General features: G+C 51.2%; 71 protein-coding genes, 1 tRNA gene and 1 pseudogene (1 of these 73 running past the window's edge). 46 read left to right on the top strand and 27 right to left on the bottom strand.

Annotation, left to right across the window (positions count from 1 at the left end; all coding sequences use genetic code 11):
- The 5 genes from ACXYMU_RS13990 to ACXYMU_RS13970 form a co-directional block, all read right to left on the bottom strand.
- Positions 1 to 67 carry the 5' end (the start) of a glucuronyl esterase domain-containing protein gene (locus tag ACXYMU_RS13990; RefSeq protein WP_458987025.1) on the bottom strand. Its footprint begins 1478 nt before the window's first position, so 67 of the gene's 1545 nt are visible here — the first part of the coding sequence; the start codon lies at positions 65 to 67; its stop codon lies off the left edge, out of view.
- Positions 68 to 79: 12 nt separating this feature from the next.
- The gene (locus tag ACXYMU_RS13985) at positions 80 to 2029 is read right to left on the bottom strand and encodes a sialate O-acetylesterase (protein ID WP_458987024.1); all 1950 of its coding nucleotides are present in this window, start codon (positions 2027 to 2029) and stop codon (positions 80 to 82) included.
- Between the two features lie 253 nt (positions 2030 to 2282).
- A complete protein-coding gene (locus tag ACXYMU_RS13980; protein ID WP_458987023.1) occupies positions 2283 to 4415 on the bottom strand; it encodes an endo-1,4-beta-xylanase in 2133 nt (710 codons plus the stop codon).
- A gap of 228 nt (positions 4416 to 4643) precedes the next feature.
- The gene (locus tag ACXYMU_RS13975) at positions 4644 to 6599 is read right to left on the bottom strand and encodes a RagB/SusD family nutrient uptake outer membrane protein (RefSeq protein ID WP_458987022.1); all 1956 of its coding nucleotides are present in this window, start codon (positions 6597 to 6599) and stop codon (positions 4644 to 4646) included.
- An 11-nt stretch (positions 6600 to 6610) separates the two neighbouring features.
- The gene (locus ACXYMU_RS13970) at positions 6611 to 9739 is read right to left on the bottom strand and encodes a SusC/RagA family TonB-linked outer membrane protein (RefSeq protein ID WP_458987021.1); all 3129 of its coding nucleotides are present in this window, start codon (positions 9737 to 9739) and stop codon (positions 6611 to 6613) included.
- Positions 9740 to 10417: 678 nt separating this feature from the next.
- Between ACXYMU_RS13970 and ACXYMU_RS13965 the strand changes: the two genes are divergently transcribed.
- The 4 genes from ACXYMU_RS13965 to ACXYMU_RS13950 all read left to right on the top strand — a co-directional run bounded on the left by ACXYMU_RS13965 (position 10418) and on the right by ACXYMU_RS13950 (position 15792).
- A complete protein-coding gene (locus ACXYMU_RS13965) occupies positions 10418 to 11446 on the top strand; it encodes a LacI family DNA-binding transcriptional regulator (RefSeq protein ID WP_458987020.1) in 1029 nt (342 codons plus the stop codon).
- A gap of 80 nt (positions 11447 to 11526) precedes the next feature.
- Positions 11527 to 13689 (top strand): alpha-glucuronidase family glycosyl hydrolase, encoded by a 2163-nt coding sequence (locus tag ACXYMU_RS13960; protein WP_458987019.1) that lies wholly within the window; start codon positions 11527 to 11529, stop codon positions 13687 to 13689.
- A gap of 93 nt (positions 13690 to 13782) precedes the next feature.
- Positions 13783 to 14547: an SDR family NAD(P)-dependent oxidoreductase gene (locus tag ACXYMU_RS13955; RefSeq protein WP_458987018.1), complete on the top strand. Its 765-nt coding sequence runs from the start codon at positions 13783 to 13785 to the stop codon at positions 14545 to 14547.
- Between the two features lie 87 nt (positions 14548 to 14634).
- Positions 14635 to 15792, top strand: a complete 1158-nt coding sequence (locus ACXYMU_RS13950) for an endo-1,4-beta-xylanase (protein WP_458987017.1) — start codon at positions 14635 to 14637, stop codon at positions 15790 to 15792.
- 154 nt (positions 15793 to 15946) lie between these two features.
- On the opposite strand, the gene ACXYMU_RS13945 is transcribed toward ACXYMU_RS13950, so the two are convergent.
- Positions 15947 to 16975 carry a LacI family DNA-binding transcriptional regulator gene (locus ACXYMU_RS13945; protein WP_458987016.1) on the bottom strand — a complete coding sequence of 343 codons (1029 nt, stop codon included), beginning with the start codon at positions 16973 to 16975 and terminating at the stop codon, positions 15947 to 15949.
- Between the two features lie 223 nt (positions 16976 to 17198).
- Between ACXYMU_RS13945 and ACXYMU_RS13940 the strand changes: the two genes are divergently transcribed.
- Genes ACXYMU_RS13940 through xylE form a run of 3 tightly spaced genes read left to right on the top strand, consistent with a single transcriptional unit; the run spans position 17199 to position 21523 of the window.
- Positions 17199 to 18683 (top strand): xylulokinase, encoded by a 1485-nt coding sequence (locus ACXYMU_RS13940; protein ID WP_458987015.1) that lies wholly within the window; start codon positions 17199 to 17201, stop codon positions 18681 to 18683.
- A gap of 27 nt (positions 18684 to 18710) precedes the next feature.
- Positions 18711 to 20042, top strand: coding sequence for a xylose isomerase (gene xylA, locus ACXYMU_RS13935; protein WP_458987014.1), 1332 nt, complete (start codon positions 18711 to 18713; stop codon positions 20040 to 20042).
- A gap of 38 nt (positions 20043 to 20080) precedes the next feature.
- On the top strand, positions 20081 to 21523 hold the full coding sequence (gene xylE / locus ACXYMU_RS13930) for a D-xylose transporter XylE (RefSeq protein WP_458987013.1): 1443 nt from the start codon (positions 20081 to 20083) through the stop codon (positions 21521 to 21523).
- 572 nt (positions 21524 to 22095) lie between these two features.
- Here the strand turns inward: xylE and ACXYMU_RS13925 are convergent.
- Positions 22096 to 24825: a S8 family serine peptidase gene (locus ACXYMU_RS13925; protein WP_458987012.1), complete on the bottom strand. Its 2730-nt coding sequence runs from the start codon at positions 24823 to 24825 to the stop codon at positions 22096 to 22098.
- 612 nt (positions 24826 to 25437) lie between these two features.
- On the opposite strand from ACXYMU_RS13925, the gene ACXYMU_RS13920 reads away from it, so the two are divergent.
- From ACXYMU_RS13920 to ACXYMU_RS13910, 3 genes are all read left to right on the top strand, one after another.
- Complete coding sequence (locus ACXYMU_RS13920; protein ID WP_458987011.1) at positions 25438 to 26148, top strand: SGNH/GDSL hydrolase family protein; 711 nt, start codon at positions 25438 to 25440, stop codon at positions 26146 to 26148.
- Positions 26149 to 26303: 155 nt separating this feature from the next.
- Positions 26304 to 27074, top strand: a complete 771-nt coding sequence (locus ACXYMU_RS13915; protein ID WP_458987010.1) for a ThuA domain-containing protein — start codon at positions 26304 to 26306, stop codon at positions 27072 to 27074.
- A gap of 289 nt (positions 27075 to 27363) precedes the next feature.
- On the top strand, positions 27364 to 29958 hold the full coding sequence (locus ACXYMU_RS13910; protein WP_458987009.1) for a TonB-dependent receptor: 2595 nt from the start codon (positions 27364 to 27366) through the stop codon (positions 29956 to 29958).
- Positions 29959 to 30073: 115 nt separating this feature from the next.
- Here ACXYMU_RS13910 and ACXYMU_RS13905 read toward each other — a convergent pair whose 3' ends face one another.
- From ACXYMU_RS13905 to ACXYMU_RS13885, 5 genes are all read right to left on the bottom strand, one after another.
- Positions 30074 to 33739, bottom strand: coding sequence for a malectin domain-containing carbohydrate-binding protein (locus ACXYMU_RS13905; protein ID WP_458987008.1), 3666 nt, complete (start codon positions 33737 to 33739; stop codon positions 30074 to 30076).
- A 723-nt stretch (positions 33740 to 34462) separates the two neighbouring features.
- Positions 34463 to 35437, bottom strand: a complete 975-nt coding sequence (locus ACXYMU_RS13900; RefSeq protein ID WP_458987007.1) for an IS701 family transposase — start codon at positions 35435 to 35437, stop codon at positions 34463 to 34465.
- A 601-nt stretch (positions 35438 to 36038) separates the two neighbouring features.
- On the bottom strand, positions 36039 to 40064 hold the full coding sequence (locus tag ACXYMU_RS13895; RefSeq protein WP_458987006.1) for a malectin domain-containing carbohydrate-binding protein: 4026 nt from the start codon (positions 40062 to 40064) through the stop codon (positions 36039 to 36041).
- A gap of 1210 nt (positions 40065 to 41274) precedes the next feature.
- Positions 41275 to 44289 (bottom strand): malectin domain-containing carbohydrate-binding protein, encoded by a 3015-nt coding sequence (locus ACXYMU_RS13890; RefSeq protein ID WP_458987005.1) that lies wholly within the window; start codon positions 44287 to 44289, stop codon positions 41275 to 41277.
- A 761-nt stretch (positions 44290 to 45050) separates the two neighbouring features.
- Positions 45051 to 45857, bottom strand: coding sequence for an NYN domain-containing protein (locus ACXYMU_RS13885; RefSeq protein WP_458987004.1), 807 nt, complete (start codon positions 45855 to 45857; stop codon positions 45051 to 45053).
- Between the two features lie 244 nt (positions 45858 to 46101).
- Here ACXYMU_RS13885 and ACXYMU_RS13880 point away from each other — a divergent pair, with 244 nt between their 5' ends.
- Both ACXYMU_RS13880 and ACXYMU_RS13875 read left to right on the top strand, forming a co-directional pair.
- Positions 46102 to 47076, top strand: coding sequence for a DUF1028 domain-containing protein (locus tag ACXYMU_RS13880; protein WP_458987003.1), 975 nt, complete (start codon positions 46102 to 46104; stop codon positions 47074 to 47076).
- Positions 47077 to 47275: 199 nt separating this feature from the next.
- On the top strand, positions 47276 to 48673 hold the full coding sequence (locus tag ACXYMU_RS13875) for a M20/M25/M40 family metallo-hydrolase (protein WP_458987002.1): 1398 nt from the start codon (positions 47276 to 47278) through the stop codon (positions 48671 to 48673).
- 251 nt (positions 48674 to 48924) lie between these two features.
- On the opposite strand, the gene ACXYMU_RS13870 is transcribed toward ACXYMU_RS13875, so the two are convergent.
- A complete protein-coding gene (locus tag ACXYMU_RS13870; protein WP_458987001.1) occupies positions 48925 to 50139 on the bottom strand; it encodes an S-adenosylmethionine:tRNA ribosyltransferase-isomerase in 1215 nt (404 codons plus the stop codon).
- A 203-nt stretch (positions 50140 to 50342) separates the two neighbouring features.
- The gene (locus ACXYMU_RS13865) at positions 50343 to 50885 is read right to left on the bottom strand and encodes a hypothetical protein (RefSeq protein ID WP_458987000.1); all 543 of its coding nucleotides are present in this window, start codon (positions 50883 to 50885) and stop codon (positions 50343 to 50345) included.
- A 621-nt stretch (positions 50886 to 51506) separates the two neighbouring features.
- Between ACXYMU_RS13865 and ACXYMU_RS13860 the strand changes: the two genes are divergently transcribed.
- The 5 genes and pseudogenes from ACXYMU_RS13860 (at position 51507) to ACXYMU_RS13840 (ending at position 63653) form a co-directional block, all read left to right on the top strand.
- A complete protein-coding gene (locus ACXYMU_RS13860) occupies positions 51507 to 54410 on the top strand; it encodes an Ig-like domain-containing protein (RefSeq protein WP_458986999.1) in 2904 nt (967 codons plus the stop codon).
- A 1021-nt stretch (positions 54411 to 55431) separates the two neighbouring features.
- Positions 55432 to 56838: pseudogene (locus ACXYMU_RS13855) on the top strand (Ig-like domain-containing protein); the annotation flags it as partial.
- 132 nt (positions 56839 to 56970) lie between these two features.
- The gene (locus tag ACXYMU_RS13850) at positions 56971 to 61923 is read left to right on the top strand and encodes an Ig-like domain-containing protein (protein ID WP_458987131.1); all 4953 of its coding nucleotides are present in this window, start codon (positions 56971 to 56973) and stop codon (positions 61921 to 61923) included.
- A 135-nt stretch (positions 61924 to 62058) separates the two neighbouring features.
- A complete protein-coding gene (locus tag ACXYMU_RS13845) occupies positions 62059 to 63006 on the top strand; it encodes an NAD(P)-dependent alcohol dehydrogenase (protein WP_458986998.1) in 948 nt (315 codons plus the stop codon).
- Positions 63007 to 63338: 332 nt separating this feature from the next.
- Positions 63339 to 63653, top strand: coding sequence for a transposase (locus ACXYMU_RS13840; protein WP_458986997.1), 315 nt, complete (start codon positions 63339 to 63341; stop codon positions 63651 to 63653).
- Positions 63654 to 63757: 104 nt separating this feature from the next.
- Here ACXYMU_RS13840 and ACXYMU_RS13835 read toward each other — a convergent pair whose 3' ends face one another.
- Entirely contained in the window at positions 63758 to 64354 is a 597-nt protein-coding gene (locus ACXYMU_RS13835; RefSeq protein ID WP_458986996.1) for a DsbA family oxidoreductase, read from the bottom strand.
- A gap of 122 nt (positions 64355 to 64476) precedes the next feature.
- Here ACXYMU_RS13835 and ACXYMU_RS13830 point away from each other — a divergent pair, with 122 nt between their 5' ends.
- Both ACXYMU_RS13830 and ACXYMU_RS13825 read left to right on the top strand, forming a co-directional pair.
- Positions 64477 to 65652 carry a serine hydrolase domain-containing protein gene (locus tag ACXYMU_RS13830; protein ID WP_458986995.1) on the top strand — a complete coding sequence of 392 codons (1176 nt, stop codon included), beginning with the start codon at positions 64477 to 64479 and terminating at the stop codon, positions 65650 to 65652.
- A gap of 34 nt (positions 65653 to 65686) precedes the next feature.
- Positions 65687 to 66847: an MFS transporter gene (locus tag ACXYMU_RS13825; RefSeq protein ID WP_458986994.1), complete on the top strand. Its 1161-nt coding sequence runs from the start codon at positions 65687 to 65689 to the stop codon at positions 66845 to 66847.
- 484 nt (positions 66848 to 67331) lie between these two features.
- Here ACXYMU_RS13825 and ACXYMU_RS13820 read toward each other — a convergent pair whose 3' ends face one another.
- From ACXYMU_RS13820 to rpsF, 7 genes are all read right to left on the bottom strand, one after another.
- Complete coding sequence (locus ACXYMU_RS13820) at positions 67332 to 70607, bottom strand: amidohydrolase family protein (protein WP_458987130.1); 3276 nt, start codon at positions 70605 to 70607, stop codon at positions 67332 to 67334.
- Positions 70608 to 70846: 239 nt separating this feature from the next.
- Entirely contained in the window at positions 70847 to 72910 is a 2064-nt protein-coding gene (locus tag ACXYMU_RS13815; protein WP_458986993.1) for a thioredoxin domain-containing protein, read from the bottom strand.
- Between the two features lie 83 nt (positions 72911 to 72993).
- Positions 72994 to 73347, bottom strand: a complete 354-nt coding sequence (locus ACXYMU_RS13810; RefSeq protein ID WP_458986992.1) for a hypothetical protein — start codon at positions 73345 to 73347, stop codon at positions 72994 to 72996.
- A 72-nt stretch (positions 73348 to 73419) separates the two neighbouring features.
- Positions 73420 to 74397 carry a GSCFA domain-containing protein gene (locus ACXYMU_RS13805; RefSeq protein ID WP_458986991.1) on the bottom strand — a complete coding sequence of 326 codons (978 nt, stop codon included), beginning with the start codon at positions 74395 to 74397 and terminating at the stop codon, positions 73420 to 73422.
- A 178-nt stretch (positions 74398 to 74575) separates the two neighbouring features.
- Positions 74576 to 75019, bottom strand: a complete 444-nt coding sequence (gene rplI / locus ACXYMU_RS13800) for a 50S ribosomal protein L9 (protein ID WP_458986990.1) — start codon at positions 75017 to 75019, stop codon at positions 74576 to 74578.
- A gap of 12 nt (positions 75020 to 75031) precedes the next feature.
- On the bottom strand, positions 75032 to 75283 hold the full coding sequence (gene rpsR / locus ACXYMU_RS13795; RefSeq protein ID WP_161889224.1) for a 30S ribosomal protein S18: 252 nt from the start codon (positions 75281 to 75283) through the stop codon (positions 75032 to 75034).
- Positions 75283 to 75651, bottom strand: a complete 369-nt coding sequence (gene rpsF, locus ACXYMU_RS13790; protein WP_458986989.1) for a 30S ribosomal protein S6 — start codon at positions 75649 to 75651, stop codon at positions 75283 to 75285. The genes rpsR and rpsF overlap by 1 nt, the downstream gene beginning before the upstream one ends.
- 556 nt (positions 75652 to 76207) lie before the next feature.
- Between rpsF and ACXYMU_RS13785 the strand changes: the two genes are divergently transcribed.
- From ACXYMU_RS13785 to ACXYMU_RS13700, 18 genes are all read left to right on the top strand, one after another.
- Positions 76208 to 77545: a c-type cytochrome gene (locus ACXYMU_RS13785; RefSeq protein ID WP_458986988.1), complete on the top strand. Its 1338-nt coding sequence runs from the start codon at positions 76208 to 76210 to the stop codon at positions 77543 to 77545.
- Positions 77546 to 77589: 44 nt separating this feature from the next.
- On the top strand, positions 77590 to 80586 hold the full coding sequence (locus ACXYMU_RS13780) for a TAT-variant-translocated molybdopterin oxidoreductase (protein ID WP_458986987.1): 2997 nt from the start codon (positions 77590 to 77592) through the stop codon (positions 80584 to 80586).
- A 20-nt stretch (positions 80587 to 80606) separates the two neighbouring features.
- Entirely contained in the window at positions 80607 to 82034 is a 1428-nt protein-coding gene (gene nrfD / locus ACXYMU_RS13775) for an NrfD/PsrC family molybdoenzyme membrane anchor subunit (RefSeq protein WP_458986986.1), read from the top strand.
- Positions 82027 to 82551 (top strand): DUF3341 domain-containing protein, encoded by a 525-nt coding sequence (locus ACXYMU_RS13770; protein ID WP_458986985.1) that lies wholly within the window; start codon positions 82027 to 82029, stop codon positions 82549 to 82551. The genes nrfD and ACXYMU_RS13770 overlap by 8 nt, the downstream gene beginning before the upstream one ends.
- Positions 82551 to 83210 carry a c-type cytochrome gene (locus ACXYMU_RS13765; RefSeq protein WP_458986984.1) on the top strand — a complete coding sequence of 220 codons (660 nt, stop codon included), beginning with the start codon at positions 82551 to 82553 and terminating at the stop codon, positions 83208 to 83210. The genes ACXYMU_RS13770 and ACXYMU_RS13765 overlap by 1 nt, the downstream gene beginning before the upstream one ends.
- A gap of 25 nt (positions 83211 to 83235) precedes the next feature.
- Positions 83236 to 84504 (top strand): quinol:cytochrome C oxidoreductase, encoded by a 1269-nt coding sequence (locus ACXYMU_RS13760; RefSeq protein ID WP_458986983.1) that lies wholly within the window; start codon positions 83236 to 83238, stop codon positions 84502 to 84504.
- Positions 84505 to 84528: 24 nt separating this feature from the next.
- Positions 84529 to 85599, top strand: a complete 1071-nt coding sequence (locus ACXYMU_RS13755) for a cytochrome c oxidase subunit II (RefSeq protein WP_458986982.1) — start codon at positions 84529 to 84531, stop codon at positions 85597 to 85599.
- A gap of 19 nt (positions 85600 to 85618) precedes the next feature.
- Positions 85619 to 87445 carry a cytochrome c oxidase subunit I gene (locus ACXYMU_RS13750; protein WP_458986981.1) on the top strand — a complete coding sequence of 609 codons (1827 nt, stop codon included), beginning with the start codon at positions 85619 to 85621 and terminating at the stop codon, positions 87443 to 87445.
- A gap of 101 nt (positions 87446 to 87546) precedes the next feature.
- Positions 87547 to 88536: a COX15/CtaA family protein gene (locus ACXYMU_RS13745; RefSeq protein WP_458986980.1), complete on the top strand. Its 990-nt coding sequence runs from the start codon at positions 87547 to 87549 to the stop codon at positions 88534 to 88536.
- Positions 88537 to 88574: 38 nt separating this feature from the next.
- Positions 88575 to 89444, top strand: coding sequence for a heme o synthase (gene cyoE / locus ACXYMU_RS13740; RefSeq protein ID WP_458986979.1), 870 nt, complete (start codon positions 88575 to 88577; stop codon positions 89442 to 89444).
- Positions 89445 to 89453: 9 nt separating this feature from the next.
- A complete protein-coding gene (locus ACXYMU_RS13735) occupies positions 89454 to 90038 on the top strand; it encodes a cytochrome c oxidase subunit 3 (protein ID WP_458986978.1) in 585 nt (194 codons plus the stop codon).
- A 23-nt stretch (positions 90039 to 90061) separates the two neighbouring features.
- On the top strand, positions 90062 to 90808 hold the full coding sequence (locus ACXYMU_RS13730; protein WP_458986977.1) for a cytochrome c oxidase subunit 3: 747 nt from the start codon (positions 90062 to 90064) through the stop codon (positions 90806 to 90808).
- Positions 90809 to 90882: 74 nt separating this feature from the next.
- Entirely contained in the window at positions 90883 to 91224 is a 342-nt protein-coding gene (locus ACXYMU_RS13725) for a cytochrome C oxidase subunit IV family protein (RefSeq protein WP_458986976.1), read from the top strand.
- A 12-nt stretch (positions 91225 to 91236) separates the two neighbouring features.
- Entirely contained in the window at positions 91237 to 91896 is a 660-nt protein-coding gene (locus ACXYMU_RS13720; RefSeq protein ID WP_458986975.1) for an SCO family protein, read from the top strand.
- Positions 91868 to 92425, top strand: a complete 558-nt coding sequence (locus tag ACXYMU_RS13715; RefSeq protein WP_458986974.1) for a DUF420 domain-containing protein — start codon at positions 91868 to 91870, stop codon at positions 92423 to 92425. Before ACXYMU_RS13720 ends, ACXYMU_RS13715 begins: the two co-directional genes overlap by 29 nt.
- A 39-nt stretch (positions 92426 to 92464) precedes the next feature.
- On the top strand, positions 92465 to 92719 hold the full coding sequence (locus ACXYMU_RS13710) for a hypothetical protein (protein WP_458986973.1): 255 nt from the start codon (positions 92465 to 92467) through the stop codon (positions 92717 to 92719).
- A 352-nt stretch (positions 92720 to 93071) separates the two neighbouring features.
- Complete coding sequence (locus ACXYMU_RS13705; RefSeq protein ID WP_458986972.1) at positions 93072 to 96776, top strand: sensor histidine kinase; 3705 nt, start codon at positions 93072 to 93074, stop codon at positions 96774 to 96776.
- Positions 96777 to 96798: 22 nt separating this feature from the next.
- Positions 96799 to 100266, top strand: coding sequence for a hypothetical protein (locus ACXYMU_RS13700; RefSeq protein WP_458986971.1), 3468 nt, complete (start codon positions 96799 to 96801; stop codon positions 100264 to 100266).
- A 271-nt stretch (positions 100267 to 100537) separates the two neighbouring features.
- Here ACXYMU_RS13700 and rfaD read toward each other — a convergent pair whose 3' ends face one another.
- Positions 100538 to 101503 carry an ADP-glyceromanno-heptose 6-epimerase gene (gene rfaD, locus ACXYMU_RS13695; RefSeq protein ID WP_458986970.1) on the bottom strand — a complete coding sequence of 322 codons (966 nt, stop codon included), beginning with the start codon at positions 101501 to 101503 and terminating at the stop codon, positions 100538 to 100540.
- 96 nt (positions 101504 to 101599) lie between these two features.
- Here rfaD and ACXYMU_RS13690 point away from each other — a divergent pair, with 96 nt between their 5' ends.
- The 4 genes from ACXYMU_RS13690 to lpxB all read left to right on the top strand — a co-directional run bounded on the left by ACXYMU_RS13690 (position 101600) and on the right by lpxB (position 105119).
- Positions 101600 to 102493: an ABC transporter substrate-binding protein gene (locus ACXYMU_RS13690; RefSeq protein WP_458986969.1), complete on the top strand. Its 894-nt coding sequence runs from the start codon at positions 101600 to 101602 to the stop codon at positions 102491 to 102493.
- On the top strand, positions 102490 to 103497 hold the full coding sequence (locus ACXYMU_RS13685) for a FecCD family ABC transporter permease (protein WP_458986968.1): 1008 nt from the start codon (positions 102490 to 102492) through the stop codon (positions 103495 to 103497). The genes ACXYMU_RS13690 and ACXYMU_RS13685 overlap by 4 nt, the downstream gene beginning before the upstream one ends.
- A complete protein-coding gene (locus ACXYMU_RS13680; protein WP_458986967.1) occupies positions 103498 to 103920 on the top strand; it encodes a 6-pyruvoyl trahydropterin synthase family protein in 423 nt (140 codons plus the stop codon).
- A 71-nt stretch (positions 103921 to 103991) separates the two neighbouring features.
- Positions 103992 to 105119 (top strand): lipid-A-disaccharide synthase, encoded by a 1128-nt coding sequence (gene lpxB / locus ACXYMU_RS13675; RefSeq protein ID WP_458986966.1) that lies wholly within the window; start codon positions 103992 to 103994, stop codon positions 105117 to 105119.
- Positions 105120 to 105534: 415 nt separating this feature from the next.
- Here lpxB and clpX read toward each other — a convergent pair whose 3' ends face one another.
- From clpX to ACXYMU_RS13655, 4 genes are all read right to left on the bottom strand, one after another.
- The gene (gene clpX, locus ACXYMU_RS13670; protein ID WP_458986965.1) at positions 105535 to 106758 is read right to left on the bottom strand and encodes an ATP-dependent Clp protease ATP-binding subunit ClpX; all 1224 of its coding nucleotides are present in this window, start codon (positions 106756 to 106758) and stop codon (positions 105535 to 105537) included.
- Positions 106759 to 107118: 360 nt separating this feature from the next.
- Entirely contained in the window at positions 107119 to 107817 is a 699-nt protein-coding gene (locus ACXYMU_RS13665) for a ClpP family protease (RefSeq protein ID WP_458986964.1), read from the bottom strand.
- Positions 107818 to 107902: 85 nt separating this feature from the next.
- Positions 107903 to 109228 carry a trigger factor gene (gene tig / locus ACXYMU_RS13660; protein WP_458986963.1) on the bottom strand — a complete coding sequence of 442 codons (1326 nt, stop codon included), beginning with the start codon at positions 109226 to 109228 and terminating at the stop codon, positions 107903 to 107905.
- A gap of 74 nt (positions 109229 to 109302) precedes the next feature.
- Positions 109303 to 109384 (bottom strand) — tRNA-Leu (locus ACXYMU_RS13655).
- Between the two features lie 266 nt (positions 109385 to 109650).
- Between ACXYMU_RS13655 and ACXYMU_RS13650 the strand changes: the two genes are divergently transcribed.
- From ACXYMU_RS13650 to ACXYMU_RS13630, 5 genes are all read left to right on the top strand, one after another.
- Complete coding sequence (locus tag ACXYMU_RS13650) at positions 109651 to 111846, top strand: RelA/SpoT family protein (protein ID WP_458986962.1); 2196 nt, start codon at positions 109651 to 109653, stop codon at positions 111844 to 111846.
- Positions 111847 to 111869: 23 nt separating this feature from the next.
- Positions 111870 to 112379: a Fur family transcriptional regulator gene (locus tag ACXYMU_RS13645; protein ID WP_458986961.1), complete on the top strand. Its 510-nt coding sequence runs from the start codon at positions 111870 to 111872 to the stop codon at positions 112377 to 112379.
- The gene (locus ACXYMU_RS13640) at positions 112351 to 112701 is read left to right on the top strand and encodes an STAS domain-containing protein (RefSeq protein ID WP_458986960.1); all 351 of its coding nucleotides are present in this window, start codon (positions 112351 to 112353) and stop codon (positions 112699 to 112701) included. The genes ACXYMU_RS13645 and ACXYMU_RS13640 overlap by 29 nt, the downstream gene beginning before the upstream one ends.
- Positions 112702 to 113010: 309 nt before the next feature.
- On the top strand, positions 113011 to 113400 hold the full coding sequence (locus tag ACXYMU_RS13635) for a hypothetical protein (protein ID WP_458986959.1): 390 nt from the start codon (positions 113011 to 113013) through the stop codon (positions 113398 to 113400).
- A 227-nt stretch (positions 113401 to 113627) separates the two neighbouring features.
- Positions 113628 to 114911, top strand: coding sequence for an adenylosuccinate synthase (locus ACXYMU_RS13630; RefSeq protein ID WP_458986958.1), 1284 nt, complete (start codon positions 113628 to 113630; stop codon positions 114909 to 114911).
- The last annotated feature ends 432 nt before the right edge of the window (positions 114912 to 115343 follow it).

The following is a 115343-nucleotide window of genomic DNA, read 5'->3' as shown; positions in this document are numbered from 1 at the left end:
TCGAAACGGTTTGAGCGGAGGCAGCAGAAACAGCCAGGGCAAAAAGCAGGTATAAGGTCTTTTTCATGCGTTCTTGCTTTTATTGATCTGTCCGGAAGGGAGAGGCGGGCAAGCCCTCTTTGTTGTATAAGTTGGCGCCATACGGATTATCCGCCCAGGCATACCGGACATACTTCGGATTTGGCATCTCCTCGTTCCATACCACTACTTTGTCTCCCTCAATTTTCGCCTTCGCCCAGACAAATTTTTTGTCCTCGCCGGCTACGGCAAACCACGAAAGCTCCTCGTCGTCGATGGCCTTCAGTCCGCTGCCTGTGCTGGTAAAGCTGATGATGATCTTGTCGTCCTCTACTTTGGCGGATTTGTAAAGCGGGCCAGAGGCAACGAGGTTCTTCTCGCCATACACCAGCTTTTGTGCAGCCAGTACCAGCCGCTCGCCCACGTCTTTTTTATTGTCCGGGTGGATGTCGTTCCACTCGCCCAGTTCGATGGTCACGGCCATGGCTGTGTTAGGCACCGATAGGGTTTGCAGGGCCGCCTCCCGCATCAGGGCCCAGTTGCTTTCGGAAGGCAGGTAATTCACCTCCATAAAGTTTGGCAACTGCACATACAGGAACGGCAGGCTCTTTTGCTGCCATTTGTCGCGCCAGTCGCTGATCAGGGCGGGCAGTAATTTTTTATATGCTGCCGGGTTACCGGAGTTGCTCTCGCCCTGGTACCACAGAATTCCTTTGATTGTATAGTGCACCGCAGGGGCCACCATGGCGTTATACAAGGCGGTCGGTTGGTTTTGGGCGCTGATACCCGCAGGTGCGCTGGGGCCTGGCAGGTATACATCCCCGACTTTGTACTGCCAGGTACCTTTCAGGTCAAGGGTTTGGCCGTTTGCCTCGATGAAATAGGGTTTGTCGGGCACGAAGCCGCCTTTGCCGCCATTGTTGATCACCCGCACCACAAGCGTGTTTTTGCCGGGTTTCAGTGCGCTTGCGGCCAGGAGATACCGCCGTTGTGGGTACTGGTAAGTGGTGTTGCCCACTTTTTTGCCGTTGATATATACCTCATCCGCATCTACAATTCGGCCTAAGTGCATTTTGGCAGGTACGCCCGCCATGGTTGCGGGCACGTCTATTTCCCGGCGGTACCAAACCACGCCGTTCAGGTCTTTGATGCCCTGGTCCTCCCAATAGCCCGGCACATTGATGTTCTGCCAGTTCTTTGGGGTATAGGCCGGGTCATACCATTTCACAGCACCGGTAAGGCCTTTGTCCTGTTCCGGTTTTTGCCTGTTTATTGCCGCTGCCGCCTGGGCCTTCCGGTTCAGGGTATTCACGTAGCTTGTATCCCTGTTCTTGTCGATGGTAGCCAGGACATCCGGAAACTGCTGCAGGCCTTCTTCGCTCATCCAGGCTTCGATAGGCGTGCCGCCCACGCTGGCATTGATCAACCCGATGGGGATGCGGTATTGCTCGTAAAGCTTCCGGGCGAAGAAGTAAGCCACCGCCGAAAACTCATTGATGTCCTTTGGGTTCGCTGTTTTCCAGGTGGCAGTGGGGAGGTCTTTTGCCGGGCCCTGCAGGTTGGTGGTTGTCGGAATCCAGAAATGCCGGATCTGCGGGTAGTTCGCATTTTTGATATCCTCGGCATAGGTCACGTTGTGCAGTGCCATTTGGTGCACCATGTTCGACTGCCCGGAGCAGAACCATACGTCCCCCAGCAAAATGTCTTTCAGCGTGATGGTATTCTCGCCTTTCAGCACCATGGTATAGGGCCCGCCGGCTTTCATGGCCGGCAGCGAAGCCTGCCATTTGCCGTCGGCACCCGCTGTCGCGCGGGCACGCTTGCCGTTAAAGGTAATCGCAACTTTTTCGCCGGGCGACGCCCAACCCCATATTTTCAGTTTGGCATCGCGCTGCAACACCATGCCATCCTGGATCAGGCTTGGCAGTTTGATGGCACTGTACGCCGGGCTTGCAAGGAAAAAAAAGCAGAAGAATATAAGAGCGGTGAAGCGCTTCAGCTGTAAGGCCATGCTACTTGTATGTTTTAGGTAGAGGTGCATTTTCAAATCGTTTTTACTGCAAAGATTGACAAGCGACCGAAACCCGGTGAGGGGTATGGCACTGTTAAGTTAAAAATAAATCAAAAGCATAACCGTTCGAAATTAAGCCGGATCATGCTTGGGCCGCGCCTGCTTCTTGATTGAGGCCGCCATACTGCTTCACCCCGCGATCCGTTTCATTTTCACTTTGAAGCAGCTTCTTCCCAAACTCACAGTAGTCTAGTTACCGGATGATGATTTTTCTCACCCAAACCGCCTCGTTTTGGATAACCCGCACCATGTAAAGGCCTGGTTTGAGCGGTTGGTTAAAGGCAGTGCTGGCTTGCTTTAGCTCCTGCTCCAGCAGCACACGGCCATCCACATTCAGTACCTGCGCTACCGCTATTTTAGACATGCTGAAATTAATGAGCGTTAGCTGAAATCTGCCCCCGGTAGCCGGGTTCGGGTATACATGCACCATCTTGTCTGCAGTTGTGCCGCCTATCCCGGTTACAGTGCCACCGTTGTTCCCGATGCAGTCGCCGTGGGCCAGGTGCTCTCTCACCAAGCCTTTGTCCAGGTGCAAAAGACTCCCTTCGTGCAGTACGTAAATTTTGTCCGGAATCGGGATGGTGATGGTCCCGGCTTCGCTGGTGTTAAAGCCGTCGTTCACTTTCACGGTCAGGGTATAAGCTGTTCTGCTGAAGTCTATAAGCTCAGGGCGGGTGATGGTGACCTGGCCGGTGGCCGCCTCCAGCGTGAAGATGGAGGCGCCGGTTCCGCCCGTTACCTGCCAGCCTTGCAGTGCGGTGTTGGCGTCACTGTCTGTGGCGGTTATTTTGCCCAGGGCGTTGCAGGCAACCGCAGCGTCCAGGGGCAGCGTCTGGTTGGCTGTTATAACTGGCACCTGCACATTGGTGTTGCTTTGCACGTACTCCCGCAGCCATTTCAGCGCCGCCCGTTCCCCGCCGTTGGTATGGGCCAGGTAGGCGCCCTGGTCGGTGCGCCAGTGGCCGGGGCGGTATCCCCACAGGGTGATGCCCTTCACAGCCGGGTGCTCCCAGAACACCGGGAATATGCGCTTGTACTCCTCCAGCTGCATGTTGTCGGTTCTGCCGTCGATGTCGAGCTCGGTGATGTAGATGGGCAAGCCGGTGGCCGCAAACAGGTCGAGGTTGCCTTTGAGGGTAGCCGTGGCTGTTGGCCTGGTCGAGAAGGCGTGGCCTTGTATGCCGATCGCGTCGATGAGGTTTCGCTCACGGAGCAGGTTGATGATGCCGAGGTAACGCTGCGCATTGGCCGTGGTGTTTTCCACGCTGTAGTCATTGATCATGAGCGGGGTATTCGGGAAGTGCTTGCGGGCCAGTTGAAAGGCCTTGATCACCCAGTCCCAGCCCGTGCTGCCGGTGCCGCCGAGCGCGGCCAAATAATTGCCGCTGCCCTGGTCGGTGGCGTTTTGCTTCACCGGTGGGTCGTTCGTCGGCTCGTTCACTACTTCCAGGAAATCGATGGCAGGGTAGCGTGCGGCCACGGCTGCAAACCATTCCTCAATCTCCTCGAGTTGCTCCGCCGGAGGCAGGTTCTCGATCCAGGCAGGCTGCTGGTTTCCCCAGATCAGCACGTGCATCCGGAAAGGGAAGCCGTTGTCTTTAGCCAGCTTGTAGGCGGCATCCAACTGCGACCAGTTCATTACGTCGCGGGTGGCTTCCATGCTGCCCCACTTGCCGGCATTTTCGGCTACCACCTGGTTAAAATAGTGCGTAAAGTTTGGTAATTGCGAGGCGCTGTATACCCCACCCAGAAACTTAGGCTGGCCCGTGGCAATTGGTGGGCCGGTGGGGGTATAGGGCGCCGGAGGTGGTGTCTCTTCGTTTGTGCTGCCGAGTATCGAGAAGTTATCAAGGTAAAAGGTGCCTGCTTCCGGGAAGTTAAGCCGCAGTTGCAGGCCTGCTTCCTGTGCTGTGAAGGTCCAGGTGTATTTTTGCCAGGCGGTGGTCAGCGCAAAGTCGCTGGAAGCATAGGTGCTGGTTTGCTGCACCACTCTAATGGACTTGCCAGCAGTGGCCGCCTTCGCGTAAAAGGTCAGGGTATATTCAGTTCCGGTCACTGAGGGCCAGGCATCGTTTATGGCCTGTATGCTGTAAGCTGCGCTCCCGGCCTGCGTGATGCTAACCTTCATGGCCCGGCTTCCTTCTTGTGCATTTGCCGTCTCGGCGGTAAAGGCGCCTTGGCCACCCCCGCTCACCTGTGTCCACCAGTTGGTGAAGCTGTTGCCGGTGCCACTCTCAAAGTCGCCGTTGAGTAAGAGGTTCTGGGCCTTTACCTTATAATCCCCTAAAGAGACCAGCAACAAAACAAGGAGTATAGCTTTCTTCATAAAGGTTGGTTATTGATAAAGTTTGTCTGTTTTACATGCCAGGAGCGTACCTGAGTTTTAAGGTGGCAAGCTGTTGTTTAAGTGTGTTTATACCTGTAGCAGGGCAATTGGGAGCCTATAGCTTCAGGTGGAGCGAAGGCTGATATCTACATCTCTGTGAAAGCCTGAATAAACAAAAGATTGGCTGCCCAAAAAGAGCAGCCAATCTTTCCATTATCAAACATCTGATTAATTATAGCCAGGGTTTTGATAGACAGCTTTTTCGGCTGCAGTCAAATCCATGGCATCCAGCTGCCCCTGCGGAATAGGGCGCAGGTAGTGGTGAGGTTGAATGTTACGTGTCACAGTTGTCGGGGTATGGTCTCCGTAGCTGTTGCCGGCTATCCGGTAAGTCCCGGCGAGCTCTTCCCACTTTTGCGTGCGCACCAGGTCAAACCAACGGTAACCTTCGGCATAATACTCACGCGAGCGCTCTGCCAGAATATAGTTGATGTCGATCGTGGCCGGGGTGGCCGCCGTCATGGCTGCGCTGTTGTCCTCTACCTTCACCATGTTGCCGTTGTTGTCGTAGCGCCACATGCCGGCACGTGCACGGATCACGTTGATCAAGTCCCTGGCGCTATAACCCGCCTGTGTGTTTGCACCCATCACTGCTGCTTCGGCGGCTACAAAGTACAGCTCCGAGAACTTGGCAATGTTGAAAGGGCGGGTGCTGGCGGCGTTTGGTTGCCCCAGCCCGGCGCCATTGTCGGTGCGGTAGGTACCCATTTTCCACAGACCCGGATACACGATCCGGCTGATGTCATTAGGGCCAATCACAAAGTCGGCTCTTCCTGGCAGTTCACCGGCGCCAATGTTGCTTTTGCCTGCCCCGTTCGGGTAGCTGATCGGCGTGGCTGGCTGCTCGTTCAGGAACGTCAGGATCGGATCGCCCGGGTTAACCGGCAAACCGTTCGCGTTGTACAGAACGGGTGCGTTTACGCCTCCTTTCGGCCAGTTGCCACGGTAAACAGTGGTAAAGGTGCCGTCGTAGCGGGAGTCGTTTGTTTTGTCGGCAAAGGTGTTTGTGATCACGCCGATGGGAGGTGCCATACGGGTCCACGGGCGCCCCAGGTGCTGGGCGGCTTCACGCTGTACAGAACTTACCCGATTGGTCCAGTTCGGATCCAGCGCGCTTCTGATGTTGGTATAGTTCCAGGTCATCATCCAAACCGCGAAGTTGTCGGGTGCACCACCGTTGGCATACGTCAGGCTGGATGCGTTGTAGAACTCGCTGGTCTCGGTATGGTCGGCGTAAAGCAGTATTTCGGGGTTACGGTCGTTTGAACCCAGGTGCACATCGTAATACGTTGGCTGCAGACTGAAAGGGCCCGGGTTCTGGATGCCGTTCAGCGCCACATCATACGCCTGCTGGAAATACCACTGCGCGTTATGCCCGTCCGGGTCTGTGCGGGAAGTTTCCGGATAGGTAGGGACGTTGTTCGGGTTCAGAAGCCACCAGCCATAGGTGAGGTAGGCTTTGGCCAGAAACAAGCGTGCCAGCGTTTGCGTGGCGCCACCGGTGAGGCGTGGGTTTGCCGGCAACTCCTCTACCGCTAGCCGCAGATCCGGGAAGATAGCCTTGGTATAGACCTCCGGTACCGTATTGCGCACCGAAGACCTGGATGGGCTTGTGTTGAATTTCAACTCGCCCGCGCCCAAGTCCAAAGGCACACCGCCGAAGGTTTGCACCAGTTGGAAGTAATCGAAGGCCCGGAAGAACCTTGCTTCGGCAATCAGCGCGTTCGATATAGTTCCGATGGCGGCAGCATTCTCAATCACGCCGCTGGCGGTGTTGATATTGGAGAACGCGGCGCCCCACAAAACATCGGCACGGCTGTCGGCGGGCGTGATCTCCCCTTGGCCTGAAATATCCATTACCTTAAAGTTCTGGTCCGCGCTCTGCGCGTATGTGGCTTCATCGGTGCCGGTTTCAGTGACGTTGTAGTAGTAGGCCTGCCCGTATATATAGCGCAGGTGCGCATACATGGACGTTATTCCTCCCCGAACACCTGTCTCCGTTTTGAAAAAGCCGGGCTCGTAAATACTGCGTGGCTGCTCCTCCAGAATATCCTCGCAAGATGACAGGGACAGCGCCATCATCAACGCTGTTCCTATAAAAGTCTTATTTTTAATGAATTTCATCTTTAAGCTTATTAAAATGTCACATTTAAACCAACCAGGTAGTTGCGCGTAGCGGGCGCGTTCGTGCCAATCGTCAGCAGGCGGCTTGGCGTGCCACCCGTTACCGCCACATTTTGGTTGGCGTATGAGTTGGTTTCAGGGTCCATGCCGGATGCACGGTGGTAAGGCGAGAACAGCACGAACGGGTTCTGCGCAGTCGCGTAGAGGCGCAGGTTGCTGATGCCGACTTTGTCCAGCCAGTTGCTGTTATCGAAGTTATAACCCAGCGTTATGGTGCGTATCTTCAGGTATGAGGCGTCGAAGTAGCCCAGCGTACTGCCATATTTCGGGTTGTCGCCGCTTCTTATACCTGCCGGATTCGGGTACTTGGCGTCCGTGTTTTCCGGCGTCCAGTAATCCACCGCCACGTTCCCACGGCGTCCGCTTAGTAGATTGAGGTAACCTTGGGAGCCATAGAGCGTGCTGTTGAGGATACCCCCGCTCTGAAAGGCAGCCACAGTGGTCAGGTCGAAACCCTTGAATCCTACACGGCTGTTAAAGCCTCCCTGGAAGTCAGGGTTCGCGTTCATGATCTGGCGATCGTCCGGTCCAATTTGTCTTACAGGCGTGCCGTCAGTGTTGTAGTCGCCGGTATACTTCACCTTGATCATACCCACATTGCCGCCCGGCTCTAAAACGTTCAGGTACGGGTCGCCCTCTTGCCACAGGCCGAGTCGCTCATAGTCGTAGATGACGTTGATCGGGTGGCCGACAAACAGCCAGTTGCTCCTGTCTTCACTTGCGCCGGAAGCGAGCGACACGATTTTGTTGCGGTTGCCATAGATGTTCACACCGGCTTCCCACGTCCAGCCGTTGAGGTTTTCCAGAATCACCCCATTCAGCGAAAGCTCCAGGCCCTTGTTCTGCGTTGCCCCAATGTTTGCCGTGTAGCCGCTCACACCTGAGGTAGGAGGCAAGCCAAGGTTCAGCAGGATGTCGTCGGTGTTGGTTACATAGTACTCCAGCGTACCAGACAGGCGGTTGTTCAGGACGGCGAAATCCAAACCGAAGTTCCAGGTATTGGAGTACTCCCAGCCTAGTGTAGGGTTAGGCAGTTGCGTTACGTAATAACCAGTTGCATAGGTATCCGGACCAAAGTTGTAAGGCCGGGTACTCAAAAGCCCGAGGGTAGAGTATGGAGAGATGGCCTGGTTTGAGGTTTGTCCGTAGCCCGCACGCAGTTTTAGCATGTTAATCAGGCTCACGTCCTGCATAAACGATTCTCTGGCGATGTTCCATCCGGCTGATATGGCAGGGTAGGTGTTCCACTTATACCCCGGCGCCAGTCTGGAGGAGCCATCGGAGCGTACAGTGGCGCTCAGCATATAGCGGTCGTCGTAGGAGTACATGGCGCGTCCCATCCACGATAACAAGCCCCACTGGTAATAGTGCTGGTCGCCCGGATTCACCGTGATTTCTTCGGCAGCCTGGCCTATGTTGTAAAACTGGAAAGCATCAGAAGGAATGTTTCTTCCGGCTATGAACGATCTGTCATATTGCTCCTGCGAGGCAGAGTAAAGCCCTACTACGTTCACGTTATGCTTGCTTGCAAAGGTGCGATCGTAGGTCAGGAGGTTTTCAATCGTCCAGTTGGTTGTTTTGGCGTTGCTAACAGAAGCTGTAGAGAAGGTGTTCGGGTCAACAGCGTTGATGCCTGCAGCCGTGTAGGCGCCTCCCTGGCTCTGGCGATAGTTTAAGCCAACGTTGGCACGATACTTCAAACCTTCTACTCCCGGGATTTGTACCTCCCCGTAAATCGTGTTGTATGTAGCAAAAGCCCTGTTTTCATTTAGCCATAGGTCACTCAAGCCGCCGTCTTCCAGCATGTCTCTGGTGTATAGCCACGTTTCATCCAAAGGCATTCTAATAGTTCTCTTCAGGCTACCATCTTCATTGTAAGGGCTGGCAAGCGGCGACAAACTCAGGATGTTGTACAAGCCCACGTTGTTGCCTTCGGTCATGTTAAAGTTATTGTAGGTATTGAAGCCGACGCGAAAGCGCTTGCCGATTCCCTGATCCAGGCTTCCCCGCATCGAGTAGCGGGTATACTGCTGCGTCGGGATCACCCCTTCATCCTCGAAATAGCCGACACTAAAGCTGTAACGGCCTTGCTCGGTGCCTCCTGAAACGGCTACATCATGGCTCGTTGTGATACCCGTCTTGTACAGCAGGTCTTGCCAGTCTGTGTCCACTCCTTCCGCTTCATCCACGCCTAACTGGCCCGCAAACTGACCGGCCGCCTGGCGCAGCGCAAAAAGTTCCGGACCGCTCATCATGTCATACTTGGCAAAAACGTTTTTCACACCATGGAAGCCGTTGTAGCTTACTTGTGGCTTTTGGCCCGCTTTTCCGGTTTTGGTAGTCACTAAAACAACGCCGTTGGCGCCCCGCGAACCGTAAATGGCGGTTGCCGAAGCATCCTTCAGGATATCAATGCTCTTGATGTCGTTCGGGTTGATGTCGGAGATAGCCCCGGGGAAAGGAATTCCGTCCAGCACCACCAGCGGGTCGTTACCGCCTGAGATGGAGCGCGTACCGCGGATCCGGATTTGCATGGAGGCACCTGGCTGGGAGGAGGATTGCGCAAACTCCACACCCGGTAAACGCCCCTGCAACGCCTGGGTGATGTTACCGGAGGGCACCTGCGTAATTTCTTCTGAACTAATGGAGGCAACCGAGCCTGTTACGGCCTCTGCCCGCTGGGTACCATACCCTACCACCACCACTTCATCCAGCGCCTTGGCGTCTGTGCTGAGTTTCACATTAATGGTGGCGCGGCTGTTGATGGGCACCTCCTGGTTTACATACCCGATGTAGGAGAAAACGAGCGTCCCGTTGCCATTCGGCACGTTGATCGTGTAGCCACCGTCCATGCCCGTAGGAGCAGCTGTAGTGGTGCCTTTCAGGAGTACGGTTACCCCCGGCAAACCCGTTCCTGTGGCGGCATCCGTCACTCTGCCTGTTACCGTCAGGGCCTGTGCCATGGCCTGCACGCTTACCAGCAGGCAGGAGAGCAGCAGGGCCGCTACCCGGAAAACTTTTGGCACGCGCGCAAAGGGCGTCGCAGGCCAGGATTTCTGTGTAAAATCAAGTCTCATCATAAATTTTGTTAAATGTTCTGGTAATTGTTGAGCTGTAAAGTATGTAAACTGGAAAAGAGGGAAAGCACCGAAAGCGCACGGGGCGGTCGGTGTGCGTGCCGTGGTATTTGTTGCCTGAGGCCAAATGCTATGTGTGGTTGCATAAACTCTTTCACGTGTTTCATTTTATGGGGTATTAGCAGGTGAAAAAAACAGTTCCTCGATGTCGGGTGAGTGCGGGTTATTAAGGTGGCGGCATGTTTAGAGGTACAGCTTTTTGCTTGTTCCTCCATTCGTGTGTTTGTTAAATTTGCTTTTAAAGCGTGTATAGCCGTTTTTTAGGCTTTCCCATGACAGTAAAGGCATTGCACAAACAGGGTTCAGTAAGTAACTAATCACTAATGTTCTGTAAACTTCAAAAGATAATTTGTTAATTGCAACCGATTTCATAAATTTGTTTTTAATGATGGTCACGGAAGCTGCTAAGACACCCTGTTAATTGGCCTTTAGTGAGCAAGCCGGACGCATGGGATGGGTTGATTGCCATAAAGCAGCATAGGATTGTCACTTATAAGGCATGTTTTTGCGCTTTTAAAGCGGAAGCTGCTCTTAATCTTGTTATGTTGTATAGGATAGTGCTCAAATAGCTGTTTGGGCTATGCAACCGATTTCAAGTTATTTTACAACAACCCCTGCACGATGGATAAGGACATTACGATATATGATATAGCAAAAGGGGTAGGGGTATCGCCTACCACCGTTAGCAGGGCGTTAAACGATCACCCGGCCGTTAACAAGAAAACCAAGCAGCGGATTTATGAGATCGCCACCCAGATGGGGTATCGGTCGAATATGTTTGCCAGCAACCTGCGGCGGCAGCGCACCAACACCATCGGTGTCATCGTGCCGATCCTGAACAGTAACTTCCAGTCGTCGGTGATGGCCGGGATGGAGAAAGTGGCTAACGATGCGGGGTATAACCTGATCATCAGCCAGTCGATGGGCACGGCAGAGAAGGAGATTGCCAACGCCAGAACCATGTTCAACAGCAGGGTGGACGGTTTGCTGGTATCCCTGGCCCACGACACGGAAAACATCGATCATTTTGAGCCGTTTTTCAAAAAAGGGATTCCGGTGTTGTTTTACGACCGGGTAGCCGAGCACAAGCAAAGCACCAGCATTATCATCGACAACGTGCAGGCAGCCTACAAAGCCACCACGCACCTGATTGAGCAGGGCTGCAGAAACATCGTGCACATCAGCGGCAACCTCAAAATAAACGTGTATGCCAACCGCCTGAAAGGGTATAAGTACGCGCTCATAGACCATGACCTGCCTTTCCGGGAGGAACTGGTGCTGGTAAACGACCTGACGGAGGAGGCGGGGATAGCGGCTGCCGAGCAGATCCTGAAAATGGACCCGCGGCCGGACGGTATCTTTGTGTCGAACGACTTCTGTGCCGTGACCTGCATGAAAGTGCTGAAGCAGGCGGGCGTATCAATACCGGGCGACATGGCCATTGTGGGCTTTAACAATGACCCAATCACCAAACTGGTAGAGCCAACCCTGACCACCATCGATTATCCAGGGTATGAGATGGGGGAGGTGGCCGTACGAAGCCTGATTAATTACCTGGACGCTTTATCCGATATCAGCATGACCAACACCGTTACGCTGCGGTCTGAGTTGATTGTGCGGGAGTCGTCGCTGCGAAAATCGCAGGGCTGACAGCGTACACCCTAACCCCTTGCTTTATGCAGGCCGGGGATGATTGCAGAAATTCAGTATCACTATAAACGAATCGCCTTATGAAGAACAACCTTGCTTACGTTTTGTCGCTACTGCTGCTGCTGTTTACGGCCAGTGGCTTGCATGCCGAAGACGGATACAGGCTCTGGCTCCGTTACGATCAGTTACAAGACGTTTCCAAGCTGGAATCTTACCGTCAGGCGCTTCGGGAAGTGGTGCTGGAAGGCAATTCTGCCACCTTGGCGATCGCTAAGAAAGAACTTGGCAAAGGGCTAAGCGGCTTACTGGGGCAGCAGGTACCAGCCTCCTCCCGCCCGACGCAGGCAGGGGCCGTAGTAGCGGGTACGCCTGCAAGCTCGGCATTGATCAAGTCCCTGGCGCTAACAGACAAGCTGAAGCAGGTGGGGGATGAAGGCTACTTGCTGCTTTCATCCAACCTGAATGGCAAGCCAGCGACCATCATTGCAGCCAACACGGATGTAGGGGTGCTGTACGGCACGTTCCACCTGCTGCGGCTTGTCCAGACAGCGCAGGACATCAGCAAACTGGACGTGAGCAGCTCCCCTAAAATACAGCGCCGCGTCCTGAATCATTGGGATAACCTGGACAGAACGGTAGAGCGTGGGTATGCGGGCTTCTCGCTTTGGGACTGGCACAAGTTACCTGACTACATTGACCAGCGCTACCTGGACTATGCCCGGGCCAATGCCTCCATCGGCATCAACGGCACGGTACTGACTAACGTGAATGCCAACGCGCTGGTGCTCACAAAAGAATACCTGGTGAAAGTGAAAGCGCTGGCGGATGCCTTTCGGCCATACGGCTTGAAAGTATACCTTACGGCCCGCTTCAGCGCCCCCATGGAAATTGGCGGCATGAAGACCGCTGACCCACTGGACCCGCAGGTGCAGGCCTGGTGGAAAGAAAAGACAAACGAGATTTACAGGTATATACCAGACTTCGGGGGCTTTCTGGTGAAGGCTGACTCGGAGGGGCAGCCAGGACCGCACAACTACAAGCGCACCCAGGCGGAAGGGGCCAACATGCTGGCAGATGCTGTGGCGCCGCACGGAGGCATTGTGATGTGGCGCGCCTTTGTGTACAGCGAGCATACCCCTGACGACCGCCACAAGCAGGCCTACAATGAGTTTAAACCGCTGGATGGCCAGTTCCGAGACAATGTGCTGGTGCAGGTAAAGAACGGGGCGATTGATTTTCAGCCGCGCGAGCCATTTCACCCCTTGTTCGGGGCGATGCCCAAGACGCCGCTCATGATGGAGTTCCAGATCACGCAGGAATACCTGGGGCAGGCCACGAACCTGGCGTACCTGGCGCCGATGTATAAAGAAGTGCTGGAGGCAGACACTTATGCCAAAGGCAAAGGCTCTACCGTAGCAAAAGTGGTGGACGGCACCCTGGGCAAGCACAAGCTTTCCGCCATTGCCGGTGTCAGCAACATCGGAACAGATCGTAACTGGACGGGCCATCAGTTCGGGCAGTCGAACTGGTATGCTTTCGGACGCCTGGCCTGGGACCATACCCTCACCTCGGAGCAAATCGCCGAAGAGTGGATCCGGATGACCTTTACGAATGAAAGCGCGTTTGTGAAGCCGGTGAAGGAGATGATGCTTAACTCACGCGAAACGGTAGTGAATTATATGACGCCGCTTGGCCTGCACCACCTCATGGGCTGGTCGCACCATTATGGTCCGGGCCCCTGGATCAAAGACAAGCCCCGCGCGGATTGGACCTCCGTATATTATCACCAGGCCGATGAGAAGGGCATAGGCTTTGACCGCACGAAGACAGGCAGCAACGCCGTAGCGCAATACCACCCGCCTGTGCAAAAAGAGTTTGGCAGCCTGAAGCGCGTGCCTGAAAAATACCTGCTGTGGTTCCACCATGTGCCCTGGGATTACAAAACCAATTCCGGCAGAATTCTGTGGGATGAACTGGCCCACCGCTACTCTAGCGGGGTGGACTCGGTGCGGCAAATGCAGCAGACCTGGGACAGTGTGGAGGGGATGGTAGACGAAGAGCGCTTTAACCACGTCAAAACTTTCTTGAGCATTCAGGAGAAAGAGGCAAAGTGGTGGCGCGACGCAGTGCTGCTTTACTTCCAGCAGTTCTCTAAAAGGCCGTTGCCAAAGGGACTGGAAGAACCTGAGCATACCCTTGAACACTACATGCAGTTGAACCCGAAATTTGTGCCGGGCATCTAAAATCAAACACACAGGCATGCCGGCAGCATGTGTAAGCGGTTAGCAGACAATTGCCCGAACCAGCCGCCCTTTTGCCGGTATGCCCCTACAACCATGACCATGAACGAAAACCAGACGTCAGCGCAAAAGGTAGCCATCGTAACCGGAGGAGGCTCCGGGCTTGGCTACGCCATCGCAGCGAAATTTATACAGCAAGGGCTTCGCACCATCATCATTGGCCGTAACGAGGAAAAGCTCCACGCAGCCAAAGAAGCATTCGGTCCGCTTTGCGCCACCGTCTCCTTCGACCTCAGCGACCTCAGCCAGATCCCGGCCTTAGTGGAGTCTATTGTAGAGGAGCACGGGCAGATCGATGTGCTGGTTAACAACGCCGGCATCAACATGAAAAAGCCTTTGGTAGAGGTGAGCGACGAGGAGTTTCAGCGCATTGTGCACACCAACGTGAATGCCATGTTTGCGCTTACCCGCGAGGTGGCGAAGGCGATGCTGCCGCGCAAGCAGGGGGCCATCGTAAACATCAGTTCCATGGCCTCGCAGTACGGAATACCCAAGGTGATTGCCTATACCGCATCCAAGTCTGCCATAGAGGGCATGACGCGCGCCATGGCTGTGGACCTGTCGCCGGAGGGTGTTCGCGTAAACTGCGTGGCACCCGGCTTTATCGCCACCGATATGTCGGCAAAAGCCTTGAACAATGACCCGGAGCGCAAAAACAGGGTGTTGTCTCGGACCCCAATGGGCAAACTGGGCACGCCCGAGGATGTGGCAGAGGCCGTGTACTTCTTTTCAAGCGACGCCGCCAAGTTTGTGACAGGCACCGTGTTGCCTGTGGACGGCGGTAATTCCATCGGGTTTTAAAAAATGCTGGCGAGGGCCGGCAACCCCACCAAAGGCCAAAACGAATTAGTGTGATGTATACCTTCTCTAAAAGCTAAACAGTAAAAAATGAAATTAATCCGTACCCTGATTGCCCCGTTGTTGCTGCTGGCCTCCCTGGCCATTTCCTGCACCGACACAAAGCAGCCGACTGATGAACAGGCCTACTCTGAGCCAGCGACCACCACATTAGCAGCAGCCTATAAAGGCGACTTTTACATTGGTGCCGCACTTAATGGCCGCCAGGTAAGCAACATCGATACGCAGGCGGTGACCCTTATCGAAAAGCAATTCAACTCCATCAGTCCCGAGAACCTGCTAAAGTGGGAGGCGGTGCACCCAAAGCCGGGTGTATATAACTTTGAGCCAGCCGACAACTACGTGGCGTTGGGCCAGCGCAACAACATGTTCGTGGTAGGCCATACCCTGGTCTGGCACAATCAAACACCTAAATGGGTGTTCGAAGTTGACAATGGCAAGCCGGTGAGCAAAGAGGTGCTGCTACAGCGCATGGAAGAGCATATCCGCACCGTGGCGGGGCGCTATAAAGGCAAGATCAACAGTTGGGATGTAGTAAACGAAGCGCTGAACGATGACGGCACTCTGCGTCAGTCGGAGTGGCTGAAGATAATCGGGGAGGAATTTTTGCCGACGGCTTTCCGGCTAGCCCGTGAAGTGGATCCGGAAGCGGAGCTATACTACAATGATTACAACCTCTGGAAGCCAGCCAAGCGTGACGGTGCGGTGCGCCTGGTGCGCAGCTTGCAGGAGCAGGGTATAAAGGTAGACGGCGTCGGGATGCAGGGCCATTATGGGCTTAAGTCTCCATCGCTGGAGGATATCGAAGCAAGCATCCTGGCTTTTTCGAAGCTTGGCGTGAAAGTGTCCTTCACAGAAGTTGATATTGATGTGCTGCCTAACCCAAGCAACCGGCAGGGGGCCGACATCGATGCAACCTTTGAGTTTGATGAGAAATACAACCTGTATACCACGGGCCTGCCTGACTCGGTGCAGCAGCAGCTCACGGCCCGTTATACGGAGCTGTTTCAGTTATTCCGCAAGCACAGCGACAAGATTGACCGCGTAACCTTTTGGGGTGTAACAGACAACGATTCCTGGCTCAACAACTGGCCTATACCGGGGCGCACCAGCTACCCGATGGTATTTGACCGCCAGTACCAGCCAAAGCCGGCTTTTGAAGCGTTGCTGAAGACAGCTGCCAAATAAGCGGGGCTGCGCGCGAGTAGCAAGCCACGTGGGGTAAAAAAGCATGCCGAATGCAGGGAATCATCTATTGAAGACGGCTCTTGCATTCGGCATGCGTTTTTACAGCTTTTAAAGTTCGCCGCTTTGTTTGTTAAGTAGATGGAAGTTGGAAAGACTAAGAGGCCGTTGACCGTTGCGTGGAGGCCCTGACTACCAGTTGCGGGTCAAGCACGACGCGTTTGGGCTGGCTGGTAGGCAAACTCTCAGAGCGCAGCACTTTCAGGAACAACTCGGCTGCTTCTTCTCCCATAAGGAGCGTCTGCTGGTCAACAGACGAGAGGCCGGGGGTTACGAGCGCGGCAAACGACTCATTGGCAAAACCAATTACCCCGACATCCTCGGGCACTCGCACCTGATAGGCGAGCAGTTGCTGCAGCGCACCCATAGCTGTAAAGTCCTCCAGCGCGAAAACAGCATCGAAATCAACCATTCGTTCTGTTAGCTCCCGGATGCACTGGCGGCCAAATTCAAGCGAGAAGTCCCCGTAGATGATGAGACTTTCGTCCACGGACAAGCCATACTGTTTTAGGGCGTCGACATACCCCCGAAGGCGCTCCGTGAAGATGCTTAATGATTGCCTGGCAGTGATATGCACGATGCGCTTATACCCCTGCCTGATCAGGTGCTCGGTTGCCATAAAGCCTCCTTTGTAATCGTTGATGGTAACAGAGGGAACCTGCAGTGACGCCACGGCCCGGTCGAAGAATAGCAGCGGAGTGCGCCGCCGCTGGATTTCGGCAAAGTGCTCGTAATCGGTTGTCTCTTTGGCTACGGAAGCGATAATGCCGGACACCCTGGAGTTAAGGAAAGTCTCGATCCCTTTCTTTTCACTTTCAAACGCCTCATTAGACTGGTACAGCAGGATGCTATAGCCGTTCTGATTCATGATCTTCTCCACGCCATGCACCACGGAGCCGAAAAAGGTGACATCCAGGCTGGGCACGATGATGCCCACCGTGTTACTTTGGCCGGAACGGAGGGAAGAGGCCAGCTTGTTCTGGCGGTAGCCGAGGCGCTGCGCCGTTTCGCGCACTGCTTTCTTGGTGGCATCGCTGATGGCAGGGTTGTCGTTCAGGGCACGGGCTACTGTCGAGAACGCAATGTTCAGCTCGTTGGCGATATCATGTATGGTGACTTTTTTCAACGGCTTTGGCTCAGGTGGATACGGGAAAGGGCAAATGTAAAACTTCTTTCTATATATGGGTAGCAAAAACAAGCGCAATTGCTTTCTCTAGAAAGAATAAGTAAAAGAACGCTTGTGAATATAAAGAAAAGTCTACAAATTTATGCCAACGTTGGCATTTGATACCCTACCCTTTAAAAGGACTTCTTTTTCAGGATCATAGTAATTAGAAAGCACTAGAAATATGTTGTTATTAGGAATAGATATAGGCACTTCATCCATCAAAGTATCGGTTGTGGATGCGGAGTCGCAGCAAACGGTTGCCGCCGCACAGTACCCCGACACCGAATCGGCCATCACCTCGCTGCAACCGGGTTGGGCCGAGCAGTCGCCGGAAATGTGGTGGGAGCATGCGCAAAAGGCTATCCGCAAGGCAAATGCAAGCGGCAAGTATAACCCGCAGGACATTGGCGCTATCGGTATCGCGTACCAAATGCACGGCCTGGTGGTAGTGGACGAAGCCCAGCAGGTGCTGCGCGATTCCATCATCTGGTGCGATAGCCGTGCCGTGGAGATCGGAAACCAGGCTTTCGACGCCATCGGGCACGAGAAAAGCCTGTCGCATTTGCTCAATTCACCGGGCAACTTCACCGCTTCCAAACTGGCTTGGGTGAAGGAGAATGAGCCGGGTACTTACAACCGCATCTACAAGGTGATGCTCCCTGGCGATTTCATCGCGATGAAACTGACCGGCGAGATCACTACCAGCCCGTCAGCGCTTTCAGAAGGCGTGTTCTGGGATTTCCAGGAGGATGCCTTGTCGGAGGATGTGATCCAGCATTTTAAGTTTGAGAAGTCGCTGATACCCGAAGTGAAGCCTGTGTTCTCGGAGCACGGCAATCTGAAGCCGGAGCTGGCCGGAGAGCTAGGCCTGAAGGCAGGTATACCGGTGACGTACAAATCCGGGGACCAACCCAACAATGCCCTGTCTTTGAACGTGTTGAAGCCCGGCGAGGTGGCAGCCACAGCAGGTACCTCCGGGGTGATTTACGGTGTGAGCGACCAACTGGTGTATGATCAACAGTCCAGGGTCAACACGTTTGCCCACGTAAACCACTCCACCAACGAGAAGCGCGTGGGCGTGTTGCTGTGCATCAACGGCACAGGCATCATGAACAGCTGGTCGAAACATAACATTGGCACTGGCCTGGATTACGCGGAAATGAACGAGGCTGCCCAGCGAGTGAAAATAGGCAGCGACGGACTGCGCATTTTGCCTTTCGGAAACGGCGCAGAGCGCATGCTCAACAACAAGATTGTAGGCGCGCACTTCCATAACATCGACTTAAACTTGCACACCCAGGCGCACATTTTCCGGGCAGTGCAGGAGGGAATCGTGTTTGCCTTCCGGTATGGCCTCGACATCATGCGCGAGAACGGGATGAACCCACAGGTGATCCGGGCGGGGCAGGCCAACCTGTTCCTGAGCCCACTGTTTGCGCAGGCCTTTGTGGACGCGACCAACGTGCCGGTGGAACTATACCAGAACGATGGCAGCGTAGGAGCCGCTTTAGGCGCCGGTATAGGTGCCAGGGTGTTTCACTCACCGGAGGAGGCCTTCAGCCAATTTAACCCTGTGAAACTGATTGAGCCGCAGGCATCGGCACTATATGAACCCATTTACCAGGAGTGGAGAGCACTGCTGCTGGATCAATTAAATAAAAAATAAAATCACGAATCATTAAATATCAAAAAAATGGCAAATCCACTGATAGGAGAAAAGGAATTTTTCAAAGGAATAGGACAGATCAAGTTCGAGGGGCTGGAGTCCGACAACCCGCTGGCATACCGCTGGTACGATGAAAACCGCGTTGTGGCGGGTAAAACGCTGAAGGAGCATTTACGCTTTGCGGTGGCTTACTGGCACTCGTTCAACGCAGACGGTGCAGACCCTTTCGGAGGCGCGACCCTGAAGTTTGCCTGGGATGAGAAATCCGATGCGGTTGAGCGTGCGAAGGACAAAATGGATGCGGCTTTTGAATTCATCACCAAGATGAACATGCCTTATTATTGCTTCCACGATGTGGACGTGGTAGACTATACAAACGATATCAACGAAAACGAGCGCCGCCTGCAGGCTTTGGTAGAGTATGCCAAGCAGAAGCAGCAAGAGAGCGGCGTGAAGCTACTTTGGGGCACAGCCAATGTGTTCTCGCATAGCCGCTACATGAACGGCGCCTCTACCAACCCGGATTTCCATGTGCTGTCGCATGCCGGCGCGCAGGTAAAGGCCGCTTTGGATGCCACGATCGCTTTGGGCGGTGAGAACTACGTGTTCTGGGGTGGACGCGAGGGCTACATGAGCCTGCTGAACACCGACATGAAGCGCGAGCAGGAGCACCTGGCCCGCTTCCTGCACACGGCTAAAGACTATGCCCGCAAAAATGGCTTTAAAGGTAACTTCTTCATTGAGCCAAAGCCAATGGAGCCAACCAAGCACCAGTACGACTACGACTCTGCCACAGTGATCGGCTTCCTGCGCAAGTACGACCTGTTGGAGGACTTCAAGATCAACATCGAGGTGAACCACGCGACATTGGCCGGCCATACCTTCCAGCACGAGTTGCAGGTGGCGGCAGACGCTGGTCTGTTAGGCTCTATCGATGCGAACCGCGGTGACTACCAGAACGGATGGGATACCGACCAGTTCCCGAACAACATCACCGAAGTAACCGAGGCGATGCTGGTGTTCCTGGAGGCCGGTGGCCTGCAAGGCGGGGGTATAAACTTCGATGCGAAAATCAGAAGAAACTCTACCGACCCAGCAGACCTGTTCTATGCACACATCGGCGGAGCCGACACGTTTGCCCGTGGCCTGATCACGGCGGACAAGATTCTTCAGAACTCTGACTACAAGAAAGTGCGTGAGGAGCGTTATGCCTCTTTCGACAGTGGCCAGGGCAAAGCCTTCGAAGCCGGAGAGCTTTCTTTGGAAGACCTGCGCCAGTATGCCGTTGACAACGGTGAGCCGGAAGTGAAGAGCGGACGCCAGGAGTACCTGGAGAACGTGATCAACCGTTACATTTAAGTCACTAATATCTTTAGTACACCCTTTTCCTGTTACTTGTGATAAAGAACGAAAAAGAAACGGCGGGACAAAACATTCCCTACATTGCCGGTATTACGCTGATTGCCACGTTGGGTGGCTTGCTCTTTGGGTATGATACTGCCGTTATATCAGGCGCTGAGCGCTCCGTGCAACTATATTTGGTAGATAGCCTGGGGCTTAGCACCTGGGTACATGGGGCTACTATTTCCAGTGCCCTGATTGGATGTATTATAGGCGGTGCCATTTCAGGTGTTTTCGCATCAGGTATAGGCCGGAAAAACACTTTGATCATTGCGGCCTTCCTGTTTTTCTTGTCTGCTCTTGGGTCAGGTTACCCGGAGTTTTTGTTCTTCAATGAGGGCGAGCCTACTATAGGCTTGCTCTACATGTTCAACTTTTACAGGATAATAGGTGGAATAGGGGTTGGTCTGGCCTCCGCTGTAGTGCCAGTATACATTGGCGAGATAGCCCCGGCGAACATGCGTGGCCGGCTGGTTTCTTTAAATCAGTTTGCCATCATCTTCGGAATGCTGGTGGTTTATTTTGTAAACTGGGGAATTGCCAGCGGGGAGTCAGTGGAGTGGCTGAATAACGTAGGCTGGAGAAGGATGTTCCTTTCGGAAGCGATTCCGGCAGGCCTGTTCGGGGGGTTGCTGTTCTTTGTTCCTGAAACGCCAAGATACCTAAGCATGGCAGGCAGAGATGAAGAAGCCCTGCAAATCCTGACAAAAGTGAATGGTGGACACCGTGCGAGGGAAATCCTTTCAGAAATCAAGAACACGGTGGAGCATCATTCAGGCAAACTGCTTTCTTATGGAAAGACTGTTATTGTGATAGGTGTTTTGCTTTCTGTTTTCCAGCAGTTTGTGGGAATTAACGTTGCCTTGTACTATGCGCCGCGAATCTTCGAAAGTATGGGAGCCGGTAAAGACGCTTCTCTGCTGCAAACCGTGGTAATGGGGGTTATCAACGTAATCTTTACCGTTGTGGCCATTCTCACTGTAGATAGATGGGGTAGAAAACCGCTGTTGATGGTGGGCTCCATTGGTATGGCAGTGGGTATGTTTGCCATTGCCGGCCTTGCCTACTATGAGATTATCGGTATCGGCACGCTGGTATTCATTATTATCTACACGGCGTCTTTCATGATGTCGTGGGGACCGATTTGCTGGGTATTGATATCGGAAATATTTCCAAATAAAATCAGGGGTAAAGCGGTGGCTGTTGCCGTTGCGGCACAGTGGGCAGCTAACTTCTTCATATCAGCAACCTATCCGTCGATGATGGAATTTAGTGGGGCAGCTACGTACGGCTTCTATGGTCTGATGAGCCTCCTGTCCTTCCTGTTTGTATGGAAGATGATTCCTGAAACGAAAGGAAAGTCCCTTGAGGAAATGGAGCAACTCTGGAAAGGGAAGTCTGACCGGGTACCGGAACCAAATGCAATTGCTGGTAGATAAGTATTCTAAGTTTGCATAAACCTAAAGAAAAGGCTCTCTATTACAGAGAGCCTTTTCTTTTTTTTGAGGTTGTACCATTTATCGCTAAAGCCCTATCCATAGCATATGATCGTACCAATGTTTTCTAAGCTGCCGTAGCTATACCCATCCAGTGCCAACTCGCCTAATGATCCATCTTATCTGTCTTTCCTCTCTAGGCCGAGAGGCCCAGTCTTTCCATTAAGCGCTGTGTAACTGAAGCTGCCCTCGCTCTTCTCATGCTGCCTCGCTGCGCTCAGCACCGCAACATTTACGAGGCGCTCAACGACAAGACTGGAAATAGATTTACTTCGTGCTAACGGATTTCATTGATAGGTAATAGAGGCAAAGCCTTAACGATGGGAAAGGCCCATTTTATATGAAACAGCAGGTTCCCTCCTTAGACAAGGAGGGGTAGGGGTGGTGGTTGGACCCTGTAAAATCGAAAAAAAAGGGTTCTTTGGAAAGGGATTAATGGAAAGAGTATCATAAAAAAGAGAGGCTGCCTCATTTCTGAAGCAGCCTCTCTTTTATGTAGTTTGAGGATAACTCGCTTAGCGCGTCAGCACCATTCTGTTAGAATAAGTCTTGTTGCCAGCGCTGATGCGGTAGAGGTAAGTACCGGCTGGCAAGTTGCCTGCATTGAACTTCACCTTGTGCGTACCAGCCGCCTGCTTCTCAGATACCAGCGTGTTCACTTTCTTGCCCAGTACATCAAACACTTCCACCGTCACGAAGCCATCCTGCGCTACAGCATAGCTAATAGTGGTAGCGCCGGAGAACGGGTTCGGGTAAGTGAAGTTCTCAGCCCACTGCGTGCCGGTTGCCTGCAAGCTAGAAGAACTGCTTGTGGCCAATGGCTGCGCCAGAGAAGACCAGCTGCCGTAAGTGCGTGTTGCGATCACGGCAAAATCGGCGCGGGTTACACTTTGAGTTGGCTTGAAAGTGGCATGCAGAGTCGGCTGCAAGTCATAAGGCCCTTGCGTTACAGCGTAGAAGGCATTGATCAGGCCCATATCCAGGGCCACGCTTACATAGCCTTCCAGACCTGCCGGGATGTCCTTGGCATCATCTACAGCAATGCTCTTGCCATTCACCTGTACCGTTACGGCTTTTCCGTTACGCTTCAGTGCTTCTTCCTGCAAACCGAGGCTCTGTACAAGCGAGTATGCAACCTCTGATCTGTTCACGCTTCCGCTTAGGTTAAACTTGTCGCCTGTAGCCAGCATCACGCCGTTTAAGGCTTGGTTACGGTCGCGCAGGGCAGCACCTTTCGTTGTAACAGATTCTGCCAGTAGCAACTCGTTTCCGCTCACGTCTTTGAAAGTAGCAGCACCAGAGGTAGGCACGTATTGGCGAACCGCCTGGCCCATCATCAGGTACTCAGCCAGCTGTATGCGCTTCAGCAACTCATCCGGCTTAAAGCTGCCGTTGCTCAGGCCATCTGCCAAACGCGAGCTTACAGCCATCTTGATAGAGCCCTCCGCCGGGTGGCCGGCAATATCATTCAGGCCAGTGGCGCCGGTTAGTTTAAGAGAGGTCAACGTTGCAGTGACTTTTTCGGCCAAGGCAACACCGTTTAAGCCTTGCACGCGCATCTGCCAGGTACCTGCCATCGGGGAGGCCACTGCCACGCTGCGGTCGGTGTAAAGCGCGAAGGCAACCGGAATACCTGCACGGTACTCTTTGCCATCCGGGCTAACCAGTGCAAGCGTAATCGGGTTACCTGTCAGGCCAAACTCGCCCCCAGCAGTGATTTTTGCTTCGATGCTGGAAGTCCCCTCAGATACAAAGAAGGTTTTAGTGTTGTCAGCAGTCAGGATAGGCTTATAATCGATCACGAAAGACTCTTTTACAGTGGCCGTGTTGATGTTGCTGTTAAACTTGCGGGTCATGTTCAGGTATGGCCCGAAAGAAGTGCTTCTGTAGATATGGTCTACGGCGGCATACGCGTTCACGTAACCTGCACCCACTTCCCAAGACTCATAGTTCGGCATGTTAGTGGCCGTCGCCTGGATGATAGACTTTACCTGCGCAGGGGTCAGCGATGGATTAGCCTCCAGCATCAGGGCAATGACACCAGCAGTGTGCGGTGTTGCCATGGAAGTACCGCTCATGTGAGCATAGAATGGTACGTGTGCTGGCTCCAGGTTCTCTACATCCTGATCGATGGCCAGGGTAGAAACCGGGGCGATTACTCTGGTAGACACGATGTCCACGCCAGGAGCTACGATCGTTGGTCTGTTCTCATACGTCCAGGTCTCACCATCGATAGAGAACGTGCCGCCCTCGTTTTTCACGCCACGAGAAGAGAAGCCAGCCAAACGGCCATACTTGTCGCCGGCACCCACCGAGATTACCCAAGGGGCAATGGCGTATGGGTTGTGCGTATCAGATCCCGGGCCGTCGTTACCTGCCGCGAACACAGATACAATACCACGGTCAAATGCTTTTTTAGAAGCAATGTTAACGGGGTTGGTCGGGTTAAACTTGCCAGATGTACCCCATGAGTTACTGATTACGCGGATACCATACTGGAACTGGTGGGTCAGGGCATAGTCGTAACCACCAATGGCATCCAGGATAAACAGCGCGCCTCCAGAGCCATAACCGATCAGCTGTGCACCGGGGGCGGCACCTTCGTACAAGCCGCTTGACCTGGCACCGTTGCCTCCCACGCTACCTGCGCAATGCGTCCCGTGGCCAGAGTTGGTGTCGGTGTTCGGCACGTTTTCGATATAGGTTACTGGCAGCATGCCGTCCACACCGTTCAGGTTAGTAGTACCCATAACGTTCTGAACCAGGTGCGTGCCCAGCTTAATATCGTCGTGCGTGCCGTCTACACCGCTGTCGTTGATCATCACGCCAATGCCCTTGCCAGATACAGGAAGGCCATTGTTGCGGGCTGTCATCACTTTATCGCCACGCAGTCTTCTTACACCGGTCAGGTTCGTGCCGTTGTAGTTCTGGTAAGTCAGTTGCTTGTTCAGGAAAACCGAAAGTACCGCAGGGTTGTTCGCCAGCGCATCTACCTGGGCCGCTGTAGCCAGCACACCTGCTATAGGCAATGAGCTGAAAGAAATTCCTTTGGTAATGCCTAAGTTGCTCAGTAAGGATAGGTTAGCAGGCGATGGAGCGCCGTCGCCCTTGAATGTAACGACAACACTCACGGGAGTGGTAGCGCTTTGTAACCGCTGTTGCAGCTCAGTGTCTACCACAGCCTGGGCAAACGCATTGGTCGCCAGCAAGCACAAAGCAGTAAAACAAGTAATGATTAACTTCATAGGTGAGAGTTTTTAAAGGTTTTACATGAAATGGTATTAGGGGTAATCGGTACTGTAAAGTAAGATTGCAATGGCTTGTTTTAGTATAGCACATTTCCGGTGTGTCGCTAGTGCCTAAAATAGCCGCTGTTCAGTCAATGAGTACTTCAACGAGGCTGTTTTTGTGTTAGTTGCACGTGTTTTAGCCTGGTCGTGATACTTCAGTTTAATGCATTTGGTGCATTTATAATTTGGGATATTGCAAGAACAAAAGAACCAGTGCTAATAAAAAGGAAAGATATGTTTCGGAAGTAACTAGTATTTTTTTTAGTAAAAATTATAGATACTATATCTAGGAAGCCTGTTTTTCTGATTGTCTAGTAGACGTATTATGTATGTTTACCTTATGTTAGCCGCAGGTAACATTTTAGATTTTGGATTTATATCAAATAGCAGGTATAAAAAGTGAATGCTATCCCGGCATTGATGCTGGAATCGGGTTTGAATTTTTTTTCTGTCAACGGTAAAAAACTTTTGGCTTGACCTCTGAGCAGACATTAGCAGGGAATCTGAGGTGTTCCAATCTGCTTGGGCACGGAATTAGTATGTATAGAAAACCACCAACTAGCAGCTATGTCTCAAAGCTTAATTCTTGCCATGCTGTTTTTGCTGAGCACCGCCCTTGCTGGCTGCCAGCAGGACGACCCTGAACCAAATATCAACACGCCAGCAACCAGCACCGCAACGTATACCTACCTGGCCCTCGGCGACTCTTACACAATAGGCCAAAGCGTGCCCGTTGCCGACCAATGGGGCATGCAACTGGCTGACCTTCTTCGGAAGGATGGACTGGATATCAGCAACCCCACAACGATCGCCCGCACCGGCTGGACGACTTCTGAACTGGCGAAGGCGATCGAAGAAGCCAATCTCACTCCAACCTTCGATCTGGTGACGCTGCTCATCGGGGTGAACAACCAATATCGGGGGCAATCACTGGCTACTTACCGGACAGAGTTCAGTGCGTTGCTACAAACCTCTATCAGGTTAGCGGAATGCAAGCCAAAGCAAGTACTCGTATTGTCTATACCCGATTGGGGTGCCACGCCTTTCGGGAGCGGGAATAACAAGCAGCGGATTGCAGGGGAAATAGATGCCTTTAATGCGGCTGCAAAAGATATCACGCAAGAGGCGGGCGTAACTTTTATCAATATCACCCCTTTGACGCGCGAATTCGGGAACGACCCATCCTACCTGGCCAGCGACGGGCTGCACTACTCGGGTAAAATGCACCGGGAGTGGGCACTTTTAGCTTTGCCGAAAGCGAAGGAAGCGCTGCAGTAGCAGTTTGAGGCTGATGTTGCTTGATGGAGTACAGGGGGCTTTACAAGGTTTAAGGGGTATGGCCAGTGGCGTACCTTAAAACTAGCTGTGTGATCTCTTTTATATGATGGCGGAAAAGTTTAAGTTTAGTTACAATTAAACTTAAACTTTTATCTATGAAGAAACATGTCCTTTTATATGGCCTTGGGTTACTCTTTGCCTTTGGTTCGCAATCCTGTTCCAGCCCTTCCGCCAAATCAACAGCACCCCTTGCCACAGAAGCTGCTGCTGATAATGCGCGGATATTGGTCTTTTCCAAAACCAGCGGCTATTACCACGAGTCCATATCGGATGGAATAGCGGCGATCCAGAAACTAGGCGCTGAGCACCAGGTGCAGGTAGACACCACTAAAAATTCCGCTTACTTTCACCCGGACTCTTTGGCGCGTTATAAAGCGGTCGTCTTCCTGAGCACAACCCAGGATGTGCTCAACCCCACGCAGCAAACCGCTTTTGAGCAATATATAAAAGGTGGGGGAGGATACGCCGGCATACATGCCGCCGCCGATACCGAGTACGACTGGCCCTGGTATAATAAGCTAGTGGGTGCTTATTTCCTGAGCCACCCCAAGCAGCAACAAGCCACGGTTCGGGTGCAGAACAAGGACCATGTTTCGACCAGCCACTTACCTGATGAGTGGGTGTACTTCGATGAGTGGTATAATTACAAAGACATCAACCCGGAAGTTAACGTGTTGGCTACTCTGGACGAGACGACATACGAAGGAGGTAAGAACGGTGACAATCACCCCATCGTCTGGTACCATGCCTTTGACGGAGGCCGCGCTTTTTACACCGGCCTTGGCCATACCAAGGAAAGCTATACCAATCCCCTGTTCGTGAAGCACCTGTGGGGAGGCATCACTTACGCCATGGGGCAGCAATAAGGTTTGGGTATTACAACCAGTTTAAAGGAGTATGGCTAAGGCGATACTCCTTTTTTTGTGTTCCACGGGTAACTCTTGCCAGCTGTCATGTGGGAGTAGAGGTCGAATAACTATAAAAGGGCGTGTTTTCGGTAGTAGCTGGGAGTATGTATTGGAGTTTAGCCATTAATCATCTTGAGCAGAACATAGTTTTCTGCAAGCCTGTATAGAAGGTATATTATATGGACTTATTGTATTAATTGCATTTTTGTAGAGTGATGAGGCTTTATTTAACAAAAATTTTAAGACTATGAGGAAAATTTTACAGACAAAAGATGTGCTCTTGCTGCTCATCGCTTTTGTGCTTTCCTGCGGGAATACGGCTTGGGCACAAACAGCTAGCACCGTTAGAGGCCGTGTAACGGGTGCTGGTGGCGAGGCACTCCCTGGAGTGTCGGTAGCTGTGAAAGGCACCAACACAGGTATGGCCACCGATAACACAGGCGGTTATCAGTTGCAGTACACGGAGCCCAACGCGGTGCTGGTATTCAGTTATGTGGGCTATGACAAGCAAGAGGTGGCTATCAGTGGCCGGAATACGATTAACGTGGTGTTGCAGGAAGCATCACAGAAATTGCAGGACGTGGTGATTGTGGGCTCGCGGAGCCATAACCGCTCTGCCACCGAAACGCCCGTGGCCGTGGACATCATACCGATCCGGGATGTGATCACGACGGCGGGGCAATTGGATGTGAACCAGTTGCTGCAGTATGTGGCGCCGTCCTTCAACACTAACCGCCAGTCTGGCTCAGACGGTAGCGACAGTGTGGATCCGGCTACCTTGCGTGGTCTCGGCCCGGACCAAACGCTGGTACTGGTAAACGGCAAGAGAAGGCACCAGTCTTCCCTGATCAACATTTTCGGTACGCGCGGACGCGGCAACACAGGCACCGACCTGAACACCATCCCGGCCTCAGCCATTGAGCGGATTGAGGTGCTGCGCGATGGCGCCAGTGCCCAGTATGGTTCCGACGCGATTGCCGGTGTAATCAACATCGTGCTCAAGTCCAGTGTGGAGGAGTTTACCGGAAGCATCAACACGGGTATCACCCAGGAAGGCGATGGCGAGAACCTGCAGATCAGCGGCAACTATGGCTTTAAACTGGCCGAGAAGGGGTTTGCCAACATGACGGTAGACTACCTGAACCGTAACAGGACAAACCGCCCCGCCGACCCGGAAGTATATGACATTTACCGTCGCCAGTTCGGAGACGCCAAGTCAAACAACTTCTCTTTCGTGTTCAACTCCGAGCTGCCAGCCAGCGAGAAGGGCACTTTTTACGCCTTCGGTGGCTTTAACTTCCGCGATACCGACTCCTATGCCTGGACGCGTGAGGCCAACAGCAACCGCAATATACCGGCCATCTACCCAAACGGCTTTGACCCGCGCATCCAGACCAAGATCGTGGACAAGTCTGTATCAGCAGGCTTCAGGAGCAAGCTGAAGGAGTGGGACATAGACTTGAATAACACCTTTGGCTCCAACCGCTTTCATTACATCATCGACGGCACCCTGAATGCGTCTTTGCTGGAGCAGTCGCCGACACGCTTCGATGCCGGTGGCTTCGGACTCACGCAGAACACGACCGGGCTGAACTTCTCGCGCTACTTCGGTAATCTGCTGGCAGGCTCCAACGTGGCCTTCGGTACCGAGTACCGCATCGAGAACTATGAGATATTTGCCGGCGAGGAAGCCTCCTACCGTAATTACGGGATCATAGACAGCGTAGTAAACGGGCGTATACGTCAGTTTAACGTGCTGGGCAGGGCTGGTGGCTCGCAGGGGTTCCCGGGTTTCCGCCCGGAGAACGAGCTGACGGAGTTCCGCTCCAACATCGGCGTTTACCTCGATTCGGAGTTTGACATCACCAAGGATTTTATGGTGACCGCAGCAGCCCGTTATGAGCGGTACAGCGATTTTGGGGGAATCCTGAACGGGAAGCTGGCCTCGCGCTTTGCATTCTCCGACAACCTGGCCATCCGGGGCTCGATCAGCACTGGCTTCCGGGCCCCATCGCTGGCGCAGGTATACTTCAACACCTCCTTCACTGACTTTGTGGGCGGCCTGCCTATAGAAAAAGTGATTGCCCGAAACAACAGCCCGCTCACCCGCAAACTCGGTATCCCGGCGCTTAAGCAGGAAGAGGCTGTGAACGGTAGCCTTGGCTTTACGGGCAGTTTCCGGAGCTTTACCGCCACCGTGGACGGATACTACGTGCACATCAAGGACCGCATTGTGCTGACAGGTGCCTTCGAGGACACAGACCCGGACATCGGCCAGGACCTGCAGGACCTTGGGGTTAGCGCAGCGCAGTTCTTTACGAATGCGGTAGATACCAAGACCCTTGGCGTGGATGTAATCCTGACATACTCGAAGGTGTTTGCCCCAAGCAACGTCCTGAATGTGAGCTTCGCCGGTAATTTCAATGAAATGAAACTGGGTGAGATACACACCAGCCCACGTTTGGCTGGGAAGGAAGACACCTATTTTGGCGAGCGTGAGCAGTTCTTCCTGAGAGCAAGCGCCCCGGAGAGCAAGATGAACCTGATCCTCGACCACAAGCTGAAAGACTGGAACTTTAACGTGAAGTTCATCCGCTTCGGCAAAGTTGAGTTGATCGACTGGACAGGGGAGAAGGATGTGTATGACCCGAAGATCACAACGGACGTAGCCATCAACAGAAAGCTGACCAACAACATCAGCCTGACAGTGGGTGCCGTGAACCTCTTCGATGCCTACCCAACGCAACAAGACACCGAAACGGAGTCAGGTGGCCTTTGGGATCCGGTTCAGATGGGCTTTAACGGCGCATTTTACTACGGCCGCTTAAGGTTTACCTTCTAACCTATCCTCATAAATCACTGCTTCCTGCCGAAGCAGCGAACACTGGTTAAAAACAAAGGCTGCCCTACATCGAGTGGGGCAGCCTTTGTTTTGGGTATGGCCTTTCATCAATAACCTACCATTCGATTACGAACATCTTTGTTTTGACGATGGCGTTTGACTGTGCTGTAACAATGTACAAACCGGGCGGCAAAGAAGAGCTTCGTGTCATTTTCTGTAGTGGTAAATGGTGGTTGCCATTAGCATCAGCAATCACCTTTTCTTCGAATAACGTGCGTCCCGAAATGTCTGCCACGCTAATTTTTATAGCCGCCTGCCTGCTAAATCCACGCAGTTCAATGAACGCCACCGGGCCAGTTGCCGGGTTCGGGTATACCTGTAGCGTGGCCTCTGTGTCACCCGAAAATTCCTCTTTATTAGTTGGCAGCGATGGCATGCTTTGTAAGCTAGCCGTGCTACTCAGTTGTGGGATAAGCTCGATGGCTGATATGATGGCATTGTTGTTCACACTGATAAAGTCAATGGTCAAGATGCCATCCAGCACAGCCACATTATTGAAAGTCTTCACGATTGCTTTTCCCGCGCCGTCCTGAGAATAAATGTCATAGTTGCTTATGACACGCTTACCTTCCAGGTCTACATGAAATACCCGGGCACCTGTCAAATTGTATGTTTTGCCGCCAGGCGCACCATAGTATGGCTCCAGGAAATGAAGTTTCACGGTGAAGTTTTTTGATTCGGGGGCAGGTATATGATAACTGAAATTGGCGCCTTGTGAGGCAAATCTGTACTTTAAGTATAACTGATCGTCCGTCGTACCAGCCACATCAAAGGATTTCGACCCGATTACTCCTCCTGTTGAGTAGACATCCTCGTTCCAGGTGCGCTGTTGCGTGTCTATATATTTTGGCCCTCCTGCGTTAATAAGGTTTTTGTTGGTAACGGTGGGGGCACCTGATTCATCAACCCGCAGCAACGTTATCCTAGGCCTTCCGTCCCCGTTCCCATCAAAATACTCAGACAGGTATAGGTTTCCCGTCGCAACATCCTCAATGATATCCAAAGGGTTGGCGAAAGGGCGGCGGAAACCAGGTATCAGGCTGCCTTCCACTGCACGGATGATATCCTTGCTTGTGCCACCTGGTTCCAAAAGCATCACATCATCTCCACCACTAAACCGGCAAACCAACATTTTCCCTTTGAGTTTCCCGCTGAAGGTGCTGCTCTTGTATTCAATAATGCCGTTTGGAGAGATATTCAAACCGAAATCGTAAGCCCATCCACGGAAATTGGGCTCTTTAGGGGTGCCAACTGGATAACCGTACTCTTTGCCATTTATAGTCCATACAATCTCTGCAGGGTCCTCTTGTGAGGTCGGATTGCCACCATTCAGGATGTACTCATTGCGTAGTACGTTCGGATGCCCATAATACCCTCCTTTCACAACTCTGTACAGGTAATCACCTTGCGTGTCCCGTACATCTTTCATGGCTGGTACCGTTGGTCCGGTATAGGCTTGACCGTTAGACCATATAGCGCCTGACAAAAGCGCAGGCGTATTGCCGCCAGCAGCAGAACCGTTGGTTGGCACATAGAGTTGCCCATTGGTGTGCCATACCAGGTCGTAGGCATTTCGCAAACCTGTCGCATATAGCGTGAGGGGTGCGTTGGTTGCATAAGGGTTATAGCTACCTCCCGCCTCTGTTTTTACATCGATCGGTAATGCGAGGAGGTTGGCTTTTGCAATATCAAGCCTTAAGATGGTTGCCGATAAAAGCCTTTCCGGCCTGTCTCCCCACGCTAAACTCGGTGAACCCATGGCTGTATTACTACCACATGTAAAGTATAAGGCACCATCAGGGCCAAAGTCAATCGAAAAAACAGAATGATCTTTGTAGGAGCGTGGCAGGTTAATGAGGTAGTCCTTGACTTGCGGACTTGAAGGGTTATTCAGGTTGATCCTGGAAAGTTGCCCTGACCAGTCTGGCGCCGCCAGAAACTCCGGTGAAGAATGGGTTATCCAGGCCACCAGGTTACTGGCATTTGCTCCCGGATCGAATCGTAGCCCTACCAACAAGCGCCTTGATGTGCCAAAAGGTGAAATGGTCACATGGTTAGCAAGTGTACCGTCCGACCGGATATCCCATCGTTCTATCTTGCCCCCGGAGGTGGTGGCATAGAGTTTCCGGTCAGGGCCAATCACCAACGTAGTGAAGCCGTCGCTTCCAAAGTCATTGTCTATCAAAACCTGCTCTTTAAACGCTACTCCGCTTAAGTCGGCAGGGAGTTGTGGCGAACTGGAGGTTGTCGTGAACCTGGACACGAATGGGATCATGGCATATCCGTTCAGATCTTTCACCTGAGCCGATATAGAAAACTCATACGTAGTGCCAGCAGCTAAACTAGCTGTAAGCGTTATTGCGTCTCCGGCAGCAGTGGAATTCACGGACGTTCCGGTTACCTCTGTTTTGATACTGCCTGAAACAGTATGTAATTTAACTGTATTGGTATTGACGGTATTTCCATCCAGGGAGGCACCACTCGGGAACATCAGATCAACTGATACAGATTTATCCAATGCTACGTTTGTTGCTCCATCGGCAGGGCGAACAGCAGTCACATAGGGCCTGAGTGATTCTGACGTACTAGGCTTGGTGACGGAGAAATCATCGAAGGTATAGGTGACGGGTGTGCTGCCGTTTCGGTGAGTGGCGAAGATGCCCGCGTGTGCTGTGGAGGAGGTGATGCCCATGCCTGAGATGCTCAGCGGCGCGCCCACGCTCTGCTCGGCCCCGCCGTTGAGGGAGTAGAACCCCTCTGCGGTTGCGCTGCCGGGGTCGATGAGCATGCGGAGCCTCACCGTTGCGGAGCTGATGCCTGCGATAGCCCCGGTGAGGCGCTGGTCCGAGGAGGGGGAGGCGTCGTTGGTCTCGCGCCTGAGCTCTACCTTGCCGCCCACCGCCACCAGCTTGAGGTAGGTCTTGTCGTTGAGCCCGAACCAGAGGCCGGCCTGCTGGCTGCCCGTTCCGCTGTAGGGGCTGACCACGGTGACGGCCGCGTTTAGCCTGGCGCGGGAGTCCACGCGCACGCCCAGGGTGTTAAGCTGGTTGTTGTTGGTGAGCCAGGCGATGCCCTTGTTTGTGGTGAGCTGGAGGCGGCCGCCGGAGAGCGAGAGCCTGGCCGGCTCGTGTCCGGGGAGGCTGGGGTTGGCGGGGCTGCCGTCCTCTGGGTGGCGTGCGCCGGAGTAGGCGTCGACCAGGGTGAAGCCTGTTCCGGCGCTGCTTTTGTCAGGGACGGTTCCGCTGACCGGGCCCGAGAAGCTGAGGCTGAAGGGCAGGGCCACCTGCAGCTGGTCGCAGGGCATGGGGCTGAGGAGTGGGCAGCCCGTGCCGGAGGGTGATGTGACGGCAGTGGCCTTGGCGATGACGAAGTAGTTGGTGGAGGACCCCGAGGCCGGGCTGGCCAGGTTGCCGCCTAATACAACCTGCCCGGCGGGGAATACCTTGCTGTAGAGGTCCATGTTGCCGACCTTACTGTCATTTACACGTACTGTTTCCGGTAGCTTCTGCCAGCCACTGAGCCAGGCGGGCAGCGCCGTGGCGAGGGGGTCGTAGGCCACATACACGGCGGCCTCCTGGCTTAGGCTGAAGGAAAGCAGGTTAGTGCTCGTGTTTCTCTTGTCGCTGTTAGGCGTGCGGATGAGGGAGGCACCGGCCAGAGCCGCTGGCACAGCCGTTATTTCATACGTACGGTCAGTGTAGTGCAGTGCTCCTACCGCCAATGTAGTGAGCGCATAACTCTTGTTACTGTTAGAAGCCAGGTTGCCAACAAGTCCTGAAAATGATTGTATACCCCTTGTTATAGGAGCGAGGCTTGTCAGATTAACAGGATGCAGGCGTCTTTGGAAGGCTTGGGTTAAGTGAAGAGCCAAATCCTTGTTGTTGGACACCAAGCCTTTGGGAATAATGGAATTATAGCTGTTTGGGTTTGCAAAACACGTAGTGTTTTGCAAGACATTGGAAATGCTTAAATAGCTGTCAGATCCATGTTTTGCTGTTATTAAAGCTTTTCCTAATGCATTTGCTGCCAATGTGTTTTGTTCCGAGCAATGGGATATAGCAATATCTAAAACATGCTGGGTTGGTTTATGTAGACTGGTTGCCGATACTGAGAAAGTGTTTGATACAGATAATATCAAAACAGCTAGCCACACCCACTCAACTCGAATCAAGGGCTGCTTGATGGTATAAGGTGAAATCATTGTAGTAAGTAATAGGTAGTAGGGTTTTCTTTCAGGTAGGGTTAAGTTGCGCGTATTGGTAGGGTATACCAGATGGGGAGCCAGCTTATTAGGGTTACAAGATGCTGTGTTTCCTATGTAATGGGTTTTCGACTACTGATATTCTAGTTTTAAATATATTAAATATTGATAAAAATTTAATGGAATAGTGTAATAAATTTATACGATAGTTTTGCTGATTTGATTTTGTTAATTCTATAGGAGTTACGCATAGTTGAGGATGAACTCTCTTTGAACTTGCAGTAAGAGCTTTCGCTGCAGGGCATATACATTCTCGATGATGCTGTCCTGGCTCATCCACACCAGCCTTTGAAATGCCCTGAGCACGCAGAAGAGATGGTTTTGTATGGCCTGCGTCTGCCGGACAAAGAAATGCTGGGCATGGCACTCCTGCTTGATGGTGCGGAAGCACTCCTCCACCTGCCAGTGCCGGGCCTTCACCTCTTTGAACTGCTCCCTGCTGATTTGCCTGCACGGCTGCTCATCGGGCAGGTACATGGCGTAGTGCCTTGCGTGGCCTTCTGTGTCCACCGTCCGAAACACCTTCACGAAGCCGAAGCCCTTAAGATGGGTAAACAAACCCTCCTGCGGCACATCCTCTATCCGGCCCACCTGCTCATAGCGGCCGGGGGTCGTGGAGACGATGCGGTTGGCCTCCAGGCCCACCAGAAAACCCACCTCCTGGTTTCTCAGGAACTTCAGGTTCTCCACCGAGGCGTACCAGCTGTCGGCGCTCACCCACTTGGGGCGCAGCCCCCACTGCCAGCACTCCTTGACCATCTGCTGGAAGTAATCGTGCTTTGTCTTGCCCTCCCGGTGGCGGTAGATGCGGAAGTTGACCGGCAAGCCCACCCCGCAGGTGTCTGTGTAGAAGAGCGTGATCAGGCTGATGCCCTTGACCACCCTATGGTGTCTACCTGAGTAGAAATAGCCCACCAGCTCCGTGGTGGCCGGGTCCGTGAAGGGCTTGTCCAGCACGGAGTCGTCCACCGAGAGCACCCCGCCCTCCAGGCACAGCCCCTGCTTGACCGCCTCAAACAGCTCCTTGCCTGTGAAATGGCTGCTCAATAGGAAGCGGTTGATCTCATCATGCGACACCTCCAGCACCTCACTGGCCTTCACGCAGCTGACCTTGCGTGGCTCGCTCAATAAATAAGCTATATAGTGAGATGATTCCATGGCTTTTTTCTATATGTATACGGCCTTGAATGAGGCTGCGTAACTCCTATTCTATTGATAAGCAGACATTGTCACTTGAAATTGACTAGGCTTCGTTTCACAGCCAACATTATTTTACAAAATCTCATTTTTAATTAGCCTCTTGTATAAACAGCAGTTGCAAGGCTGCTTATATGATGAGGTGTGCGTTAAGGTAATCTAGCGATCGTTTGGTGATGGCTTTTATAAGTAACCCGAAACAAGCTGTATAAACGTTGCCATGATAATCCCCTGTGCAGTACCCTGACTCATTAATACTTAGGTACTTCCTCTCACTGGAACAGCGTAGCAATTTTTAGGAGATGACACACCTCCGTAACACGCTTTACAGGTATATTCTAGGTTTAATAGATGCTAACCTTGTCATTAAATGGCAAGTTTTGAAATCAACCGGCAAACTGGTTCTTCTCTGCGAGATAGTTGCTTTAAAAGGTATTTAAAAGGGCTTTCTACACGCCATAAAAATCAACTGATACTTAAAACAAATCAGGCAGGAAATACTTTTTAGTAATGATGGAGAGCCTTTGATTAAGGCGCTCCATCTAAAAGCCAGTGTTCGGTTTTACTCTACCATGAGCTTAGCCCGAGCCTCTCCTGAAGCAGCCTGAGCCCTAATGAGGTATAGACCTTGATTTAGCCGGGCACGGAGGGTGACTTCTGCGTTGTAAGCGCCCTGTTGGTCTGCATCAACTACAAGAGACTCTACCACACGACCAGAGGTGTCGTATAGGGTGACGCTTACTTTTTCCGCTTTCCCGAATCCTTGCAGTGCTACACTCATTCTGTCACCAGTGCCTGGGTTTGGGTACACCTGCAGCTGAGGCGCATCTGGCATATGCTGCAATGTAGCCGTTGATGCCTGCGTGATGCTGGAGCTTGATGATGCTGTGAAGATCTCTAAGCCTGCAATAGCCACCCTGTCTACAGTTGGGTTAAAATCGATGTTGAGCGTTCCATCGCTTACGCTAACCGCAAAGTCCTTCACAAGCGCAGTTCTATACCCCACCTCCTGGTAAATATCCAGGCCTGATAGCTTGGTTGTGCCTTCCATATTAAAGCCAAACACCCTGGCAGCAGGCGCTGTAAACTGGTTTTCAACGAAGTGCATGCGTACTGTATAAGTGCCAGTACTTAGCGGAATGGCATACCGTGTTTGAGCCAGGTTAGTAGCAGCAGAGAGGTAGGTTTGGTACAGCACATCGTGATCGGTGGCTGCAATTGGCCCTGCAACTACCTGTTTATCTAGTTTAATGGATCCTTGTCTGTAATTCTTATCTGCTTCCCAGGTAGCACCGTTTATCGTAACATTTGCATCAGCCGCACTCTTGATACGCTTCACAACGCTGATGCTTGTACCAGGGTCGTTTCCAGCGCCATACAACGGGACTCTTAGTGGAGAGTCGGCACTGTTGTAATGAATCAATAAGACGGCGTTTTTTGTACCCAGGCTATTTGGGTTGAAGTTCACAGAAATGCTAGCGTTGCCCTGCACTCCTATGGTTGTGGCTGAAGGTGCTGTGGCAGTAAACTGGTCTTTGTTTTGCCCTACGATTTCATAACTCTTGATCGTAACGGCAGGGTCACTGCTTCCATCAGCATATGTTTTGCCCTGGTTTTTCAGGCTTACCGTGAGTTGCCTGCCAGCCCCAGTTAAAACTGATCCGAAGTCTGCGGCTGATGGGGTGGGCACCAGTTCAGAGTAACAGGCAGTACCCACTTCCGGCTTCACGTTACTGATGTAGTACATGTTGTCATTGTAGTCGTAGTTCACCGAGGGCGAATTAAGGTAATCCATACTCATAATAAAAGCATTGGGGATGATATTGCCATTACTGTCAATCGCCTTCCAGATACGGATACCTATTTTATTGTTCAGGTTCATGCTTCTGTCTAAGTAAGAAGAACTTACCTTTATACCGAAGGGGCCTGTAGGATTAAAAGTGCCTTGCGCCAACGTTGTGGAGGTACCCGATTTTCTGGGCAAAAGCGACTGGCCATCTAAGCCATTGTGCGTAAACACGGTTGTGGTGGAGGAGGCTGATCCTTTATTATACCATTTTATTGTTTCGGTAGCGGAACAGCATCCATGGTAAGCAGCCATCTGGATCACAGAAACCGGCCTTGCCGGATCCGCACGCACAAAGAAAGGCGACAATATTTCATCGGAGTTCGGCACCACATAGTTTCCGTCAATAACCCCGTCATTGACGGTATACCCAGTTTGGCTGAGGAATCCGAATGCCTTTATAATTTCCTGGGCATAAGGCTCATTTCCACCTTCTCCTTTATACTGCCATAAACCATGCAACAGCACCTCCTTGAGCGGCTTGCTGGCATCATTTGAGGTGATCGTCAACTTATCGTTTCTGATCTTGACCCTGCCCCCCAAATCCTTGGCAATAAATTCTATGACTAATTCCGCAGATGCGCTGGAAGCCAGGCTGATTGGCAGCGCTGTACCGGCATCATAGTCAATGCTGTTGATCGTAGCGATCTTCCAAAGGCTACTGTTCGAAAGCTCAAGCTTTGAGATCACTAAGCTGCCTGTACCGCCATTCGTTAGCTTCAGCCTTACTTTGTTATGATTTTCATTGTAGGGAGTATACGTGCCGTCACTGTTTTCGCGTCGCCAGGGGATTTGGATTAAAGAGAACGACAGGCGGTCGGGGGACTGAAACTTATCCATGTTCACGACAAGCATGTATGGGTTGTCTTCTACTGATTGCACGGCAATGGTGAAAGTTGCGCTTACACTAGCGTTAGACTTGTCTGTAGCGGTAACTTTAACCGATAAGAGGGTGCCAGAAGAAGGTGCCGTTCCACTGAAAGCCACGGTAGAGGCATTAAACTGTAGCCAGCCAGGCAAAGCGCTTCCGTCAGACTTTGTAGCGGTATAAGTCAGCACATCTCCTGCGTCAGAATCGCTGTACTGGCCCCCCGAAAACTGGAAGCTTTGGTTTATGTCAAAAACCTGGTTACTGGGCGCTTTTACAATTACTGGAGGGTTGTTGCCTGCAGCACTAGCTGTAGCAATCGAGAAATCATCGAAGGTATAGGTGACGGGTGTGCTGCCGTTTCGGTGGGTGGCGAAGATGCCCGCGTGTGCTGTGGAGGAGGTGATGCCCATGCCTGAGATGCTCAGCGGCGCGCCCACGCTCTGCTCGGCCCCGCCGTTGAGGGAGTAGAACCCCTCTGCGGTTGCGCTGCCGGGGTCGATGAGCATGCGGAGCCTCACCGTTGCGGAGCTGATGCCTGCGATAGCCCCGGTGAGGCGCTGGTCCGAGGAGGGGGAGGCGTCGTTGGTCTCGCGCCTGAGCTCTACCTTGCCGCCCACCGCCACCAGCTTGAGGTAGGTCTTGTCGTTGAGCCCGAACCAGAGGCCGGCCTGCTGGCTGCCCGTTCCGCTGTAGGGGCTGACCACGGTGACGGCCGCGTTTAGCCTGGCGCGGGAGTCCACGCGCACGCCCAGGGTGTTGAGCTGGTTGTTGTTGGTGAGCCAGGCGATGCCCTTGTTTGTGGTGAGCTGGAGGCGGCCGCCGGAGAGCGAGAGCCTGGCCGGCTCGTGTCCGGGGAGGCTGGGGTTGGCGGGGCTGCCGTCCTCTGGGTGGCGTGCGCCGGAGTAGGCGTCGACCAGGGTGAAGCCTGTTCCGGCGCTGCTTTTGTCAGGGACGGTTCCGCTGACCGGGCCCGAGAAGCTGAGGCTGAAGGGCAGGGCCACCTGCAGCTGGTCGCAGGGCATGGGGCTGAGGAGTGGGCAGCCCGTGCCGGAGGGTGATGTGACGGCAGTGGCCTTGGCGATGACGAAGTAGTTGGTGGAGGACCCCGAGGCCGGGCTGGCCAGGTTGCCGCCTAATACAACCTGCCCGGCGGGGAATACCTTGCTGTAAAGGTCCATGTTGCTGATGGAGGCGTCGTTCACCCCGATTTTCTCAGCCATTTTCTGCCAGCCGCTAAGCCAGGCGGGCAGCGCCGTGGCGCGGGGGTCGTAGGCCACATACACGGCGGCCTCCTGGCTTAGGCTGAAGGAAAGCAGGTTAGTGCTCGTGTTCTTTTTGTCATCGTTAGGCGTGCGGATGAGGGAGGCGCCGGCCAGAGCAGCAGGCACAGCCGTAATGTCGTAGGTGCGGTCGGTATAGTAGAGCGCCCCCAACGCCAGCTCTGAGAGACTGTAACTTTTGCTGCTGTTAGCGCTGATATTTGTAACCAGCGAAGCTGTAGCCTGCTTCGCCACCACAAAGAAATTGGTCATCGCTCCTGCCGGACTGACAGCATTGCCGCTTAGCGCTACCTGGCCTGCAGGGGAGGTTTTGCTGTAAAGCGCCACATGATCGATCTTCCTATCCTTTACTCCTGCAATATCGGGAAGCTTCTGCCAGTCACCGAGCCAGGCAGGTAGTGCTGTGGCCCGTAGGTCGTGGGCTACAGACACCTTGGCGTCCTGGGTGAGGCTGAATGCTAAAAGAGAGGAGCTACTGCTGTTTTTACCGTTAATAAGCGTTTTGATCATAGCCGCATCCTCTAAACGAAGCGGGACGCTAGGGAGGTCGTAGCTTCGGTCTGTGGCGTAAGTCGAGCCTGATTGCAGCACAGCTAACGCATAGGTATTTTCAGAACTACTGTTAACATTGGGTAGCAATCCGGGGGATTGCCACCCAATGGCTACTTTTTTGCGAGTCTCTGCTTTTCTTTCATTGGCAAAAACTGGCATGCTTGTGCCAACCCATAAACAGGTTAACATTAAAGTTATACTAGCATAGTTCTTTGCCAGTAAAGTGGCGGTGGTTAAAGTAGAGTTTTTCATGGGGTAATAACAGGTAAGAGCGTGCTAACATATTTTATAGGTCAATTGGCTGCTTAACACAATAGGCTGGACTTTCTGAATGGGCGTTAAGTTTTCGGGATTTGCCAATGATCCAAATCTAATGCTGCCGTTCAGTTTCTGCTTCCCCTATTAGGTTGGTTACAAGGTGGCTGTGTTTTACTAAGTTGATTTTAAAGCTATCTTTTCTAATCTCAAACAGTGTACTCGCTATACAGGGTGCGAAGGCTATCAGGATTCTCTATCTGGACTTGTTAGCCTGTGTTATGCGGCATATGCAGATACAGTTCCTGTTACGAGTGGTGTAGAACCAGCCCTTTATTTGCTCCCGATAATGAGCCAGCCAGCGCTATATTATTCAAAATCAGCTGTAGGGGATACTTTATTTTTTCGGTAAGAATTTAAATTGCATTACACAGATCAACTTAAAGGGTTTTATCCCAGCACTTTCCAGGCTCAGAGAGGATGTTATAAGGACTGTCTCTTTCGGAAATGTAGTGAACACTTGTCAAAAGAATCGTCGAAAACTTATAACTTAACACCCCATTAAATAATATTATTAATATATTATTTAACTAGATTTATTTATTGCTTTACATGGTATTATTATCTATACGATTAATGCAATAAAATGGAAGGTTGTTCATGCACGTGACTATAGGGTCCCGCATTTTTTTCTTGACTGCAGTTTTGATCAGAAGCGTTTGGTAGGATCAGCATATCTCCGGCAACACGTAAGTTGCAGGTTCTTGGCAACCTTGGGATATGGATGTTCGCTGTATGAGGAAAAGGCTTCAGCGGCCTTTGATTAAAGATATTATAGTACAGGTTGGAGCCAAACAGTGTGTCGTGTAGCAAGGGGGACAGCCTCAACTATATGGCGCTGAGCAAATAAACTCGATTTTGTAACCACCATCCCCAACTTAAGGCGCAAGGGATGGTGGTTTTTGTATGCCTTTGAACTGATTAGGTATAGGGGTTATTCTACCAAAAATTTCGTACGAGTTTCTCTGTTATCGCCTTGCGCTTTTATAATATACACACCGGGGCGTAGTTGTTTGTTGAAGCTAAGTTCTGTTCCACCCGTTATGTTTAGGTTAGAGGTACAAGGTGCTTGCTGTAATCTGCCTGCCAGGTCATATACTGTTAGTGTCACTTTCTCTTGGGCAGCAAACCCGGTCATGCTTACATGTAGTTTGTCGCTGCTTTTGATAGGGTTAGGATATACGGCCAGGCTTAAGTCCTGGGTGTGTTGGCCTTGGGCGTGCTGCGCCATAATAGCCGAAGCGTTAGACACTACCTCGATGGCTGAAATGATAGCATTTTCTTTCACGGAGGTGAACAGGATATTGAGCATACCATCAGTTACCGAGACATTGGGGAACACTTTGACAATGGCTTTGCCCGCGCCGTCCTGCGCATAAATGTCATAATTGCTTAAGGCACGCTGACCTTCCAGGTCTACATGAAAAACGCGTGCACCTGTGAGGTTTGTTGTTTTGCCACCCGGTGCACCAAAGTAAGGCTCCAGGAAATGAAGGGCCACTGTAAAGTCACCGGACGTATTTACCGGGATATTATAACTGAAAGGGGCGCCACCGGTAGCATATTTATACTTTAAATATAATTCGTCTTCGGTGGTCCCGATCACGTCGAAGGATTTAGAAGAGTTTGTGCCTCCCGTAAAATAGTCATCCGCTAACCAGTTGTTTGCCTGGCTATCGGTATAGCCAGTGCCACCTGCATTAACGCGAGCAGCAAAGGAAGTATTTGTTTGATCTATGACTGCAAAAGATACATTGAGCGCAATTCCCGCTGTCCCGGATCCGGAAGAACCACTATAAGGCGTGGCTTTAAGCGTATAATTTCCTACAGTAGGTGTCCAGAAACCATTATCCCCCATCAGGTCATATGTTGCGCTATTTTCTGTTGCACTCATGCTGGATGCTCCACTGAGGGCAAACACAACGCTTCCTACTGTAGCAGGATTGGTATTAGCGCGAATGTTGAGGCGTCTGGTAGGAAGTGTGGCCAGGTTCAATGTCGCTCCATTGGATAGGGTTTGTATGTCTTGTTTGGTGTCGGCGTTGAACAGGGTAAAACTCACTACCTGCTGCTGGGCAGCCTGTTCTGTGAATTTACCTCTAAAGGTGGCGCTGGATCGGGTAGAACCAGATCCGCCTGTATAAAAAATCGCGTTGTTCAGGAAGGCTGCTACGCCAGAGGCCCGGGCAGATGGTAAGCCCGAAAGGTTAACCCACGATTCGGATTGCGGGGAATAGGCAGAAACCATGTTTGTTTTTCCGGTGCTGTACACCGTTTCTCCCCCTAAGACCAGAATACGCTTCCCGACAACAGTAACGGCCGAAGATATATGCCCCCGGCCGTTTGCTCCGGAAGGCACAGGCAAGTCTGCCAGCTTAGTCCAGGTATTGGAGGCAAGGTCATAGCGGTGTACCTCTTTAGAAGTGACGAGTTTGCCATCATGCCCTGTTTGCCCGCCTATGTAATAAATTTTACCCTCGAAAACAGCTGATCCGGCGTGTTGCCGGGGGCTGGGTAAGGCAGCGAGTGTTTTCCAGCCGGCGCTCAGGTTGTCGAGGTCCAATACGTAATGGTTGCCCAGATCTGCGGTTCTGGCTTGGTTGGTCCCCGCTATGTGGTGCAGTTTGCCGTTCAGGTATTCCAACTGGCCAGCCGATATGGTAATAGGAAGGTCAGGGAGCCTTGCATAACGGTTTTCAGAAACAATGTATTTCCATACCTCCTTTGTTCCGAAAATCTGGGCGGTACCTGTCGCGTTGGAGGTATACCCACCCCCAAAGTAAATGTCCGTGCCATCTGTCGTAAAGCCGGCATGTGTTACGCCGCCATACCCCGTGCCATTCATGGGAGGCATCGGGGCAATGGGTGTCCAGGTATTTAAAGCAGGATCATACACGTAAGCACGGCTCGTGGGCGTGCAGCAAGACTTCGTGCTGTCAAATCCACCGAAGGTATAGAGCTTGCCATTCACTACTTCGCCTTGTGCCTCGCTCACAGTATAGGGCTGGTTGGCCGCATTGTCCCAGCTAATGGTTGTGAAGTGCGGTATTTCGGCACCTTCCGTTATCGCGACTGCAACAGTTGTGAATGCACTTGCCCCCTGGGTGTCTGTTGCCCTGATCGTTAAAGCATAAGAAGCCTGGGTATGGAAATTCAGTTTCTTAGCGACGGTAATGTCTCCGGTTGCTGCGTTCAGAGCGAAGCTACTATTGGTGTTGCCTGCCGTTAGGGTATACTGCACTGCATCCCCGTCTTTGTCGGTCGCGGCCACACTGCCCACCAGTGCGCCGGGAGAAGCTTGGTCAGTCAGGGCAAAGTTGTAGGCTGGCTGTGTAAATGCTGGTGGGTTATTGCCTGAGGTGCTGATTCCCTTGCCGAGCACAAGGTAATTGGTCGAGGCGCCCGCAGCCGGACTAGCCAGGTTGCCTCCTAACGAAACTCGCCCGGCAGGAAAGTCCTTGCTGTACAATTCCAAGTGGCTGATAGAGGGGTCATTTACGCCAAGTACATCCGGGAGCTTTTGCCAGGTGCTTAGCCAGGCGGGGAGCGAGGTAGCACGCGGGTCATAGGCCACATATACTGTCGCTCCCTGGCTCAGGTCAAAAGACAAAAGTGTTGAGGCGGTGCTGGCCTTGTCGTTGTTGGCGGTGCGGATGAGGGCTGCTCCCTGCAAAAGCGCAGGCATACTGCTGATGGTATAGCTGCGGTCTGTGTAATGTAGAACTCCAACAGCCAGGTCAGCAACCAGGTAACTCTTGCCACTGGTAACGCTAACATTCGATATGAGCGGTGTTGACTGGAAGATGGTTTTTTTGTGTAGCGCTGCAGCTTTGCTGTGCGCGGCCACATCAAAAGCCCATAACCAGATGACGCTACTTAAGATAGCCAGGATGAAAAGCTTATAACGTGCTGGCCTTGATGGAGTAGGGGTAGTGTAAATTTTTTCCATGCGAGAGAATGACTAAACGCCTGTGAATTTAAAAATATGAGTTACTTACCGAACGCTTCATACCCTTGCTAAATCGGTATGAGTACAGAAATTTTTTTTGTTTTAACGCTTCCTTATTTCCTTACCTCGTAGATCCCCGCTGTCTTTACCAGGAAACATAAATCTTGTGTAGATACCTTAAATCAAACCAAATACTATCGTACTTATTTTATCAAAAAGAATATTCAAGCTATCACTGCATTAATAAGTTGACAAATCATAAGTGTCTGATTCATTGTTGTGTAACTGGTCTAAGTTGCCCTTCCATATTAAAAAGCATTATGCTATAAGAGCAGCTAAAACTGATTCAGGTTTACGCTTATTTAACAAAAGAAGATTTACTAGGAATAAATTGATTTGGTTCTGGAGTTTTTACGATTAACTAAAAATAATGGAGACGTAATAGGAGTTTTTTTATTCTGGCTCGTGTGGGGTAAACCCAACATGTCTATAGTCGATCGAAGACCAGGCAGTCGGGGGCTTTGGTAAGGGGTATAAGTTGCCTCATAGTCCTTCGTTATACCTCATGATGCATGATGAAAAGTGAACCTGAAGTATGGAGATGAATCTTTGAGTGTAGATGCAGGTAAAGCTGGCTGACAATTAAATCAGCTTTTAGAAGATTCCAAACTGTTAAACGTCAAGGCCTTGCAGTGAATTTACCTCTGGGAGACAAATTCGCCGCAAGGCCTGAGGGTATTATAAAATAATGCAGACGGAGTTTAAATGCTCTTTTGCACTTCTGTCACCGGCTTCTTCTTCGGGCGGGTCCTGCGCTTGTCTTTCCGCTTCACGTATACCGCCGATGGACCTTTATCATCTTCCTTGCGGATGGTGAAAAGGTCTTTTTGGGCTTTGATGAGTTGCAGCAGCTGGCCATAGCCAAAGGTGCGGGGGTCGAAACTTGGGTCCAGCTGGCGCAGGTTGACACCCATCACACCCAAATGCGCCCAGCCGTCCTCGTCCTCCGACATCACAAAAGCCTCTTTGAGTAGCGGCACCGGGTTTGGCGGCTGCTTGTTGGTGCCGTTGGCACTGCCTTTCGCCGCAATCGCAATCTGCTTTTCGTCTATGTCGTCAGTCAGGTTTTCGGTGAAGATAAAGATATTGCAGGCATTCACAAACGGTTTTGGGGTTTTCTGTTGGCCGATGCCCATCACAAAAATGCCTGCCTCCCGGATACGGGTTGCCAGGCGGGTATAATCGCTGTCTGACGAAACGATACAAAAGCCATCCACAAACTCGCTGTGCAGCAGGTCCATGGCATCTATAATGAGGGCACTGTCAGTGGCGTTTTTGCCTACTGTATAGCGAAACTGCTGGATGGGCTGTATGGCGTGGTTGTTGAGGCAATCCTTCCATCCGTTCATTTGTGGGGTGGTCCAGTCGCCGTAAATGCGCCGGATAGTGGTAGCGCCGTATTTTCCAGCCTCTGCCATAAGCTTCACAATCAGGCTGGGTTGCGCGTTGTCACCATCAATTAGCATGGCCATGCGCGAAGGTTTTTTATCTCGTACTGGGTTTTTCATATAAAAAGCTTGTGGGCAGGGCCCTTTGGCAACCACCCCTATGTGTTAATTTTATATATCGTTATACTACTATTCTTGTGAGAAGTTGCTGCATGGGTTTTAGGACAGGCAGGAGTAAGTGAAAACATTTATATTTGTCAAGCAGTTGCCCGGAAACAGATTTCCTCCTAAAGCAGTACGCTGATAGGCAGGGAGCACACTACATCAAACCTATATGAGAAAATATAAAGCAACAATTATTGCTATGGGAGTTTCATTATTGGCTTCGCTCGGTGCAGCCAAGGCACAGGTTTTTAAGGCAGAAGAACCTTTGGCGCATACCTATTCTATTGTGGCCCGCGACCCGCAGACTGGCGAGATGGCCGTGGGCGTGCAAAGCCACTGGTTCTCGGTGGGTACGGCAGTGCCTTGGGTAGAAGCCGGGGTTGGGGTAGTGGCCACGCAATCCTTTACAAACAAGTCGTTTGGTCTGCGTGGGCTGGCTTTGCTAAAAGAAGGTAAATCGCCGGAAGAGGCCCTAGCCATTCTGCTGGCAGACGATGAGGCCCGCGAGGTGCGGCAGGTCGCTATTTTGGATGCGCAGGGCCGGGTGGCTACGCACACGGGCAAGCAGTGTATCCGGTATGCCGGCCACATCAACGGCAAGAATTTTTCGGTGCAGGCCAACATGATGCTGACCGACAAGGTATGGCCAGCCATGGCAAAGGCCTTTGAGCGAAGCGAAGGGCAGCCGCTGGCTGAGCGCATACTGCTCGCCATGCAGGCAGCCGAGCGCGAGGGTGGCGACATCCGCGGCCGGCAATCAGCGGCGCTGGTAGTGGTGAAGGGAGAGAGAACAGACCAGCCATGGAACGACCGCCTCATCGACCTGCGCGTGGACGACAACGAGAAGCCTTTGGATGAGCTGGCGCGCCTGCTGAAGGTATACCGGGCCTATGAGCACATGAACGCCGGCGACCTGGCCATCGAGCGAGGGCAAATGCAACAGGCCATGCAGGAGTATGGCAAAGCCGAGGAGATGTTCCCTGATAACCTGGAGATGAAATACTGGCATGCGATTGGGCTGGCCAACAGCGGGCAGGTAGCGGAAGCTACCAAGCTGTTGCGCGAAGTATACCGGAAAGATGACAACTGGCGCGAACTCACCAGCCGCCTCCCGGAAGTAGGCCTCCTGACCGTTAGTAAGCAGAATCTGGAAAAACTCATGCGAATGAAATAGCCTTTTCAAGTCGCCAAATTTATACCCCTCAACATTGAGAAGTGGGCCTTGTTTGGCAGCGCCTATAAACGGGTGCCTATGTATTCCGCCTTTCAAAGCCCTATCGCTCCCTGTGGCGGTTTCAAGTCCTGATATAATTTTGCTACCTTGACTTCTCAAACCGAAAAGCTAAGAACAACTACTCATCTGATTAACGTTAATGCTCACTAACCCACTACGCCACCTGCTGCTAGTTGCAGCCACCGTGATTACCTTGCCGGCAGTTGCCCAGCAAAAAGCCTCTCCGGACTCTGTCATTATCCGGAAAATATACAACGAGGCCCTGACCAGCACAAAAAGCTACGAAGACCTGCGTTACCTTACCAAAAAGATCGGTGCACGCCTCAGCGGTTCTCCGCAAGCAGCCGCAGCTGTTGAGTGGACCCGCCAGCTGATGCAGGACATGGACCTGGACACCGTATACCTGCAGCCCGTGATGGTGCCACATTGGGTGCGCGGTGACAAAGAGATCGGGCGTGTGTATAACTCCAGCTTGATAGGCAACGTGGACATGCACATTGCTGCGCTTGGCGCTTCGGTGGGCACAGGGCAGCAAGGCCTGAGTGCTGAGGTAATGGAGGTGCAGAATTTTGAGGAACTGGAAAAATTAGGCAAAAAGAACGTGAAGGGGAAGATCGTGTTCTTCAACCGACCATTCGATAACACCCATATCCAGACCATGCAAGCTTACAGCGGCGCCGTAGACCAACGTGGAGGTGGCCCTGTAGCGGCCGCTAAATTAGGCGCCGTGGGCGTGTTGGTACGCTCTATGGCCAACGAACTGCAGGACGTGCCCCATACCGGCAACACCCGCTACCAGGAGGGCGTGACAAAAATTCCGGCTGCCGCCATCAGTACCCGGGATGCTGAGCAACTGAGCCGCCTCCTTAAAAGCGATCCGAAGCTAAAGTTTTACATGCGCATGACTTCCGAGATGCTGCCCGATGTGTTGTCTTACAACGTGATTGGGGAGATAAAAGGAACCGAGAAGCCAGATGAAATTATCGCGGTGGGCGGGCACCTGGATTCCTGGGATTTAGGGGAAGGGGCACATGATGATGGCACCGGCGTAATGCAGTCTGTTGAAGTGCTGCGTTTGTTTAAGGAGCTTGGTATCAAGCCAAAGCGAACTGTGCGTGCGGTGATGTTTATGAACGAGGAAAACGGCTTGCGCGGCGGAACAAAGTATGCTGAGGTGGCTAAAGCCAAAGGAGAGAAGCACGTTGCCGCCATTGAGTCGGATGCAGGTGGCTTTACCCCGCGAGGGTTTAGCATAGAAGGCAGCAATGCGCAGTTAACCAAGCTGAAGTCGTGGAAGCCAATGCTAGCGCAATATGGCCTGAATGAATATGGTATGGGCCACGGCGGTTCTGACATTGGCCCGCTGAAAGGCCAGGGATCTGTAGCCCTGATTGGTTACCGCCCGGACTCCCAGCGCTACTTCGACTACCATCATACCGCCATCGATACCTTCGAGACGGTGAACCGCCGCGAGATGCAGCTGGGTGCCGCAGCCATGGCCTCGCTGGTATACCTGATCTCAGAGTATGGAATGTAGAAACTCAGATACAAGTAACAAGAAAGCCAGCCCTGCAATTGCCGGGGCTGGCTTTTTTGATTCTGTTCGGTAGTAAAATAATTGCGCGAGGGTCCACCCTCGTGAATATGTATGCCTGGGCCTCCGGCCCGATCGGATTGCAAATCCAATCTTATTGAAAGTCACGGATTGGAAATCCGCGCCAGGATAGGCTAGTGGGTGTGATTTCTCACTGCGTTCGAACTGATATAGGAGTTTTTGATGCACTAGCCTTAAGGCAGCAAGAGCGAACTATCACCATAGCTCAGGAAGCGGTAGTCGTTTTCTAAGGCGTGGGTATACACTTTTCGCCAGTCCTCGCCAATAAGTGCTGAAACCAGCAGTAATAGCGTGCTCTCGGGTTGGTGGAAATTGGTCACCAAGCCTGCACATACCCGGAAAGTATAACCCGGCGCGATAATGATTTGCGTGCTGGCATGCAGGTAGCCTGTCTTGTTATGCTCCATGTACGCGAGCAAAGCTTCCAGCGCCTCAGTAGCTGTGGGCAGTTCAGTGGCTTCATACGCTTGCCACTGGCTCACATGCAATTCTGTGAGCGGTAGACCAGGGTGTTGAATTACCTTAGCCCCAAGCCAATAAATACTCTCCAGCGAGCGCATGCTGGTGGTGCCCACCGGAATGATGGGTTTGCCCTGGTGCTGTAAGAGGCGCTGCAGCAGGGGCCGCGTGATGTAGAGCTGCTCGGCATGCATCTCATGCGCTTCCATCACCTCCGCCTTTACCGGTTTAAAGGTGCCAGCCCCCACATGCAGGGTCAGGTAGGCGGTGCCAATGTTGCGTTCCTGCAGCTGTGCCATCACGCGGTCGGTAAAATGCAGGCCAGCGGTGGGGGCGGCCACGGCTCCCTGTTGGTTCGCATATATGGTTTGGTAGCGGGTCTGGTCGTCAGGGGTAAGTTCGCGGTTGAGGTAGGGGGGCAGGGGCAGGCGGCCACAGCGCTCCAATACCTCGGCAAATGTCAGCTCGGCAGGCTCCCACGTGAAACGTATCAGGAAATGCCCGTATTGCTGCTCCTCGCGCGTTGCCCGCAGCATGCCGCCGTCGAAGCGCAACGACACCGGACCGCTTTTCCAACGCTTGTTGTTACCTACCAGGCATTTCCAGGTGCTGTTGCCTGTCTGCTGCATTGCCAACTGCACCTCACGGTAAGGGGCCACCGGCTCGAGGCAAAAAATTTCGACAGTGCCGCCGGTCTCTTTCTGGAAAATAAGCCGTGCCTGCACTACTTTGGTATTGTTGAACACCAACAGCGACTGCTCGGGCAATAACTCAGGCAAATCGGTAAAAACATGGTCCGACAAAGTGCCGCTCTTATACTCCAACAACTTGGAATGATCGCGCTCGGGCAGTGGGTATTTCGCGATGCGTTCCTCGGGCAGTTCGTACACAAAGTCTTTTATGGCCAGCTTCTTCGGGTTTGTCGTCATGGTATGGATGATAAGGGTAATGGTAAGGCTTATAATTCGCAGTGTTTCTGGAAACCCCTGCTGTCATTTCGAGCGTAGGGAGAAATCTGGCGGGGGTGTTCCTATAAATTTCTTTCGGCCACGCGAACTCCCTTTGGCTCTCGCCTCTAGAGCAGTCGAAAATAAAAGCGTTGTATTACAATTGTTTATAAAGAAAAAGGCAATTACAGGTTCTTCAGGAAATCCTCGTCCAGGTCAAGGGTGTCGTCGTCCGGGCCATCCTCTGCACTTGCCTCCCAGTCCACGTCCTGCATCAGGTCAAGTCCCTCAAAAATCAACTCGTCCAATTCTTCCTTAGAGCTGGCATCCAGGGTTTGCTCGAACAGGGCCAGCAGGTGCTCGCGCTGTTCGTTCACGAATATCTCATGGTACAGGTTATCAAATGTGCCGATTCGCTTTTGTACCACCTTGTCGATGGCTTTGGTATCGGGGGCTTGCAGGGCGTCTTGCAACACGGCCAGTACCTTCGCGCTCTTCTCGTTGTGCGAGAGGCGGGTAAAGGCCTTCACAAAAGCAAGGGCCACCACCAGGCGCAGGCGCTCAAAACGGAAATTGACCTCAGCCATACCCTTTCCCGCCTCTGACCTTGAAGCACGGTATGCCCGTTCAAAATCCTGGTAAATCTGGCTGGCCGCATCAGCCGAAAGCGGGGCTTGGGCTGTATCGTATGCCGTTTCTAGTAATAAGGTTAAGCTTTTGGCGCTCATAGGTGTTTCAGTTTCCTGGTAAAGTCTGCAAAGGTACGGCTTTCTAGGGTTTTACCCTACCCGTTTCAGGGGCAGCTTATTAGGTAAAAACAATTCTGTTTTAGCCTGAACATAATTGTATCGATATCTCCTGCCTTTATGGAATTAAGCCCCCGCTAACTATAATCTTTTACTCACTAAAAATTATCAGTGTTTGCGGTGCTTTGCTGTGTTCAAAACATAACGCATGTATAAAACAGTGCAATTTAATTATGAGCCCTGATGAACCCCTTTAGGGTATGGGTACCGTATAGATACTACTGCTGCATGCTAGCAGTACACGCGCCAAATCATACCCTAATGTGCTCTTGCAATTTGTGAGACGCATTTATCTCGGAGATTCCCTCCAACCCTTCACCCTAAGTAAGTAGTGCACGCGCTGTGGCGTCACAGCGTGGTATAGCTGTTCGTGGTGTAGCCATTGCCTTGAAAAAGGTAAAGCTACATGACAAATTTAATTGTATTCCTTTTCTGGGTTTTCACAGATCCAGACGGAGCAGCAATACAATTAAACGAGGCGAAAGAATTATAGCACGCATGCACAGTAGCGGCCGATTTCAGAGCCATTTTAACCCTTTTTGTATGCAAAACAAATTTACCCCCCTGCTTCATAAAGCAATTTATGCCCAACTCTATCAAAGTGCTACAGCCGGCTGGCTCACTTTGCTTTTCCTGTGTTTCACGCAGTTTGCCGCAGCGCAGACAATCAGCACCGTAACCCCAACCTGTGTGAATACAGGGCAGGCTGTTACCTTAACCGTTGCGGGTGCCAACTTCAGAACTACTAGCAACATTCGGGCAGAGTTCTATTCTACCCCTGGAGGCGTAGAAAGCGCAAATGCGGTACAGATACTCTTAGCTGGTGTGACCAGTAACGCGACAAGCGGCACAAACGGAAGTATTGTCACAATTTCAATTCCTGCCAATGATCCAGTTTTAAGTCAAGTCAGAACGCTATACATAAGATTAGCGAACCGCGATGGCGGAAGCCCAAACTTCAATAAACCAACCAGTGCAAGTGCTGGTGTACTCAATATTGCGCAAGCTCCGGCAGCTCCGGGGCCAATTACCGGTCCTGCCACGGTTTGTCCCGGCTCAACACACACCTATAGTGTGGCAGCGCAGCCTGCAGGAGTCACATTTAACTGGGTGCTCCCCTCTGGAGCAAGCATTGCCAGCGGAGCAAACACCAACAGCATCACTGTTAATTTCTCGCAGAATGCCCAGACCGGCACTATAGCAGTTTCCTCTTCAAATTCTTGTAATAACTCAGGCGGCACCACTACTACGGGCGTTACGGTAAGTCCGGTTCCTCAGGCTCCCACTGCCTCAGCGCCACCACCCGTGTGTGGCCCCGCAAGCGTGACACTAACAGCTTCAGGAGCTCCTGCGGGAGGTTCTTATAGGTGGTATACTGTTATTAGCGGTGGCAATCCTATTGCCGGGGCAACGCAAAATCAGTTTACAACGCCAACCATTAATGAGCCGCGAAATTATTACGTGTCTGTGGTGAATGCTACTGGCTGCGAAAGCCCGCGTACGCAGGTAACAGCCGCCGTTTACGCCACGCCCACTGCTACTGTAATTCCGCAGGGAAACCAAACGCTCTGCGCCGGGAATACCATTACCCTAACCGCTAACCCACAGCCACCCGGCCAAAACTATACCTACCAATGGTATAATAGCAGCGGGCTAATGGAGGGCAAAACAGGCCAGAACATTATCATTGGTGAGGCAGGTAATTATTATGTGATCGTCAAGAACTTTGATACCTGCACCAGTCCGCCATCCAACAGTGTCACCATCACGGTAAACCCAAGGCCTAGCTTAGCTACAACTATCTCTGGAGACGAAAGGTGCGGACCGGGTATAGTGAACCTAAGTGCGCAGCCCGGAGCAGGCGGCTCTGCCGTGCGTTGGTATGATGCCAGCACCGGCGGCACAATGGTATTCCAGGGCACCAACTTTTCCCCTGATTTAACGGAGTCGCAGATATACTACGTGGCTACCTATAACCCACAGACAGCTTGTGAAAGTGTCCGCAGCCAAGTGAATGCAACCGTGAAGCCGCTGCCGGTTGCTCAGATACGGGAAGAAGTTCCCAAGTGCCAGAACCCTAATCAGAACGAAACCACAGACTTCATCCTACGAGGCACTGCTACAAACGCCAATTTCCTGAATTGGGAGGTGGTAAGCGGAACGGCAACAATTGAGGTTTCGCCATCAGACCCTTATACCCCCATCGTGCGGGTGCAGGGCACTGGCACCGTGCGCGTACGCCTGACAGTGCAGAGTGGCAACGGATGTGGTACAGATGTAGCTGAGCGGGATTTAGTAGTGAACCCCGTGCCTGATGCAGTTGCCCTGAATGCGCCACCGGTGCAGCGATGCGGATTGGGTAATGTTACCCTCAACGTCTCTGGTGCGCCACAAGGCTTTTCTTATGCCTGGTTTGATTCTCCGAATGGAGGAAGTCAGGTTGGCACTGGAGAACAGATAAATGTACCTCTGACTGCCATCGGCACACAGTTCTTTTATGTTGCCTTGCTAAACAGCTCAGGTTGCAGCAACCCAAGCCGTACGGCAGTGGCCGCGACTGCCAACGACCCCAATAACCCGACAACAGCCACAGGCGAAGTGCTGGCCAATGGAGAGAATATCACGGGCAGTACTTCCCTGGAGGTGGGGCAGCCGGTAACGTTCTCAGCGCTCTCGAATGTTGTGGATAACAACAATGCCGCTTCTTTCCAGTGGTTTATGGATACCGGTAATGGGCCGGAACTAGTGCCAGGCGAAACAAACCTCGAGTTCAACATCAGCGCACTTCCCGAAAACTTCCAGTCGGTGATGCTGGAGATTACCCCAACCAACGAGATCTGTTATAACGAGAACCCGCAGCAACTGCTCTCCGGACCAATCCAAACCTTCCCTGTGGAACTGATCTACCTGAACGCCAAACTGACAGGTACTAAAGTGGAACTGGAATGGGCAACCGCTTCGGAGCAGGACAACGCAGGTTTCGAAGTGCAAGTGTCGGAAAATGGATCTACATACCGAAAGCTGGCTTATATCCCGACCAAGAACGGCAATTCCAGTATCAAGCAGGTTTACGTGTATACCGATCTGGAGAACGGCAAGAAAGGTACCCGCTACTACCGCCTGAAGCAGGTCGATACCAGCGGCAGCTTCGAGTATTTTGGTCCGCGTGTTGTGAGCATTGGGCAGTCAACTAGCCGGGTGATTGCGTTCCCTAACCCTTTCAAAAACGAAATAACGTTGGATATTGCAGCCGAGGAAGCTGGTGAGGTAATCGTAGTGATTACGGATGCAGTTGGAAAGCAAGTCCTAACACGCAGTATACCAGCGAAGCAGGGTTACAATACCGAACTGATTCGGCTGGATGATAACCTTCCGACAGGGATGTATATTATCCGGGCAAAAGTAGGGAATGCCACAGAGTACATCAGAATACTGAAACAAGAATAGGGCTTCCATTAAACCAAGCACAAACAGCAATAGCCGGGCCATCAAGTCCGGCTATTGCTGTTTATGCTGGCACCAGATTTTTGCGCGTAAAAGAAATATCATGTTAAGGGACGGTTATATACATGGTTAAGTTAAAACTGATGTTGGAAGTGCTAACGCAAGTTGCGAGGTACGACCATAATTTTCTCCCGCCTTACTTGCCAGACAGACAGATCCATTTCATTTTCTTCCAGAATGCCCCACTACTGTTAAGGCCTTGCAGTAGTATTAGATTTATAACTCGGATATGGAAATTGCCCTCAGCTAGGCAACGTTGAAACATCGGTATAAACAGAACTGAGCTGCCTTGCTCTGTAGGAAGGGATATTTCCGGAGACCTAAATCGCCTTATTCAAAAGAGTAGTTAGTGGGCAATTAAAAGCAATGGTTTAACCTGTTTTTGCGAGTAAAAACTTATTTTAATTATATATTGGCTGATTTTGTGGTGGCAAACTATGCGTAATACTGCAAATGTATATAACACAACATATATAATACTTTTATTATATTATATATTGCAAATATTTAACTTTTGTGATATTTAACTAAGGTTTTTTTCTATTATGTAAGGGGCTACGGATACCCGCTATTTAGCTGTTTAAATACATTATTTTAATTTTTGCTTTAAAATTTATCCTTTTGTTCGACTTTTACTTAAATTAAACGTTATTATAGTCTAATTAAATATAACTAAAGTTTAATATTATACTATAAAGTTTGCGTTTGTCAGTCTAAGGCGAAAGTTGAACGTGTAATTTACCTGGTATCTCATACCTGTAAGGGCATTTTGTGTAGAGGAATAGCTGATAAATCATATTAAAACTGCTTTAGGTGTGATTTTTTGTAAGAAAAATCGCATTAAGGGCCTTTTATGCCCTTTTAAATGGTGTTTCCAAAGTTTAATAAGATTTAATATTGATAAAACACAATATATCTGTTTGTGGTCATTAAGCTAGTATCCTAACCCTAACCCCTAATTTGTATGCAACACAATTTTACACACAGTCTTGCTTGTTGGCTCAAGGCAAGGCACCTCTCGATGATAACCGCAGGCTTGCTGCTGTTCTTTATGTTGCTGGCCCAAGTGGCGTCGGCGCAGACGTTGGCTATTACTACACTTGAGCCTTCTTGTAATTTTGTAGGGCAGACAATGACTTTGACAATCAACGGTACTGGCTTTACAACAAATGGGGCTAATATCGCAAAGGTAAAAATAAATGGTAACTTCATAAATGATCCGACAAGTGTAACATCCACTAAAATTGTGGTTACGGTACAATCCACTGTAATCCCAACAAGTGGGAGTTATAGCGTTGTAGTTTCACAAACTAAAGGTGCGGATAATTCTGCGCCTGCAACCTTAAATATTATAGGCTTACCTACAGCACAGAACGTACGACGTTGCGGCACAGGTACAGTAACATTAACTGCTAATAATGCTCCTTCTGGAGGCGGATATAAGTGGTATACAGCAGCAACTGGCGGCACTCTTGTTGCAAGTACAAAAACATTCACACCCTCTATTTCTAATACTACAACTTATTATCTTGCTGCAACTTCACCTCTTGGTTGCGAAACTATAGCACGAACGGCAGTTGTTGCTACTGTTGATCCTAATCCTACTATAATAATTACAAACCCGGCAACAGTTTGCTCACCTAACACAGTAAATCTTACAGCAACAGCTGTAACTTCAGGAAGCACATCTGGCTTAAGTTATACCTATTGGACTGATGCTGCTGCAACAGTCAGTTTAGGGAATCCAGCAGCTGTACCTGCGGGAACTTATTATATCAAGGGTACTAATACAACTACTGGATGCTTTGATATTAAGCCAGTTGTAGCTACAGTAAACACTGTGCCAACAGCAACTATAAGCACAAGTACGCCTACAACATTTTGTCAAGGAGAATCTGTATTACTCACGGCAATTGCAAACCCGACTTCACCAGCAGTAGGCTCATACAACTACCAGTGGAGGCTGAACGGCACAAACATCACTAGTGCAACTGCCCCAACATATACGGCAAGCGCTTCAGGAGATTACTCAGTTGTAATTACTGCCTCAACTGGATCTTGTGCCAGCGCACCATCAAGCGCAGTTGCAGTTACAGTAAACCCAACTCCAGGCCTTCCAACAAGTCCTTCTGTAACTCTTAATCCTCGATGTGGCAGTGGAGAAGTGACATTTCAAGCAACTGTAGGCACAAATGGTAATGCTATAAGGTGGTATGATGCTCCGAGCGGAGGTAACTTTCTAGGAGAAGGAAACTTATCAGGCCAAGTTAGTACTTTGCCCCGCACTATATCCACTACTACGACACTATATGCCAGTACTTATAACAGCTCCTCACAGTGTGAGAACACATCTAGAGTTGCTATTACAGCTAACGTAAAGCCGCTTCCTACAGCGGTTATCACGCAGGGTGCAAATGCCTCTTTTTGTGCAGGCAGCACTACAACGCTTACGGCCCAAAATGTCTCAGGTAATTCTTATGTCTGGCTTTTAAATGGAAGCCCCTTGGCGACACAGCCAAACAGCAACACCTTAGTTGTAAACCAAGCAGGCAGTTACAGCGTGCAGGTAACAAATGATGGTTGTAGCGCTACGTCGGCTGCCACCACTGTTAGTGCAACTCCACTGCCCACTGCTGCCATTACATCACCAGCGTCCGGCACACAAATCTGTGCCGGACAGTCTGTAACGCTTAATGCGCAAACCGGAACGGGCTATACCTATGCTTGGACTAGAAATGGTACAACCATTCCGAATGAAACTAGTGCTACCTTATCAGTAGTGCAAGGCGGCGATTACCGTGTATTGGTAACAGCAAACGGTTGTTCCGCTACTTCTGAACTAGTTAATATCATCGTAAATCATACCCCTAATGCCACCATTACAGCAGAGGGGCCGTTGCAGTTCTGTTTGGGCGGCTATGTGCGGCTCCGGGCACCCAATGCACCAGGCGGAGAAGTTTACTCTTATGAGTGGTTCCGGGGTGACGTTTTAGTATCTACTGACCCCACTGCTCCCTTCTATGATGCGCTGCTGTCAGGAAGCTATACCGTAAAAATCACAACTGACAACGGCTGTACCAATACCTCAGCTGAACGTGTTGTGTCTGTTGGCTCTCCTACTGAGGCCGCCATCAGTTATGCCGGTGATACTGAGTTTTGCCAGGGCGGTCTTGTCTCACTGCGTGCCAACGAAGCACCACAGAGCCAGACTTATACTTATGAGTGGTTTAAGAATAATGTTTCGTTAGGCTTTACAGGAAGAATTTATGAGGCCAAGGAGAGTGGTAGTTATCATGTAGTAGTAACCAGCAGTGGCTGCACCAAACCTTCGGATGAAGTGGTGGTAACCGTTTATCCGAAGCCTTCTGCTACTGTGAGCAGCCCGCAACCTGCCCAGTGCATAGGAAGTGGCAATACAACCACATTTACAGTAAACGCTACCTACACAGGTACCTCAGCTGTATGGGCCTCTAGTAATCCAAATTTTGTAATCCAAAATCCGGTTTATGACAATGGTGTGGCATCTGCTACGGTAATAGCCACAGGTACCGGAGACGCTGTTATAAGCCTTACTGCCAGCCGAACAGAAACTGCTTGTACGAGCGGTGTCGGAACTGTTGGCTTAACGGTGCGGTCGCTCCCAGTAACCACTGTGTCAGCCTCCGGCAGCACTACTTTCTGCCAGGGCCAAAGTGTTACGCTAAGTGTACCATCCGCGCCAGGGGCATCTTATGAGTGGTTTATGGAGGGTAACCCCAACCCTGTAGGTTTTGCCAACAGCTATTCGGCCAGTGTGCAAGGTGTGTATAGCGTAAAGGTGACTGATAACGGCTGCGTAGCAACCTCCAGTCCAACTACGGTAACCGTTAATGCATTACCGACAGCTTCTATCACCCCTTCGGGTCCGGCTGCCATATGCGAAGGCGGTTCCGTAACCTTAACAGCAAACACAGACACAGGCACTAGTTTCATCTGGTTCCGAAACGGCAGCGAGCAGGTAGGAACAGGACCAACATTTAGTGCTACAGCTGCAGGTAGCTATACCGTGCAGGCTACCAATGCCAACGGTTGTAACCAAACCTCTGCCCCGACGGTAGTGAACGTAAACACGGCCCCATCAGCAACCGTCACCATAATTGGCAGCACGAACTTGTGCCAAGGCCAAACAGCGACACTACAGGCACCTGCGGCGCCATCAGGCAAAACGTACACCTACCAATGGTTTAATGGCAGTACGTTGATACCAGCCGAGAACGGCGGCACCAACACGTCTTATACTGCCGGAGCAGCGGGAAGCTACGCTGTGCGGGTTACGGATGTAAGCACCACGCTGAACTGTAATACCACAACAACACCTCCTGTCGTGATTCAAGTAATACCTGTGCCGGGAATGCCGGGTGTTGCACAGAACGGACAGAACGAGAGATGTGGTACTGGAACTGTGACACTTACTTCGACACTTGGTACCGATGGAACTGTAAACCGATGGTATGATACTAATACTTCGACTGCAATTCTTAGTCAGTCGCTGACCTTTACAACGCCAAGCTTATCAGCATCCCGCGACTATTTTGTGTCCACTTATAATGCAACCACTGGATGCGAGAGCACTAGAGTGATGGTGCCTGCCGTAATTAAGATTACACCAACCCTGGCCATTACCTCACCAGTGGCATCTACTTTTTGTGCTTCTGATGCGGCGCAGGATCTCACGGCTACCCCTACGGGTGGTACCTTCCGCATCTTGCAGGGCACTACCGTACGGGATGGAAATGCGACTTCATTCAACCCAGCTGCACTAGGTGCAGGTTCTTATACTGTTGAATACAGCTATACCGCACCAAACGGATGTTCGAACACTACGACAAAAAATGTGACGGTGAACCCGGGCTTAACGGCACCAACCACGAACCTAGTAGCTGGAAGGACTTATTATACCGGAGCACGCTATAACGGACAGTATTATCTGGTGCTGACAGGTACAGCGGCCCCAGCAGGAGGAACGGCTGTATTCTCTGGGCCTGGTGTAACAAAAGTGGGCAACGAGTTCAGGTTTACAGCTTGTAACGCTTTACAAACTGGCCAAACGGAGGCCCCTGTGAATATCGTGTATACTATAACTAATAGTTCAGGCTGTACCAGTTCCACAACCACTGCCATCAATGTGAAGCGGTCAACTTTCACATTGGTGCTGCAGGCTACGCCATTCCCAGTATGTAAGAGTGTTAATACCTCCTATGTAGCTAGAGTACTACGAGATGCTGTTGTGAATTTACCGAGTACCGCTGATGTGAGAACTCAGCCAATAAATGTGGTCTCTTTTGAGGAAGATGTATCTGCACTCTTCAATATTGAAGCAGGTATTGGATCAGGTGTAAATAACCCGTCTAATTACAATAAGGGTGCAACCTTTAGCAATTCCAGTCTTTCATCGGAGGAATTCTATTTGGCAAGAGCAACACCAACAGGTACTTTCTCCTCCTGTGCCAGTGTGTCCCAACTCTTGTCGAACAAGATTTACCTGGGTACTCCAGAAATTAGTATTACAAGGTCAGTTCCTGGTTCTATATGCCCGGGTACTTCAGTAACATTTACTGCTTCTACCACAAGCTCTAACCCAGGTACTATACTCTACCAGTGGACAGTGAATGGAACAGCAGTACCAAACGCTACTACGAGTACATTCACATCCTCTACCTTACAAAACGGTGATGTGGTAGCAGTAGAATATAATGTAGTGAACGGTGGCTGTGCAAACCGCATCGCGAACAACACCTTTACCATGGTGGTCGTAACGCCGCAAACCGTAACGGGTGGCAGTTACTGTGCCGGTACCTCAGGCTTCCCTATCAGCATGGGTGGCTCGCAGGTCGGAGTGAATTACCAATTGGTGAGGATCGATAATGGCAGCCCGGTTAATGTGGGTACTGCTTTGGCAGGTAATGGCAGTGCTCTAACCTTCAGCAATCAGCCAGCAGGCACCTACTCGGTGGTGCCGGTATCAGCGAATGGGGCATGTGGCAAGTTTAATGATGTGGTTGTAACCGAAACACCTCTACCCACATTGTTTACAGTGTCAGGCGGTGGCCGCTACTGTGCAGGTGGTGCAGGTGTGCCGGTGCTGGTGAGTGGATCGCAGCCAGGTATCACCTACAGGCTGATGAATGGAACAACGGAAATAGCTGCTGTCACACGCACAACAGCCGAAGCATTCTCCTTTAGTAATGTAATGGCTCCTGGCACATACACAGTGATTGCCTCGACAACCGCGAACCAGCCTGCCACTGCGGCATGTACCCAACAGATGACTGGAAGTGCAACCATTGTGGTGGACTCCCTGCCTGGCTTAGCCAGCGCACAGAACGTGGAGCGCTGTGCCAGTGGAGATGTTATACTAAGCGCAACCGGAGCACCGGCTAATGGCAGCTATAACTGGTACTCCGCACCATCTGGTGGCCAGCTACTTGCTACTGGACCAAGCACTTATACGGCGCAAAACATCAGCACCACCACTTCTTACTATGTAGTGGCAGTAAGTGAATTCGGTTGCGAGAGTGCTACCCGCACGAAGGTAGACGCTATTGTGAGAGAGAGGGCCGTACCAATAGGTGATATTTATGTCAATGGTCAGCCTATAACGAGCAACACGAGACTAGAAGCTGACAAGTCGGCTACCTTTACGGTGGCGGCCACGAATGTAACCAGTGCTGATGTTACGCTTTATGAGTGGAAGTTAACCACAACTTCGGGTGGCACGAAAGTGATAGGAGGTAATTCCCCATCCGTAACGTTTAATGTGCCGAAAGACTATACCGAACTGACGGTGCTTATGACACTCTCAGAAAGCAGTTGCTTTACCGCCAATTCACTCTCTTTGATCGCCGGCCCAGTGCAGACGTTCCCAGTCGAGATCATCTACCTGAACGCTACCAAGCAAGGCAACCAGGTAGTGCTGGAGTGGGCAACCGCGTCGGAGCAGGACAATGCAGGCTTTGAGGTGCAGGTGTCGGAAGATGGCCAGACGTACAGAAAGCTAGCCTTCATCCCGACTAAAAACGGAAATGCCAGCACCAAGCAACTGTATACCTACACTGATAAGGAGAGTGGGAAGTTCGGTACCCGCTACTACCGCCTGAAGCAAATAGATGCCAGCGGCAGCTTCGAGTACTTTGGGCCGAAAGTGGTGCAGTTCGGACAAGTAGCCAGCCGTGTGATTGCCTACCCGAACCCTTTCCAAAGCGAAGTAACGCTGGATATTGCAGCAGAAGAAGCCGGGGAGGTGGTACTACTGATGACAGATGCCGTGGGCAAGCAACTGCTCAAACGCACTATCTCTGTGAAGAAGGGCTTTACGACGGAGAAGCTGAAGCTCGATAACACGCTGCCGGTTGGCCTATACATCATCCGGGCGCAGGTGGGCAATACTACCCAGTACATCAAACTGTTAAAAGAATAACGCATACAAGTAACAAATAGGGTTTAAAGCTGAAAGAGCCGGGTATTTTATCCGGCTCTTTTGCTTTGTATGAATCATATATCACCTGAAAGCACCGTTGCCCGTAAAGCATATTTGAACTGAAAAGTACAACTGATGAAAGCAATATACTATGAAAGCTATGGCGGTGCCGAGGTGCTGCAGTTTGGTGAACAGCCATCCCCGGAAGCGAGCGAAAATCAACTGTTGGTGCGGGTGCATGCCACTAGCGTGAACCCCATCGACTGGAAAATCCGGTCAGGGCACCTGCTGCCTGTAGCGGGGCTCAGCTTTCCTAAAATTCCGGGGCGCGATGTGGCTGGCGTAGTAGCGGCTGTAGGAGCCAACGTTACTGCCTTTAAGCCCGGCGACAAAGTGTTTGGGATGGTAGAGCACGACATGGGCGGCGCAGCAGCAGAATTTGCCGTGATGGCTGCCGATATGGCCGTGCCTATTCCCGACAACCTGACTTACCTGGAGGCTGCCGCAGTTCCTTTAACCGCACTCACGGCCTTGCAAGCCCTCCGCGATAAAGGCGAACTGGCAGCAGGGGAGAAGGTGCTCATCAACGGGGCATCCAGTGGCGTTGGTACTTTTGCTGTGCAAATAGCCAAAGCCTTAGGTGCAAGCGTGGTAACCGGTGTTTGCGGCCCCGACCATATGGAGCTTGTCAGGAGCTTAGGGGCGGACCACGTGATTGACCATACCCAGGAAGACTTTACAATTGAGCATAACTGTTATGATGTAGTGTTTGACGCTGTGGCGAAAAGCACATACCTCCAAAGCAAGAACAGCCTGTGCGCCAATGGCCGGTACGTTACCACGGTACCCAATCCCAAAGACCTTACCCTAGGGTTAGCCATGTCGGTTTTCTCAGATAAAAAACTCAAGGTGATGATGACGGATGACAAAGGGGATGACCTGCGCCTGATCAGCGGCTGGCTTGAAGCGGGCATCATCAGACCAGTTATCGATAGGGAGTACCCGCTTGAGCAGATAGCCGAAGCCCACGAGTACAGCGAAGCAGGCCACGCCGCCGGTAAGATTGTATTGGTGGTAGACTGAAGTTCTTTAAAAATGGCGCAAGCCTTCATGATAGCGCGAGCCTCCAGGCTCGTGCTGTTTATTTTAAGGCATCCGGCCTTGATATCAATCCTTCTGCTATATCCTTCGAATACGAGACACGGGCCTGGAGGCTCGCGCTATTAGCGAAACACAATCAACAAAGCTGTCAGAGAAATACAAAATGTATCCGGGAGGCTTGTTTTTCGTGACATGGAGTGTCGTAGGGGGAGTTGACGCTTTTACGAGAAGTTTGTATGCGGAAGAGCTTATCAGCAACCTGAATTACTAAATAGAGCACTAACAAGGATTTGCAAGTATATAGCTTTTGCCTGATGCCCAGTCATCTGCATATGATTTGTACCGCAACGGAGCCTACTAACCTAAGCCATTTGCTCCGCGACTTCAAGAGTTATACTGCCCAAAAAATCATTCAGTTGATCGAGAATAACCCGCAGGAAAGCAGAAAAGAATGGATGGTATATCTCTTCAAATATTATGCAAAAGGGAGTAGCTATAACAGTGTTTTCCAGTTCTGGCAGCAGCACAACCATCCGACTGACTTAACAAGTGCTGAAATGATACAGCAGACACAAGATTACCTTCATGCCAATCCGGTAGAGGCACGGCTGGTCACTGAAGCACAGTAGTATGTACGCAGCAGCCAGCGCCCATTGGGAATGTAACGTTAAGCTACAGGAAATTTAATAGTATTAGGTGCTGAGCAATATTGATAAACCAAATTCTCTGGTAACTACCCTATACCCAGTAAGATTAGCCGGCGCAGGTCTTCTTCCCGCAGAAGTCCGCGTACAATCTGGTTGCCAATCTCAAAGGTAGGCACCGCGGTGACCTTGGCTTCTTCGTAGGCGTGCTTCAACGCTTGCTGGTGTGCCTCACGGTAGGTGCGTTTTTCCAGTGCTTCTTTAAATGCCTTTTGGTCCAGGCCAAGTTCTCCTGCCAGCTTTGTGAGCACCTCAACATCCCCCAGGTCCTGCTCCTCCTGGAAGAAAGCTGTGAACATGCGGTGGGTATAGGCTTCGCCTTTGCCATGCTCTTTCGCAAATTGGTAGCCCTCAAACGCCAGGTGGGTATGGGGTTGCGGCGACACCTTCGGCAGCACCATCTCTGTGTCCAGTTGCGCAGCCATGGGGTATACCGAATTCTGCCATGTGGTCTGCAGGTAATCTTCTTCGGGTTTGAGCGTGGGGGTAGGCGCAGGCCGCAGCTCGAAAGGCATCCACTCTATTGCCACTTTATCTTCCAGGCCCTTCACTGCCCTTTCTAACACTACCTCTCCCAGGTAGCAGTAGGGGCACACAAAATCAGAATACACTTTTATTTGCAGCATAAGCTTCCATAGTTGGGTCAAGTGTTATTTACCAGCTTCAGTGTAAAATGTTTTCTCTTTGTTGGCACAACAACAAATATCTGGGAATCTTATTAAATTGAACTTCCAAAGAAAACGACTGCATGATCCGGAATATATTTTTTGTGCTTGCTCTTGCCTTAAACATCGCTGCCTGCCAGCAACCGCAGCAAGCAAACCACACCACCCAACAAGCAACAACCTCTATTGTCTACTACCCCGGGGAGGGTGACGACTGGGAACGCCGTAACCCCGAGGAACTTGGCCTGGACCCCGTTAAGCTTCAGGAGGCCGTAGCCTATGCCAAAACACAGGAAACGACGCAGGTTGAAAAGGACTTCTCGACGCAGGAGGAGATTTTCGGGAAGATGCTGGGGCCGTTGCCTGCTGAGCGTGCCGCTACCAACGGCATCATCCTGAAGGACGGCTATATTGTGGCCGAGTGGGGCGAAACTGAACAGCCAGACCCTACTTACAGCGTTGCCAAGAGCTTTTTGTCTACTATTCTGGGCCTCACCATCGATAGGGGGATGATTGAGAACATCAAAGACCCGGTAGCGAAATATGTCAGGGATGGGGGGTATGATTCGGAGCAAAACAAGCAGATAACCTGGGAGCACCATGCCCGCCAAACCACGGAGTGGGAAGGAGAATTATGGGGCAAGAAGCACGATTTTGTGGGGAAAGAGGAGTATGGCAAAGGCGAGCGCAAGCCTCGTGCCCTGCAGCAACCAGGCACTTACTACGAGTATAACGATACCCGCATCAACCGCTTTGCCCTGTCGCTGCTGCGCCTTTGGGAGAGGCCATTGGCGGAGGTGTTGGAGGATGAGATCATGGACCCGATCGGGGCGTCTGATACCTGGCGCTGGGTACCCTATCCTAACGCAAAGGTGATGATCAATGGGGAGGAAATGCCGTCGGTGAGCGGTGGTACGCGCTGGGGCGGTGGCCTCTGGATCAGCGCCCGCGACGAAGCCCGTTTCGGCTATTTATACTTGCGCAACGGCCGTTGGAAGGACAAGCAGTTACTTTCCGAAACCTGGGTAACGGAAGCTACCACCCAGCGTGGCCCTGTTGGCCCGGACTACGGCTACTTGTGGTGGCTGAACACCGAAGGAAAAGCCTGGCCGAGTGCCCCAACCAGCAGTTACGCAGCCCTGGGTGCCGGCCAAAATACGGTATGGGTAGACCCAGAGCACGACATCGTGATCGTATGGCGCTGGCACAACGGCAACCAGGACGAACTGTTCAAGCGCGTGCTGGAAGCCGTGAAATAGCCTTGCCATTATTTCATTAATTGGATAAACATATATGATAACATCCGCTACATCGCTACAGCAAACGAGGCTCGTGCACCGGGTGGCGGTAGGCTGCTTCTATTTTTTGCAGGGGCTGAGCTTTGCCAGCTGGGGCTCCCGCATTCCGGCCATTCAGCAAAAGATGGGTTTGTCGGAAGCGGCATTGGGAGGGGTGTTGCTTGCCTTGCCGGTGGGGCTGTTGCTGTCGTTGCCCCTGGCGGGTTGGGTCATTGCGAAAGTTGGTAGCCGCCGAGTCGTGATTTTCTCAGCCATCCTTTACAGTGCTGTGTTAGTGGCAGTGGGCTACTCCGAAAACACCCTGCAACTGGTGCTGGCGCTTTTTGTCTTCGGCTTCGCCGGTAACATGATGAATATTTCGGTGAACACGCAGGGCGTAGGGGTGGAAGAACTGTACCAGAAATCCATCATGGCCTCGTTTCATGGGATGTGGAGCCTGGCAGGGTTCACGGGTGCCGCGATTGGCACACTGATGATCGGAAAAGGCATCGCCCCGTTTCAGCATTTCCTGCTGATCATGCTGCTGTCTTTCATAGCTATTGCCATCGCTTCCCGGTATGTGCTGCGCACCGATGCGAACACAGATGCCGATAGACCTATTTTTGTGATGCCGGATAAGTCTTTGATTGACCTTGGGGTTATCTGCTTCTTCGCGATGATCTGTGAAGGCGCGATGTTTGACTGGAGCGGGGTATACTTTAAGAAAGTGATTGGAGCCGAGAGCGCCTGGGTTGGGGCTGGTTATACGGCCTTTATGTGCACCATGGCAGGTACCCGCTTTATCGCCGACTGGTTTACGGTGCGTTTTGGTCTGAAGCGTATTTTGCAGGCCAGCGGACTGCTTACCGCGCTGGGCTTATTGGTAGCCGTGCTGTTGCCGCACCTTTATACTGCCATTTTGGGCTTTCTATTGGTTGGCGCGGGTGTGTCGTCGGTTGTGCCGCTGGTGTACAGTGCTGCCGGAAAGTCTAAGGTCATGTCGCCGGGCGTGGCGTTGGCAGCAGTTTCGACTATCGGCTTCTTCGGTTTCCTGATTGGTCCGCCGCTCATCGGTTTTGTGGCAGGTGCCACGAGCCTGCGTGTTTCCTTCACCATCATCGCAGCCATGGGACTGAGTGTGGCGTTGGTGGCTACTAGATCAAAGTCGATTGTCTGAGTCACGATACAGCAGGGCTGTTGGAGGAAATATACCTACGCTTGTGCTTTCTGCTGCTTTCAGCACCCACCCCTGTCCTATTAGGAATGGAGTTTTATTTAAGGCACATGCCCTCTAATATGTAACAGGCCTATTTGGCCTTCCGGGCCAGTTGAGTCGGAGACTCAACCTTATTTGTAAGTCACGAATCTGGAGATTCGCGCCAGAAATAATAAAACGAAACGATCCTGATCCGAAGAAGGTAAACTTGCAGTCTCTCGCGTCCCGTGAGTGTCAGGTATACTTGGGCCTCCGGCCCAGCCATTTACAAGCTTGGCGTCATTGTCAGACATAATCTTGAAACCTGCGCCAGTAAAATATAGCGTATGAAGTCGTCCTGATCCACAAAGAGGGAGGGTGCGTAATTCCATCAGTTGTACTATGGCTTAAAACAGCAGCGCCACCTCATTTGGGGTGGCGCTGCTGTTTGCTATAAGATTTATACCTACTGGCGGCAGGTACAATGTTCGCCGGCAATGCCTTCGAAGCGGGTATCGGCCCCTTCATGCCAGTCGAAGGCGGTGGCGTACTTGTTGTTCTCCCACCAGAATTTGCCCGGCTTGCTGTCGTAGTTCCCGGTTTCAGCCATGGTCGCGGCATCATACAGACGGCCATTCACCATCGTGTACTTCACCTGCTCCGAGTTCTGGATATTCTCCAGCGGGTTGGCATCCAGCACGATCAGGTCGGCCAGCTTGCCGGTTTCCAGTGAGCCAATCTCCTTGCTCATACCCAGGTACGAAGCGCCGTTCAGGGTAGCAGCACGAAGTGCTTCATGGTTGGTCATGCCGCCTTGCTGCAGCATCCAGAGCTCCCAATGGGCACCCAAACCCTGTAACTGACCATGCGCGCCCAGGTTCACTTTCACGCCATGGTCCGTCAGTGCCTTGCAAGCTTCCGAGGTCTTAAAGTATCCGTTCTTGTATTCCTCATCCGGCACCTGCGTCACGAAACGGGCGCGGCCGTCGATCACGGAGCGCGGCGTGAATTTCAGCAGCCGCTCTTTCTCCCATACCTTGGTATTCTGGTACCAGTAGTACTCGCCGTTGGTCGCACCGTAATTCACAATCAGGGTAGGGGTATAACCAGAGTCAGAGGCTTTCCATACCTCCAGCACGTCCTTGTAAAGCGGGGCCACCGGAATGTTGTGTTCGATGCCGGTATGGCCGTCCAGGACCATGGTCATGTTATGGAAGAAAGTGGAACCGCCCTCCGGGTACACGCTCATGTCGAGTTCGCGGGCTGCCTGAATCACCTGTTGGCGCTGCTCGCGGCGTGGCTGGTTGTAGCTCTTCACCGAGAAGCCGCCCACGGCCTTCAGGCGGCGCAGGTGCGAGCGAGCATCATCAATGCTATTGATCACGGCCTTAAAATTGCCGTCGGCGCCATACAGGATGGTACCGGTCGAGTAGATGCGCGGCCCGATCATGGCACCCGACTTCACCGCCTCCGACTGGCTGAAAACCATCTCGGTGGTAGAAGAAGGGTCGTGGGTTGTGGTTACGCCATAAGCCAGGTTGGCATAGTAAGACCACTGCTTCTGCGGGCTCATACCCAACCGGAAAGTACCAAGGTGGGCGTGCACGTCCACGATGCCTGGCATAATGGTTTTGCCGTTTGCATCGATCACCTTGGCGTCTTTCGGCACATTTACATCTTTGCCAACTGCCACAATGCGGTTTCCGTCCACCACAATCGTTCCGCCTTCAATCACCTCATCCCCCTTCATCGTGATGATGCGGGCATTGGTGAAAGCTACTTTCCCTTGCGGAATGTCGGTGTCTAGCATCAAACCGATCTTCATACCGGTGGTGTCGATGGCCGGGAGGGTATCCGGAGCGCCCGGCACAAAGGCAAAGCGGTCTTTCAGGTCGTTGGAGAAGTACTCATCGCCCAGCACCCAGTTTACCTTCTTGCTGTCGGCTGACCAGTGAATGCTGGTACCAGCGTCGCGGGTAAAGCGGGCAACAGGCATTGCCTTGCTATCAGCACTCAACTCAAGCCCGTTTCCATTGGTAGAGAATGGTGTTACGTAGCCGTTAAATAGCTCTACAAAGCCAATCCACTTGTTGTCAGGGCTTGGGTAAAACTGGTCGGTATACTTAGAGGTATAATGCGTCTGCACCTCCTTGCCGTTCAGGTCTACGCTCTTGAAAGCGTACTTGTCTCCCTCGCGGGCAGTGAAGAAGATACGGTCAGAAGCGGCATTGAACTGCGGTGCACTACCGTGTTCCTGCACCAACGTGGCTTTACCACCCGTAGCGGGCATATAATAAATGCCTTTTTCCTTGCTGTGCACATAGCCCTGGTGGCTGTTGCCGCCTTCGCGGGTATACACAATGTACTTCCCGTTGGGCGAGAACATAGGCTCCGTATAAAAGCCTTTCTCTATGGTCAGTTTGGTTGGCTTCGCGTTTTTCTTGCGGAGGTCCAGGGTATAAATGCCGCTGAAGTTCTCATCATTCCAGATGGTATAGACAATGGACTTGCCGTCTGGCGAGAAAGAAGGGTAGAACTCAAAGTCCTGAGACTTGGTGATGCGCTCCGGCTTCCCGTTCGGCAACGCTTTCTTATAGATATGCCCGGCTGCGTTGAACACCAGTGTTTTACCATCAGGGGAGGTAACGGCGTGGCGAATGGCCTTGGCCGCAAACTGCTTTGGGGCAATCCCCGCCTGGCTGTGGTCGTGGCGCACGGCATCCGTGATCTGGTGCGTGGCGGTTGCCTCAAACGGTATGTTGGTTACCTGCTTCGAGGCGATGTCCAGCTTGTTGATCTTGCCGCCTGCCCAGAACACCAGGCTCTTGTTGTCCGGCGTCCAGGAGAAAGAAGGGTATAAACCGAAAATAGCCCAGGCTTCCTGCTGATCGTGGTTCAGGTTGTCATAGACCGGCCATTCCTCGCCAGTCTTCAGGTCATGGATAAAAAGCACCGACTTGGTGCGCACGCGGCGCACGAAGGCCATCAGCTTGCCGTCTCGGGAGATAACTGGTCGAACAGCGCCGCCGTTACCGGTCACTACATTCTCAATCTCCCCGGTGTTGCGGTCCACGCGGCGAATGACATAAATCTGGCCGTTCGGGTCTTTGTTGTACTGGAACGTTGTGCCGCCGCTCATGTCCTCAGAGAAGTAAATATACTTTCCGTCCGGCGAGGCAAAAGGCTCTCCGGCGTCCTGCTGGTCGTTTTTGCGCTTGGTTAGCTGTATGCCGGCTCCGCCTGAGCGGTGGTACATCCACATCTCACCGGCGCCCAGCGAGCGGGTGTTGGTATAATGCTTCCGCGCCACCAGGTACTCCCCATCCGGCGTCCAAACCGCATTGTTCAGCAGCCTGAAGTTTTCGTTGGTGATCTGCTTGGCATCAGAGCCGTCGCGCTTCATCACCCAGATGTTGTCGCCGCCGCCTGCATCCGAAGTGAAGGAAATGTAGTGGCCGTTGGGGCTGAAGCGTGGCTGCACCTCGTAGGCGTGGCCGCTTCTCAGGAGTTTGGCCTTGCCACCCGTAGCCGGCATGCTATAGATATCGCCTAGCATATCGAAGATGATCTCCTTGCCGTCCGGGCTCACGTCCACGCTCATCCAGGTGCCTTCGCTGGTGGTGACGGTAACTTCTTTCTGCGGTCCGTGCTGGGCTTCCACTTTCCACTTTGCTTTTTCATCCTTTTTGTCCTGTGCGTGTGCTGTTCCCAGAGGAAGAGCAAGGGCAGCCGCCAGCAACATACTCAGATAGGTATGTTTCTTCATGTTGGAGTAAGTAGTTAGATTGGTTTTACCAAAGTTAAAGATTTGGCAACAGATATAATAGTGTTTAAACGACACAGAAAAACAGCTCAAAGTTCAGACACGCAAAAAAGCCGCACGGCTGCCGAAGCAGGTGAGGCTGGGGTGAGATTATAAGAAGCGAGCCCTCTTTACGAGGTTTAAGCAAGCGTCTCAAACATCGCAGAGAGCGCAGGGATTTACAACGAAGGGAATTTTGGGTTTTGCTGCATCTCCTGCAATTGCGCTAGGGCAGCGGCCGCATCGTGCACGGGCAATTGGCAGGTTTTGTTATAGCACACATACAGCGTTGTTCTGGCATTGATGGCTACTTTATCCTCCAGTAGTGCCAGTTTGCTTTGCCCGTTTGAGCTACCCAGCAGCAGCATATTGGGGTGGTAGAAGGCGCTGATCTCGTTGCGCATTCTGGCAGCCTGATCTCCTACCAAAGCCACCTCAGCGGTAGGGGTAAGCTTGTGGAAGTATAAGGACGCCCAGTTGCTCAGGTGCGTGGGCTCTTTTACCAACAGGTCTTTTACCTTCGCCAGCATTTCGTTTGAGAGGGAGGTATAGCGCGCGTCATCGAAGTAGAGGCCCAGGAAGTGCAGGTTAGTTGCCATAACCGAGTTGGAGGACGGGGTTACATTGTCCATGATATCCTTTTTGCGGGCAATGAGCTTTTCGGAGCGGCGGTCGGTATAAAAGAAAAGACTCTCTTGCTCGTCCAGGAAATTCTGGAGGGTATACTCCGTCAGACGCCTGGCCTCCAGTAGCCAGTGTTCCTCAAACGTGATCTCATACAAACGGGTGAGGGCACGGATGAGGTAGGCATAATCATCTAAGAAGCCATCAATAGTGGCTTTGCCCCGCTTGTAGTTATGGTACAGCTTATCGCTCTCTTTCAAGTGCTGCAGCAGGAAGGTGGCATTGCGCAGAGCCAGTTGCAAAAAGTGCTCGTTCCCAAACACAAAGTAGGCATCAGCGAGCCCTTTCAGCATCAGCGCGTTCCAGGAGGTGAGGATTTTATCGTCGAGGGCAGGGCGGATACGCGTTGCGCGTACCTCCATTAACTTGCTCTTCCAGTTCTGTACCATGTCTTGCAGCACCTCCAGGTCGAGCTGGTTTTCTTTGGCAAACTCTTCGTCAGAGATGCGGCGGTGCAGGATGTTGCGCCCGTGCTCAAAGTTGCCGGCTGCCGTGGCGTGGTAGTATTTAGAGAACAGCGGTTCTTCGTCGCGCAGGATGGCCTTGAGCTCTTCTTTGGTAAAGGTATAAAACCTGCCTTCCTCACCCTCGCTGTCGGCATCCAGGGAGGAATAAAAGCCGCCTTCCGGGCTCATCAGCTCCCGCTCTACAAAATGCACGGTCTCGTATACCACGTCGTGGTACAGTGTTTCACGTGTAGCCTGGTAAGCCTCGGCATACAGGCTCAGGAGCTGTGCGTTGTCATAGAGCATTTTCTCAAAGTGCGGCACCAGCCATTCGGCATCCACGGAGTAGCGGGCAAAGCCACCGCCAATCTGGTCGTAGATCCCACCATAGGCCATCTCGCGCAGGGTGAGGTTCACCTGGTTCAGGGCTGTCTGGTCGGAGGTATGGTGGTGGTAGCGCAGCAGGAACAGGTAGTTGGTCGGCATCGGAAACTTGGGCGCCTGTCCCATACCTCCCTGCTTCCTGTCGAAATGCGTGCTCAGGTTATACCCCATCAGCTTAAAGTCGTCGTCGCGCACATGATAGTTGCTCTGGGTCAGGCCATACTTCTCCAGTTCGCTGCGGTTCAGGTGGGTGGCAAACTGCTCCGCCGACTTATCCAGATCTGCCCGACTTTTCTGGTAAGCCTCTGCCACGTTTTGCAGCAAGCCCACCCATTGCTTTGGCGGAAAGTATGTGCCGCCGTAAAAAGGCTTCGCGTCAGAGTTCAGGAACACATTGAGCGGCCAGCCACCCTGCAGCCCCATGGCATGCAAAGCGTCCATGTACACGGCATCCACATCCGGGCGTTCCTCCCGGTCTACTTTTATACAGATAAAATGCTCATTCATCACCCTGGCTATCTCCTCCTGCTCAAACGACTGCTGCTCCATCACGTGGCACCAGTGGCAGGCAGCGTAGCCAATGCTCACAAGAATGGGTTTATCCTCCTGCTTTGCTTGCTGCAGTGCTTCCTCCCCCCAGGGGTACCAGTCTACGGGGTTATGGGCGTGCTGTAAAAGGTAAGGGCTGCTTTCGTGGATAAGCCGGTTGATGTGTTTGTTTGCTGCCATAGTGGTAGGGATATTTCTGCAGTGCCTTGTGAAGGCGCTTAAGCAGGTGTATAGGGTACGTTATGAAAATGCGCCAGTCGGTTTTACTCCTTTTTATAGGCCGTGGCTTTCTCTTTCAGTGGCTCAAGGGCGATTTTTCCTGTGGCAATGTGGAAGGAGTATCTTGTGACCGAATCTACTATCTTATCATACCGGGAGTAGTAGCGCAAGCCAGTTGCAGGGTCTTCCATATAACCCGCAACATCGGGAGAGGGCATCGGAGCGGGAGGTTCATCCGGCTTCGCTATAGGCATGCTTGGCTTCTCATAAATGTTATGCGTTGCCACATACGTCTGGAGCTTACCCAGAAAGACGCTCAGTTCTTGGGTTGACGTCTGCGCGTTTGCTGGAAACAGCGCTGCCAGGCAAAGTAGAAGGACGAGGCACAGCTTTTTCATAGGCCATCAGGGTTGCGTGTCTTCTAATATACTGCCAGCCAAAGGCCTAAGTTTTGCACATGTGCTGGCACACTAAAGCAACTGCTCACGTAGCAGCTGCTCTTCTGCGTCTGTCTCAACCTGATACTGCTCCCGTAAACGGGCAAGCTGCCGTAAAGCGCTTTGTAGAAAAGCTTGGTGCGCTGCCGACTTTGGATGAAAAGGACGGTGTGCTACTGACCGCTGTATTTTTTGCCATACCTCCAGGAAATCCCTGAAATCCTGGGTATAATAAGCCGCTACGAACTTCTGCCAGATATAATCCTCCGCCACGGCTGTGGGATGAAGCATATCCTCCTTGTAGAAACGATAATCCCGGAGGTCATCCACCATGATCTCGAAAGCCGGGAAGTAGTGGCAGTTAGCATACTTCTCGATTAGTTGGTGGGACAGCACCCTTAAAGCGGCTTTGCTCGCACTGTTCAGGGTAAGTGTCTCTTTGATGTGCCGCACAGGGCTTACCGTCAGCACCACCTGCAAGGCAGGATTGATTTTATGGAGCAGCGCCAGTGTCTCCTCGAAGGGGGACTGCATTTCCGGCAAACCCAGAAGCACCCGTTCGAAGTTTCGGGCAGGCAGTTTGTGGCAGTTGGCCACCACACTTCCGTTGCTGTGCAGTTTATAGGCTACCGAAGTACCAAGCGTGATAATCAGCAGCGAAGCTTCCTCCAGTTGCCTGCGGGTATGGTTAAGCCTTTCCTCAATCTGACGCAGTAAGTCGTCTTTGCTCGGGGAAGACAGCGAGGAGTGCAGGTCGTAGGCATACCAAATGCCGTTAAGTTCAACGAAATGCTCCTCGAAATTGTAAGGTATACCTGCCGCTGCCTGTAGCAATAAGCAAACAGAAACGGGGTTGAAAATCGTCCCGAACGGATTGACGAGTACATTTGCCTTGTTCTGCCGCAGCTTTCCCCCGATTACCTCGGCAAAGCAGGAGCCAATCGTCAACACCTTGTCTTGCAGGTTTAGTTGTACCTCGGAGGGCGGTACCTGGAGTTCTGTCCGGAACATAGCTTCGTATAACAGATGAAAGTAGTATATGCCTGATAGCGTTTACGAAGGTATAAAAAGCTTGCTTCAAATCATCCGGCGGAAATGATGCTCAGCCAAAAGTAAGCGTGCAGTATAAAATAAAAAAAGCGTCCTGCCTTTGGGGGCAGGACGCTCTCTATAGAGTAATGCGGTGTGCTTAACCAGCAACTACATTAAATGCTACCTGGTGCTTCACTTCTTTGTGCAGGTTGATTGTTGCCGTGTACTCACCGGCAGTCTTCACATCCTGGTCAAAAGAAATACGCTTGCGGTCTACATCATATCCTTTGGCCTTCAGGGCATCAGACAGTTGCAGGGTAGTAACTGATCCGAAGATCTTGCCACTCTCACCCACTTTAGCAGGAATTTCCAGAACAGTGTTGCCGATGCTGTTAGCCAGCTCCTGCGCGTCGTTCTTGATTTTCTCAGCTTTGTGAGCAGCCTGACGGATGTTCTCAGCTACTACTTTCTTGCTTGATTTATCAGCCAAAACAGCCAGTCCCTGCGGGATCAGGTAGTTACGGCCATAACCTGGCTTTACAGTTACGATGTCGTTCTTGTAACCCAGGAATTTTACGTCGTCTTTAAGTATTACTTCCATTGTGTTCCCTCCTTATTTTAAAGAATCCCCAACATAAGGCAAAATCGCAAGGTGTCTTGCTCTGGCTACCGCCTGTGATACTTTGCGCTGGAACTTAAGGCTAGTGCCTGTCAGTCTTCTTGGAAGGATCTTGCCCTGCTCGTTCACAAATTTCAGCAGGAAGTTACCATCCTTATAATCGATATACTTGATACCGCTTTTCTTAAAGCGGCAGTATTTCTGGCGATTGTCTTGCTTGTGTACTCTTTCGTTAACTAAGCTCATTATCCTTTAACCTCCTCTTTTTTAGCTTGTGACTTGAACTCTCCGTTTCTTCTACGCTCGTTGTAAGCCACAGCGTGCTTATCAAGGGCAGTAGTTAAGAAGCGAACAACTTTTTCATCACGGCGATAAGTCAGTTCCAGGGCGTCGATAACAGTACCTGGTGCCTTAAATTCAACGAGGTGATAGAAACCCGTGGATTTCTTCTGGATTGGGTAAGCAAGCTTACGAAGACCCCAGTTCTCTTCGTGAATAATTTCGGCGCCATTTTCCTTAAGCACCTGTCTGAACTTCTCGACCGTTTCTTGCATCTGCGCCTCATTCAGGAGTGGCGTCAGGATGAAGACCGTTTCGTAATTTTTCAATTCCATCGGTTCGATATGTATTTAATTTTAGCCTGCAAAGGTACAGGTTAAAAATTATCAAAGCAACTGTTACGAAATAATTTAGCCAAAGCGACATGGATTGAAGCAATTATAAAAACAACCGCCCCTAAGCGCTGTTTATCAGATGCTTAGCTGTATCAGCTCCCAAGCCAGAGAAATGCTCCTTATATAATAGGCAGGTAAAATGTAAAAACCGAGGCTTGAGGCTTCCTGGCCCTGTTTGGGGTATAGCGGAGGGAAGTGAAGCAGACGGGGAGCCTAGAGCAAAGAAAAATGCTTAGGATGATGCAGTGTGAGAATATGAAAAAAACGATAACGCTAAAAAGGGAATTAGTTGGATGTTATTTATAGAAATTCTAAATAAAACACGGCAGCGAAATCAAAAATATGGAATTAAGCTAGGAGGAGCCATGCAGGTCTTAATGGGCCTTGTAGGGGGAAATAATAAACATATTCTGTTTGATTAATAGATTTCGCATAGTAGATTTGTGGCCGTAATGTAATTTTACCACATACTAAACACATACAAGAGATCTTGGCTATGATTAGCTGTATAGTTAAAACAAAAATCAGAGTTTTCCTTGCCTTCTTGATTGCCTTGGTGGTTTCAGTTGGTGCGTACGCCCAAGGAGCCAGTGAGCAGGCGGAAGTTTCCCAAAAAGGGGTAGTGCCAGGTGCTACTCAAGGAGCCACTGCGGCTGCAAGTACCGGTGGACTACCGGTAGACGATATTGCCATTGTTGATGCAGGGGAATCATTATTCAAAAACAACTGTGCCGTGTGCCACTCTGCTGGTTCCGACGTAATCGTTGGCCCTGGTTTGCAAGGGGTGAATGAGCGTAGAAGCTCGGCTTGGCTGCAGAAATGGATCAAGAACTCTTCTGCCCTGATCGCTTCCGGCGATGCGCAGGCAGTGGCTGTCTACAATGAGTACAACAAGCAGGCCATGCCTTCTTTTGCATTCAGCGACGCGGAGATCACTTCTATCCTGACATACGTGAAGGCTGCTGAGTCTGCCGCTACTGCCGTACCAACGACAGTAGGTGGTGACGAGTCTCAGGTGGCCGGTGAAAATGTTGGAACAGAGGCGATTGGCGCAGTAGGTGGTTACCTGGATATCGTATTGGTGGTGCTGATTGTGGTGCTGATCGTGCTGGTGGTGACGCTGTTGCTGATCTCTTCGCTGCTGAAGAACTACCTGAACACGAACCGCAAGCTGAATCCATATGACGATGAGGTAGTGAACCAGCGTTTTGACTTCGCTAAGATCTATCAGTCCAAAGCTGTCCGCACCTTGGTAGTGCTCATCTTCGTGGTGGTGCTGCTAGATCTGTCGCTTGATAAAGTAATGGGTATCGGTATACAGCAGGGCTACCAGCCAAAGCAGCCGGTCGCTTTCTCGCACAAGCTGCATGCAGGCGAGCACCAGATTAACTGTAACTACTGCCACACCACTGTTTACAAAAGCAAGAGTGCCAGTATCCCTTCGGCTAACATCTGTATGAACTGCCATAGCCAGATCAAGAAAGAATCTCCGGAAATTCAGAAAATATACAAGGCGCTGGAGCGTAACAGGCCGATCGAGTGGGTGCGAATCCACAACCTGCCTGACCTGGCATACTTCAACCACTCGCAGCACACGCAGGTAGGTGGCATCGAGTGCCAGACTTGCCACGGCCCAATCCAGGAAATGGATGTGGTGTACCAGTACTCTCCGCTCACCATGGGCTGGTGTATAGACTGCCACCGCGAAACGCCTCTGAACACAGAGGGTAACGGCTATTACGACAGACTGGTAGAGCTGCACGAAGAGTCTTCTAAAGGTGCTTTCACCGTGTCATCGAATGGTGGTACAGAGTGCTCTAAGTGTCACTATTAATAGATTATTATTTTCGATAAAGATTCGAGTTTTCTAAATATAATATGCAAGACAGAATAAAATACTGGAGAGGAATTGAGGAGTTAGAGAATACTCCGGAATTCGCTAAGCATGCTCATAACGAGTTTCCAGAATTCCTGCCTGTTAAGGAAACCAGTGAAGAAGGGTCTTCGAATGGCAAGACAAAGAGAAGGGACTTTCTGAAGCTGATGGGTTTCAGTGTGGCGGCTGTTTCTTTGGCATCGTGCGAGGCACCTGTTAGAAAAGCAATTCCTTACCTGAACAAGCCAGTAGACGTAGAGCCGGGTGTAGCCAACTGGTATGCCTCTTCCTATTACCAGTCAGGTAACTACAATAGCATCCTGATTAAAACGCGCGAAGGACGGCCAATCAAAATTGAGCCGAACCCTAGCTCATCTCTTACGCCTCTCGGTACCAGCGCAAGAGCGCAGGCTTCCGTATTGGGCGTATACGACAACAACAGGCTGAGAACGCCGCTCATCAAAGGCAAAGAAGCCGAGTGGGATCAGGTAGACCGTGAGGTTACGAATGCACTGAAGAATGTCTCAGGCAAAGTGGCCCTGGTTTCTTCCACGATCATCAGCCCGTCCACTAAGCAACTGATCAATGAGTTCGGATCGCGTTTCGCGAACTTCGAGCACGTAACGTACGATGCAAACTCATCTTCAGGGTTACTGAGCGCCAATGGCGGGGTAGTTCCTGGATATGACTTCAGCAAGGCGCAGGTTATCGTGAGCATTGGTGCTGACTTCCTGGGCACCTGGATCGCTCCGATCCCTTTTGCGAAGCAGTATATCCAAAACAGAAAACTGAAGCCTGACAACCCGAGTATGTCACGTCACTACCAGTTCGAGTCTATCCTGTCGCTGACAGGTGCGAACGCTGATGTGCGTGTACCGATGAAGCCGTCTGAGGAAGCCGCTGTTGTTTCAGCGCTTTACAAGGCAATTGCAGGCCAGGGTGGCGCAGCGGAACTTCCTGCTAATACAGCAAAGGCAGTTGCAGCCGCAGTGAAAGAGCTGAAAGCGAGCCAGGGCAAAGCGTTGGTAGTTTCCGGTTCTAACGATGCGGGCACGCAGGCCATGGTAACAGCCATCAACAGCGCATTGGGTGCTGATGGTACTACCATTGATACAAATGCTCCATACTACGTGAAGCAGGGCAACGACGCTGCAATGCTTCGCCTTATCAAGGAGATGAACGCGGGTACTGTTGGTGCTGTGTTCTTCTACAATGCCAACCCGGTATACGATCACCCACTGTCTGAGCAAGTAGTGAGCGGCCTGGCGAAGGTGCCGGTAAAAGTATCGTTCGCCGACAGAGTGGATGAGACTTCTGCCTTGGTTGACTTCCTGGCACCGGACCACAACTACCTGGAGTCCTGGAACGACAACGAGCCACGCAAAGGCTTCCTGAGCTTAACGCAGCCCGTGTTGACGCCAATCTTCCTGACGCGCCAGATGCAGGACAGCTTACTGACCTGGAGCGGAAGCAACACAAACTATTACGAATACATCCGTACCAACTGGCGCAAGATTGCTCCAGCCGGCGATTTCAATAAATTCTGGGAGCAGGTTGTACACGACGGCGTACTGGAGAATGGCACAAGCCTGATCTCCGTAAGCAACAACTTCACAGCGGCTTCTCCGGTTGCCAAGCCAGTTTCTCCTGCGGCCATCGAGGCAGTAGTGTACGAGCTGGTAGCAATCGGCCCAGGTATTGACAGTAACAACCCGTGGTTGCAGGAAATGAGCGACCCGATCTCTAAAGCTACATGGGGTAACTTCGTGGCTATGCCACAGGCCATGTCTGAGGCAATGGAGATTGTACAGGGCGATGTGGTGACGGTAACAACCGCAACGGGAAAGACCATCGAGTTGCCGGTACTGATACAGCCAGGACAGGCGGCAGGTACAGTGGGTATCGCAATGGGGTATGGCCGTATGCTGGACACCATGCCAGTTGCCAAAGGCTTGGGTGCCAACGCCTTCCCAATCGCCTCCGTAGCAGATAACACCGTCCTCTATACAGGTCCGGTGAAAATTGCCAAAACAGGCGCGACTTCTCCAATTGCCCAAACACAGACGCACCATACCATCATGGACCGTCTGGTGGTGCAGGAAAACACACTGGAGCAGTACAAGGCCAATCCGAAAGATGTAACGACTTATATCCGCTTGGCTACCAAAGAAGGCCCAGCCAAGCCGGCTACCATCTCCCTGTGGGATGACTACGAGTACAAGAACCACCACTGGGGTATGGTTATCGACCTGAACTCATGTATTGGTTGCGGTGCTTGCTCGGTAAGCTGCCACATCGAAAACAACGTGCCGGTGGTAGGTAAAGCCGAAGTGCTGAACCGCCGCGACATGCAGTGGATGCGCATCGACCGTTACTACAGCGCGGTTGAGCACGAGGAGAAGGATTACGAGACGATGGAAAATCCGGCAGAGAACCCAGCAGTGGTGTTCCAGCCGATGATGTGCCAGCACTGTAACCATGCGCCGTGCGAGACTGTTTGCCCGGTTGCTGCTACCATGCACAGCTCAGAAGGCATCAACCAGATGGTCTACAACCGTTGTGTGGGTACACGTTACTGCGCAAACAACTGCCCTTATAAGGTTCGCCGTTTCAACTGGTTTGCCTACTTCAACAACGATAAGTTCGCTACTGAGAATTACATGATGAACAGTGACCTCGGTAAGATGGTACTGAACCCGGATGTAACGGTGCGTGCCCGTGGTGTGATGGAGAAGTGTTCTTTCTGCGTGCAGCGTGTGCAGCTGGCCAAGCTGGAAGCGAAGCGTGAGAACAGAAGACCAAAAGACGGGGAGGCCGTAAGCGCCTGCGCACAGTCTTGCCCTACAGAGGCTATTGTTTTCGGAGATATGAAAGATCCTGAAAGCCGTATATCGCAGGTATTGGCACGTGAGCAGGGAGAGAGAGCATTCCACGTATTGGAAGAGCTCAACACCCAGCCAAACGTAACTTACCTGACTAAAATTAGAAACTTAGCTTAATATTAAATTTCGATAGCGTTATGCAGCATGTATCTCCGATAAGAGAGCCTCTTGTAACCGGGGGGAAAACATACCACGACATCACAGAGGATGTGTGCCGCCAGGTGGAGGCAAAGCCCAACCCCCGTTGGGCGGCTGCCCTTGCTATTTCCTTAGTAGGGTTGGCTATTTTCTTCTACTCTGTTTACCGCACCCTTTGGTTTGGTATCGGCGAGTGGGGATTGAATAAGACCGTAGGCTGGGCGTGGGATATCACGAACTTCGTATGGTGGGTAGGTATCGGTCACGCCGGTACGCTTATCTCTGCCGTATTGCTCCTGTTCCGCCAGAAATGGAGAAGCTCCATTAACCGTGCGGCAGAGGCGATGACCATCTTTGCGGTAATCTGTGCGGCCATGTTCCCGGTACTGCACATGGGCCGCCCTTGGTTGGCTTACTGGGTATTGCCATTGCCAAACACCTTCGGGTCGCTTTGGGTTAACTTTAACTCACCGCTCCTGTGGGACGTGTTCGCGATCTCGACTTACTTCTCGGTATCACTTGTGTTCTGGTACATCGGCCTGATCCCTGACTTTGCCACCATCCGTGACAGAGCCACAGGACCAATTGCCAGAAGAGCATACTCTGTCCTGTCTATGGGCTGGACGGGTTCTGCCAAGGCATGGTCACGTTACGAGAGTGTTTCCCTGATTTTGGCAGGTGTTGCAACACCGCTGGTGCTTTCGGTACACACCATCGTATCCATGGACTTTGCAACATCCGTTATCCCGGGCTGGCACACCACGATCTTCCCTCCATACTTCGTGGCGGGTGCGATCTTCTCAGGCTTCGCGATGGTACTGACGCTGATGATCATCACGCGTAAAGTGTTCAAACTGGAAGACTACATCACCATCGAGCACATTGAGTCGATGAACAAGGTAATCATCACCACAGGTTCTATTGTAGGTGTTGCCTATACCACTGAGTTCTTCATTGCCTGGTACTCTGGTGTGGAATATGAAGCATACGCCTTCCTAAACCGTGCATTCGGTCCTTACTGGTGGGCATACTGGTCGATGATGACGTGTAACGTAATCACGCCTCAGTTATTCTGGTTCCGCTCTATCCGCAGAAGCTTAACCGCTACCTTCATCATATCGATCTTCGTGAACATCGGTATGTGGTTCGAGCGTTTCGTGATCATCGTAACCTCGCTTCACCGCGACTACCTGCCGTCTTCCTGGGCGATGTTCTCCCCAACCATGATTGACGTGGGAGTGTATGTGGGAACGTTCGGCTTGTTCTTTACCCTGTTCTTCCTATTCGTGAAATTCTTCCCGGTGGTGAACATGGCAGAAGTAAAGGCCATCCTGAAGTCTTCCTCTGAAGTGACGCACACGCATGCTGACACGATGCATGGCACAGAAAAAGAATTGAACACAAACACACACCACAGACATGAATAAGAAGTTTATTCTTGGCATCTATGAGGATGAAGATGTGCTGCTTCACGCCATCGAGAACATCCGTGCTGCTGGCACTAAAATATACGAGGTATTCAGTCCATACCCAATCCACGGGATCGACGATGTGCTGGGCATCAAACGCTCAAGACTACCAATTGTAGCCTTCTTCGGCGGGTTAACAGGTATGTCGTTCGCACTCTGGATGCAGATCTGGATGCTGGGCTTCGACTGGCCCATGATCATTGGTGGTAAGCCGCACATTGCCTTGCCATCTTTTATCCCGGTTACTTTCGAGTTGACGGTACTGTTCGCAGCCTTCAGTATGGTAATTGCCTTCTTCATTGTCAGCAATCTGAAGCCGTCGCTTCGGGTAAACATGCTCGACAAGCGCTCTACAGACGACAAGTTTGTGATGGCGATTGAAGTGAAGGAAGGCGTGACGGATCTTGAGGCTTTAAATAAGCTGCTGCGCTCTAACGGAGCTGTAGAAGTGAATGAGAAGGAGGTAGTAAAATAATGAGAAGATATACTAAACTAGGTTTAAAAGCCTCTGCTATACTATTCTCATCGGCAGTGATGTTTGCCTGTGGCGATGAGCAGGATCCGGGACTTGAATACGCGCCGGATATGTATCACTCCCTTGCCCTGGACCCATACTCTCAGATCAAGGAGAACAAGTTTAACCCAGGTGGCATGAACATGCGTGAGCCAGCGAAGGGCTCCGTGCCACGTGGCAAGCAAGGTTATAACATGTACCTGTCGGTTGATACCGCAGAAGTTGCTGGTGTGGAATTAACTAACCCACTTGCAACCACAGAAGATCACCTGGCAGAGGGTAAAGTTCTTTATTCTCGCTTTTGCGCTCCTTGCCACGGCGAGGCGGGCGACGGCCAGGGTTTGGTTGGTGTGAAGTTCAAGGGTGTACCTTCTTTCAATGCCGGCCGTGTTGCTGAGTTGCCGGGAGGCCACGTGTACCACGTGATCACTAAAGGCAGAGGCCGCATGATGCCATACGGTTCACAAGTTAACCCAACTGAGCGTTGGAAGATTGTGATGTACGTGCAGCAGCTGCAAAAAGGAGAGGGTGCCGAGGTAGCAACTCCTGAGCAGGCTGAGAATGAGGCAGGAGGAGAGGCGATCACGGATAACCCTGTAACCGGAACCCCTAGTAACTAAGTCTAAGGCATAATTAATAAGGATAATGACAGAAGAAAGACTCATCATTAGCAGAAAAACGAACAACAAGTTTTTCTTAATGATAGCTGTAGGTGTAGTTCTACTTATAGCAGGTATCATCTTTATGGCTGCCGGCGGGGGAGAACACCATGCAGAAGGGCATGAAGCTGCTGCGGCAGGAGGCCATGAGGCAGTGTCTTGGACAAAGCGCTTGTTCGTGAACCTCTGGATGAACAACGTTTACTTTACAGGTATTGCCTTGATCGGGACATTCTTCCTGGCGGTGCAATACGTAGCCTACGCAGGCTGGTCTGTACTGATCAAGAGAGTGCCGGAGGCATTGGCATCATACCTGCCAATCGGTGGTGTGATTATGCTGCTGACCTACTTATTCGGTTCTCACGACATCTTCCACTGGACACACGACTATCTGTATGATGTGAACAGCCCGGAGTATGACCCAATCATTGCAGGTAAGTCTGGCTACCTGAACACAGCCTTCTTCCTGATCAGAATGGCGCTTTACTTTGGCCTGTGGATTATGTTCACGATGTGGCTGAGAAAAAACTCCATTGCTGAGGATATGAATGGAGGCACAAACTATTATCACAAAAGCATCCGCATTTCAGCGATGTTCCTGGTAGTGTTCGGTATCACTTCCTCTACTTCAGCCTGGGACTGGGTACTTTCCATCGACACACACTGGTTCTCTACCATGTTCGGATGGTATGTGTTCGCGAGCTGGTGGGTATCAGGCCTTGCCGCCATCACACTTACCGTTATCATCCTGAAGCAGAACGGTTACCTGAAAATGGTTAACTCAAACCACCTGCACGATTTAGGCAAATTTGTGTTTGCGTTCTCTATCTTCTGGACATACATCTGGTTCTCGCAGTTCCTGCTATACTGGTATGCGAACATTCCGGAAGAATCCATCTATTTCCTAGAGCGACTGGGCGGTAACAATGGCCATTACAAATGGATATTTTTTACTAACCTTTTGATAAACTTTGCATTCCCTTTCCTTGTTCTCATGACGAGAGATGCGAAGCGCCAGATGATCATGTTGAAACTGGTTACGATTGCCATCCTGTTAGGTCACTGGCTGGATTTCTACCTGATGATGATGCCTGGAACATTGGGCGAAAGCGCAGGTATCGGTTTGATCGAGATTGGAACAGCGCTTACCTTCCTGGGTATCTTCCTGCTGGCTTTCACAAAAGGGCTTACCAAAGCTTCTTTGGTGCCGATCAACCATCCGTTTGTTGAGGAGAGTGTTCACCATCATGTTTAGAGATTATACTAAAAGCGTTATATAATGATTACGATCGCCATAGGTTTATCCATTGTTCTATTATTTGTCATACTGTTCCTGCTTTTCAGGATCGGTACGCTGGCATCTATCTTCAGAGGCTCTAGCGAGCGGGCACCGGGTACTACACGAACCAGTAACCGTGTAAACAGCGCCCTGTTCCTGATCTTCTTAATTGGGGGTAGCATTGCGTTCGCCTGGTCATTCTCCGCTATGTGGGATGACATGAACCAGCCGCTTGCCTCAGTGCATGGTGCCTGGACAGACAGCCTGTTCTGGACCACTATGATTGTGATCGGTATTGTTTTCGCCCTCACACAAGTGCTCCTGTTCTACTACTCTTATAAGTACCAGCACCAGGATAACAAGCGTGCGTATTATTACCCGCACAATAACAAGGTAGAGATTATCTGGACGTTGATTCCTGCCGTTGTAATGGCCCTGTTAGTATTTGCAGGTTGGCAGACCTGGACCAAGATCACAAGTGCTGCTCCCGAAGATGCAGTTGTGGTTGAGGTAATGGGCAAGCAGTTCAACTGGATGGTACGCTACCCAGGTGCTGACGGCAAATTAGGTGTTGCCAAAACCACGCTGATTGATGCCACCAACGAGTTTGGCGTTGACTTCAGCGACCAGAACGCAATGGATGACTTTATGCCACGTGAGATCCACGTGCCCAAAGGAAAGCCAGTATTGCTGAAAATCAGATCACGCGATGTGATTCATAGTGTGTTCTTGCCGCACTTCCGTCTGAAGATGGATGCCGTTCCAGGAATGCCGACAAAGTTCTGGTTTGTGCCTACCAAAACGACAGACGAGATGCGCAACGAAACGGGCAACTCGGATTTCTCTTACGAGCTGGCTTGTACGGAGGTATGCGGCCGTGGTCACTTTGCAATGCGTTTCCTGTTAGTGGTAGACGAGCCTGAAGATTATGAAGCTTGGTTGGCTGAGCAGAAGCCATTTGTCGAGCTAAACCCAGATGTGTTGGCTAACATTCCTGCGGCCACTTCACAGCAGTTGGTGCTGGAGGAGAAGGCTGGCGAGAAGGCTGAGGCAGTTAAAACCGAGTTGTAGCATTTAAATACTGTTGACTATGTCGAGTACAGATATCTCTATCAACCACGATGTGCATCATGCCCACGAAGAGCATGACCATCATCACGATCAAAATTTCATTGAGAAGTACATCTTTAGCCAGGACCATAAAGTAATTGCCAAGCAGTTCCTTTTCACGGGTATCGCCTGGGCTTTTATAGGGGGCTTCCTATCTATCCTTTTCCGTTTACAGCTGGGCTGGCCCGAAGCTACCTTCACTTTCTTGGAGCCAATCCTGGGAGGATGGGTTGAAAACGGCAAGCTGAATCCGGAGTTCTACCTGGCTTTGGTTACCATGCACGGTACCATCATGGTGTTCTTTGTATTGACTGCGGGCCTAAGCGGCACGTTCAGTAACTTCCTGATTCCGCTTCAGATTGGTGCCCGCGATATGGCATCCGGTTTCATGAACATGCTCTCTTACTGGATCTTCTTTATCTCCAGTATTATCCTGTTCACCTCTTTGTTCCTGGAAACAGGTCCTGCAGCAGGTGGCTGGACGGTATACCCACCACTGAGTGCATTGCCACAGGCCATCGAAGGTTCTAAAGGCGGTATGACGATGTGGTTGATCAGTATGGCACTCTTTATCGTGTCGCAGTTGCTGGGCGGTGTGAACTACATCACCACGGTAATTAACCTGAGAACAAAAGGTATGTCGATGACGAAGTTGCCTCTGACTATCTGGGCCTTCTTCCTGACAGCTATCCTGGGTCTGCTTGCGTTCCCGGTTCTGTTCTCCGCTTCACTGCTGTTGATCTTCGACCGTAGCTTCGGTACTAGCTTCTTCTTGTCTGACATCTTCATCGCAGGCGAGGCTTTGGCAAACACAGGTGGTAGCCCGATCCTGTTCCAGCACTTGTTCTGGTTCCTGGGTCATCCGGAGGTATACATCGTGATCATGCCAGCATTCGGTATCGTTTCAGAAGTAATCACGACTAACTCTCGTAAGCCTATCTTCGGTTACAGAGCGATGATTGGTTCCCTGATCGGTATCTCTGTCCTGTCTTTCGTAGTATGGGCACACCACATGTTCGTGACGGGGATGAACCCATTCCTTGGTTCAGTCTTCATGTTCCTGACGCTTATCATTGCGGTTCCATCTGCAGTAAAGGTGTTCAACTGGTTGGCTACACTATGGAGAGGTAACATCCGCTTCACTTCAGCCATGATGTTTGCGGTAGGTTTCGTATCGCTCTTCATCTCTGGTGGTCTTACTGGTATCATTCTGGGTAACTCTGCCCTTGACATTCAACTACACGATACCTACTTCGTGGTGGCTCACTTCCACCTTGTAATGGGTGCAGCGGCTTTCTTCGGTATGTTTGCCGGTGTTTACCATTGGTTCCCTAAAATGTTCGGTCGTTTGATGGACGATAAGCTGGGCTTTGTACACTTCTGGTTCACGTTCATCTCTGTATACCTGGTGTTCATGCCAATGCACTACATCGGTATCGCAGGTTTCCCGAGAAGATACTATGCCTGGACTGGTTTCGAGGCTTTCAACTTGTTCTCTGACCTGAACACATTCATCAGTATCTCGGCTATCCTTGGTTTCACTGCCCAGTTCGTGTTCCTGTTCAACTTCATCTACAGTATCTTCCGTGGACGTAAGTCAACAGAGAACCCGTGGCACTCAAACACACTGGAGTGGACAACACCGGTATTGCCGGGTCATGGAAACTGGCCAGGTGAGATACCAACTGTGTATAGATGGCCATATGATTACAGTAAGCCAGGTGCAACTGAAGATTACATTCCACAGCATATCCCTTTCTCCAAGACGCAGTCTTCAAACCTGCCCCAGGAGAGAGACTTTGAATAGCTTCATTAATGGCTGATAAGTCATTTAACAGTATCAGATTTAGAAATATTGGCTTAGTAACAGTCTTTGCTGTTTACTTCCTGATATTAGTCGGAGGGATCGTGCGTAGCACCGGATCCGGGATGGGTTGCCCAGACTGGCCTAAGTGCTTCGGCAGTTGGGTTCCTCCGACTGATGTCAGCCAACTACAAGAAGATTACCTAGAAGTATACAAACAGAAGCGAATAGAGAAAAACCAGAAATTAGCCACACGGCTCGAGAAGCTTGGCTTCGAAGAATTGTCCGCTACGATTTTCTCTCATCCCAGTCAGTATATCGAAACAGAGTTTAACGTTACCAAAACCTGGATCGAGTATCTGAACCGCTTGGTAGGTGTGCTGATAGGTATTTTTATTTTCCTGACAGTTGTATTTGCTTACCCTTATTTAAAGCGCGACAGAACTGTTTTCTGGCTGGCCTTTGGCAGTTTTATTCTGGTGGGTATACAGGGGTGGCTTGGTTCGATTGTCGTTTCTACCAACCTGCTTCCCATCACGGTGACCATTCACATGGCGCTGGCACTGGTACTCGTGGCAATACTGCAATACGCCGTTACACGGGCCGTGCACCAGGAGCAAGAAATATATTTGAAATACAGCGGTAAGGTAAACGGCCTGCTTTGGCTTTTGGTCATGATCACTTTCGGCCAGATTTTGCTGGGTACTCAGGTGCGGGAGGAAGTGGATCTGGTGGCTTACACGATGGGCGGAGCAGGGAGGGAATCCTGGATCGATCAGTTGGGTATGAATTTTTATATTCACCGGTCTTTCTCGATTATCGTGTTGGCCTTGCATGTGTATGTTGCGTACCTGTTGTATCAATTTAAAAGCAGTATGATTTCCCGGATGACGCATGTGATGCTGGGTTTAATGGGATTGGAGATTCTGTTTGGGGTGATCATGGCTTATTTCGCTATACCTGCCTTTCTGCAACCGCTACACCTAACATTTGCCGCACTGCTCTTCGGGGTGCAATTTCAACTGCTTATTATGTATCGTTACGCTTCAAAGGAAGCGCTAAAAAAGTCAGTAGCTGTTCACCAATCATGTTAGTACAACACGATGTTGCGGCACTATTGCCTATAAACACTATGGCACAGAAAGCAAAAGCGTATTTTAAACTGCTGAAGTTCAGGTTGAGCTTTACAGTGGCTTTTTCCAGTGCCATCGGCTTTATTCTTGGTTATCGCGGAGAAGGGGATTTTTTAGGCACTGCCCTGAATATTGCCCTTGTGATGCTCGGTGGGTTGCTGGTGACAGGCTCAGCCAACATCATCAACCAGATTATCGAGCGCGACCTGGATAGGCAGATGAAGCGTACCGCGAACCGTCCGTTGCCTACAGGGCAAGTTTCGGTGAGGGAGGCAACTATTTTTTGTGTACTGCTGGGTATAGCCGGTGTTGCCTTGCTAGGGCTGTATTTCAACTGGCTTGCAGCAGGCTTGTCCCTGCTCTCGCTGGTGCTGTATGGCTTTGTGTATACCCCTCTCAAGCGCATCAGCCCTATCTGTGTGTTTGTGGGAGCCATACCTGGCGGGATGCCCCCACTGATCGGGTGGGTTGCCGCGACAGGAATATTGGGTGCTGAAGCCTGGATTTTGTTCGGGATACAGTTTATCTGGCAGTTTCCGCATTTCTGGGCGATAGCCTGGGTACTGGACGACGACTATAAAAAAGCAGGGTTTAAGATGCTGCCAATGGAAGGAGGCAAAAACCTGAAGACGGCAATACAGATCATGATCTATACCCTGATTCTGATCCCGCTGAGCCTGTTACCACTTCAGTTCGGGATGACAGGCACTACTTCGGCGCTGATCGCGGTGGTATGCGGGGTCTTGTTTTTAGCCCAGACATTTTACCTGATGCGGACCTGCTCTAAAAAAGCAGCCATGAGCATTATGTTCGGGTCATTTTTGTATCTGCCAATTGTGCAGATCGCATTTGTATTAGATAAAATATAACGTGTAGCGATGGCTAACGAAACAATAAAAGACAATAATACTAAGGGCAGCTTACACCCACTAAAGTTTTCGCTGTGGTTGATTATTGTGAGTATTATCATGATGTTTGCAGCTTTTACGAGCGCTTACATTGTAAGGAGGGCAGAAGGGGACTGGCTGGAGTTTGACCTGCCGAACGTGCTGTTGGTTAACACCATTGTGATTGTGCTGAGCAGCGTGGCCATGCAGCTAGCTTACTTTGCGGCAAAGCACAACAACCTGCAAAGGCTAAAGGTAATGCTGGTGGTAACACTGGTTTTAGGCATTGCCTTCTTAATCGGGCAGTGGGAAGGTTGGGCCGAGCTGGTGCAGAACAATGTTTACTTCGGTGGGCGCGGCAGTAACCCTTCAGGCTCGTTTCTGTATGTGTTAACCGGGGTGCATGGCTTTCACTTGATTACGGGGCTTATCTTTCTGGGGATCAGCTTGAGGAGTAGCCTGAAATACAAAGTGCACTCAAAAAACATGCTCCGAATACAATTGTGCACCACGTACTGGCACTTTTTAGGAGGACTTTGGCTATATTTGTACATATTCTTAAGAATAAATCACTAAACACGTTTTTCATTATATAAACTATGTCTACTTCAACTACGCTGGAAAAACCAAACACGGGTACCTGGGATGGCGGAAATGAGCCATTCAAAGCGAGCTATGGTAAACTCATGATGTGGTTTTTCCTGCTCTCAGATGCGTTTACATTTGGTGCACTCCTGATCGTTTATGGTCTGTCCCGTCATAAGCATTTACCATATACGGGCGAACCTGAGGCATTTACCTTCTCGTCTGAGTGGTGGCCAATCCCTGAGAAAGTTTACAATGCATTCCCGGGCTTCCATGGGGTAGACCTTCCGCTTGCTTTCGTGGCCTTGATGACCATGATCCTCATTTTAAGCTCTGTAACCATGGTGCTAGCTGTAGAAGCCGGCCACCGCATGGACAAGAACGACGTTCAGAAGTGGTTGCTTTGGACCATCCTGTTTGGCGCTACATTCTTAGGTTGCCAGGCATGGGAGTGGGCTCACTTTATCACAGGTACTGACGAAGGGATGCTGTTAGCTGACGGTACCACAATCTTTGGGGCAAACTTAACGGTTAACCAATACGGCCCGCCCTTGTTTGCCGACCTGTTCTTCTTTATCACAGGTTTCCATGGTACGCACGTATTATCCGGCGTGGTGCTGTTGGTCATGATCTTCATCAACACCGTGAACGGTGTATACCACAAGCGCGGACATTACGAGATGGTGGAGAAAGTTGGTCTGTACTGGCACTTTGTAGACCTTGTATGGGTATTCGTTTTCACATTCTTCTACCTGATCTAATCACTTAAAATAACATACAGCCTAGCCTTCAGTATAAATTGAAGGAAGTAACTGTAAAAAAGATATCAAGATATATGGCACATCATCCTGAAACCGACATGCACCACAACGGTGAGATTCCGAAGGCTCAGACAAAAGCTATCTGGAAAACCTTCTTTATCCTGGTAGCCATCACGGCGCTCGAGTTCGTATTTGCTTTCTTCATGGACGCAGGTACGGCACGTAATGTGATCTTTATCGTCCTGACGCTTTTCAAAGCTTTCTACATTGTGGCTGAGTTTATGCACCTGAAGCACGAGACGAAGGCCCTGATCTGGTCTATCATTATACCGATGGCGCTAATTGTCTGGCTGATGGTAGCGCTGATTTCGGAGGGTAGTTATTACTTCGAGTCAGTTACGAATTACTTTAACTAAAGACTTCTTACAATGAGTAAAGTAAAGGCACTGATATTAGGACTCCTACTATTAGTGCCTCTTCTTATTTTTGCCTTTATCAGTATTTTTGGGGAGCATCACTTCTCACTCAAAACATACTTCCCCGTGGTGGACGAAAGGGGGGGCGTAATGTACACGGCCGATGGAGACACTGTCTTTCAGCAACTGCCCGACTTCTCTCTCCAAACGAGTGTAGGACAAGCCTATACGGCTACTGACCTGGAAGGGGAGATTACCGTCATTCAGTTTTTTGATGCAGGCTGCACAAAGTGCCAGAAAACGTTTTCAGAACTAGTGCGTCTTCAAGAGGCTTTCGAGGCATATCCGGAAGTAAAGTTTCTATCCATCACTCAGGAACCAGAGCAGGATTCTTTAGCAGCATTGCAACAGATTGCCACAGCCTACGGCGCTAAAGCCGACACCTGGCGGTTTGTAACCGGCGATAGATCCGAAATCTTAGGCTTAGCTGAACAAGGCTTCCAGATACCTGTTGGAAAGCAACGCCTGCTGGTAACGGACCAGCTCATGCTCGTGGATCGAGAGAAGCGGGTACGGGGTGTTTACGATGCCCTTAACCAGAAAGAAATTGAAAGGTTAAAAACAGAGATTAACGTTTTGCGGGATGAATACGCTAAAAGTGAACGAAGATAAATTAACGAGTGGGCAGGACAAGAAATTCCTGACACTGATTGCAGTGCTTTCTGTGGCCATACCTGTTGTGGTGGCCCTGCTTTTCTTTATGCCCAAAGCCGATACCTCAATCGATGTGTCGTACCTGCCGGCCTTGCATGCCATCCTGAATTCACTGACGGCCATTGCCTTGGTGGTGGGGTATATCAGTGTGAAAAGCCAAAACGTAAAGGCGCATCGGTCGGCGATGCTGGTAGCTTTTGGCCTGTCTTCCATCTTTCTGGTTTCTTACGTAACATACCACTTCCTGGGAGAGCGCACTATTTACGGCGGCGAAGGAACCTTGAAGTATATTTATTACTTTATCTTATTGACGCACATTGTGCTGGCTGTCGTGATTGTGCCGCTGGTGCTGTTGTCTGTGTATTTCGGTATCAGTAATCAATTAGCCAAGCATCGGCGCATTTCCCGCTGGACGTTCCCGATCTGGTTATATGTGGCTATTACCGGCGTATTGGTTTACCTGATGATTTCACCGTATTATAGTTAAGTGGTTGACTACACTTGCTACCTTGTAACGAGAATTCAAATGAAAAACATACTTGCTACGATTGCCCTGATCATACTTTTGGCATTTGGCGGTACTACTGCCTACAGCCAGTGTGCCATGTGCCGTGCTACAGTAGAGTCTAACGTAGGCACTGGCAAAGGACATAATCACGAACCGGAGTCTGAGGTGGGAAGCGGCTTGAATACAGGCATTCTTTACCTCATGGCAATTCCATACCTGCTGATTGGTACGGTTGGTTTCCTGTGGTATAAGCACAACCGCAAAAAGGATTAAGTTTGCGCTAGCAATCATGTACCTATACCTCAGGTACAAGTCTCAGTGCATCCGTTGCTCAGATAGCGCGGCTTTGTAGCCGCTGCCCACAGCTTTATCTGTCGCTCATAATGTTTGAGCTTCTTGAGAGCACATGTCTCCATGCTCTTGATTGATCCACTGTTGGTATGCTTTGGATTCCCGTTGATCACTCGCCTTCCTCAGTACAACCATCCCAAACTGTATCACCGTGCTTTTTATTATTTTCCTGCCTGCCAGGTTAAAGTTCGGCATTCGCAAAGGGTAGCACAATTTTTGAATCTATAGGGGTTTTATAGCGTTTTGCTTAAATTCGTAGATAAACTGCGCCAACTTGAACCCTAGATTTACTCCGTATCTATTATTACTTGCCTCGCTGTTGTGCTTTATTGCCACCGCAGCTCTTCGGTTCGATGTTTTTACTACCTCCTCTGCCTTTAGTCAGCAAAAGGAAATCACGGCGATTACCCAAAAGCTGCAACAGGAAATAGACAGTGCCCAGTTTAACGCCAGGACAATCGGCAGCTTGCTGCAGTCACAGGATGTGTCGTTTACCTCGCTGCTGGAGAAATGCCGTTATCCCACCTTTGTTTACGAGCGGGGCAACCTGGTTTTCTGGTCGCATAACAACATTGCCCCTCCACTGGATTTTCCGCGCACGCTCAACCGTTTAATGACGGTCAGCAATGAGTATGGCAGTTTCATCATTGTACCTTACCGGATGCGGCAGTATGACGTCAAGATCTACGTTCCTCTCCAGATTCATGCCCGGCACAAAACCCACCTCACGGCACAGGACACGGGTAAGGTCCTGATCAAAAGCAAGGCTACCAAACTGATCTGGACACCCCAGGTGAATCTACCGAAGGTATACAGTGAACAAGGCGATTTCCTGTTTGCTGTGTCTTTTACCGATTTGCGTGATCGGGCAACGATGGATACCCTACAACTCCTGCTTTTGTTGGCTGGTGCCATTTTCTTTGTGCTGTTCTGCATTATGGTGGCACAAAGCTATGTCCGCAGGCAGCAGTATACCCGTGGGGTTGTATGGTTCCTGTTTTTACTGATAGGTTTCAGGGTAGTCTTACTGCTCCTCGATTTGCCTTTTTCCATCGCAGAGGTAAAGCTCTTTGATCCCAAACTGTACGCAGCGTCTTTCTGGTCTCCATCTATCGGTGACCTGGCCCTCAACATGCTCCTGCTGGTAACGGTAGCCGGCGCAGGGTTGTACCTGTTTATCCGGAACAACCTGCTGACGCAGTTGGTACTACTATCCAGGAAGCAAAGGCAGCTGCTACAAGGGGGATGCATCCTGGCTTTTTACCTGTTGCTGATCCTGCTTTACCAGTTTTACTTTGGCGTGTACCACAATACGCCACTTGCCCTGGATGTCACCCGCTCACTTGACTTTACTAAATACAAGGTGCTGCTCTACGGTGTGCTGCTGTTATATACCATAGCCCTTTGCGTTTTCACTTACATGCTGGCCACAGTGGTATCGGTGCTGGTCCAGAAGGAGTCGAGATGGTGGGCCTATCAGTTACTGGCTGGTATAGCTTTAGTGCTGATGTTGTTTACGGGCGTATTACGCCCGGACTTGTCTGTTGTCATCCTGACAGGCTTCCTCTTTTGGTTTATCATTGTGCTGGCGGCCCAGTACCGAAACGCCGTTAGCCTGGCTTACCGCACCTACCTGTTTCTGTTTCTGGTGGTGATGGTGAGTGCCGTAACGGGCGCGCTGGCACTGTATGACCATTATCATAGCGAGCTTAAACTGTATAAGCAGGAGTTTGCCTACAATATTCTGCAGGACAATGATGTGTTAGGCGAATACTTGCTGGTAGAGGAAGTGACGGATAAGATCGCTTCTGATGCCGTGATCCAGATGCAGATGATGGGCCCTTACGTGGATGCCGGTATGATCAAGCGCAAGATCATCAAGCAGTACCTGCCTAGCTATTTTGATAAGTATGATGTGAACGTGATGCTGTTCGACAGCGAAGGCAATGCCCTGGAGAGCGCCGACACCACCGCGACCTCGCTGCAGGAACTTCGGGCTATCTTTGATACACCCTTTACACAAACGGAGCACAGCGACCTGTTTTTGCTGAAAGAGCCCACCCGCTACAACTCCCGCATCTATTTGAAGTTGATCGATGTGCCTATTTACAAGAGGCAAATGGGTACTATTGCCTTGCAACTGACGCTGAAAAAACGCCAGCCGCATAGCGTTGTGCCGGAGTTACTAACCGACCAGCGGTTTGAGCAGCCTTTCCGGCGCGACATGATGAGTTATGCCGTGTACAGGGGGAGCCAACTCCGCTACAGCGAAGGCGAATACGATTATGCCACAAATTTCAACAATGAATTGCTTCAGGAGCAGGAGCTATACCAGCAGGGGGCAAATCTGGGGAGCTACCACCATTTTGGGGTGCGCAATGGCAGTGGGCAAACGCTGGTCATCACAACCGACCGGTATGGCGCCACCGAAATCCTTTCGAACTTCTCGTTTCTGTTTTTGGTGTTTGTTGCTGGGCTGGTACTGAGTGGTTTTATTTACCTGCTGTTGCAGCGCCACCGCTTGCAGGAGTTCAGCCCCGACTTTAGTACCAAGATCCAGATCTTCCTGAACTTCGGTATCCTGATGCCCTTGCTGCTGGTAAGCATTGCCACCGCCGGACTCGTGACGGCTTCTTACAAGAAGGATTTACTGGAAACGTATGAGCAGCGGGGCGAGGCCGTGCAGCAGACGCTGGCCCGGCAATTGAGCAACAGGCTGCTGCGCAACAAGCGCCTGCTCGAGAGCAGCATCACAGAGATAGCCGCTATTGCCGAAACAGACATCAACCTCTACGACCGGCAGGGCAAGCTGTTGGTAACAAGCCAGCCCTTAATCTTTGAAACCGGTTTGCTCTCCAAGCTGATCAACCCCTGGGCATACGCAGCTATTTCGGAGCGCCAGGCGCTGCGTGTGTTGCTGGAGGAACAGACAGGTAGCTTGTCGTTCAACGTGGTATACCTGCCGCTGCGCGATGACCTGAATGCCGGTGAGCTGGTGGGCTTTATCGGTATACCGTTCTTCGACTCTGAGAAGGAACTGGATCTGAAGCTGATTGAGCTCATTACCACCACCATGAATATCTTCACGGTGATGTTCATCATCTTTATGGTGCTCACCTTCTTTGCTTCCCGCACCCTGACGGTGCCCTTGCGCCTGCTAGCGGATAAACTAAAGCGCACCTCGCTTACGGGTAAAAACGAGATGCTGGCCTATGAGGGGGCCGATGAGATCGGGATGCTCGTGAACGAGTATAACCGCATGCTACTGACACTGGAGCAGAACAAACAGGACCTGGCGATGCAGGAGAAGGAGGCTGCCTGGCGCGAGATGGCCCGGCAGGTGGCACATGAGATCAAGAACCCGCTGACGCCTATGAAGCTTTCGCTGCAATACCTGCAGAAGGCCATCAGCGAGAAGCGCCCGAACACAGAGCAACTCATCGATAAGATATCCCATACCCTGATCACGCAAATTAACATCCTGAACGACATCGCAACGTCTTTCTCAAGCTTTACCAGTATGCCGGAGCCCAAGGTAGAGCCGATTGATATTGCCGCTGCGCTGCACAAGGCGGCCGACCTGCACAACGACCCTGCCACCGCTGTGCTCAAAAAGTGTATTCCAGAGGAGGAGGTGATTGTAAAGGCGGATGAAAGCCTGATGGTACGCACCTTTAATAACTTGTTGCTAAACGCTATTCAGGCGGTGCCGGCGAAGCGCAAGCCACACATAGATGTGAAGCTAACGGTAGAGGAAGCACAACAGCAGGTATTGATCACGATTCAGGATAACGGCACCGGGATTCCGAAAGAGATACAAGGCAAAGTATTTATCCCGAATTTCAGTACCAAGTATACTGGCTCTGGTATAGGGCTGGCTGTGGCGAAACGCGGCATCGAGAATGCGGGCGGAAAGATCTGGTTTGAGACGGAAGAGGGGAAGGGCACCACATTTTTCATTTCGTTGCCGCTGGCGTAGTATGGGGTGGAGGGGTTTATACATGCTGGTGCTATTGTTTGGGCTGAGTCTGCCGCTGATGGCGCAGGCGCCGCTGCTGAACAACAGGCGCTGTGTGCTATTGCCGGTCTCCTCCTTCCCGCAGCAACTCGACTCCCTGACGCTGGTGCCCAGTTCGGTTACCTTTACCCATCCGAAGAAAGAGGCCTTCGCCTTCGACTACAATTATACCCTGAACGAGTTTACCCTCACCCGTTTTCCTGCCTCGGATTCCATTGCCATCGACACGCTGGGTACCATGCAGGCCCTGCGCGACTCGGTGTTGGTTTGTTTCCGGGTGTTGCCGCTGAACCTCACCAAGCCGGCCTTTAAACGCGATATCACCAAGCTGGAGGTGAACTCCTTCCGGGAAGGTTTTTACCGGGAGGATATCGCTACCAAAGAGGAGATTTTCCGGACACCGGGCCTGAACAAAACGGGCAGCATTTCGCGGGGCATCTCTTTTGGCAATACCCAAAACGTATTCGTGAACTCGGCCCTGAACCTGCAACTGGACGGAAAGCTCACCGACGACATCAGCATCACAGCGGCTATCACGGACCAGAACATCCCGTTTCAGCCGGAGGGCAATACACAACAACTCCAGGAGTTCGACAAGGTGTACATTACGCTGCAACACCGGCTCTGGCAACTGACGGCGGGCGATGTAGTGCTGCGGAGCAGGCCTTCTTACTTCATGCAGTATTATAAAAACGTGCAGGGCGCTGCGTTTGAGACGAAACTTGGCCCACCGGGCAAGGAAGGGGTAACTACCGTGGCAGCTTCCGTCTCGAAAGGCAAGTTTGCCTCGCAGGTGTTACAGGCGCAGGAAGGAGTGCTGGGGCCATACCGCTTGCGGGGCCCAAACAACGAGCGCTTTATTATTGTGCTGGCCAACTCAGAGCGGGTTTTCCTGGATGGCCGCCTGCTGCAACGGGGGTATGACTATGATTATGTGATCGACTACAACCAGGCCGAGATTACCTTCACGACGCGCCACGTCATCACTAAAAACAGTCGGCTTAAAGTTGATTTTGAGTATTCGGACCAGAATTATAGCCGCGGCATTTACAACCTCAGCCATTACCAGAATTTCGGGAAGCTGAAAGTGTATGGCAATTACTACAACGAGTCCGACAACCCCAACAACCTCATCAACCTGAACCTGCAGGACGAGGAAAAGCGCCTGCTTGCCAGCGTGGGCGATAGCCTGCACCTGGCCGTGGGCAGCGGAGCCGACAGTGTGGCTTTCAACCCGACGAAAGTGCTTTATGCCCGCCGTGATACGCTGTATAATGATGGCCTGACGATGGCTTCTGTCTTTGTCTATTCCAACTCCCCGGACGCTGCCTTTTACAACGTGAACTTCACGGAGGTAGGGCCGAACAACGGCGATTACGAGCTGGCCAACAGCGCTGTTAATGGGAGGGTATACCGCTGGGTGGCTCCCCGAAGCGGGGTACGACAAGGGAATTATACCCCCTTGCGGGTATTGCCAACACCGAAGAAAAAGCAGCTGATTACAGTAGGGAGCAGTTACGAACTGCAGCAGGGCGTCAGTTTTTTTGTGGAAGGGGCTGCTTCCGAAAACGATGTTAACCGCTTCTCCGAACGCGATGCCGGAGACGATCAAGGGAAAGCCATGCGGGTGGGCTACCTGGTGCAGGACAAGGAGGTGAAAATGCTGGGGAGGTATAAACTCAACAGCGCGCTGAACTACGAATACACCGACGAGAACTTTTCACCCATCGACCGATACCGCCCCATTGAGTTTGACCGCGACTGGAGTTTGCTGACGACAGAAAAAGCCGAGGACCATATCTTAAACTTCTCGGTGGGGGCGGCGCAGGATGCGGCCAACCTGGTGAACTACCGCATCAGCAGGCGCTACCGCGCCGAGCAACTCGACGGGGTGCAGCATTACCTAGATGTGCTGAAGAAACTGGGCAATGTGACGCTCCGCAACCACCTGTTCATGCTCAATAGCGAGCAGGGGCAGCGGGCATCGGAGTGGTTCCGCGGCGACATGGGAATCGCCTACGACCTTGGCAAAGTGACGCCGGGCTATACCTATCGTTTCGATAAAAACAAGCTGACGGCTTTGAATACGGACTCAGTGATCGGTTCGGCGATGTATTTTGAGGAGCATGTGGTATATGTGGAAAGCGGCGACTCGCTTCAGACCCGTTTCCGGTTCGATTACAGCCACCGCACTGACCAGCGCCCGACCGGGAACGGCACCTTAGGCCAACCGGAGATAGGGCAGACTTTTAACGCAACGATGCAAGCCCGGCTTGGAGCCGAAAGCGACTTGACCCTACAAGGTACTTACCGCAAACTACAGGTAGCCAACGGTAAGGACGAGGAAACAATACAGTCGCGGGTGGACTGGACGGCGGCTTTTCTGGATGGCAGTTTGCGCTCGGAGTTGAGCTATGCCACCGGCACAGGCCGGGAGCTGAAGCGCATCTATATTTTCCAGGAGACCTTGCCGGGGCAGGGGACGCACTACCTGCGAGAGGGCGGACAGGTGAGCAACCTGAACGATTACCTGGAAGCGCAGACCGTAGACCAGCAGCGGTACATCAAGATTTACCTGCCCACCGACGAGTACGTCAATGCCTTCACTAACCGTTTTACGTATCGCTTGGCGAGCAATGCCCCCCGTAGCTGGCGCGCAGCAAAAGGTATCAAGGCTTCCCTGACCCATTTCTCAATGCTCACCTTTGTCAGCATCGACAAAAAAACGACCGATGATAACCTAAGCCGACGCTTTAACCCCTTTGCCGAGGATATTGAAGACCAGTTCCTGCTTTCGCTGGTGAAGAGCATGCGCCATACCGTGTACTTTAACCGCAGCAACCCGAAGTATGGCATGGAGTACACGGTGCAGCAAAACCAGCAGAAGTCGCTGCTCACCAACGGTACCGAGACCCGGAACATCGGCAGCCACGTGCTGGCCGGAAGGCTGAACCTAAACGAGGTGCTGAGCTCGCAGCTGACATTAGGTTTAAATGTGCGCGAGAACCAGTCGAATTTCCTGACCTCTAAAAACTTTGAGATCGAGACTCGCGAAGTGTCGCCTGAGCTATCCTATCAGCCCAATACCATGCTGCGGTTTACGGGAAAATACCAGTTCTCTGTGCGAGAGGATGTGCTGACTCAGGCAGAGACAGAACAGCAGGGCGCCTTTCATGAACTGGGGATAGAGGCCAAACTGAGCCAGGTGAGCAAGCGCACCTTTACCGGTAACTTGAAGTATGTCAATATCGACTTTACCGGCGATGCCTTCTCCTATGTGGGGTATGAAATATTGAACGCCCTACGCCCCGGCAATAACATCACCTGGTCGCTGAACCTGCAGCAGCGCCTGAGCAACGGCCTCAATATCTCGCTGAACTACGACGGACGCAAGGCCAATGGGGTAGGGGCCGTGCACACCGGCCGCACCCAGGTGTCGGTGCTGTTCTAAGAGAACTGTTAAACCTGTCATGCTTCATAGCGACAGGTCGCAACCCAATGCCATTAACAAAGTATTGTCATTTCGACCAGCGGGAGAAATCTGAACTTTTCTCCACTCTATCCGAGTAGCAGATTTCTCCCGCTGGTCGAAATGACAGAATCCGTTCAATGATAGCCTTGGGGCGTAACCTGCACTTGCGCAAGCAGAGAGGCATAAAAAAGGGGGCCTGAATCAGCTATGTTTGTTTCAGGCCCCCTTTTTTGCTAGTCTAATTAATCGTTTAATAATACTTCCCCGGAATCAGGTAATTCTGCACGTAATCCTTCACGCCCTCCTCGAGGGTATAAAAAGGCTTGTCGTATCCGATGGAGCGAAGCTTGCTCATGTTGGCTTCCGTGAAGTACTGGTAATTGTCGCGGATAGTCTCCGGTGTGTCCATAAAGTCGATGTTGGGTTCCACGCCCATGGCATCAAAGGTGTTCAGGGCAAGCGCCATAAAGGTGCGGGCCTGGCCCGAGCCGAGGTTGTAGATACCCGAGTTTTTGCGGTGGTGCATCAGGAAAAGGCACACATCCACTACATCCTTCACGTAAACGAAGTCACGCATCTGCTCCCCGTCGGCATAGTTGGGGTTGTGCGAGCGGAACAGCGTCATGCTTCCCTTAGCCTTTATCTGCTGGTAGGCATGGTAAATGACCGAAGCCATTTTGCCTTTGTGGTATTCGTTCGGGCCATACACGTTGAAGAACTTCAGGCCAGCCCAGAAGAAAGGCTTGGCTGTTTGCTCCAGCGCCCAGATGTCAAAATCGTTCTTGGAGTCGCCGTAAGGGTTTAGCGGCTTCAGCAACGGAATGGTGGCTTCGTCATCGTCATACCCTAAAGTGCCCGAGCCATAGGTGGCCGCTGACGAGGCGTATACCAGCGGAATCTGGTACTCGCAGCAGGCGTTCCATACCTTCTTGGAGTAATTCAGGTTCAGGAGGTCAAACACATCCTTGTTAAACTCGGTGGTGTCGGTGCGGGCCCCGAGGTGAAAGATGAACTCCACTTCTTCGTAGCGCTCATCGAGCCACTCGAAAAAGTTATCACGATCCACAAACTCCTTTATCTTTTTGCCCTTCAGGTTATCTTCTTTTTTGGCGACAGAGAAATTGTCCACCACTACAATATCATTGAAATTGGCCTGGTTCAGCCTGCCCACAAGGCAGCTTGGGATGAAACCTGCGGCACCGGTTACTACGATCATACTTCAGTTTTTAGACCTCTAACGTAAATTGCGTTAAATTTACTAAAATAAATGGAGCCGACTTGGCTTAAGATGATACATAAACAACCCAATCGATTGAAAAAGAAGCAGCGTTTGCCCTACCTATACCCAATTTACCTGTGCTTATTAATTCTTTTAGGAGCCTGTAGCCAACCAGAACAGCAAAAGCAGGCTGCCATTATTCTGGAAGACGATCTGGGGCGTGAATTAAAGATAAAAGGGCAGCCTGAACGCGTTATGGCACTTGCCACCTCGATGACAGAGATGTTGTTTGCCGTGCTGGACACCAGCAGTATCGTGGGCCGCACCCAAAATGATGACTACCCGGCTGCGGTCCTCTCAAAACCTGTCGTGAACAATTACCCCGTGGATTTTGAGCAGGTGCTGGCCCTAAAGCCCGACCTAATCTTTACCGTGGAGGGCATCACCCCGCTGGATGTAGCCGCTCGACTGGAAGAATTGGGCATACCGGTGTATTATCAAAAGTATGCGTCGGTGGAGGATATCTTCAGTGGTTTGGAGGATATCGGGGCGATCATGAACCGCCAGGAGCAGGCCAATCGGTATGCGGATTCGCTGCGGCAGGAAGTAAGGCTGATTGCGGCACGGCATCAACAGAACGAACAGCCGCTTCAGGTACTGGGCCTGGCTGGTTTCGACCCTATTTATGTTTATGGCCCCAGCACAGTGCTGACAGACAAGCTACGGATTTTGGGTGCCCGGAACGCCGTGCCCGAAACCTACGATGCCCTGACCCGGGAGTATATCCTGAAAGCCAACCCCGATGTGATTTTGGGAGGGACGCCAGAGGAACTGGAAGAGAGCTTCTTCGACATTTACCCTGAGTTGCGGAAAACAAAAGCCTATCAAAATAAACGCATGTATAGTCCAAGCTTCGACCTGATGGCCCGGCCCTCGCCACGCGTGGTGGACTCTATCCGGGAGCTGGAAAAATTCCTTTACCCATGAGCAGAGCGTTATTCTTTTTAGGCGCCTTCTTGCTTATCCTGTTAGTGCTGGTGCTAGGCCTGCAGGTCGGTTCTTTTGAGTCGGATCTTTATACCCTGGCTGATGCCTTCCTGCACTATGACCCGGCTAACACCACGCACTTCGCCATCCTGCACCTGCGCCTGCCGCGCCTGCTGCTGGCCTTGGTGGTGGGTGCTTCGCTGGCGCTTGCCGGTTACCTGATGCAAGCCATGGTGAACAACGGCCTGGCCGACCCATACCTCTTAGGCACAGCCTCCGGAGCTTCCTTAGGTGCAATCATAGTGTTTTTTGGCTTCGTGCCGATCACAGTGTTAGGTATCTACATGCCACCCATCTTTGCGCTGCTTGGGGCCTTTGCCGTTACGTTGATAGTGGTGGCACTTGGCTACCGCAAGCGGCAGCTTATACCCTCTCAGTTACTATTAGCAGGTATTGCTATCAGCTCGCTGGGCACGGCCATGGTGGGGCTGCTCACGTTCCTGTCTGATTCTGAGAGCAAGCTGCGCACGGTTATCTTCTGGTCGATGGGTAGCTTTGAGCGTGCTACCTGGGCGATGTTGCCATACCCCGCTGTTGCGCTGCTATCCGCTTTGCTGCTGTTTGTATACTATCAAAAGCAACTGAACATACTATTGCTGGGCGAGGAGCGGGCGCAGGCGCTGGGCGTGCCGGTGGCGCGCACCCGGTGGGTGATTTTGGGCACGGTGTCACTGGTCACGGGCTTTGCTGTGGCTACCTCCGGGCCGATCGGTTTTGTGGGGCTGATCATCCCGCATGTGACACGGGGGCTGATGGGCACCACCGGGCAGACTAACCTGCTTTTTTGCGCTTTTGTGGGCGGGTTTTTCATGCTGCTCTGCGATCTGCTCGCACGCTTGCTTTATCCGCCTGCCGGATTGCCGATTGGAATTATTACTTCGTTCTTTGGTGTTCCTTTCTTCGTATATTTGCTACTCAGAAAGAATTACAATTTTAAAGGTTAGATGATTTACGTAAGCAGGTTAGAGCACTTCAACGCGGCCCATAAGCTGCACAACCCGAACTGGTCGTTGGCGAAGAATAAAGAGGTTTTCGGGCCATGTGCCAACACCAACTGGCATGGGCACAATTACGAGCTGATTGTGACGGTGAAGGGCCAGCCCGACCCGGACACAGGTTTTGTCATTGACCTCAAGCAACTCAGCACGCTTATCCGCACGCATATCATCAGCAAGGTAGATCATAAGAACCTGAACCTGGATGTGCCGTTTATGGAGGATAAGCTGGCAAGCACCGAAAACCTGATCGTGGAGTTCTGGAAAATACTGGAGCCGCGTGTGCAGGATATCTCAAACAAAAACGCGCAACTGCATAGCCTGAAGCTGTACGAAACGCCTCGAAACTACGTTGAGTATTTCGGCGAGTAAAGGCTTCGCCTCATTTCATTTAGCTGCCTTGGCTTATACCCACGCTGGCAGCAGCAAACAGACATAACCGCATGAAGTATTATATCATAGCCGGAGAGCGCTCCGGCGACCTGCATGCCTCAAACCTGATCAAGCAGCTTCGGGCCAAAGACCCAGAGGCGCAGATCCGGGGTTGGGGCGGCGATATGATGCAGGCGGAAGGTATGGACCTCGTGCGCCATTACAGCGAGATGGCCTTTATGGGCTTTGCCGAAGTGTTCAAAAGCTTGGGCAAAATCCTTGGGTTTCTGAAGGAGTGCAAGGCCGATATCGCGCAATACCAACCTGATGTAGTAATTCTGGTGGATTACGCCGGCTTTAACATGCGCATCGCCAAATTTGCCAAGGCGCGCGGACTGAAGGTATACTATTACATCTCCCCGAAAATCTGGGCCTGGAACCAGGGCCGCGTGCATAAGATCAAGAAGGTGGTGGACCGCATGTTCGTGATCATGCCTTTCGAGGAGGACTTCTATGCCCGCTTCGATTACAAGGTCGATTATGTGGGCAACCCCGTGAACGACTCCGTGACAGACCATGAGCGCACCGCTGACTTCAGAACCCGGAACAAGCTGTATAATAACAAGCCCATTATTGCTATACTGCCGGGTAGCCGGCAGCAGGAGACAGAAGGCATGCTACATGTGATGCTGAGCGTGCTACCGTCCTTCCGGGACTACCAGTTTGTCGTGGCGGGGGTATCTAACCTACCAAAGTCGCATTACGAGCAGTATAACAAAGACCCGAACATCAAGATCATCTACGACCAGGCCTTCGATTTGCTGGCACATGCCAAGGCCGCGCTCGTTACTTCGGGCACGGCTACACTGGAGACGGCGCTTTTTGGCGTACCGCAGGTCGTTTGCTACAAGACCAGCGCAATCTCCTATACCATCGGCAAGATGGTGATCAAGGTGCCTTACATATCGCTCGTTAACCTGATAGCCGACAAACCAGTGGTGACAGAGCTGATTCAGGATGATTTCACGGCTAAGAAAATCACTGCAGAGCTAAAGCAAATCCTTTTCGACAAGCACTTCATCAACAAGCAGCAGGAGGGGTATGCGTTGGTACGCGAGAAGATTGGCAGTTTCCGGACAGCAGAACGTGCCGCTGAATTAATGGTGGGTTACCTGGAGCAGGATCTGGCTAAATCTTAACATCAAACAGTTATCTTGACTACTCTTGAGGCGAGAACTGAAAAAAGCCAGCGTTCGGAATGACTTATGAAAACGTAAAATTGGGAAATAGAAAAGCTTGCTTTAAATCTCAAGCTCCATTTTCCATAGCTTCATTTCTGCTTTACGTCTGGGGTAGGGGCCCTCTTTCGCTCTGCTCAGGCTGCCTCACTGCGTTCGGCACCGCAACACCTACAAATAAATGGGCCTTACCCGCAGCGCCTCCCGGAAAAGCTGGGAATACTGTTGCTCTGATCATAAGAAAGGGCAGTGTTTGAAACCATTCAACATTCTGTCAGAATGGCCTCAAGCGTATTACAATTTCTGAGTTCACCTATAAAACACAACGCCCCGGCAGTATAGCTGTCGGGGCGTTGTGTTTTATAGGGATTGTGCCTTATGCTACTTTCAGTTGCTTCAGGCTTGATTTTTCAAATTTCTCGCGGGCATATTTCCCTGTAATAAGCAGTTCCTTGGTGCCTTCCTCAGAGGGCAATTCGAACATGGCGTCCGTCATGATACCCTCACAGATAGAGCGGAGGCCACGGGCACCGAGTTTGTACTCTGCTGCTTTCTCCACGATGTACTCCAGGGCACTCTCATCAAAGGACAAGGCAATGTTTTCCATCTCGAAAAGGCGCTTGTACTGCTTCACGATAGAGTTCTTCGGCTCCAGCAGGATCAGGCGCAAGGTCTCTTTGTCCAGTGGGTCGAGATGTGTGAGTACAGGCAGTCGGCCAATTAACTCTGGTATCAAACCAAAGTTCTTCAGGTCTTGCGCTGTCAGGTACTTCAGGAAGTTCTCGTTTTCCTCCGCCTCATCCTGCTTCGATTTGTTGAATCCGATAGGGCGGGTGTTCAGGCGGTTCTTGATCAGACGGTCGATACCTACGAAGGCGCCGCCGCAAATGAAGAGGATGTTCTCGGTGTTAACCGTGATCATTTTCTGCTCCGGGTGCTTGCGCCCTCCCTGTGGCGGAACGTTTACTGACGTACCCTCCAAGAGCTTCAGTAATGCCTGCTGAACGCCCTCTCCGCTCACATCACGCGTGATAGACGGGTTGTCGCTCTTGCGGGCAATCTTGTCTATCTCGTCAATATAAACAATGCCACGCTCGGCAGACTCAACGTTATAATCGGCGGCTTGCAGCAAGCGCGTCAGGATGCTCTCTACGTCTTCGCCTACATAACCGGCCTCTGTCAGTACAGTGGCATCGGCGATGCAGAAAGGAACCTGCAGAATACCGGCCATCATACGCGCTAAGTAAGTCTTGCCCGTGCCTGTCTCACCTACCATGATGATGTTCGATTTCTCGATCACTACCTCCTCGTTTTCGGTAGGCTGCATCAGGCGCTTGTAATGGTTGTACACCGCCACCGACATTACCTTTTTCGCCTCATCCTGCCCAACAACAAATTGGTCGAGGTATGATTTCATCTCCTTCGGCTTCATCAGGTTGAACTTAGGAGTGCGACTGTTTGCGCGTATTTTATTCTCTTCGTTCAGAATCTGCTGTGCCTGCCCGATACAACGATCGCAAATGTGCGCGTTGATACCGGAAATCATTACCGATACATCCTTTTTGTTTTTGCCGCAAAATGAGCAAGTAATTTCTGCCATAAGAACCAGTTGATCCAAATTATTCGGGCCCTGAATTCCAAGGCCTAAAGCAAAGGTACAAAATTGAAAAGTTATTAGAGCACAATTTTTTCAGGGTAAATATTGCGATAGCGTTAAAACAGGGGCAAAAATTTTAAGATTTCTATTTTTATATGAATGTGTAAGTGGCTTTAAGTTAGTTGTTTGTGAAGACTAATGTAGGGACATGCCGCCAAGATATTTTTTTTGAGGTTATGAGATTTTATTAAGAAAAGCACCACTATTTATGCATTTATACGGTGCAATAAGAGCAAATAAAAAACCCGCACCTGTAACAGGAGCGGGCTTTTCATTTGCAATGTACTGCCTTGGCAGCAGGTGTTATCCTTGCTTACGAACCAGTACTTCGTCAATCAGGCCATACTCTTTGGCTTCATCGGCCTTCATCCAGTAGTCACGGTCAGAGTTGTCGTATACCTCCTGGTAAGACTTGCCTGAGTGCTGCGCTAGAATCTCGTAAAGCTCTTTCTTCAGCTTCAGAATCTCACGGGCTGTGATCTCGATGTCAGAGGCCTGGCCCTGAGCGCCGCCCATTGGCTGGTGAATCATGATGCGGGAGTGAGGCAGGGCAGAGCGCTTGTTGGCGGCACCACCGGCTAGCAACACGGCACCCATAGAGGCCGCAAGGCCGGTACAGATGGTTGCCACATCCGGGCTAACATACTGCATGGTGTCATAGATGCCCAAACCGGCATACACCGAGCCACCCGGGCTGTTGATGTATAACAGGATGTCTTTCTTTGCATCTGCTGATTCCAGGAACAGCAGCTGCGCCGTGATGATATTGGCGATAAAATCATCTACCTGCGTGCCAAGGAAAATGATGCGGTCCATGATCAGGCGGGAGAATACGTCAATCTCACGGAAGTTGGTAGGGCGTTCCTCAATCACGGATCGGGTCATGCTCTCGATGGTGTGCATGGCTCTGCCTTCTACGTGGCTAATATATTGGTCAACACCCAGGCCGCTCATGCCTTGGCCCTTTACGGCAAATTTCCGGAACTCGTCTTTGTTAAACATATCTTGTTTAGGTTTACGGTTTTACTCAAAAATAAAAAAGGTCCTTGAATTAAGGACCTTTTTTTAAATATAGTTTTAGGTTCGCTTATTCGTACGAACCATTTCTGAAGTCCTCTGCAGAGATGGTCTTCTCTACAACAGTCATCTGCTCTTTTAGTTTAGCAAGTACTTTCTCAGCCAGCTGCTGCTCGTACTCCTGCATGTAGTTGCGGCCATTGTCCTGGTTCAGGTACTGCTGCGCATAGTTGTTCATGCTCTCCAGCAGCTCCTCCGGAATCTCCGGCATGTTGAACTGGGCAAGCATCTTCTCTTTCGTGGCCTCAACAACCTCTTCGTTCGTTACCTTGATCTCGTTGTCTTCTACAACTTTGTTCTTGATCATCGACCACTTCAGCTCGCGCACATACTTATCGAAGTTCTCCTCGATTTGCTCTGGCGTCAGTTTGCCTTCGTTCGTCACAGTTAACCAACGCTTGAAGAACTCAGTTGGCAATTCAACATCCAGGTTATCTACCAAGGTGTCGATGATATTGCGGTACAGCAGGTTGTCTGCCTCGCGCTCATAGTTCTCCTTGATCGTCTCACGCAGTTTTGCGTCGAACTCTTCTTCAGTAGTTACTTCGTCTTTACCGAAAAGCTTGTCAAAAAGTTCTTGGTTCAGTTCAGCAGGCTCTGTGCGGTTGATCTTATCTACCGTGAACTCGAACTCACCGTTCAGGTTAGCCGCATCGTCTTTGCTCAGGCCGGTAACGTGTGCCAGGGCAGCATTGTCATCGCCAAATGTCTTGCGGATGTCAAAACGGATTACATCGCCCGCCTTCACGCCTACAAACTTGTCTTTGCCTTCCACCACACGGTTTGTAGGGATCAGGGTCGTAGACTCAAACTCGCCTTCTACAGCCTTCAGTTGGCCAGAAATGAAGTCGCCTTCTTCAGATGTCTCTGGGTTAGTGGTTTTGCCGAACTGACGCTTCAGGTTAGTATACGCCTCGTCGATAGTGCTCTGGTCTACGTCGATAGCAATGCCCTCTACGCTTTTATCTAGCGGAAGGTTAATGGCTGGCAGCAGGCCTACAGCGTAGTTAAACTCAAAGTTTTTCTGGTTGTCCCAGTCAATGTCGTTTTGGTTCGGCTCAGGAAGCGGCTCACCCAAAAGCTTCACATCGTTCTCACGGATATATTTAGAGATCTCCTCCTGCAGCAGCGTGTTGATTTGCTCTACCAGGATGCTCTTGCCATACATTTTCTTCACCAGCCCTGTTGGCACTTTGCCAGGTCTGAAACCCTTGATCTGGGCTTTCTTGCTGTATTCTTTTACCTGCTGGTCTACTTTAGAAGCGTAATCGGCCTCTTCCAGAACCACCTTCAGTTGTGCGTTGGTGCTGTCGGTTTGGTTTAATGTAATATTCAAGGCTTATCAGTTTTAATATTTGAAATATCTACTAAAAACAAACCCCCAACAGGGCTGTTGAGGGTTTGTGAGTGTGCGGATGGAGGGACTCGAACCCCCATGCCTCGCAGCGCTAGATCCTAAGTCTAGTGCGTCTACCAATTTCGCCACATCCGCTTGTTGTGTGCTGGTTTGTAATAGTGGTGCAAAGTTACAAGCCGTTTTTTTAATTGCAATACCCGGCGTAAAATTTTCTGAAATATTTTTTACCTTAGAGCTAACCCTGTGGCCGGCTGGCTTTGCTGTGGCGGCATATTGGTTGCATTTTATATTCCGTTATATTTGAACGAATAAAACAGCCACCCTATTTGTTATGTATACAGGAAACCGACGGGTGCTTCAGTCCGGCACTTGCCATACCCTGTTCTCCGATATAGTTTACCATGATTGATCCAGAAGTAGAACGCAAAGAGATTCTGCGACATTACAGACGATTACTTCGGTACGCGAAGCCTTTTCTGAAGGACAACGACGCCAAGATCATCAAAAAAGCATTCAACACTTCGCTGGAGGCGCATAAGGACATGCGCCGCAAATCCGGCGAGCCATACATCCTGCACCCCTTGGCTGTGGCCCAGATTGCGGTAGAGGAAATAGGCCTGGGCACCACTTCCATTGTGGCGGCGCTGCTGCACGATGTAGTGGAAGACACCGAGATGGAGATTTCGGATGTGGAGCGCGAGTTCGGGCCAAGTGTGGCCAAGATCATCGAAGGACTGACCAAAATATCAGGCGTGTTTGACTATGGCACCTCGCAGCAGGCTGAGAACTTCCGCAAAATGCTGCTCACTTTGAGCGACGATGTGCGCGTGATCCTGATCAAGCTGGCTGACCGCCTGCACAACATGCGTACCCTTGACAGCATGCCGCGCCACAAGCAGCTGAAGATCGCCTCTGAGACCATGTACCTGTACGCGCCGCTGGCGCATCGTTTGGGCCTGTATGCTTTCAAATCGGAACTTGAGGACCTATACCTTAAGTACACCGACACCGACACCTATAAGGACATCTCCAACAAGATACGCCAGACGCGCAGTGCCCGGAACAAGTTTATCAAAGACTTTACCCACCCGATTGAGGAGGAGCTGCGGAAATACGGCTTTAAGTTCGCGATCAAGGGAAGGCCGAAGTCGATCTACTCGATCCTGAAAAAGATCAAGAAGCAGAACATCACCTTCGACGAGATCTATGACCTGTTTGCCATCCGGATTATACTGGATGTACCGCTCGAGAATGAGAAGGCAGCTTGCTGGCAGGTATACTCCATCATCACGGACTTTTACCAGCCGAGCCCGGACCGCCTGCGCGATTGGGTGAACACGCCGAAGGCAAACGGGTATGAGTCGTTGCATACCACCGTGATGAGCCGATCGGGGCAGTGGGTGGAGGTGCAAATCCGGACCAATCGGATGGACGAGATTGCAGAGCGCGGGTATGCCGCCCATTGGAAGTATAAAACAGAAGGGGTGGGCTCGGCGGAATCGGGGCTGGAACTTTGGATAAACAAGGTGCGTGACATGCTGGAGTCTAATAACTCCAACGCGCTGGAGTTTATGGATGAGTTTCGCAAAAACCTTTTCGTGGAAGAGGTGTTTGTATTTACCCCGAAAGGTGATCTGATCATCCTGCCCGACAAGGCCACGGCCCTCGACTTTGCTTTCGAGATCCATACCCATATCGGTTTGCAGTGCCTCGGGGCGAAGGTAAACCAGAAACTGGTGCCGTTGAGCTACCAGTTAAAGAACGGAGATCAGGTAGAGATCCTGACCTCACAGAAGCAGAAGCCGAACGAAGAGTGGCTGCAGTACGCTGTGACCTCCAGGGCCCGAACCCGCATTAAGGATGCCTTGCGCGAGGAGCGGAAGAACAAAGCTGAGGAAGGCAAGGTGATTCTGGACGAGCGAATGGCTGAACTGGGTGTACAGGACACGCAGGCTAACCTGAACAAACTGCTGGCCTATTTTAATGTGCCAACAGTGCAAGACCTGTACTACCGCATTGCCACAGGCCACATCGACAGCACGAGCATCAAAGAGGTGATCTTTACGGCCATGGCAGAAAAGGGCTCTTCGATGCTGGAGCCAAAGTCGTTTGACAAGGAAGTGCAGAAGATACGGGGTATAAATTCTGACATGCTGGTGATCGGGGAGAATACCTCCAACATGGAGGATTACAAGGTGGCCAAGTGCTGCAATCCGATTCCAGGCGACGATGTGTTTGGCTTCCAGACCGAGGACGGCGGCATTGAGATTCACCGGACAACCTGCAAGCGCGGCATCGAGCTGATGTCGAACTATGGGAACCGCATCATCAAGGCCAAGTGGACAGACCAGAAAGAGCTTGCCTTCCTGGCGGGTATCCGTATTAAAGGGACTGACCGGGTGGGCTTGGTGAACGACCTGACCAAGGTGATCTCGACAAGCTTAAAAGTGAACATGCGCTCTATTACCATCGACTCGAACGACGGTATATTTGAGGGCAACCTGATGGTGTTCGTGAACGATACCGGGCACTTGGATAAGCTGATGCAGCGCATGGGCAAAGTAAATGGTATTCTCACGGTAGAACGCTTCGATTAAGTGAGGCTAACAGCAAAGACAAGATGGCATTAGATATAGTAAAGTTTGAGGAAGTAAAGAAGATTTTCACGGCTTACCTGGAAAGCAAAGGCCTTCGGAAAACACCGGAGCGGTATGCGATCCTGGAGGAGATTTACTCCCGGGACGGCCATTTTGATGTGGAGTCGCTTTACATCAGCATGAAGAACAAGAACTATCGTGTAAGCCGGGCCACCGTTTACAACACCTTAGACCTTTTGGTAGAGAACGACCTGGTAAGCAAGCACCAGTTTGGCCGCAACCTGGCGCAGTATGAAAAGTCTTACGGTTTCCGGCAGCACGACCACGTGATTTGCACCGAGTGCCATAAAGTAGTGGAGTTTTGCGATCCGCGCATTCATAATATCCAGACGATGGTCGGGGACCTGCTGAATTTTCATATCTTACATCATTCCCTTAACTTATACGGTATCTGCGGCGACTGCCGCGCCAGGAAAGCCACAGAGGAGCAGCAGAAACAACAGCATGAAGTATCAGACAGAACTCAGCGATGACATTCTCTTTGTCAGGTTGGACGGCGACCTGGTAGCGGGCGCCGATACTCAGCGCCTGATAGAGGAAATAGATGGCACAAAACCACCTATTAGGCTCCTTTGTGCCATAGACCTTTCGAACGTGCGGTTCATGGACAGTAGTGGGATGGGTGTGCTGGTTTCGTTGCTCACCAAGTTTCGGAACCGCGGCGGCGAGTTGGTGCTCATCAAGCCTTCTGACCACATCCGCAAGCTGCTGATCGTTACCAAGCTAAACGCCATCTTCACCATTGCCGAAAACGACAGTTTTGCCGCCCAGTTCCTAAAGGAGTCAATCTACTAGTTTCTGCCAAACGCCATTTGCCATACCTGCCCAACGCCCCCTATTACTGCCACACAGTTGCATAGTTATGCAAGATTTCCCTTCTTTACCCTATCAGTATCAGTTAAGCAATGGATGGATGAGGAAAGGGATGAGATTTGCGCAGCAGTTGGAGGCACGCTGCCTGGGTTGGGCTGAATTGCACAGCCATACCATTCTGCGCGTGAGCGTAGGCTTGATCTATAGCCTTTTTGGTTTACTTAAGTTTTCCCGAACTATAGCCCTGCAGAGCAGCTGGCCATCAACACAATCGAAGAGCTCACATTCGGTTTGCTCTCTGGCAAAGCCGCCCTTCTGGCGCTGGCCACCTTCGAGACCGCATTAGGCTTTTGCCTGACTTTCCGGTACCGCTTGCGCTTGGCGGTATACTTGGCCGCAGGGCACATGCTGAGCACCTTTCTGCCCCTCCTGTTTTTCCCGGATGAGACTTTCACAGGTTTCCCTGTAAGCCTGAGCTTAGTGGGCCAGTACATATTCAAGAACTTTGTGTTACTGAGTGCTTTGCTGGTTGTGTATGCACGGTCGGTGAAACAAACTGTCAAGCCTGCTAAGCCGGGCCCGCTGCGACAAGAGGCAGGCGCCCGGTTTCGATGCAAGGAAACGGCGGCACAAAAAAACGTTGTGAAGCCGCAGCAGGAGTTTCAGTATGCGGCGCATTAAGGCGCCATGCCATAGTAGCCTATTTCAGGCGCTGGCTTCTATAATATAAGAATGGCCCTCGCACAAAGTAATAAATTCACTACATTTGGGAAGACAATAGATGTAGTCGGGATTCGCGCTGCGCTTCTGCGAAGCAAGCTGTTAGCAATCAGTTGTTTTGTTTTAGTTGGTGATAGTGATAAATTGCGGCTTACTTCTTAAAGAGAATCAATTTATTTTATACTTAAATGGCAGTTGATATATTAATAGGTCTGCAGTGGGGAGACGAAGGCAAAGGCAAAATAGTTGACGTACTGGCGCCGACCTATGACATTGTAGCCCGTTTCCAGGGCGGACCAAACGCAGGTCATACCTTAGAGTTTGAAGGCACCAAGCATGTGCTTCACCAAATACCTTCCGGCATCTTCCATCCGCACATACAGAATATCATCGGCAACGGCGTGGTGCTGGACCCGATCGTGTTCCGCACCGAGATGCAAAAGCTGACGGACCGTGGCGTTGATGCTGCCCAGAACCTTTTTATTTCTAAGAAAGCTTCCTTGATTCTGCCTTCTCACCGCGTGTTAGATAGAGTATCGGAAGAGGCGCTAGGGAACAGTAAAATTGGATCTACCCTGAAAGGCATCGGGCCTACTTACCAGGATAAGATCGGTCGTGTAGGACTACGCGTAGGCGATATCCTGGCTGATGACTTCCAGGAATGCTACGACAGACTGGTAGAACGTCACCGCAACATTGTGCGCTTCTATGGCCAAGAGCTCGAATTAGGCGAGCAGGAGCAGGCTTTCTTCGAAGCGATCGATTATCTCCGCACCCTAAAACTGGTTGACTCAGAGTATATGATCAACGATGCCATCAGGAACGGAAAGCGTATTTTAGCTGAAGGGGCGCAAGGTGCCTTGCTAGACGTTGACTTTGGTACATACCCGTTCGTGACTTCATCCACCACCTTAGTGGCAGGCGCTTGCACAGGCTTAGGTGTAGCCCCTCAGCACATAGGGGAGGTATACGGTATATTCAAAGCATACTGTACCCGTGTGGGTAGCGGGCCATTCCCGACAGAATTGTTAGATGAAGTGGGGGAGAGTATCCGTCAGGCAGGCCGAGAGTTCGGTTCTACTACTGGCCGTCCACGCCGCTGTGGTTGGGTAGACCTACCAAGCCTGAAGTACTCCATCATGCTGAACGGCGTAACGCAGCTAAACATGATGAAGGCTGACGTGCTGACTGAGTTTGATACAATTAGTGTATGTACGCATTATAAACTTGCCTCTGGTGAGGTAACCGACCGAGTGCCGCATACATTAGATGAGTCTAAAATTGAACCGGTATACGTTGACCTGCCAGGCTGGAAAGTAGACCTGAACAAAATAGAGACGATAGAGGAATTGCCTGAGGCATTCAAAAACTACCTGTCTTTCCTGGAAGAGCATCTGCAAGTGCCCATTACGATTGTGTCGGTGGGGCCGGACAGAAAAAGCACCATGAGGCGAGAGGCTGTGCAAGCGTAGGCTATAGGTATATTATTAGGAAAGGAGCCCCGGCATTAGCTGGGGCTTTTTCCATTTAAAGAAGAGGGTTGAAGTCAGAAGGCAAGGTGTCTAATTGGCACACATAGGTAAAGCACTTGCCGATATTGTCCTTTAGAGAAGTTACTACAAAACTATTCCCGCTCGCTTAGAGTGCGTTAGCTAAGAGGGGGGGATTCTGGCTGTTTTTTTCTGGCGGGGGCCTTGCATCGCAGTTCTTTTTGCCTACTTTTGCATCCCGGTTCAGCAGGAACGTCGGGAAAGAGAGGATGAGGGCAGGTTCAGGGCAGAAAAAAAACTTCGCTTTACTGCTTGTTCGGGACGGAAAGGTGCTTACCTTTGCAACCCGGTTCCGAAAGGGGGCCGCTTCGTAACACAGGGTTCAGGCCCTGCTCGCTTCGAAAAAAACTTTCC

The organism is Pontibacter sp. CAU 1760, from assembly GCF_054482735.1.
This window is presented reverse-complemented; position numbering and strand designations above follow the sequence as displayed.

What these genes read in the sequence shown, in the direction of transcription:
- ACXYMU_RS13985 (WP_458987024.1), bottom strand. Translation starts at nt 2,029, where the DNA reads ATGGCCTTACAGCTGAAGCGCTTCACCGCTCTTATATTCTTCTGCTTT.
- ACXYMU_RS13980 (WP_458987023.1), bottom strand. Translation starts at nt 4,415, where the DNA reads ATGAAGAAAGCTATACTCCTTGTTTTGTTGCTGGTCTCTTTAGGGGAT.
- ACXYMU_RS13975 (WP_458987022.1), bottom strand. Translation starts at nt 6,599, where the DNA reads ATGAAATTCATTAAAAATAAGACTTTTATAGGAACAGCGTTGATGATG.
- ACXYMU_RS13970 (WP_458987021.1), bottom strand. Translation starts at nt 9,739, where the DNA reads ATGATGAGACTTGATTTTACACAGAAATCCTGGCCTGCGACGCCCTTT.
- ACXYMU_RS13965 (WP_458987020.1), top strand. Translation starts at nt 10,418, where the DNA reads ATGGATAAGGACATTACGATATATGATATAGCAAAAGGGGTAGGGGTA.
- ACXYMU_RS13960 (WP_458987019.1), top strand. Translation starts at nt 11,527, where the DNA reads ATGAAGAACAACCTTGCTTACGTTTTGTCGCTACTGCTGCTGCTGTTT.
- ACXYMU_RS13955 (WP_458987018.1), top strand. Translation starts at nt 13,783, where the DNA reads ATGACCATGAACGAAAACCAGACGTCAGCGCAAAAGGTAGCCATCGTA.
- ACXYMU_RS13950 (WP_458987017.1), top strand. Translation starts at nt 14,635, where the DNA reads ATGAAATTAATCCGTACCCTGATTGCCCCGTTGTTGCTGCTGGCCTCC.
- ACXYMU_RS13940 (WP_458987015.1), top strand. Translation starts at nt 17,199, where the DNA reads ATGTTGTTATTAGGAATAGATATAGGCACTTCATCCATCAAAGTATCG.
- xylA (WP_458987014.1), top strand. Translation starts at nt 18,711, where the DNA reads ATGGCAAATCCACTGATAGGAGAAAAGGAATTTTTCAAAGGAATAGGA.
- ACXYMU_RS13925 (WP_458987012.1), bottom strand. Translation starts at nt 24,825, where the DNA reads ATGAAGTTAATCATTACTTGTTTTACTGCTTTGTGCTTGCTGGCGACC.
- ACXYMU_RS13920 (WP_458987011.1), top strand. Translation starts at nt 25,438, where the DNA reads ATGTCTCAAAGCTTAATTCTTGCCATGCTGTTTTTGCTGAGCACCGCC.
- ACXYMU_RS13915 (WP_458987010.1), top strand. Translation starts at nt 26,304, where the DNA reads ATGAAGAAACATGTCCTTTTATATGGCCTTGGGTTACTCTTTGCCTTT.
- ACXYMU_RS13910 (WP_458987009.1), top strand. Translation starts at nt 27,364, where the DNA reads ATGAGGAAAATTTTACAGACAAAAGATGTGCTCTTGCTGCTCATCGCT.
- ACXYMU_RS13900 (WP_458987007.1), bottom strand. Translation starts at nt 35,437, where the DNA reads ATGGAATCATCTCACTATATAGCTTATTTATTGAGCGAGCCACGCAAG.
- ACXYMU_RS13890 (WP_458987005.1), bottom strand. Translation starts at nt 44,289, where the DNA reads ATGGAAAAAATTTACACTACCCCTACTCCATCAAGGCCAGCACGTTAT.
- ACXYMU_RS13885 (WP_458987004.1), bottom strand. Translation starts at nt 45,857, where the DNA reads ATGAAAAACCCAGTACGAGATAAAAAACCTTCGCGCATGGCCATGCTA.
- ACXYMU_RS13880 (WP_458987003.1), top strand. Translation starts at nt 46,102, where the DNA reads ATGGGAGTTTCATTATTGGCTTCGCTCGGTGCAGCCAAGGCACAGGTT.
- ACXYMU_RS13875 (WP_458987002.1), top strand. Translation starts at nt 47,276, where the DNA reads ATGCTCACTAACCCACTACGCCACCTGCTGCTAGTTGCAGCCACCGTG.
- ACXYMU_RS13870 (WP_458987001.1), bottom strand. Translation starts at nt 50,139, where the DNA reads ATGACGACAAACCCGAAGAAGCTGGCCATAAAAGACTTTGTGTACGAA.
- ACXYMU_RS13865 (WP_458987000.1), bottom strand. Translation starts at nt 50,885, where the DNA reads ATGAGCGCCAAAAGCTTAACCTTATTACTAGAAACGGCATACGATACA.
- ACXYMU_RS13860 (WP_458986999.1), top strand. Translation starts at nt 51,507, where the DNA reads ATGCAAAACAAATTTACCCCCCTGCTTCATAAAGCAATTTATGCCCAA.
- ACXYMU_RS13845 (WP_458986998.1), top strand. Translation starts at nt 62,059, where the DNA reads ATGAAAGCAATATACTATGAAAGCTATGGCGGTGCCGAGGTGCTGCAG.
- ACXYMU_RS13840 (WP_458986997.1), top strand. Translation starts at nt 63,339, where the DNA reads ATGCCCAGTCATCTGCATATGATTTGTACCGCAACGGAGCCTACTAAC.
- ACXYMU_RS13835 (WP_458986996.1), bottom strand. Translation starts at nt 64,354, where the DNA reads ATGCTGCAAATAAAAGTGTATTCTGATTTTGTGTGCCCCTACTGCTAC.
- ACXYMU_RS13830 (WP_458986995.1), top strand. Translation starts at nt 64,477, where the DNA reads ATGATCCGGAATATATTTTTTGTGCTTGCTCTTGCCTTAAACATCGCT.
- ACXYMU_RS13825 (WP_458986994.1), top strand. Translation starts at nt 65,687, where the DNA reads ATGATAACATCCGCTACATCGCTACAGCAAACGAGGCTCGTGCACCGG.
- ACXYMU_RS13820 (WP_458987130.1), bottom strand. Translation starts at nt 70,607, where the DNA reads ATGTTGCTGGCGGCTGCCCTTGCTCTTCCTCTGGGAACAGCACACGCA.
- ACXYMU_RS13815 (WP_458986993.1), bottom strand. Translation starts at nt 72,910, where the DNA reads ATGGCAGCAAACAAACACATCAACCGGCTTATCCACGAAAGCAGCCCT.
- ACXYMU_RS13810 (WP_458986992.1), bottom strand. Translation starts at nt 73,347, where the DNA reads ATGAAAAAGCTGTGCCTCGTCCTTCTACTTTGCCTGGCAGCGCTGTTT.
- ACXYMU_RS13805 (WP_458986991.1), bottom strand. Translation starts at nt 74,397, where the DNA reads ATGTTCCGGACAGAACTCCAGGTACCGCCCTCCGAGGTACAACTAAAC.
- rplI (WP_458986990.1), bottom strand. Translation starts at nt 75,019, where the DNA reads ATGGAAGTAATACTTAAAGACGACGTAAAATTCCTGGGTTACAAGAAC.
- rpsR (WP_161889224.1), bottom strand. Translation starts at nt 75,283, where the DNA reads ATGAGCTTAGTTAACGAAAGAGTACACAAGCAAGACAATCGCCAGAAA.
- rpsF (WP_458986989.1), bottom strand. Translation starts at nt 75,651, where the DNA reads ATGGAATTGAAAAATTACGAAACGGTCTTCATCCTGACGCCACTCCTG.
- ACXYMU_RS13785 (WP_458986988.1), top strand. Translation starts at nt 76,208, where the DNA reads ATGATTAGCTGTATAGTTAAAACAAAAATCAGAGTTTTCCTTGCCTTC.
- ACXYMU_RS13780 (WP_458986987.1), top strand. Translation starts at nt 77,590, where the DNA reads ATGCAAGACAGAATAAAATACTGGAGAGGAATTGAGGAGTTAGAGAAT.
- nrfD (WP_458986986.1), top strand. Translation starts at nt 80,607, where the DNA reads ATGCAGCATGTATCTCCGATAAGAGAGCCTCTTGTAACCGGGGGGAAA.
- ACXYMU_RS13770 (WP_458986985.1), top strand. Translation starts at nt 82,027, where the DNA reads ATGAATAAGAAGTTTATTCTTGGCATCTATGAGGATGAAGATGTGCTG.
- ACXYMU_RS13765 (WP_458986984.1), top strand. Translation starts at nt 82,551, where the DNA reads ATGAGAAGATATACTAAACTAGGTTTAAAAGCCTCTGCTATACTATTC.
- ACXYMU_RS13760 (WP_458986983.1), top strand. Translation starts at nt 83,236, where the DNA reads ATGACAGAAGAAAGACTCATCATTAGCAGAAAAACGAACAACAAGTTT.
- ACXYMU_RS13755 (WP_458986982.1), top strand. Translation starts at nt 84,529, where the DNA reads ATGATTACGATCGCCATAGGTTTATCCATTGTTCTATTATTTGTCATA.
- ACXYMU_RS13750 (WP_458986981.1), top strand. Translation starts at nt 85,619, where the DNA reads ATGTCGAGTACAGATATCTCTATCAACCACGATGTGCATCATGCCCAC.
- cyoE (WP_458986979.1), top strand. Translation starts at nt 88,575, where the DNA reads ATGGCACAGAAAGCAAAAGCGTATTTTAAACTGCTGAAGTTCAGGTTG.
- ACXYMU_RS13735 (WP_458986978.1), top strand. Translation starts at nt 89,454, where the DNA reads ATGGCTAACGAAACAATAAAAGACAATAATACTAAGGGCAGCTTACAC.
- ACXYMU_RS13730 (WP_458986977.1), top strand. Translation starts at nt 90,062, where the DNA reads ATGTCTACTTCAACTACGCTGGAAAAACCAAACACGGGTACCTGGGAT.
- ACXYMU_RS13725 (WP_458986976.1), top strand. Translation starts at nt 90,883, where the DNA reads ATGGCACATCATCCTGAAACCGACATGCACCACAACGGTGAGATTCCG.
- ACXYMU_RS13720 (WP_458986975.1), top strand. Translation starts at nt 91,237, where the DNA reads ATGAGTAAAGTAAAGGCACTGATATTAGGACTCCTACTATTAGTGCCT.
- ACXYMU_RS13715 (WP_458986974.1), top strand. Translation starts at nt 91,868, where the DNA reads ATGAATACGCTAAAAGTGAACGAAGATAAATTAACGAGTGGGCAGGAC.
- ACXYMU_RS13710 (WP_458986973.1), top strand. Translation starts at nt 92,465, where the DNA reads ATGAAAAACATACTTGCTACGATTGCCCTGATCATACTTTTGGCATTT.
- ACXYMU_RS13700 (WP_458986971.1), top strand. Translation starts at nt 96,799, where the DNA reads ATGCTGGTGCTATTGTTTGGGCTGAGTCTGCCGCTGATGGCGCAGGCG.
- rfaD (WP_458986970.1), bottom strand. Translation starts at nt 101,503, where the DNA reads ATGATCGTAGTAACCGGTGCCGCAGGTTTCATCCCAAGCTGCCTTGTG.
- ACXYMU_RS13685 (WP_458986968.1), top strand. Translation starts at nt 102,490, where the DNA reads ATGAGCAGAGCGTTATTCTTTTTAGGCGCCTTCTTGCTTATCCTGTTA.
- ACXYMU_RS13680 (WP_458986967.1), top strand. Translation starts at nt 103,498, where the DNA reads ATGATTTACGTAAGCAGGTTAGAGCACTTCAACGCGGCCCATAAGCTG.
- lpxB (WP_458986966.1), top strand. Translation starts at nt 103,992, where the DNA reads ATGAAGTATTATATCATAGCCGGAGAGCGCTCCGGCGACCTGCATGCC.
- clpX (WP_458986965.1), bottom strand. Translation starts at nt 106,758, where the DNA reads ATGGCAGAAATTACTTGCTCATTTTGCGGCAAAAACAAAAAGGATGTA.
- ACXYMU_RS13665 (WP_458986964.1), bottom strand. Translation starts at nt 107,817, where the DNA reads ATGTTTAACAAAGACGAGTTCCGGAAATTTGCCGTAAAGGGCCAAGGC.
- ACXYMU_RS13650 (WP_458986962.1), top strand. Translation starts at nt 109,651, where the DNA reads ATGATTGATCCAGAAGTAGAACGCAAAGAGATTCTGCGACATTACAGA.
- ACXYMU_RS13645 (WP_458986961.1), top strand. Translation starts at nt 111,870, where the DNA reads ATGGCATTAGATATAGTAAAGTTTGAGGAAGTAAAGAAGATTTTCACG.
- ACXYMU_RS13640 (WP_458986960.1), top strand. Translation starts at nt 112,351, where the DNA reads ATGAAGTATCAGACAGAACTCAGCGATGACATTCTCTTTGTCAGGTTG.
- ACXYMU_RS13630 (WP_458986958.1), top strand. Translation starts at nt 113,628, where the DNA reads ATGGCAGTTGATATATTAATAGGTCTGCAGTGGGGAGACGAAGGCAAA.